This window comes from Pseudomonas sp. B40(2017) (genome assembly GCF_002112855.1).
GTDB classification, from domain to species: domain Bacteria; phylum Pseudomonadota; class Gammaproteobacteria; order Pseudomonadales; family Pseudomonadaceae; genus Aquipseudomonas; species Aquipseudomonas pharyngis.
The window spans coordinates 396,148-506,377 of the sequence record NZ_NEIT01000007.1 but is presented as its reverse complement, the minus strand read 5'-3'; the positions used below and the strand labels follow the sequence as shown (position 1 = coordinate 506,377).

Sequence of the window (110,230 nt, the reverse complement as noted above, 5' to 3'; positions counted from 1 at the left end):
CGCCCGACCTGACCGGACTTGAGCACGTTGTTGCGCAGCAGATCGAGGCTGTCCTGGGAGCCGTTGTAGCTTTGCGGGATCACTTCGCCGCCGGCAAAACCTTCCTCGGTCACTTCGGTCCAGCGCACGCTCGGGCTCCACAGCGACTTGAGGCCGGAACGGTCGACGCCGGAGATGTAGAACACCTCGTCGTTGATCTGGCGCAGGGTCTCCATGTACTCCCTGGAGAAGATGTCGCCGTCCTTCGCTTCCACCGAAATGCGCACGGTGTTGCCCAGGTTCGCCAGATCGTTGCGGTGCTCCATCATTTTTTCAATGAACGGATGCTTGAGCGGGATCATCTTTTCGAAACTGGTGGACGGACGGATCAGCGTGGCCTGCCAGAACAGGAAAATGCTGACCAGCAGGCAGATCACGATCACTGCCGGGCGGTTGTTGAAGATCAGGCGCTCGAGAAACGTCGCCTTGTCCTGATGATGAGTGCTCAAGGAAGTCATAGCCCCGCCTTCTTATTATTGATTCGGCTCATTTGCCCAGCTCGGCGCCGTTCGGCGAAGTGACCCGGACGCCACCCTGCCCGCTCAGGATCAGATTGCCGTTGCCGGCGGCGGTGACCGACGACAGCGAGATGCGATCCGGACGGTTGAACACGCTGAAGGTTTCGCCGTTGTCGCTGCTGCTGACCACCGAGCCGCCGTTGCCGACGATGACGATGGAGCCGTCCGCAAGCAGTGTGGCACCGGACAGGCCGAACTCCAGCGAACCGCGCGCGGCTTTCAGTTCGACCTGTTCCCAGGTGCTGCCGAAATCGGTGGAGCGGTAAAGGTTGCCCCGCAGACCGTAGGCCAGCAGGGTTTGCGGCTGCGCCGTACCGATCACGCCGAACAGCGAGCCTTCGTACGGGCCTTCGAGTTTTTCCCAGGTCTGGCCCCAGTCGGCGGAGCGGAACATGCTGCCCGACTCGCCAACGATGAACAGACCGGCGTCTTTTACCGCGCCGATGGCGTTTAGGTGGAACTGGTCTTCGTTGTCGAGGCGATCACTGACGTCTTCCCAGTGCTTGCCGCCATCGGTGGTTTCCAGCAGCGCGCCGTAGGCACCCACCGCCAGGCCGCTGTTGACGTCCTTGAACCAGACGTCGAGCAGCGGCGATTCGCGCTTGAGGTCTTCGAACTGTTTGGTCCAGGTCAGGCCGCCGTCTTCGCTGGCGAGGATCTGCGCGTCGTGGCCGACGGCCCAGCCGTGCTTGTCATCGACGAAATACACGGCGGTCAGCAACTGGCGGCTCGGCACCTTGGCCTGGGTCCAGGTCTTGCCCTGGTCGTCGGAATAGAGAATGTGCCCACGATCCCCGACCGCCACCAGGCGGGTTCCGGCGTGAACGACATCGAGCATCAGGCTTTTCGAGGCCTTGGCCGATTCGGTGGAATAGACCACGTCGGCTGGCGCTCCGGCGGCGAGAACCGGCGCCGACAATGTGGCAAAGCCCAGCAGAGAGAGTGCTGTGGCCAGCAACGCGGTGTTGCGTAACGCCGGCGGGCGGCAACGACTCATAGACCTTCCCCTGTTTATTATTGTTGGTCATGGACCTTAAGGGCGCCGCAAGGGTGCTCACGGTGACTGCCTGGTCACAAGCATAGTCCTGAAACCCGCTGTCCAGAGCCCCTTCGGAAGCTGGCTCATCCTATCGGGCATTCGAAACGTCTGACAATCGGCGCAACGTTATCTTTTGTTAACCGAAAGGGACTACAGCGGCGGCTGAATGCGCGGGCATTCGTCCGACTGATGGCGGGGATTCTTGCGAGGGGGACTTGCACGATCGGTATTATGGTATACCATCAGACGCACAGACACTCTTTATCCCCTACGGAGCAGCTCATGAGTTTCGAAATTCGCAAGATCGTCAGCTATGTCGAAGAGACCTTCATTGAAGGCGGCAAGGCGTCCGACACCCCGGTGACCATGGTCGGCCTGGCCGTCGTGATGAAGAACCCGTGGGTCGGCAATGGGTTTGTCGAAGACCTCAAGCCGCAGATCCGCGCCAATTGTTCGGATCTCGGCGCGATGATGGTCGAGCGTCTGGTGGGGATCATCGGCGGCGCCGAGAAGATCGAGGCTTACGGCAAAGCCGCGGTCGTCGGTGCCGATGGCGAAATCGAGCACGCGTCGGCGGTGATCCACACCCTGCGCTTCGGCAACCACTACCGCGAAGCGGTCAAGGCCAAGAGCTACCTGAGCTTCACCAACAAGCGCGGCGGTCCGGGCACTTCGATTCAGATTCCGATGATGCACAAGGATGACGAAGGCCTGCGCTCGCACTACATCACCCTGGAAATGCAGATCGAAGACGCCCCGCGCGCCGACGAAATCGTCGTGGTGCTCGGTTGCGCCGACGGTGGTCGCCTGCACCCGCGCATCGGCAACCGCTACATCGATCTGGAAGAACTGGCCGCCGAAAAAGCCCAGTAACCACAATAAAAAAGGCATTGCAGGAGCGCTCCATGATTCGGCTCACCGCTGAACTCACCCCGGCCGGCACCAGTTATCTGGCGACAGGCGTTGGCCAACCCGTGGTGTTGATCCACGGCGTAGGCCTGAACAAAGAAATGTGGGGCGGCCAGATCGTTGGCCTGGCCACGCAATACCGGGTGATCGCCTACGACATGCTCGGCCATGGCGCCAGCCCGCGACCGGCCAGCGGTACCGCCCTGCTCGGTTACGCTGATCAGTTGCTGGAGCTGCTTGACCACCTGCAATTGCCCGAGGCGTCGGTGATCGGTTTTTCCATGGGCGGTCTGGTGGCGCGGGCGTTTGCCCTGCATTACCCGGAACGCCTGAAAAGCCTGGTGGTGCTCAATAGCGTGTTCAACCGCAGCGAAGAACAGCGCGCCGGGGTCATCGCCCGTACCGCGCAGGCTGCCGAACACGGGCCGGACGCGAATGCCGAAGCGGCGCTGTCGCGCTGGTTCAGCCGTGAATATCAGGCGGCCAACCCGGCGCAGATCGCTGCGATCCGCCAGACCCTGGCTGGCAATGATCCGCAAGGCTATCTGACCACCTACGAACTGTTCGCCACCCAGGACATGTACCGTGCCGACGACCTGGGCAGCATCCAGGCGCCGACGCTGATCGCCACCGGCGAGCTGGACCCCGGATCGACCCCGGAAATGGCCGAGCAACTGGCCGCGCGCATTCCCGGCGCGAAGGTTGCCGTGCTGCCCGAGCAACGGCATATGATGCCGGTAGAGTCGCCACGGCTGGTAAACCAGACGCTGCTGGAATTTCTCGACACCGCATACGCCCGACAAAACCATATAAAGGGGATCGTTGCATGACGCTCGCACGCTTCCAGATGTGCATCGGCGGAGAATGGGTCGACGCCCTCTCCGGCAAGACTTTCGAAAGCCTCAACCCGGCGCTGGCCGAACCCTGGGCCGAATTGCCCGACGCAGATGAGGCCGACGTCGAACGCGCCGTGCAAGCCGCACAGACCGCCTTCGACAGCCCGGCATGGCGTGGTTTGACCGCCACCGCGCGCGGCAAACTGCTGCGTCGTCTCGGTGACCTGATCGCTGAAAACAAGGAACAACTGGCGCAGCTGGAAAGCCGCGACAACGGCAAACTGATCCGCGAAACCCGCGGTCAGGTGGGTTATCTGCCGGAGTTCTTCCACTACACCGCCGGCCTCGCCGACAAGCTCGAAGGCGGCACCCTGCCGCTGGATAAGCCCGATCTGTTCGCCTACACCGTGCACGAAGCCATGGGCGTGGTCGCCGCGATCATTCCCTGGAACAGCCCGCTTTACCTGACCGCGATCAAACTGGCGCCGGCGCTGGCGGCGGGCAACACCATCGTGATCAAACCGTCCGAGCATGCCTCGGCGACCATTCTGGAGCTGGCGCGCCTGGCCCTCGAAGCCGGGATTCCGCCGGGGGTGGTCAACGTCGTCACCGGCTACGGCCCGAGCACTGGCGCCGCCCTCACCCGTCATCCGCTGGTCCGCAAGATCGCCTTCACCGGCGGCGCGGCCACGGCCCGGCATGTGGTGCGCAGCAGCGCCGAGAACTTCGCCAAGCTGTCGCTGGAACTGGGCGGCAAGTCACCGAACATCATCTTCGCCGACGCCGATCTCGACAGCGCGATCAACGGCGCCATCGCCGGGATCTATGCCGCATCCGGGCAGAGCTGCGTATCCGGTTCGCGACTGCTGGTGCAGGACGAAATCTACGACGAGTTCGTCAGCCGACTGGTGGAACGCGCCCAGCGCATCCGCATCGGCAATCCGCAAGACGACAACAGCGAAATGGGCCCGATGGCTACCGCGCAGCAACTGGCGGTGGTGGAGGGTCTGGTGGCTGATGCGATTGCCGAAGGTGCACGCCTGCGTCTGGGTGGCAAGCGTCCGAGTGGCGTGGGTGACGGCTGGTTCTACGAACCGACGCTGTTCGAATGCGATCGCAACTCGATGAAGATCATGCAGGAAGAAGTCTTTGGTCCGGTGGCCTCGGTGATCCGTTTCAAGGACGAAGCCGAAGCGCTGGCGATTGCCAACGACTCGCAGTTCGGCCTCGCTGCCGGCATCTGGACCCGCGATCTGGGTCGTGCCCATCGCCTGGCCCGGGACGTGCGCTCGGGGATTATCTGGGTCAACACTTACCGCGCGGTGTCGGCAATGGCACCGATCGGCGGCTTCAAGAACAGTGGCTATGGACGCGAAAGCGGCATCGATTCGGTGCTGGCCTACACCGAACTGAAAACGGTGTGGATCAACCTCTCCCAGGCGCCGATGCCTGATCCGTTTGTGATGCGTTAGGAGTCCTGCGACATGATCGAACCCGGCATTTACAAAGACGTCATGAGCTCGTTTCCGTCCGGGGTCACGGTGGTCACCACCCTCGACCCGGACGGCGGCATCGTCGGCATCACCGCCAGCGCCTTCAGTGCGCTGTCGATTGATCCGGCGCTGGTGCTGTTCTGTCCCAACTACGCCTCCGACACTTACCCGGTACTGCGCGACAGCAAGAAGTTCGCGATTCATTTGCTGTCCGCCGACCAGACCGCCGAGGCCTATGCCTTCGCCGGCAAAGGCAAGGACAAGGCCAACGGCATCGAGTGGCATTTGAGCGAGCTCGGTAACCCGATCCTCGCCAAGGCCACGGCGATCATCGAGTGCGAACTGTGGCGCGAATACGACGGTGGCGATCACGCGATCATCGTTGGCGCAGTGAAGAACCTGATCCTGCCGGAGCAGCCGGTGACGCCGATGATCTATCACAAGGGCAAGCTCGGCGCATTGCCGACCTTGGCCTGACAGATTCACACAAATTCCACTGTGGGAGCGGGCTTGCTCGCGAAGGCGTCGTGTCAGCCGACACCTATGTTGAATGAGCTACCGCATTCGCGAGCAAGCCCGCTCCCACAAGGGAATTGTGGTGATTGGAGGATTTATGAGTAACGAGAAGTACGAAAAGGGCCTGAAGATCCGCACCCAGGTGCTGGGCGAAGCCTATGTGCAGCGCTCGATCGAGAACGCCGACGACTTCACCCGCCCGCTGCAGGAAATGGTCACCGAATACTGCTGGGGCCACGTCTGGGGACGTGAAGGCCTGTCGCTCAAGGAGCGCAGCATGATCAACCTGGCGATGATCTCGGCGCTCAACCGTCCGCACGAACTGAAACTGCATGTGCGCGGCGCCTTGCGTAACGGCCTGAGTCGTGAGCAAATACGCGAAATTCTGCTTCAGGTCGGTATTTATTGCGGCGTCCCGGCAGCCGTGGACAGTTTCCGGCTCGCCCGTGAAGCCTTCGCCGAAGCCGACGCCGAGGCCTCCAGTTAACCCCTCGGCTGTTTTGATGCCCGTCTGGCATGGACAGCCACCTTAAAGAGCGGACCCCATGAAACGCCTGCCACTCGACGACAGCTTCAAGGTCAATCGCAACCCCGTCACCCTGCGCGAAATCGTGCTGGATAAACTGCGAAGCGCCATCATGAACTTCCAGCTGCTGCCGGGCGATCGCCTGGTGGAGCGCGATCTGTGCGATCGCCTGGGCGTGAGCCGTACGTCGGTGCGTGAAGCCTTGCGTCACCTGGAATCCGAAGGCCTGGTGGAATTCGCCGACGCCAAGGGGCCGCGCGTGGCGATCATCACCCTCGCCGATGCCGTCGACATCTATGAACTGCGCTGCGTGCTCGAAGGCCTGATCGTCCAGCTGTTCACCCTGCGCGCCAAGGCCAAGGACATCAAGGCCCTGGAAAAAGCCCTCGACGAGAACCGCAAGGCACTCAAGGACGGAGAGTTGCAGCAGGTGATCGACTCGGTGCAGGGTTTCTACGACGTGCTGCTGGAAGGTTCCGGCAACCATGTTGCGGCCACTCAGCTGCGTCAGTTACAGGCGCGTATCAGCTACCTGCGGGCGACCTCGGTGTCCCAGGAAAATCGTCGCGGCGCCAGTAATCACGAGATGGAAAAAATGGTCGAGGCGATCAAGAGCGGCGATCCGCTGGCGGCGCATCAGGCGTGCGTCGATCACGTTCGCGCCGCGGCTGCCGTGGCCCTCGATTACCTCAAGCGCAAGCAGGAAGAGACCGGCACCGATCTCAAGAGCACTCCGCCGATCACCCTGCCCATCGCGCTGAAAGAACCGCGCATAGGTCACTGACATGTTCAGCCCGAGCTTTTGCCCGAAATGCGGTGGCGCTGACCTCGGTCAGCAGGTGCCGCCGGGCGATACGCACGAGCGCCTGATGTGCCGCGGCTGCGGCTACATCCACTATGTGAACCCGAAAATCATCGCCGGCTGCATCATCGAACAGGACGGCAAATACCTCTTGTGCCAACGGGCGATTCCCCCGCGTCCCGGCACCTGGACCCTGCCCGCCGGTTTCATGGAAAGCGGCGAAACCACCGAGCAGGCCGCCCTGCGCGAAGTCTGGGAAGAAAGCGGCGTACGCGCGGAAATCGTCTCGCCGTACTCGATCTTCAGCGTGCCGAAGATCAGCGAGGTCTACATCATCTTCCGCGCCCTAGCGCTGGAGATCACCGGCGAGTACGGCCCGGAAACCCTCGCCTGCAAATTCTTCGCCCCCGAAGACATCCCGTGGGAGCAGATCTACTACCCGGCGATCCGGCAGATCCTCGAACGCTACATCGAGGAACGCCAGGCCGGGGTGTATGGCATGTACATGGGCAATGACGACAGCGGCAAAATTCATTTCATGCGCTGATTAAACGTCACTTGCCAGAGATGCAGAGCTGGATCCGGGTCCTCGACAGTTGCTCACTCAATCCGGCATCGCACGAATGATATCCGCCAAATCATCTTTGGTGATTTCATTGGCTTTGAGAGCAGCGAAGATGTCTTTCTTGGAGAGCGGGAAACGTTTGAAAATGTCCTTCAAGGTATCGGCATCAATATTGGAGAGCCAAAGAGGATCAATAAAAGAACCGCCATATTCAGGCTTCATCGGGATTTCTTCGTGGGCAATGGCACCTTTGTGATTCAGATACACAACATAACGATCGTGCCCTTCAGGAAAGCTTTTATCGTGATATAGCGTTGTCCCCATCGGCAGGACATAGTAATTGTCATCGCCACCTTGCCCTTCGATCAGCAGGGGTTCTTTGGTTTTAATCATCTCCAGATCGCATCCCTTCGCACTGTTTCCGAAAATCAGAAAAGCCAGAAAGACTGCATTTACCAATAGAGCAGCCACTAGCCAGAGACCTACTCGCTTACCTGCAAACATCCCTTTTGTCTCGCGCATCAATATTCCCTTAGAGCACATCGTGCATAACCGCAGGCATTAAATTCCGTCCGGCGGGCGATCTCCTGATCCAGAAAAAAATCAAAAGATCGCGGCCACGTTCGATTCTGTAGTTCCTGCGGGTTTACAAGCAAGACGTTACGGCGCCACCCCTTCCACAATAACGATCTCCGCCCTCGCCCACTCCTCGCGATAGCTCTTCGCTTCCTGATACGCCGCCGAGCGATAGCACGCCACCGCCTGCTCGTAGCTGTCGAACTCGATCACCACGCTGCGCTGCGGCGTCGTCCGTCCTTCCATCGCTTCGCTGCGCCCGCCTCTGGCTAAAAACTTCGCGCCGAACTCGGCGAACGCTTTCGGCGCGCGCTGGGTGTATTGGCTGTAGTGATCGGGATCGGTGATGTCCACGTGTGCAATCCAGTACGCCTTCATAGTGACCTCTTGGTTGATTTTGTATTATGGTATACCACGAATTTCATTTACATCGAGAGTCCAGCATGGCCTTCAACAGCATCGAAGAAATCATCGAAGATTATCGCCTCGGCAAAATGGTGTTGCTGGTCGATGACGAGGATCGGGAAAACGAAGGCGACCTGCTGCTGGCCGCCGACCGTTGCACGCCCGAGGCGATCAGTTTCATGGCCCGCGAGGCTCGGGGGCTGATCTGCCTGACGTTGACTGACGATCATTGCCAGCGCCTGGGACTGGAGCAAATGGTGCCGAGCAATGGCAGCGTGTTCAGCACCGCGTTCACGGTCTCCATCGAAGCAGCGGTCGGCGTGACTACCGGCATTTCCGCCGCCGACCGCGCTTGTACGGTGGCCGCTGCGGTGGCGCCGAACGCACGCGCAGAAGACCTGGTGCAGCCCGGCCATATCTTTCCGCTACGCGCCAAGGAAGGTGGCGTGTTGACCCGTGCCGGCCACACCGAAGCCGGTTGTGATCTGGCGCGGCTGGCGGGGTTCACGCCGGCCTCGGTGATCGTCGAGGTGATGAACGACGACGGCACCATGGCCCGTCGTCCGGATCTGGAAATCTTCGCCCGCAAGCACGGGATCAAGATCGGCACCATCGCCGACCTGATCCACTATCGCCTGAGCACTGAACACACCATTGAGCGCATCGGCGAGCGGGAACTGCCGACGGTGCATGGCACGTTTCGCCTGATCACCTTCGAAGATCGCATCGAGGGTGGCGTGCACATGGCGATGGTCATGGGCGAGTTGCGCCGTGAGGAACCGACGCTGGTGCGCGTGCATGTGATCGATCCGCTGCGCGATCTGGTGGGTGCCGAGTACAGCGGGCCGTCGAACTGGACGTTGTGGGCGGCGTTGCAACGGGTCGCGGCCGAAGGGCATGGCGTGGTCGTAGTGCTGGCCAACCATGAGTCTTCCCAGGCGCTGCTGGAGCGCATTCCGCAACTGACTCAGCCGCCTCGGCAGTTCAGTCGCTCGCAATCGCGGATCTATTCGGAGGTCGGCACCGGGGCGCAGATTCTGCAGAACCTGGGCGTCGGCAAGCTGCGCCACTTGGGTCCGCCGCTGAAATATGCCGGTTTGACCGGCTACGATCTTGAGGTGGTCGAGAGCATTCCGTTCACCGAGTAAAGCAGCCCTCTCCCGGAGGGAGAGGGAGCCGACCGAGTTGTTTTACCGCTATACATCGACCTGAAACTCCGAGTCGAACTTGAGTTTTGAACAGCAAGAAGACCTTCGCCAGATAGCCGGTACGGCAAAGTGCTTGCACAAAGCTTGGAATACCATAATATGATATTCCATAGACCGGACGACCTGAAAAACCGTCCAGCTACTGCTCCCGACAGGCGGGCAACAACGCAAGCCCGCTCAAAAACACAACAATGAGGGCGTAAAAATGGTGTTGAACAAAGCTGCAACCGCGATCTTTTTCGCGGGACTGCTGAGCGTGACCGGTCAGGCCGCGATGGCCGCCGAGAGTGTGAACTTTGTCAGCTGGGGCGGTAGCACCCAGGATGCGCAGAAACAGGCCTGGGCCGATCCGTTCAGCAAGGCCAGCGGCATCACCGTCGTGCAGGACGGCCCGACCGACTACGGCAAACTCAAGGCCATGGTCGAAAGCGGCAACGTGCAATGGGACGTGGTCGACGTCGAAGCCGACTTCGCCCTGCGCGCCGCCGCCGAAGGCCTGCTCGAACCCCTCGATTTCAAACAGATCCAGCGCGACAAGATCGACCCGCGTTTTGTCAGCGACCACGGCGTCGGCTCGTTCTTCTTCTCCTTCGTCCTCGGCTACAACGAGGGCAAGCTCGGCGCCAACAAGCCGCAGGACTGGAGCGCGCTGTTCGACACCAAGACCTTCCCCGGCAAACGCGCCCTGTACAAATGGCCGAGCCCCGGCGTGCTTGAACTGGCCCTGCTCGCCGATGGCGTAGCGGCCGACAAGCTCTACCCGCTGGACCTGGATCGCGCCTTCAAGAAACTCGACACCATCAAGAAAGACATCGTCTGGTGGGGTGGCGGCGCGCAGTCGCAGCAACTGCTGGCCTCCGGTGAAGCGAGCATGGGCCAGTTCTGGAACGGCCGGATCCACGCCCTGCAAGAAGACGGCGCACCGGTCGGCGTGAGCTGGAAACAGAACCTGGTCATGGCCGACATTCTGGTCGTGCCAAAGGGTTCGAAAAACAAGGACGCGGCGATGAAGTTCCTGGCCAGCGCCAGCAGTGCCAAAGGCCAGGCCGACTTCTCCAACCTGACCGCCTACGCCCCGGTCAATGTCGACAGTGTGGCGCGTCTGGACTCGACGCTGGCCCCGAACCTGCCGACTGCCTACGCTAAGGATCAGATCACTCTTGATTTCGCGTATTGGGCCAAGAACGGTCCTGCCATCGCGACACGGTGGAACGAATGGCTGGTCAAATGAAAATGGCGGCCACCGCGTCCCGTCCCTCCACTGCCACCGGGAGCGCCGCGAGCGCTGCCGGCCTGGCATCCGGCAAGGCGAGTGCAATGGCGCAAGCCCCGTCCCTCAAGCAACGCTGGCGCGGCGCCGGCAATCTCGCGCCGGCGCTGCTGTTCCTCGGTCTGTTCTTTCTCGCACCGCTGATTGGTTTGTTGCTGCGCGGCGTGCTGGAGCCGGTGCCTGGCCTTGGCAACTATGAACAACTGTTCGCCAACTCGGCGTATGCACGGGTGCTGTTCAACACCTTCTCGGTTGCGGGACTGGTGACGGTGTTCAGCCTGCTGCTGGGCTTTCCGCTGGCCTGGGCGATCACTCTGGTGCCGCGCGGCTGGGGCCGCTGGATCCTCAACATTGTGCTGCTGTCGATGTGGACCAGCCTCCTCGCCCGCACCTATTCGTGGCTGGTGCTGTTGCAGGCTTCGGGCGTCATCAACAAGGCCTTGATGGCCATGGGCATCATCGATCAGCCGCTGGAAATGGTGCACAACCTGACCGGCGTGGTGATCGGCATGAGCTACATCATGATTCCGTTCATCGTGCTGCCGTTGCAGGCGACCATGCAGGCCATCGACCCGATGATCCTGCAGGCCGGTTCGATCTGTGGCGCGAGCCCGTGGACCAATTTCTTCCGGGTGTTCCTGCCGCTGTGCCGGCCGGGTCTGGCGTCCGGCGGGTTGATGGTGTTCGTGATGTCGCTCGGTTACTACGTCACCCCGGCGCTGCTGGGCGGGGCGCAGAACATGATGCTGCCGGAATTCATCATTCAGCAGGTGCAGTCGTTCCTCAACTGGGGTCTGGCCAGCGCCGGCGCCGCGTTGCTGATCGTCATCACGCTGGTGCTGTTCTACGTCTACCTGAAGCTGCAACCGGAATCCCCGGTTGGCGCCAGTAACGCGAGGTAAACCGACATGCTCCTGACGCCCAATGCCATGAGTCGCCGGATGCGCTTCGGCCTGTATTTCACCACCGGGCTGATCGGCCTGTTCCTGCTGTTGCCGATCGTGTTCATCGTCCTGCTGTCGTTCGGTTCGTCCCAGTGGCTGGTGTTCCCGCCACCGGGCTGGACGCTGAAATGGTACGTGCAGTTCTTCTCCAACGCGGACTGGATGAGCGCGGCACTGGCCAGTCTCAAGGTCGCGGTGCTGACCACGATCTGCGCCGTCGCCCTCGGTTTGCCGACGGCCTTTGCGCTGGTGCGCGGACGCTTCCCCGGCCGGGAAATGCTCTACGGTCTGTTCACCCTGCCGATGATCGTGCCGCTGGTGATCATCGCGGTGGCGGTGTACGCGCTGTTCCTCAAGCTCGGCTACACCGGGACGATGTTCGCCTTCGTCGTCAGCCATGTGATCGTCGCCCTGCCGTTCACCATCATCTCGATCATCAACTCGCTGAAGCTGTTCGATCAGTCGATTGAAGACGCGGCGGTGATCTGCGGGGCGTCACGCCTGCAAGCGGTGTTCAAGGTGACCTTTCCGGCGATCCGCCCGGGGATGGTGGCCGGCGCCCTCTTCGCTTTCCTGGTTTCGTGGGACGAAGTGGTGCTCAGCGTGATGATGGCAAGTCCCACCCTGCAAACCCTTCCCGTGAAAATGTGGACCACCCTGCGCCAGGACCTGACGCCCGTGATCGCCGTCGCCTCGACGCTGCTGATCGGCCTGTCGGTATTGGTCATGGTGATCGCCGCCGCCCTGCGCCGGCGCAACGAAATCAGCGCCTGAGCGCCCAGGAGTACGACATGAGTGCCGTGATCAAAGACGCATCCCAGCAGAACGACAAACCCCTGGTCAGCCTGCGCAACCTGAACAAGCACTACGGCGATTTTGCGGCCGTGGACAACATCTCGCTGGACATCAAGGACGGCGAATTCCTGACCTTCCTCGGATCCAGCGGCTCGGGCAAAAGCACCACGCTGTCGATGCTCGCCGGCTTCGAAACCCCGAGCAGCGGCGAGATCCTGGTCAACGGCCAGTCGCTGGTCAACGTGCCGCCGCACAAGCGCGACATCGGGATGGTGTTCCAGCGTTATTCGCTGTTCCCGCATTTGTCGGTGCACGACAACATCGCGTTCCCGCTGGCGATCCGCAAACTCGCCGCCGCTGAACGTGACAAGCGCGTCGATGCGATGTTGAAACTGGTGCAACTCGAACAATTCGCCCATCGCCGCCCTTCGCAATTGTCCGGCGGCCAGCAGCAACGGGTCGCCATTGCACGGGCGCTGGTTTACGAGCCACGCATTCTGCTGATGGACGAACCCCTCGGGGCGCTGGACAAGAAACTGCGTGAAGACCTGCAGGATGAATTGCGCCAGTTGCACCGCCGCCTCGGCATCACCATCGTCTACGTGACCCACGACCAGGAAGAAGCCATGCGCCTGTCCCAGCGCATCGCGATTTTCAGTCACGGCAAGATTGTCGGGCTCGGCAGCGGTTATGACCTCTATCAGAATCCGCCGAATGCGTTTGTGGCGTCGTTTCTGGGTAACTCGAACTTTCTCAAGCTCAAGGCGCAGGGCAATGCGGCGGCGAGTTTTGAGGGGCAGTCGCTGTCGATTCGACTGACTGCCGGATTGCAGACCGGGCAGGATGTTTTGCTGATGGTGCGTCCGGAGAAGGCGTTGGCGTTGAGTGTGCAGCAAGCGATCGATGAACCGCTGGCGGCGGGTTGGAACGAGGTTTCGGCGAAGGTGGTCGAGGTGCTGTTTCTGGGTGAGAGCCAGACGTGCAGTGTGGTGACGTCGGGCGGGACTGCGATGACGGTGAAGGCATTGTCGGCGGCGGGGATGCCGTTGAAGGCCGGGGATCCGGTTCGGGTGCGTTGGGCGACGGCGGATGCTTGCGTTTATACGGAGTGGGCGGAGAGCGATTTGAACAAAGCGGCGGGGGCTCATTAACACCGAGTCGCCTGCCCGCCCTCACCCCAGCCCTCTCCCGGAGGGAGAGGGAGCCGACCGAGGTGTCTTGCGCTGTACATCGACCTGAAAAACCGAGTCGATTGTGGATTTGGCACAGCATTCTGGTCGGCGGCGATTATGGATTCACTGCGGAGTTTTCAGGTCGGCGTAATTCTCCAATATTCCCCAATCGGCTCCCTCTCCCTCCGGGAGAGGGCTGGGGTGAGGGCCAGCAGGCGACTCGGTATCAGTTGATCGGCGCAAACCCATCAATTTCGTCAGGCCACGCCGTCAACACTTCAAACCCATCCTCCGTCACCGCCACCATATGCTCCCACTGCGCCGACAACGACTGATCCTTGGTCACCACCGTCCAGCCATCCGCCAAACTCTTCACATGGCGCTTGCCGGCATTGAGCATCGGTTCGATGGTGAAAATCATCCCCGCCTTCAGCTTCAAGCCCTGCTCCGGATAACCGTAATGCAGCACCTGCGGCTCATCGTGATAAACCTTGCCGATCCCGTGCCCGCAGTACTCACGCACCACGCTGAACCCTTCTTTTTCCGCCAACGTCTGGATCGCATGGCCAATGTCGCCCAACGTGGCGCCCGGCCGCACGACGCGGATGCCCGCGCACATGGCGTCGTAGGTTGTCTTGATCAGATGCCGCGCCTCGGGCGTCGGTTCGCCCACTACGTACATGCGGCTGGTGTCGCCGAACCAGCCGTCCTTGATCACCGCGATGTCGAGGTTGACGATGTCGCCGTCCTTCAGCACGCGCTTCGACGGAATGCCGTGACACACCACTTCGTTGACCGACGCGCAGACGGTTTTCGGGAAGCCGTGGTAACCGACGTTGGCCGGAATGGCTTTCTGCACATTGACGATGTAGTCGTTGCACAACTGGTCGAGTTGATCGGTCGTCACGCCAGCCTTGACGTGCGGCACCAGCATCGCCAGCACCTCGGCGGCCAGTCTGCCGGCCTCGCGGGATTGAGCGATTTCGGCTTGGGTGTTGATCTTGATCGGGTTTCTCATGCCTTGACTGCCTCTTTGACCGAGGCGTTCTGCGCGGCATCCGCCAGTGCGCAGACTTGCTGCAGATCCAGACCGCCCGACTGCTCGGCGCGAATCAGCAACCGGCAAATGGCGTGGTGATCAAGATCGGGATACAACTCGGCGAGCATGCCGATGCGCATCCAGTGTTCGGCCTGCGCGTTGATCGAGCGGCTGAGTGCGTTGCTGGAGATACGCAGATTCTCGTGCATGTCCTCTGAAATCTTTACGATGCCCATGGCAATATCCGATACGAAGTGTATATGGATCGTATATTAATCGTGTGTCGCTCGGGATTGCAAACGCTGCATACCCGGTAAGTCGCTGAGAAAAAATCTGCCCGGCACCGGAGACTAGTTCTGACGAGCAATCAATCAGCATTTTTCGCTGCAAGATTTTTACTACCGGATCAAGCGCTTCGTGACGCTGAAGACGCCCTTTCAATACTCGATGACGCCTGCGTATAAACCCCTGCAAATCACTTCCTGCCCCTCGCTGATTTCGTTCTATCGTTAGATCGAAATGGCAGTATTTCCGGCCGTTTAAAGGTTGCGACAGCTCAGGTCTGAGCCTATGTTGCACGCGAGCTTTTTCCCCGCGAATGGAACGCGATCAACACCACAAAGAGGTGAAGAGATGTCAAAGGATTCACGCCCTGCCGTACTTGGGCTGATCGGCAATACGCCGCTGGTACAAGTCACCCGCTTCGATACCGGTCCCTGCACCCTGTTTCTCAAACTCGAATCACAGAACCCCGGCGGTTCGATCAAGGACCGCATCGGTCTGGCCATGATCGACGCCGCTGAGCGCGACGGTCGTCTGCAACCGGGTGGCACGATTGTCGAGGCCACCGCCGGCAACACCGGTCTGGGCCTGGCCCTGGTCGGCCGCGCCAAGGGCTACCGCGTCGTGCTGGTGGTGCCGGACAAAATGTCCACCGAGAAAGTCCTGCACCTCAAGGCCATGGGCGCCGAAGTGCACATCACCCGCTCCGATGTCGGCAAGGGTCATCCCGAGTATTACCAGGATGTCGCCGCGCGTCTGGCCAAGGACATTCCCGGCGCGTTCTTCGCCGACCAGTTCAACAATCCGGCCAACCCGTTGGCCCACGAGTGCAGCACCGGGCCGGAAATCTGGGCCCAGACCGAGCATGACCTGGACGCGATCGTGGTCGGCGTTGGCTCGGCCGGCACGCTGACCGGCCTGACCCGCTTCTTCAAGCGCGTGCAACCGGATCTGGAAATGGTCCTGGCCGATCCGGTCGGTTCGGTGATGGCTGAATACAGCCGCAGCAAGCATCTCGGCACCGCAGGTTCGTGGGCGGTGGAAGGCATCGGTGAGGACTTCATTCCGTCGATCACCGACCTGTCGAGCGTGCGCAACGCCTACTCGATCAGCGACGAGGAAAGCTTCGATCACGCGCGCCAGCTGCTGAAAGCCGAAGGCATTCTCGGTGGTTCGTCCACCGGCACCCTGCTCGCTGCCGCGCTGCGCTACTGCCGCGAACAGACCGAGCCGAAACGCGTGGTCAGCTTCGTCTGCGACACCGGCACCCGATATCTGTCGAAGGTCTACAACGACCAGTGGATGACCGATCAGGGCCTGCTGCAGCGCAAACGCTACGGCGACCTGCGCGACCTGATCGCCCGACGCTTCGAGGACGGCAAAGTTGTCAGCGTCGGCCCGGACGATACGCTGATGACCGCGTTCCAACGCATGCGCCTGGCCGATGTTTCGCAACTGCCGGTGCTGGTGGATGGCAAGCAACTGGTCGGCGTGATCGACGAATCGGACATTCTGGTGCGTGTGCACGAAGACGCCTCGCTCTTCAGCAAACCCGTCGCCAGCGCGATGACCGACAAGTTGCAAACCCTCGCCCCCGGCGCGACGCTGGCTGAACTGGAAGCCGTACTCAGCAGCGGTCTGGTGGCCATCATTGCCGACGTTTCAGGCTTCCATGGCCTGATCACCCGCGTCGACATGCTCAATCAATTACGGAGATCCCTGGCATGAGCCAGCACGACAAGAACGCCCCTCAACAAGGCTTCGCCACCCGCGTGATCCACGCCGGGCAAACGCCGGACCCGACCACCGGCGCGCTGATGCCGCCGATCTACGCCAACTCCACGTACCTGCAAGACAGCCCCGGCGTGCACAAGGGGTTTGACTACGGCCGCTCGCACAACCCGACGCGCTTTGCCTTGGAGCGCTGCGTGGCGGATCTGGAGGGCGGCACCCAGGCGTTCGCCTTCGCGTCCGGGCTGGCGACGATTTCCACCGTGCTCGAACTGATCGACGCCGGCTCGCACATCGTGTCCGGCAATGACCTGTACGGCGGCACGTTCCGCCTGTTCGACAAGGTGCGTCAGCGCAGTGCCGGGCATCGTTTCAGCTACGTCGATCTGGCGGATCTGTCGGCGTTCGAAGCGTCGTTGCAGGACGACACGCGCATGGTGATCGTGGAGAGCCCGACCAACCCGCTGCTGGGTCTGTCCGACCTCGCCGCCATCGCCCGTATCTGCAAGGCGCGCGGGATCATCTGCGTGGCCGACAACACCTTCGCCAGCCCGTGGATCCAGCGTCCGCTGGAACTGGGTTTCGACATCGTGCTGCACTCGACCACCAAATACCTGAACGGTCACTCCGACGTGATCGGGGGGATTGCCGTGGTTGGCGACAATCCTGCGCTGGCCGAGCGTCTGGGCTTTCTGCAGAACGCAGTCGGTGCCATCTCCGGCCCGTTCGACGCGTTCCTCACCCTGCGTGGCGTGAAGACGCTGGCGCTGCGTATGGAGCGTCATTGCAGCAATGCGCTGGATCTGGCGCGCTGGCTGGAGCAACAGCCGCAGGTCAAACGTGTCTACTACCCGGGTCTGGAATCCCATCCGCAGCACGAGCTGGCCAAGCGGCAGATGCGTGGGTTCGGCGGGATGATTTCCCTGGATCTGAACAGTGATCTGGCCGGCGCCCGGCGCTTCCTGGAGAACGTGCAGATCTTCGCCCTGGCCGAAAGCCTTGGCGGTGTGGAAAGCCTGATCGAGCACCCGGCAATCATGACTCACGCGACCATTCCGGCCGAAACCCGTGCCAAACTCGGCATCGGTGACAGCCTGGTGCGTCTGTCGGTGGGCGTCGAGGACATCGAAGACCTGCGTGCCGATCTGGCGCAGGCGCTGGCCAGCATCTAAAGCCCGAAAACGTCAAAGCCCGCACAAGGCGGGCTTTGGTGTTTGAGTAGGCGGCCAGTGCTGGTCTCTGGCTTACGAGGTTTCTCAGGACTCCCACAGTACAGGCAATGTGCTCTGCTGCTTCACACGGCATAAGGGCTGGAACCCAGCGCGGGGTTCTTTCTAACCGTGTACCCTTCGGAACGCGCCCAACGCTTCCTCGCTATCCGCTTGCGCATCAGTCTGCGTCTTCGCCTACATTCTTGAGCCTAGCAAACACACTGCATTGCGCTACGCGGTTTTTAGACTGATTGTTTTCTAGCGCAGGCCTGCAAGGAAGCTAACCGACTATCGCCTTCACGACCCTTCAGCCTGCCTCCCGCCAAGGGCGAACTATACTTTTCAGTTCGCTGTCCAGATTTCCTGTAAACCGTCGACACCCGTGCACCCTCCGGTGCCCCCGTGCCATTCACCAATCTGGTTGACCCCGGGCCAACGAGCCTTCCGTCGATAAACGAATGACGGGTAATACTCGGCTGCTGTGTGGCTGATGGGGCGTGGAGAAAATCATGAAGCACACGCTTTGGCCGGGCTTCGTCCTGGCAGTTGCGGCAACAGTGGCAATGCCGAATGTCTGGGCTGCGCAGGCGCAGGCATTGGCGTCGGATGGGGCGGATCATGTGGGGGCGGGGGCGGTTGCTTCTGATGGTTCGGATCATGTTGGCGCCGGCGCCGTTGCCTCTGACGGCTCCGATCATGTCGGTGCTGGCGCGGTAGCTTCTGACGGCGCGGACCACGTCGGCGCCGGAGCAGTTGCCTCCGACGGCTCCGATCACGTTGGCGCTGGCGCCGTTGCTTCTGACGGTTCCGATCACGTTGGCGTCGGTGCCGTTGCTTCTGACGGTTCCGATCACGTTGGCGCTGGCGCCGTTGCTTCTGACGGTTCCGATCACGTTGGCGCTGGCGCCGTTGCTTCTGACGGTTCCGATCACGTTGGCGTCGGTGCCGTTGCTTCTGACGGTTCCGATCACGTTGGCGCTGGCGCCGTTGCTTCTGACTGCTCCGATCACGTTGGCGCTGTCGCCGTTGCTTCTGACGGTTCCGATCACGTTGGCGTCGGTGCCGTTGCTTCTGACGGTTCCGATCACGTTGGCGCTGGCGCCGTTGCTTCTGACGGTTCCGATCACGTTGGCGCTGGCGCCGTTGCTTCTGACGGTTCCGATCACGTTGGCGTCGGTGCCGTTGCTTCTGACGGTTCCGATCACGTTGGCGCTGGCGCCGTTGCCTCTGACGGTTCCGATCACGTCGGCGCTGGCGCCGTTGCTTCCGACGGCGCGGATCACGTCGGCGCTGGTGCTGTTGCTTCTGACGGCTCCGATCACGTCCGCGCCGGAGCCGTTGCTTCTGACGGTGCGGATCACGTCGGCGCTGGTGCTGTTGCTTCTGATGGCTCCGATCACGTCCGCGCCGGAGCCGTTGCTTCTGACGGTGCGGATCACGTCGGCGCAGGCGTAGTCGCCGCCGATGGCGCAGACAAGGTCGGTGCCAGTCGACTCGCCTACTCCCGCGCAGGCGTCGGCTCCGACCAGGTCGCTTCCGCCCTCATGAGCGGCAGCTATTCGGATCAGTTCAACAGCCCTCAATAACCGCTATCGGCGCAATCAGCCCACCGCTGGTTGCGCCGCACTAGCACATTTGTGCTAATCGACCACCCCGATCCCTGGCGTTATATTCCCTCGCAACCCCCGACGCTCCCCAACATTGCCGCTGTGCAGTGCGCGGGATCGTTGTGCCTGGAAAAACAACAACACCAAGGAAGAAACACCATGAAACTTCAGCTCAGCCTCGCCAAGATTACAGTTCTCGGTGCCCTGCTCCTCGGCGCCAGCGGTTGCCAGACCGCCAAACCCACCGAAGACAGCATGCGCGAACGCGCCCAGACCGTCATCGGCCAACCGGTCACCAAGATCGGCAACATCCGCAACGACAGCACGCTGACCTACTACACCGCCTACACCGCCGCCGGCGAATACAACTGCGAGTTGCCCAGCGGCGCAATCATCGCGGTGGCGAGCATGGGCATCATGACGCCTCCGCTGTCCTGCCTGCCCAAAGGCGCGTCGCCGATTCCGTACCAGTAATCCGGCGCAGGAAAACCGTTCAACGCCTCTTCTCATCCGGTAAAGGATTCCGTTCGACCATGAAAACACTCATCGCCACCCTCAGCCTCGCAGCCGTCGTTCTCACCGGCTGCGCCACCCCCAAGCAATGGGAAGCCACCGGCGGCAGCAAGACCGACGGCGTTGTCCAGGTCTCCTATGAACTGGGCCAGTTCGAAAGCGGGCAAACCTCCGCCGCTCAAGGGTTGGCCACGGCAGAAGCCCGTTGCAAGGTCTGGGGCTACAAGAGCGCCGAAGTATCAGGCTCGGAGAAAAATATCTGCCGCACCATGGGCCAGTACAACTGCCTGCAAACCACCATCACGCAGGACTATCTGTGTAAGCGCTGACCCCTTCGATCTGCCGGTCGCGCAGCGCACGCAAGGTCGCGCGCAGCTCGGCCGGGCGTACCGGCTTGGACAGAACGGCGATCTGGCGATCGTGCAGGGCCGCCTGAATTTTTTCGATGTCGTGCCCGGTGATGATCATGGCCGGCACCGCATAACCGCGCTGACGGCGAACCTCATCGATGCACTCGATGCCGGTGCTGTGCGCACCGAGGTCATAGTCGGTAACGATGATGTCGCAGTCCGTGACCAGGTCCTGCCCGCTCAGCTCGGCCTGCACAACGCAGCCCCAACGCTCGAGCAACGCCGAGGTCGCCAGCAGAACGTTGCGATCATCCTCCACCAGACACACCTTCAACCCTGTCAGCAAACCGACCTGGCGGGCCTCCTCCCGATTGACCGGCACCTGCGGCGGCGCCAGCGGCAGTCCATGCAAGGTCACCGCCGTGCCATGCCCCAGCCGTGAGCGGATCGCGACATCAACACCTATCAATTGCCCCAGACGCCGAACAATCGACAGCCCCAGGCCCACACCTTCGACGTCCTTGTCGCGCAACTGGCGAACCCGATAAAACTCCTCGAACACCTTGGGCAAATGCTCTTCGGCGATGCCGCTGCCCCGGTCATAGATCGCGATGGCCAACCCCGCGCCGCGCTTGCGCACACCGATCAACACCGGTCGGTGCGCACCGTATTTGAAGCAATTGGAGAGCACGTTCTGGACCATGGTCGCCAACAACGCCGGATCGGTACGTACCCAGTGTTCACAAGGTCGCAGACGCAACTCCACACCCGCCCAGCGTGCGGCTTCGGCGTTCTGACGGATCAGATCCGCCAGCCATTCGCCCAGCTCAAGCGTCTGCAAGCGCGGCAGAATCCGCCCGTTGTCGAGGGTGTAGAGATCAAGAATCGAACGAAACAACTGCGACACGTTGAGCAGCGAACGGTCGATGCTGTCCACCAGCCGCCGCTCCTCTTCGCCCAGCCGCGACTCACGCAGGCACGCGGTAAACAACCCGATGGAGTGGATCGGCTGACGCAGGTCATGACTGGCCTGAGCCAGGAACCGTGATTTTTCAAGGTTGGCGGCGACCGCCTCTTCGGACGCCTTGCGCGTGCGCTCCAGCAGCAGGTGCGCATACACCGGAATCACCGTGCTGGTGATCATCAGCATCAACACCATGAACGGTTGCGCCTGCCAATACGGGGTCAACCGATAGACCGCCAGCAGCGCCAGCAACGCCAGCACCGTGGCGATCGCCAGGTAGCGCGAGCCGTAGCGCATGCCGTTGCCGAGATTGACCCAGACCATGACGGCATAGATGGGCAACGCCGCCTCGCCGCCGACCACCAGCCCGAAACTGGTGCCGGTGTAATCGTGGAGCATGCCGAAAATCCGCCGCGCCGGATAATGCCCCGGCCAGCGCACAATGGCCTGGCGCAGCACGACGGAGGCCAGCAGAAACAGGGAAATGTAGGTGACCACCGGCAGGTAAGTATCGAAGCGCTGGCCCGGCAGGAAACCAAGCACGCCCATGTAAACCAGCGCAATGCTGGCGATGATGATGCGCAGATTGGCCTGGTCGAGCTCGGTGTTCTTTTCGAACTTCATGGGGGAACGTCCTTGTGCAGCAGTCGTCATAAACGCACTAATCAACAGGCAATGCCTTCGCCCGATGCTAAGGTGCATGCCATGAGCAATGCAGACCCAGGGAGGGTTGCGCCATGGCGTGCCGAATCATCATAGCCGACGATCACCCGTTGTTTCGCGAAGCGCTGCTGCGCACCGTCCAGCGTCTGCTGCCCGAAGCCCTGATCGAAGAAGCCGGCGACCTCGACACAGTGCTCGCCCTGCTGCCGGCGGGCGATGAGCCTGACACCTTGATCCTCGACCTGCGCTTCCCCGGCCTGACCTGTGTCAGCCAGCTCGCGGAACTGCGCCGGCGTTTGCCGCGAACCACGCTGATTGTGGTGTCGATGGTTGATGACGAGGCGCTGATCGGCGAAGTCATGGCGGCCGGCATCGATGGTTTTATCGGCAAGAACATCGCCCCGGATGAGATCGGTCAGGCGATCCGGGCGATTCGTGAAGGTGAGGTTCTGGTGAAATTCGCCCCGTCCGGCCTGCTGCCGCTGGACTCCGGCACCGCCCTCACCCCGCGTCAGCAAGAGGTGCTGCGGTTGATCGCCCAAGGCAAGACCAACAAGGAAATCGCCCGCGAACTGGATATTTCGCCGTTCACGGTGCGGATTCATGTGTCGTCGTTGTTGCGGGTGCTCAACGTGCCGTCGCGAGCTGCGGCGGCGGTGAAATACTCCGGGGCCTTGTAGCGTGCCTCCAAATCAGGCGTGCGGGTGGACGGTCAGTGCGACCAGTTTCACCACAATCGGCCGGACCACGAGAATGCACAGAAATGCCACGGGCATCGCCAGTTTGTAGGCGTGCAGCGCATTGCTAAGGTAATCGGCATCAATTCCGAAATTGGAGGCGGTGATCACCAGCGACATCAGAAACGCCATGATTGTCGCCATGTACAACGCAAATACGTACGGCATGGCACGGGCAGACAGCTTGCGCGGGCTGAACGCCGTGGTTCTTGGGGATAGTCTCTGATTCATGTCAGTCCTTGTTGACCGAAGTGGATAGTCGCCGAGCACCCTAACAAGTCTGCCAAGCCGTAACTAGACTGATCGCCGTGAGCACTTTATAAACAAAATCTTATTAATTCGTCCTCGCCGGATTCACGCATGAACCTCTTGGGTGCAATCGATTGTTTTATCAAAGTCGTTGAGGCGGGATCGATTGTCGGCGCCGCCAAAACCCTCGGGGTGAGTGCCGCCGCCGTCAGTCAGACCCTTGGTCGCCTTGAGACTCACCTCGACACACGCCTGCTGCAACGCACCACCCGCAGCATGGCGCTGACGGAGAGCGGTTCGGTGTATTTCGAGAAAGTAAAACGTATCGCGCTCGATCTGGAGTCCGCGCAGAGCGCCATCAGCCACGCGCAGACGCAACTCCAGGGACACTTGAGTATCGCCTCCACCGCCGGGTTCGGGCGCCATGTACTGGCCCCGGTCATTGCCGGTTTCGCCGAACGCTACCCGCAGTTGACGCTTGAGCTCTCGACGACCGACCGCAAAATCAATCACCTCCACGAAGGTATCGACCTGAGTCTGCGCATCGAGCCGCAACTGGAAGACGGCATCATCGCGCGCATGGTTGCGACGGTGCCGTTCGTGATTTGCGCCAGCCCTGACTACCTGCAAAAGGCCGGTCGGCCGTCGACTCCGGCGGATCTTCAACAGCACGCCTGTCTGGCGTTCCGCTATCCGCTGGACGGACGGTTACTGCGCTGGTGGTTCGTTGAGCAGGGTCAGCGCTTTGAGGCTGCGATCAATGCGACCGCCATCAGCGACGATATCGACGCCCTGGCGCAAATGGCTGCTCATGGTGCCGGGATCACCCGACTGGCGGAATTCGTTGCCGCGCCCTATCTGGAGAGTGGTCAACTGGTCTCTTTATTCGAACCGGGCGGCGGCTCGACCTTTGCCAGCGCCGCGCCGCTCGAGATCTATGCCTGTGTACAGGAACGGGCGGCCATGACTTCCAAGGTCAAGGCCTTCACCGAATTTTTGCAGGAGTTCCTGCATACCCGCTGGCCCGCTCGATGAGGATCAAGGATCGACTTGGGCCATCAGTTCAGGCACCGATTCCTGCCGCTTCGCATACCGCTGCGCCAGCACCGCGCAGACCATCAGTTGAATCTGATGGAACAGCATCAGCGGCAGAATCAACACGCCAATCGTGCTGCCGGCGAACAACACCTGCGCCATCGGCACGCCAGTGGCCAGGCTCTTTTTCGAACCGCAGAACAGAATGGTGATGCGATCCTCAAGACTGAAACCGAACGCCCTGCCCAGCAGCGTGGACGCCAGCAGCACCAGCGCCAGCAGGATGCAGCACACCACCACCAGCCCCAGCAGGTCGATCACCGGAATCTGGTGCCAGATGCCCTCGTTAACCGCTTCACTGAACGCGCCGTAGACCACCAGCAGAATCGAGCCCTGATCGACGAATTTCAGCCAGTTCTTGTTGCGACCGACCCACGCGCCGATCCAGCGACGGGCGATCTGACCGGCAATGAACGGCAGCAGCAATTGCACGCTGATTTTCACGATCGCGTCGAGGGTCGAGCCGCCGTCGCCGTGGACGTTGAGCAGCAGCGTCACCAGCAGCGGCGTGAGGAAAATCCCGAACAGGCTGGACGCTGCCGCGCTGCAGATCGCCGCCGGAATGTTGCCCCGCGCCAGAGAGGTGAAGGCAATCGCCGACTGCACCGTGGCCGGCAACGCACACAGGTAAAGCATGCCCATGTACAGCTGATCGCCGATCAGCGGCGACAACAGCGGCTTGAGCGCTAACCCCAGTAGCGGGAACAGGACAAAGGTCAGGCCGAACACCAGCAAATGCAGGCGCCAGTGGCCGGCGCCGGCGATGATCGATTCCCGCGACAGCTTGGCGCCGTGCAGGAAAAACAGCAGCGCAATGGCGATGTTGGTCAGCCAGCCGAAACCGGTCGCGACCTGACCGCTGGCGGGCAGGAAGCTGGCCAGCAGCACCACGCCGATCAGGGTCAGGGTGAAGTTGTCGGGCAAAAATCGTGGGCGCGTCATGGTTTGCTCATCCGGGGGTTGCCAGTACGTGGAAGCGACTCTAACGTGGTTGGAAATTACCGACTAACGCCGAAGAAACCACAGATGCCGCCAAAAGGACACGACAAAAGCGTCAGACGCAGCATTCCCGGGCTGCCCAGCCTGCCGCGTCCGTTGTATGGGCGCACCGAATCGCTGCCCAATCGAGCGCTCACCCGCCGCCACAGCCATCCGTGGGTGCAGTTGTCCTACGCGATTCAGGGTGTGCTCGAAGTGCAGACTGCCGTCGGTCGTTTCGTTGCGCCGCCGGAGCGGGCGGTGTGGATTCCGGCGGGCGTGCCGCATCGGGTTTTCAGTTCGCCGCACACGGAAATGCGCAGCCTGTACATAGATTGCAGCGTCGCCGACTGGGCGCCGGAGCGTTGTCATGTGCTCGGCGTCAGTGATCTTTTGCGTGAGCTGATTCGGGCCTTCAGTCAGATACCTGTCGAATATGACCAGAGCGGCCCGCACGGGCGCCTGGCCCAGGTGATCCTCGATCAACTGGCCGAGGCGCCGCCCATCGACCTGATGCTGCCACTGCCGCAGGACAGTCGCTTGCGCCAGATCTATCAGAGTCTGGAGCAACATCCGGAACAGCAGACCACCCTGGCGCACTGGAGCGAAAAATTCGGCGTGACCGAGAAAACTCTGACTCGGCTGTTCCTGCGCGACACCGGTTTGACCTTCCGCACCTGGCGCCAGCGCCTGCGTCTGCTGGGTGCGCTGACGCCGCTGGAACGCGGCGAACGCGTCACCGACGTGGCTTTGGCCTGTGGTTATGACTCGACATCGGCCTTTATTGCGGCGTTTCGCCAACAGTTCGGCGAAACGCCGGGAGAGTTTTTCCGATGAAATTAACCGATATTTATCGACTTTGTGCATGCCATTGGGCAAATTTCAGGGTAGAGTTTCGCCCATCAAGAACCTTTGACATCTTTCGACGATAACAATGATCAACCACCCTTTAGCGAACCTGTCGGCGGTAACAGCATGATCGAAGTCACTGAAGTTTCCATTGCCCAATTGCGCGCGGCGCTCGAGTCCGGCCAGACCACGGCGGTCGAGTTGGTGCAGGCCTATCTGGCGCGCATCGACGCCTATGACGGCCCTGACACCGCCACTGCGCTGAACGCGGTGATCGTGCGTAACCCCGACGCACTGAAAGAAGCGCAAGCCTCGGACGCCCGTCGTGCCAAGGGCGAAACCCTCGGTCCGCTGGACGGCATCCCCTACACCGCCAAGGACAGCTATCTGGTCAAAGGCCTGACCGCCGCGTCCGGCAGCCCGGCCTTCGCCGATCTGATGGCACAGCGCGATGCGTTCACCATTGAGCGTCTGCGTGCGGGCGGTGCGATCTGCCTGGGCAAGACCAACATGCCGCCGATGGCCAATGGCGGGATGCAGCGCGGCGTCTATGGCCGTGCCGAAAGCCCGTATAACGCTGATTATCTGACTGCACCGTTTGCTTCCGGCTCATCGAACGGTGCCGGCACCGCCACCGCTGCGAGCTTCTCGGCATTCGGTTTGGCGGAAGAAACCTGGTCGAGCGGTCGCGGCCCTGCCTCGAATAACGGGCTGTGCGCCTACACGCCGTCGCGCGGCGTGATCTCGGTACGCGGCAACTGGCCGCTGACGCCGACCATGGACGTGGTGGTGCCCTACGCCCGCACCATGGCCGACCTGCTGGAAGTGCTCGACGTGGTGGTCGCCGAAGACAGCGACACCCGTGGCGACCTGTGGCGCCTGCAACCATGGGTGCCGATCCCGAGCGTGGCCTCGGTGCGCCCGGCGTCCTATCTCGATCTGGCAGTGAAGAGCGATGCACTGGCCGGCAAACGCCTGGGCGTTCCGCGCATGTACATCAACGCCGACCCCGAGGCGGGCACCAGCGACGAGCCGGGCATTGGCGGCCCGACCGGACAACGCATCAACACCCGCGCCTCGGTGATCGATCTGTGGAAACAGGCCCGCCAGGCCCTCGAAGCCGCCGGTGCAGAAGTGATCGAAGTGGATTTCCCGCTGGTTTCCAACTGCGAGGGCGACCGCCCGGGCGCACCGACCGTGTTCAATCGCGGCATCGTCTCCAAAGAGTTCATGCATCACGAACTGTGGGACCTGTCGGCCTGGGCCTTCGATGATTTCCTGCGTGCCAACGGCGATCCGAAACTCAACCGTCTGGCGGACGTCGACGGCCCGAAAATCTTCCCCCACGACCCGGGCACCCTGCCCAACCGTGAAGGCGACCTCGCTGCCGGCATGGACGAATACGTGCGCATGGCCCAGCGCGGCATCACACCATGGGATCAGATCCCGACCCTGCCGGACGGCCTGCGCGGTCTGGAGAAAACCCGCAAGCTCGACCTCGAAGACTGGATGGATCGCCTCGGCCTCGACGCCGTGCTGTTCCCAACCAACGCCGACGTGGGTCCGGCCGACGCCGACGTCAACCCGGCCTCGGCGGACATAGCCTGGAGCAACGGCATCTGGGTCGCCAACGGCAACCTCGCGATCCGCCACCTCGGCGTGCCGACCGTCACCGTGCCGATGGGCGTGATGGCCGACATCGGCATGCCGGTGGGGTTGACGTTTGCCGGGCGGGCCTATGACGACTCGACGCTGCTGCGACTGGCGGCGGCGTTCGAGGCGACCGGCTCGAAACGACTGGTACCGCCACGTACGCCAGCACTGGTAACCCGATAGGTTCTCAGTCTTAACGCACTTCGCTTAGAGAAGCGGGCGCCATGAAGTCAATAATGGCCCCGCTTCTCTAATATCAAGTACGCGCTCACACATTCCTGCCTTATACAACTGTAAGTTCTGACAGTTGCCCCTTGGAAAACGCAAGCGTAGCGTGACGATTGATTGGGTCGTTAATAACCCAAGACTGACTTTCACGCACTCTGATTTCGAAGGAACGTAAAATCATGACCACAGACAAACTGTATGAAGCACTGGGCATTGATAACAACCTGAAGCCTCTGCCTGCCACTCACAAATCAAGCGCCGCCGACCAAACTTTCACCGCAATCATTGAACCTGCACTCCCCTCCGAAACTAATCAATTCAAGGCAGTGGAGTTTTGGTATGAGAAATTTACGCCGCGCACTATTAGCGTGTTGGGGCGCTCTGACGCAGATGCAAAAATGAAGCAAATATCTATCCTTATCAACGAACACACCCCAGATGGCACCTATGAGGTGAGTGATTTCCAAGGAGGGGACGTCAGAGCAGTACTGTTTGCAGACGGTGTGTTTACACATGCTCGAAAAGGTTCTGTAACGTTCAAACGAAACACCACCAATAACTCAATCGAAGGCACGGCCGATTTCAAAATTGACTTTGGAGAAGGCGTTGAGTACCGAGTATCACAAGTTGAATTTAAAGTGAAAGCAACTGGCCCGCTTTAAACAGGCCAATGTTCTTTTCAACACAGGGTGAAGGGCAGTCTTTCGATAAAAGCTAAATTTAATCGTTGACGAGCCCCTTCCCAATTCAACTTCAGAACTGAAAATTCAAAAACAACGAAGTCAGTTCGGCTACCTGTCCTGGTTTTTCTTAACGTTCTGCCAGTTCTTCCAGCAAATCCGCCGAAGGCACAAAGAACAGACTGCCTGTGACGGCGGTGCTGAAATCCAGCAGTCGATCGTAATTGCCGGGTGGTTTGCCGACAAACATGTTCTCCAGCATCTGCTCCAGCGGCTCCGGCGAACGCGCATAACCAATGAAATAAGTGCCGAACTCGCCTGCGCCAGGTCGGCCGAACGGCATGTTGTCGCGCAGGATCTTCACCTCTTCGCCGTCCTTGGTGATGGTCGTCAAGGCGCTGTGGGAGTTGCTCGGCTTGACCGAATCGTCCAGCTCGATATCAGACAGTTTGGTGCGCCCGATCACCCGTTCCTGCGCCTCGACCGACAATTCGTTCCAGGCCTTCATGTTGTGCAGATACTTCTGCACCAGCACGTAACTGCCACCACTGAACGGCTGATCTTCATCACCCACGAGGGTGAAATGCTCGGCTTTGCGGCCGACCGGATTTTCCGTGCCGTCGACAAAACCGATGATGCTGCGCATGTCGAAATAGCGGAAACCCTGTACTTCGTCGGTCACCGTCACGGCGCCGTCCAGCGCCGACATCAACTGCGTTGCCAGCTCGAAACACAGGTCCATCTGATCGGCACGAATGTGCAGCAGCAAGTCGCCAGGTGTGGAAACAGCGCGCCGCCCTTCTACGCCGAATTCGCGAAAGTCGTGCAAGGATGCCGGGCGTGGACTGCCGAACAGACGATCCCAGGCGTTGGAAGAGAACCCGCAAACACAGGACAGGTTTCCCGAAGGGACACGCTTGCCGACCGAGCGCGTCAGCCCCGCGACATCGGCGCACCAGCCGCGGACTTTTTCCGCTGCATCTGAATCGGCGTTGAGGGTCGCCACAATGAATATGGCAGCGCTGGTGATCGGGCTGCAGACGGCTTGAGGATCTGGCGTTTCGATGATCGTGACTCCCAAGGGATGATGGACTGGCTCGAAGGGAGGTTAGCAAAGAAGCACTGACTGAAATACCTTCCGTCACCCCGTTGCCAAGGCAGACACTTCGTTAATAACGAACAATACCCACGAAATAAACGATTTTTCTTCGTCGGAAAGCTCCTACTAGCATGGCCCCGTCTACCCCGACAAACAGAAAGACAGGGAGAACGGCATGCACCCCATTAACATCGGCGAACCCTGGATGTGGGTCGCCTTCATCGTTTTTGTCCTCGCCATGCTGGCCGTCGACCTGTTTGTCTTCGGTGGGCGCAAGGCGCATCGGGTTTCGGTACGGGAAGCCTCATCCTGGGTATTTGCCTGGTGCATGCTGGCGATGGCTTTCGCCGGATTGCTCTGGTGGTACCTGAGCGGCGAATTCGGCCCCGAAATCGCCAAGGTCAAGACCCTGGAATTCCTCACCGGTTACTTGATCGAGCAGTCGCTGTCGATCGACAACATGTTCGTCTTCGTGATGATCTTCAGCTACTTCGCCGTGCCCCCGGAGTTGCAGCGCCGGGTGCTGCTGTACGGCGTGCTCGGGGCGATCGTGATGCGCGCGGCGATGATTTTTGCCGGCGTATGGCTGGTGTCGCAATTCACTTGGCTGCTGTATGTGTTCGGCGTGTTCCTGATCATCACCGGGATCAAGATGCTGGTGTTCGCCGAGCAGCAACCGGATCTCGATAACAACCCGCTGCTGCGTTGGGTGCGCGGACATCTGCGGATCACCAACGGCTTTCACGGCGAGCGGTTTTTCGTGCTGCAGAACGGTGTGCGCTGGGCCACGCCGATGTTTCTGGTGCTGGTGCTGATCGAGGCCAGCGACCTGATGTTCGCGGTCGACAGCATCCCGGCGATCTTCGCGGTGACCACCGACCCGTTCATCATTTTCACCTCGAACATCTTCGCGATCATGGGCCTGCGGGCGCTGTACTTTTTGCTGGCGGACATGGCCGACCGCTTTCATCTGCTCAAGTACGGACTGGCGCTGGTGCTGGTGTTCATCGGCGGGAAGATGACGGCGATGCCGTGGTTTCACATGCCGGTGGAGTGGTCGCTGGCGATTGTCGGCGGGCTGATTCTGGCGTCGGTGGTGCTGAGTCTGATGCTGACGAAGGACAAGTCGCCCGAAGAAAGTCAGGCGAAATAACGGCCGAGGGAGCGAACGGATTCGCTCCCTCGGCTTTGAGCTCATTTATCCGACTTGATACTGGTCCACACCCGGGTCCGCACCCGCTCCAGTTTCTGCGGCAACGGTTGCACCACGTACAGCTTCTTCAGCGCTTCGCTGGTCGGTGTCAGGTTCGGGTTGCCGGTGATTTCCTTGTTGATCAGCGGCAGCGAATCCTTGTTGGCATTCGGGTAACCGAGGAAGTCGCTGATCGACGCGATGACTTTCGGATCGAGCAAGGTGTTGAGGAACTCGTGGGCCTCTTCGACGTTCTTCGCACTCTTCGGAATGGCGAAGGTGTCGAACCAGATCGGCGCGCCTTCCTTCGGCAAGCGCCAGTCGACCACCACGCCGTTGCCCGCCTCTTTGGCACGGTTGCCGAACTGGTAGAAGCTGCCGGAATAACCGATGGCCACGCAGATATCGCCGTTGGCGATGTCGGTCATGTACTTGGCCGAATTGAAGTAGGTCACGTAAGGACGAACCTTGAGCATCAGGTCCTTGGCTTTCTCATAGTCGGCCGGGTTCTGGCTGTTCGGGTCCAGGCCCAGGTAGTGCAGAGCCAGCGGCAGGATTTCCGACGGCGAATCGAGCATTGCCACGCCGCAGGATTTCAGCTTTTCCATGTTCTCCGGCTTGAACACCAGATCCCAGCTGTCCACCGGCGCATTCTCACCGAGCGCAGCCTTGACCTTGGCCGGGTTGAAACCGATCAGTACCGTGCCGACCATGTAGGGCACGCCGTACTGATTGCCGGGGTCGTTGGCGTCGAGCAACTTGAGCAGCGCCGGGTCCTGGTGGCTCCAGTTCGGCAGCTTGGACTTGTCGAGTTTCTGGAACACACCGGCCTTGATCTGGGTATCGAGGAACTGATTCGACGGCACCACCAGGTCATAGCCGGAGTTGCCGGTCAGCAATTTGGCTTCGAGGGATTCGTTGGTGTCGAAGGTGTCCCAGGTCACTTTGATGTTGCTTTTGGCGGCGAACTCCTTGGGCACCGACGGCAGGATGTAATCCGCCCAGTTGTACACCCGCAGTTCGCGCTGTTCGGCCTGTACGGCGCTGGCCAGCAGCGTCAGCCCGAAAACAGTAGCGCCCAGAATGCGTTTCATCGTGACCATGTTGTGTTTCCCCGAATGCAGCGTGAGTCGATGGCTTTTATGTTCTGTACACGGCAGTGGCTGGCAAAATCAGCCATGGGCAAGGAAGGTGCAGCATTTAGTTGTGGCTTCGATTCTTCCTGACAGCGTAGACGCAGCACAGTAGCCGGTTGGCCAAAAGGGGATCGAAATGGCCAATTTGCATGACCGCCGGGATGCGGAAACAACAATGCCCGACGATGTGCCGGGCATTGTTTGAACAGCTTGCGAACGCTCAGTCGGTAAAACCCAACCGCGTCGCCCTGCTCTGCTGCGCCTGCCCGCGGGTCGCCAGGCAGTAATACAGCGGGCACGTCACGATCAGGCCGACCAGCCACGACAAGTCAGCGCCTTCCACCAGATTGGCGTACGGCCCGACATACAACGATGTGTTGGCGAACGGCAGCTGCACAATGATGCCGATGAAATAGGCGATGATCGCGTGCAGGTTGAAGCGCCCATAAATGCCGCCATCGGCGCGGAAGATCGAGGCGATGTCGTAACTGCCGCGCTTGATCAAGTAAAAGTCGATCAGGTTGATCGACGCCCATGGCACCAGCACCAGCAGCAACGCCAGAATCAGCCCGATGAACTCGGAAATGAAATCCGCCGACGCCCCCAGCGCCACCACGCAGCAACCCGCCAGCACGATGCTCGACAAGATCACCCGCACCTTGATGCTCGGCGTCCACTGGCTGGCAAAGGTCTGGATTGAGGTGATGATCGACAGCACCGCACCATACAGATTCAGCGCGTTGTGGCTGATGATGTTGAGCAGAAACAGCACCATCAGAATCGGCCCCAGCCAACCGGTGGACTGCTTGACCGCCGCCATCGCCTCAGTGCCTTCCGGCGTTGCCAGTACCGCCACCGCGCCAAACGTGAACGACAGAATCGTGCCCAGCGTGGCGCCCAGATAAGTCGCGATAAATGGTCTGCCGATCCCGATGTCCGCTGGCAGGTAACGGGAATAGTCGGAGACGTACGGCGAGAAACTGATCTGCCAGATGATCCCCAGCGATACCGTCGCCAGCCACCCGGACAGGTTGAAGCTGCCACGGGTAAAGAAGTCCGCCGGCAACTCATGGGCAAAGATGTAGATGAAACCGGCGAGCAGCGCGCTGCCCATCACCCACGTGCCGATGCGGTTGAGCGTGTGAATGAAGTTGTAGCCGATCACGCCGATGGCCGTGGCGCTGAGGGCGCCGATCAGAATGCTCAACGGCGCCGGCACCGACGGCGCAATGCCGACGATGGACTTGCCGGCCAGCACGATGTTGGAAATGAAGAAGCCGATATAGATGATCGCTGCGAAGAACACGATCAACAGCGCACCGTAACGCCCGAACTGACCGCGACTCTGCACCATCTGCGGAATGCCCATGCGCGGGCCTTGCGCCGACGCCAGGGCGATCACCACGCCGCCGATCATGTGCCCCAGCGCTATCGCCAGCAGCCCCCAGAACAGGTCGAGATGAAACACCTGGACCACCATGGCGCCGGTGACGATGGGCAGTGGCGCAATGTTGGTGCTGAACCATAGAGTGAAAAGGTCGCGGGCCTTCCCGTGGCGTTCCGCGAGTGGGACGTAGTCGACCGTGTGATTCTCGATCAACGGATCTTGCCGGGACATCTGGGACATAAAAATGAACTCGATTGGGTCTGTTCTTATCGTTGTATGAAGCCAAACCGGGGGTGCTTCGTGGCCACCCCTCAGATGAAGACCATATTATGGTATTCCAACATTTTCACAAGACTGATCCGCTCTTTACGACGGCATCTGATCCGGCATCCTCACTGATAGCCAGCGCTCACGGCTAGAGCAAAGCCCCGTAAATGCTGAGTTTCCGACGGATGAACCACGTTTATCGTTTCACCAAAAAAGCGCTTGCAATCGATGTATTACGGTATACCATCAGACCCATAAACACATAAAAACACGCTCTACCGCACTCGAGGATTGACCAATGATCGATGCTGCCGTCTACAAACAAGTCATGGGCTCGTTCCCGTCCGGCGTTACTGTCATCACCACGCTGGATGACGACGGCCAGATCGTCGGTCTGACCGCCAGCGCCTTCAGTTCGCTGTCGATGGACCCGGCCCTGGTGCTGTTCTGCCCCAACTACAGTTCCGATTCCTACCCTGTCCTGATCAAGAACAAACGCTTTGCCATTCACGTCCTGTCCGGCGGCCAGCAGAGCGAAGCCTATGCGTTCGCCCGCAAAGGCAAGGACAAGGCGCAGGGCATCGAGTGGACGCTGAGCGAACTGGGCAACCCGATCCTGGCCAACGCGACAGCTATCATCGAATGTGAGCTGTGGCGCGAATACGAAGGCGGCGACCACGCGATCATGGTCGGTGCGGTGAAAAACCTCATCGTCCCTCAGCAAGACGCCGGCCCGCTGGTGTATTGCCACGGCAAGATGGGCGCCCTGCCCGCCTTCGCCTGATCCGCACGATTGCATTTAAACAGGCCGGCAAGCGACCGGCCGACCACAAGAGATTCGAGGTAGCGTCATGAAATTTTCCCTGTTCGTACACATGGAACGCTGGGACGAAAGCGTCAGCCACCGTCAACTGTTCGAAGACCTGACCGAGCTGACGTTGATGGCCGAGGCCGGTGGTTTCAGCACCGTGTGGATCGGCGAACACCACGCGATGGAATACACCATCTCGCCGAGCCCGATGCCGCTGCTGGCCTACCTCGCGGCCAAGACCACCACCATTCACCTTGGCGCCGGCACCATCATCGCGCCGTTCTGGCATCCGCTGCGGGTCGCCGGTGAATGCGCGTTGCTCGACGTGATCAGCAACGGCCGAATGGAAGTCGGCCTGGCACGCGGCGCCTATCAGGTGGAATTCGATCGCATGGCCGGCGGCATGCCCGCCTCCAGCGGTGGACAGGCACTGCGGGAAATGGTCCCGGTGGTCCGCGCACTGTGGCAAGGCGACTACGCCCACAACGGCGAGATCTGGAAATTCCCCACCTCCACCAGCGTGCCGAAACCGATCCAGAAGCCAAACCCGCCGATGTGGATCGCCGCCCGCGACCCGGACTCGCACAACTTCGCCGTGGCCAACGGCTGCAACGTGATGGTCACGCCGCTGATGAAGGGCGACGAAGAAGTCCTCGATCTGAAGAACAAGTTCCAGACTGCGCTGGACAACAACCCCGATGTGCCGCGCCCACAATTGATGGTGCTGCGTCATACCCACGTGCACTCGGCGGATGACCCGGAAGGCTGGAAGGTGGGCGCGAAAGCCATCTCACGTTTCTATCGCACGTTCGATGCGTGGTTCGGCAACAAAGAAGTGCCGGTGAACGGCTTCCTGGCGCCGAGCCCGGAAGAGAAATTTGCCGGGCGTCCGGAGTTTGAACTGGAGAGCCTGCACAAGACCGCCATGATCGGCACGCCGGAAGAGATCATTCCACGGATCAAGTACTACCAGGAACTGGGGGTGGATGAGTTCAGTTTCTGGTGCGACAACAGCTTGCCGCATGCGGAGAAGAAGAAGTCGCTGGAGTTGTTTATCAAGCATGTGGTGCCGGCGTTTCGTTAAATACGCTAAGCGACCCTGAATGTAGAAGCGCCCCGAATAGAACGTCGGGGCGCTTTTTTTCGTCTGACACAGGTGTCAGTACGCAGTCGAAGTTGTCTCGATATCTTCCGGCGCCAAATGGCGTCCATCGGCCGACAGTAACTCCAGCTTCCTGATCGGCTTTCGCTTTTGCGCATCCACCATTACCGACCCCGCCTCGCCCGGCTCGAACATGAACTCCCCACCCCACTGCGACAACGCAACGATCACGGTTTGCAACGCCCGGCCCTTTTCAGTCAGCACGTACTCCTTATAGGCGCTGCCGTCGGACGCCGGCACCAGGCGCAGGATGCCCCGCTCCACCAGCCCTTTGAGCCGCATGCTCAACATGTTCTTGGCGATTTCCAGGCTCTTCTCGAAATCGCTGAAACGACTGATGCCTTCCAGCGCGTCGCGGATGATCAGCAACGACCACCAGTCGCCGATCAGGTCCAGCGTCCGGGCAACCGGGCAGATGTTGCCCTCCAGGCTTTTACGTTTCATTCAGCGCTCTCCAGCAAAACGGTCATCAAATCGTGGTTGCATCTTACAACTCTGGCGCCCGCGAGCGTCTACGCTGATCGGCTGGCGAAACTTAGCACCTGCGTACAAGTAGACCAGACGCTTAACCGCGATAGTCAGCGATGCCATCCCGGCAACCACACACGCCCCGACATAAGGAGTTTTCATGAGCACCTTCACGACCCAAGACGGCACCGAGATCTATTTCAAGGACTGGGGCAGCGGCAAGCCCGTGCTGTTCAGCCACGGCTGGCCGCTGGACGCCGACATGTGGGAATACCAGATGGAATACCTGAGCAGCCGCGGCTACCGCACCATCGCCTTCGACCGTCGTGGATTCGGGCGCTCCGAGCAGCCTTGGACCGGCTACGACTACGACACCTTCGCCGATGACATCGCGCAGTTGATCGAGCACCTCGACCTGCGTGACGTGACCCTGGTCGGCTTCTCCATGGGCGGCGGCGATGTCAGCCGCTACATCGCGCGTCACGGCAGCGAGCGTGTCGCCGGGCTGGTGTTGCTGGGCGCGGTGACCCCGCTGTTCGGCAAGAAACCGGACTTCGCCGAGGGCGTCGACAAGTCGGTATTCGACGGGATCAAGGCGGGTCTTTTGAAGGATCGCGCGCAGTTCATCGCTGACTTCAACACGCCGTTCTATGGCCTCGATAAAGGTCAGAAAGTCTCGGACGGCGTGCTGACACAAACCCTGAACATCGCCCTGCTGGCCTCGCTCAAAGGCACCGTGGATTGCGTCACTGCGTTCTCGGAAACCGACTTCCGTCCTGACATGGCGAAAATCGATGTACCGACCTTGGTAATCCATGGTGACGGCGACGTCATCGTGCCGTTCGAAACCACCGGCAAACGCGCCGCCGAGCAAATCAAGGGTGCCGAGCTGAAGGTTTACGCCGGTGCGCCGCACGGGTTTGCCGTGACGCATGCGCAGGCACTGAACGAAGACCTGCTGGCTTTCCTCAATCGTTGAGTTCGATGTAAATCAAGCGCCAACTGAAAAGGGCCGTCGACACACCTGTCGACGGCCCTTTTTTTCGTTGTCCCGGATTCCGTCTCCAGGGCGAACCCCTTTGTTTACGGGGCTTTCAGACCTCTGCATCACGTTTTTATCTTCACATGCCAGCTTAATAATATTTTACCGATAACCACCCCCTCCCTAGTCTGATCCCAAGCACAGAGAACAGGTCGACAGCGACCTGAATCCAACGGCCTCGTGAGAAGGGATCAGAGATGACCACTGAAATAATAAAAACAGACACGCTTGTTGTCGGCGCCGGTCAAGCGGGTGTGGCCATGAGTGAACACCTGAGCAAACTCGGTGTGCCGCACCTCGTTCTGGAGCGCAACCGCATTGCCGAGCGCTGGCGCACCGGACGCTGGGACTCGCTGGTGGCCAACGGTCCGGCGTGGCACGACCGGTTTCCGGGGATGGAATTCGATGACGTCGATCCGGACGGTTTCGCCCACAAGGAACGTGTCGCCGATTACTTCGAAGCCTATGCGAAGAAATTCAACGCGCCGATCCGCACCGGTGTCGATGTGAAAAGCGTGGTGCGCAATGTCGGGCGTCCGGGCTTCACTGTCGAGACCTCCGAGGGCGTGATCGAAGCCGCCCGCGTCGTCGCCGCCACCGGCCCGTTCCAGCGTCCGGTGATCCCGGCGATTGCGCCGAAAGATGAGCGTCTGCTGCAGATTCACTCGGCCGACTATCGCAACCCGCAACAACTGCCGGCCGGCGCGGTGCTGGTGGTCGGCGCCGGCTCGTCGGGCGTGCAGATCGCCGACGAATTGCAGCGCTCTGGCAAGCAGGTTTACCTCTCGGTCGGCGCCCATGACCGCCCTCCTCGCGCTTACCGCAACCGTGATTTCTGCTGGTGGCTTGGTGTGCTCGGCGAATGGGATCAAGCCGCGATGAAACCCGGCCGCGAGCACGTGACCATCGCCGTCAGCGGCGCCCATGGTGGTCGCACCATCGACTTCCGTGGCCTGGCCCATCGCGGCATGACCTTGGTCGGCGTCACCGAATCGTTCAGCGACGGCGTGGTGACCTTCAAACAGGACCTGCGCGACAACCTCAAGCGTGGCGACGAGAACTACCTTGCGCTGCTGGATGCCGCCGACGCCTATATCGAACGCAACGGCCTCGACCTGCCGCTGGAACCGGAAGCCCGCGAGACGTATCCGGACCCTGAATGCGTGAAAAACCCGCTGACCGATCTCGATCTGGCCGCCGCCGGTATCACCTCGATCATCTGGGCCACCGGGTTTGCCGTGGACTATTCCTGGCTGAAAGTCGCCGCTTTCGACGACAACGGCAAGCCGCAACATCAGCGCGGCGTGTCCAGCGAATCGGGCGTGTATTTCCTCGGTTTGCCGTGGCAGTCGCGGCGCGGGTCGTCGTTCATCTGGGGCGTTTGGCACGACGCCAAGCACGTGGCTGATCACATCGCCACCCAGCGCAAATACCTGGCCTATCGCGATGCCGAACAACGCGAAGCCGCGCTGCACAACAACGTTGTCGACACCGTCGACGTTTGATTTCCCTCTTCAGTACCGGCGCCTGTCGCGCCGGGTTCGAATTCGTCAGGAGCTTCACAATGAGTCAGCCAACCCATACCCGCATTCGCATGTTCAACACCAAGGACACTTACCCGAACCAGACCCTGGACAACGACCTGTGTCAGGCCGTACGCGCCGGCAACACCGTGTACGTCCGTGGCCAGGTCGGCACCAATTTCGATGGCGAACTGGTCGGCCTCGGCGACCCGCGTGCGCAGACCGAACAAGCGATGCGCAACGTCAAGCAACTGCTCGAAGAAGCCGGCAGCGACCTGAGCCATATCGTCAAGACCACCACTTACCTGATCGACCCGCGCTACCGCGAGCCGGTGTATCAGGAAGTCGGCAAATGGCTGAAAGGCGTGTTCCCGATCTCCACCGGGCTGGTGGTGTCGGCCTTGGGTCAGCCGCAGTGGCTGATGGAGATTGATGTGGTTGCGGTGATTCCCGAGTAATTCGACCTTAGCGAAAGGAGGCCACACATGACATTTTCCATCGCCGCCCGTTGCCCCGAAACCGGTCAGTTCGGCATCGCCATCAGTTCCTCCAGCATCGCCGTCGGCGCACGCTGCCCGTGGCTGTTGCCGGGGGTCGGCGCGGTGTCGAGCCAGAACATCACCCTGCCGTCCCTCGGCCCGGAAGTGCTTGTCCTGATGGAACAAGGCCTGGCACCCGAGGCTGCACTGGACAAGGTGCTGATCCGCAACGGCTACAGCCAGTACCGGCAGATCACGGCGATCAACCACCTCGGCCAGACCGCGCATTTCAGCGGCGCGCAAACCCTCGGCGTGCATAACGCCGTGTCGGGCGAGCAATGCGTGGCGGCGGGCAACATGCTCGCCGGGCGCTCGGTGATCGAAGCCATGGTCAGCGCGTTCGAAGAAGGCGAAGGTCAATTGGCCGATCGCCTGATCAAGGCCTTGCACGCCGCCCAGGCCTTGGGCGGTGAAGCGGGCCCGGTGCATTCGGCGGCCGTGGTCGTGGTCGGCGAGTTGACCTGGCCCATCGTCAACCTGCGGGTGGACTGGGCCGATGAAGACCCGATCGGTCAATTGCAGAAACTGTGGGACGCCTATCGCCCGCAGTTGCAGGACTACATCGACCGCGCCCTCGATCCGGCAAAGGCGCCGGGCTACGGGGTTGCCGGAGACGACCGATGAGCGACAGCGTCGCGTTGCTCAAGACGCTGGTGGGGTTCGATACCACCAGCCGCGAGTCCAACCTGCAATTGATCGAGTTCGTGCGCAGCTACCTCGAAAGTTTCGATGTGCCGTGCGAACTGATCTACAACGATGAGCGCAGCAAGGCCAACCTGTTCGCCACGATCGGCCCGGCCGATCAGCCGGGCATCGTGCTGTCGGGGCACACCGATGTGGTGCCGGTCGATGGCCAGCCGTGGACGCTGCCGCCGTTCGAACTCAGCGAGCGCGACGGCGAGCTTTACGGACGAGGCACGGCGGACATGAAGGGCTACATCGCCTGCGTGCTCGCGTTGGTGCCGTCGCTGATCGAAGCACCGTTGCGCATCCCGGTGCACATTGCCCTGTCCTACGACGAAGAAGTCGGCTGCCTCGGCGTGCGCTCGTTGCTCAAGGTGCTGGAGCAACGTCCGGTCAAACCGCTGCTTTGCATCATCGGCGAGCCGACCGAACTCAAACCGGTGCTCGGGCACAAGGGCAAACTGGCGATGCGCTGTGATGTCCAGGGTCACGCCTGTCACTCGGCTTACGCGCCACTTGGGGTCAACGCCATCGAATGCGCCGCCGAGCTGATCGGCGAGCTGGGACGCATCGGTCGACAGCTCAAGGATGAACACCTCGACCCGCGTTTCGACCCGCCGTATTCCACGGTGCAAACCGGCGTGATCGGCGGTGGCAAGGCGTTGAACATCGTCCCCGCCGATTGCCGTTTCGACTTCGAAATCCGTGCCCTGCCCTCGCAGGACCCGGCGTTGGTCGCGCAGCAACTCAAGGCCTACGCCGAACAGCAAATGCTGCCGCGAATGCGAGCCGTCAGCGAGCAGAGCGATATCCGTTTCAGCGAATTGTCGGCCTATCCGGGGCTCGCAACCGATGCCAGAAGCAAGGCTGCGGAACTGATCGCCACGTTCTGTGGCTCGGACGATTTCGGCACCGTGGCCTTTGGCACCGAAGGCGGATTGTTCGACTCGGCGGGGATTCCCACGGTGGTGTGCGGCCCCGGCAGCATGGATCAGGGCCACAAGCCGGACGAGTTCGTCAGCATCGATCAGCTCACGGCCTGCGATGCGATGCTGCAACGGATGCTAGTGGCGATTCGTCTTTGAAAGAACGCCTGGCTGCTGGATTGAAATCCGCAGCCAAGCCGCCGGTTCACCGACAGACAGCTGCTCCGATGGAGGTCAGCTGCGTTGTCGTTCACCGGGCTAAAACGCCCGCAACAGAGCGATTTCAGCTGACCGGAGAGCCTCGTTTTTTTAACGCCTGAAGCAACAAAACTACTAATTTATCTCTGCCCTTTCCTTGCCCATGATCACCCCAACAAGAAATGCGCCGTCCGTGCCGGCGCTCACTGAAGTACGTCCACGTACTCGTCCTTGCCTTGGAGTTCGTCATGACCACCTCTGCATCAACGTCTGCACCGCTCATTGAAAAACACACGATCGGCTACGTGCCGCCCGAAGATCGCCACGGAAAGGTTCGGGATCTGTTCACCCTCTGGTTCGGCGGCAATATCGCGCCGTTGCCCATCGTCACCGGCGCCCTCGGCGTGCAGTTGTTTCACCTGAATCTGGTGTGGGGCATCGTCGCCATTCTGGTCGGCCATCTGGTCGGCGGTGTGCTGATGGCGCTGCACTCGGCGCAAGGCCCGCAGATGGGCATTCCGCAGATGATCCAGAGCCGCGCGCAATTCGGCTCCCTCGGCGCGCTGCTGGTGGTGTTGATTGCCGGCGTCATGTACATCGGCTTCTTCGCCTCCAACATCGTGCTCGCCGGCAAGTCCCTGCATGGCGTGGTCGACAGCGTTCCAGTGCCCGTCGGCATCGTCATCGGTGCGCTGGGTTCGGGGATCATCGGGATCATCGGTTACCGCTTCATCCACGTGCTCAACCGCATCGGCACCTGGGTGCTGGGGATCGGCATCGTGATCGGTTTCGGCTACATTCTCACCCACATCCAGACCGATGATTTCCTCACGCGCGGCAGCTTCAACCTCTCGGGATGGCTGGCAACGGTGTCGCTGGCGGCGCTGTGGCAGATCGCGTTCGCGCCTTACGTGTCGGACTACTCGCGTTACTTGCCGGCGAACGTGCCGGTGGCGGCGACCTTCTGGACGACCTATCTGGGATCGGCGCTGGGCTCGAGCCTGTCGTTCGTATTCGGCGCCGTCGCGGTGCTGGCAACCCCGGTGGGCATGGACACCATGGACGCGGTGAAACTCGCCACCGGCGCCATCGGCCCGCTGATGCTCGTGCTGTTTCTGCTCAGCGTCATCAGCCACAACGCCCTCAACCTGTACGGCGCGGTGCTGTCGCTGATCACGCTGGTGCAGACCTTTGCCTACCGCTGGATTCCAACTGCCAAGAGCCGCGCAGTGATTTCGATCATCGTCCTGCTGGCCTGCTGCTTCGCTGCGGTCGGCGCCTCGGCGGACTTCATCGGCCACTTCGTCGACATGGTGCTGGTGCTGTTGGTCGTACTGGTGCCGTGGACCGCGATCAATCTGATCGACTTCTACGCCATCCACAAAGGCCAGTACGACATCGGCTCGATCTTCCAGGTCGATGGCGGCATCTACGGCCGTTACAACCCGCAGGCCTTGCTGGCCTATGCGATCGGCATTGCGGTGCAGATTCCGTTCATGAACACGCCGCTGTACGTCGGGCCGGTGTCAGTGCACATCAACGGCGCGGACCTGTCGTGGCTGGTTGGCTTGCTGGTGACTTCGCCGCTGTATTTCTGGCTGGCGACCCGTGACAGTGCTTATCGTCGGCGGCTGACCTCCGGGAAACTGGCGGGCAGTCTCTGAGATTGACTCGATGCACCAACAAGGCCCGCCGTTCGCGGGCCTTCTGCTTTGCGTTGTGCTATTTCTTTACGCCCGACGACAACCGGAGATGGAAATCCAATGCTGCGAATTCTGGGCAAAGCCTCATCGATCAATGTGCGCAAAGTGCTGTGGACCTGTGCTGAACTGAATCTTCCCTTCGAACGCGAAGACTGGGGCTCAGGTTTTCAATCAACGTTGACGCCGCAGTTTCTCGCACTCAATCCCTGCGCGATGGTGCCGGTGATTCAGGACGATGACTTCACGCTGTGGGAGTCGAACTCGATCATTCGCTACCTGGCGTCGCGCTACGGCGGCGAGCAACTTTACCCGAGCGAGGCGCGTGCCCGCGCGCGGGTGGATCAATGGATCGACTGGCAGGCTTCGGAGCTGAACAAGTCGTGGTCGTACGCGTTCCTTTCGCTGGTGCGCAAGTCACCCGCGCATCAGGACAGCGTTGCTCTTGCGGCCGGTTGCCGGGAGTGGGCAAGGCACATGGAGATCCTCGACCGGCAGCTGCAAAAAACCGGCGCCTATGTCAGCGGCGAGCAGTTTTCCCTCGCCGACATCCCTATCGCCCTGTCGGTCAATCGCTGGTTCGAGACGCCGCTGGAGCATCCGCACCTGCCCGCAGTGAGCGCTTATTACGAACGCCTGAGCCAACACCCCGCTTACCGATTGCACGGACGAAATGGCACGCCGTGATTTCAGTCATTTGTTTTTGAACGCCTCACGCCGCGCCTGTCGTTCCGCGGCGTACGCCTCTTGCGGTTGGCTGATCAGATCCTCACGGCGCAACACTTCACCGCAGTGATCGCACATCGGTCCGAGGCCGGCGCTGTGGTTGCAGTTCTTGTGGGTCATGTTCACCGCCAGCCCCTCCTCCGGCGATTTACACCAGGTCTCGCCCCAGGCGCGCAACGCAATCACCACCGGGTAAAACGCCTCACCCTTTGCGGTGAGGTGGTACTCGTAGCGTTTCGGCCGCTCGTTGTACAAGCGGCGCTCGACCAGTCCGTCCGCCTCCAGGCTTTTCAGACGGGCGGCGACCATCTGCGGCGTGCCGCCGGTCTGCGCCAGGATCTCGTCATAGCGGTGGCTGCCCATGAACAATTCGCGCAAAACCAGCACCGTCCAGCGGTCGCCGACGATCGCCTCGGCCCGGGAAATCGGGCACAGGGTCTCAGGAAGACTATCGTTTACAGCCATCAGGGCTTGCCTCTTACACAGTTACTATGATTATCATATCAACACGATGCGGGAACAAGCCCTGAGCATCGATCACTCTCATTGCCGGAGTACATCGTCATGTCGAAACCTCTTTATCCGCTCGACAGAACCGCCTACCTGCTGGTCGATCCGTACAACGATTTTCTCTCCGAGGGCGGCAAGATCTTTCCGCTGCTCAAACCGATCGCCGAGCAGAACGGCCTGCTCGACAACCTGCGCAAACTCGATCACGCCGTGCGGGCCCTGCCGATTCCGGTGGTCATCGTACCGCATCATCGCTGGGTCAAAGGCGACTACGAGAACTGGGATCACCCAACCCCTACCCAACAAAAGATCATGCACATGCACCACTTTGCACGCGGCGAATGGGGCGGTGAATGGCACCCGGATTTCGCACCGAAGGACGGCGACATCGTGGTTCAGGAACACTGGGGCTCCAGCGGTTTCGCCAACACCGACCTGGATTTTCGCCTGAAACAGCAAGGCATCACCCACGTGATCATCGTCGGCCTGCTGGCCAACACCTGCATCGAAGCCACCGCGCGCTATGCATCGGAACTCGGCTATCACGTCACGCTGGTGCGCGATGCGACCGCCGCGTTCAAAGAGGAAATGATGCACGCCGCCCACGAACTCAACGGCCCGACCTTCGCTCATGTCATCACCACCACGGACGAACTGATCGCCACTCTTCAGTCGCAAGGTGAAGCGAAATGAGTCTGACTGGCCACCTGCTGATCGGCGCCGCTGACGTCCCCGCTACCGAGGGCACGATGAAGGCGCTGAATCCGGCAACCAACACGCTGATCGAGCCGGAATTCGCCTTCGGTGGTACGGCCCAGGTCGATCAGGCGGCTACCCTCGCCGACGCGGCATTCGACACCTACAGCCACACCTCGCTGGCAGAACGTGCGGCGTTTCTCGAAAGCATCGCCGACAACCTCGACGCCGTCCGTGAGGAACTGGCCGCCCGCGCTGCCCTGGAAACCGGTCTGCCTCAGGCTCAACTGGAAGGCGAAGCCACCAAAGCTGCGACCCAGTTTCGCCAGTTCGCCGAGGTGGTGCGCAAGGGGCGCTTCCTGCAGCTGGCAATCGACCCGGCACAGCCGGAGCGTCAGCCGCGACCCCGAATGGATCATCGCCTGCAGAAAGTCGCCATCGGCCCGGTGGCAATCTTCGGTGCGAGCAATTTTCCGATCTCCTATTCGGTGGCCGGCGGCGACACTGCGTCGGCACTCGCGGCCGGGGCGACGGTGATTCTCAAGGCACATAACGCGCATCCCGGTACATCGGAAATTCAGGCGCGCGCCATCCGCAAAGCGGTGCAGTCGCATGGCTTGCATGAAGGCGTTTTCTCCATGGTGCGCGGTGGTGGTAACGCCATCGGTGAAGCGCTGGTCGATCATCCTTTGATTAAAGCGGTGACCTTCACCGGTTCAGAGGTGGGCGGCATGGCGCTTTATCGCCGCGCTCAATTGCGGCCTGATCCGATCCCGGTGTTTACCGAAATGACCAGCGTCAACCCGACCTTCATTTTGCCCGCCGCGCTGGCCGCGCGTGGCAGTGAGATCGGCGATGGCTTTGTCGAGCGGATGCTGGTGAATGTCGGCCAAGCCTGCCTGTGTCCATCGATCCTGATCGCGGTCGAGGGCGAAGGTCTGCAAGCGCTGCGTAGCGCCATGATCAAGCGAGTCAACGAAGCGTCGGCGCGTACGATGCTGACGCCGGGGATTCACGGTTCATACGTCAAAGGGCTGGTGGCAATGGAAAGCGCGGGGGCGAATCTGGTGGCGGTCGGCGCGCCGTCGGATGGCCAGTTTGAGGGCCGCTCGGCGTTGCTGGAAGTCGGTGGCCAGCACTTTCTCAACGAAACCGCACTGGCCCATGAAGTGTTCGGCCCGGCTGCACTGCTGGTGACGGTCAGCGATGAGGAAGAACTGCTGGCAGTTGCCCGCTCGTTCAAGGGCCAACTGAGCGCAGCCATTCACCTTGAAGACCGCGATCTGGATCTGGCTCGATGCCTGCTGCCGATCCTCGAACGACGCACCGGACGCATCGTGGTCAACGCCTTCGCCCACCCGCAGGAAGTGACTTTCGCCACCGTACATGGCGGGCCGTTCCCGGCCACCTCGGACAGCCGCTTCACCTCGGTCGGCATGACCTCGATCGAGCGTTTTTTGCGACCGGTGGCGTATCAGGGCTTTCCGGATGCGTTGTTGCCGGAGGTGTTGCGCGACGCCAATCCACTCGACCTGCCCCGCAGCATCGACGGCCAATGAAAAATGCCCGGTTCGGCGAATCACCGAACCGGGCACGCTTTTCAATCAAATGAGCAGGTCTTCATGGAGAAGACCCGAACCCAGAGCGTCAATTCTCTTCTGCACGCACCACACCGCGCTCCTCCAGCAAACGCACAAACATACTCAGACTGCGGGACACCGTGCCCCGGCGCCACACCAGCCACGTCGTCAGATAGCGGAAATCTGCCGCCAGCGGCCATACGCTGACCGTCGCGCAGCCGGGCATGCTTTGCAGCATGCTGCGCGGCATCAAAGCCAGGCCGGCACCCGCACTGACGCAGGCGAGCATGCCGTGATAGGACTCCATTTCGAAGATCTTGCCGGGCACCGCAGCGTCGGTGCTGAACCATTTTTCGAAGTGATGGCGATAGGAGCAGTTCGAGCGGAAGGCATAGATGTTCTCGCCGTTCACGTCCGCAGCGCGATGGATCGGCCCGTGATGGAGCGGCGAGATGATGACCATCTCTTCTTCGAACGCCGGGATGCCTTCCAGCGCCGGGTGCAAGACCGGGCCGTCGACGAACGCAGCCGCCAGGCGACCGGAGAGCACACCGTCGATCATCGTCCCGGACGGACCGGTCGACAGGTCCAGATCGACCTTCGGATGTTGCTGGTTGTAGGTCGCCAGCAAACCGGGAATCCGCACCGCCGCCGTACTTTCCAGCGACCCCAGTGGGAAAGCGCCTTGCGGTTCCTCGCCGGCCACCGTGGCGCGGGCTTCCTGTACCAGGTCGAGGATGCGCCGCGCGTACTCGAGAAAACTCCAGCCCGCCGGCGACAGGCGCAAGCGGCTTTTCTCACGGATGAATAGGTCGACGCCCAGGTCCTCCTCCAACTGCTTGATGCGCGTTGTCAGGTTCGACGGCACGCGATGGATCTGCGCCGCCGCCGCACTGATGCTGCCGTGCTCGGCAACGGCCTTGAAGATTTCCAGTTGCACCAGATCCACAGTCATTCTCCAATCGTGAAAGAAACGCTCTTTATTATTCAGTTTCCAGAAACCAAACGCCACCCTACTCTGAGCGCATCCACTGACCTCGCAGGACGATGCCATGAGCCCGATTTCCAGCCAGACCCACGCCATCTCGATCAACCCCGCCACGGGCGAGCAGATCGGTCACTACGCTTTCGAATCCGCCGAAGCCCTCGATGCTGCGCTGACCCGCGCGGCGTTCGGCTTCAACAAGTGGAAACGCAAACCGCTGCAGGATCGCTCCCTCGCCCTGACCGCGCTGGCCGGCGCCCTGCGGGACAGCAGCGAAGCCATGGCGACCATGATCACCCGGGAAATGGGCAAGCCGATCGCCCAGGCCCGTGGCGAAATCGAGAAATGCGCCAAGCTCTGCGAGTGGTACGCCGAACACGGCCCGGCCATGCTCAACGCCGAAGCGACGCTGGTCGAAGGCGGCAAGGCGCGCATCGAGTACCGTCCGCTCGGCCCGATTCTCGCCGTGATGCCGTGGAACTTCCCGATCTGGCAAGTGCTGCGCGGCGCCGTCCCGGCGCTGATCGCCGGCAACACCTACGTGCTCAAGCATGCGCCGAACGTGATGGGCAGCGCCTATCTGTTGCGCGACGCCTTCACCCGCGCCGGTTTTGCCGATGGCGTGTTCGAAGTGATCAACGTCACCCCGGAAGGCGTTTCGACCGCCATTGCCGATTCGCGCATTGCCGCCGTAACGCTGACCGGCAGCGTCCGCGCCGGCATGGCCATCGGTGCACAGGCCGGTGCCGCGCTGAAGAAATGTGTACTGGAACTGGGCGGTTCCGATCCGTTTATCGTGCTCAACGACGCCGACATCGACGAAGCCGTGCAAGCGGCGGTGATCGGTCGTTACCAGAACTCAGGGCAAGTTTGCGCCGCCGCCAAACGCCTGATCATCGAAGAAGGCGTGGTCGAAGAATTCACCCGCAAATTCGTCGAAGCCACCCGCCAGTTGAAGATGGGCGATCCATTGTCCGCCGACAACTACATCGGCCCGATGGCCCGTTTCGACCTGCGTGACGAACTCGATCAACAAGTGCGCGACACCCTCGAAGAAGGCGCCACCCTGCTGCTCGGCGGCGGCAAAGTAGAGGGTTCGGGCAACTACTACGAGCCGACCGTACTGGCCGACGTCACCGACCGCATGACTTCGTTCAAGCAGGAACTGTTCGGCCCGGTGGCCTCGATCATCACCGCTCGGGATTGCGCTCACGCCGTGGCCCTGGCCAACGACAGCGAGTTCGGCCTGACCGCCACGATCTACACCGCCAACGTCGCCCTGGCCCAGCAACTGACCAGCGAACTGGAAACCGGCGGCGTGTTCATCAACGGCTACTCCGCCAGCGACCCGCGCGTGACCTTCGGCGGCGTGAAGAAAAGCGGTTTCGGCCGCGAGCTGTCGCACTTCGGCGTGCGCGAGTTCTGCAATGCGCAGACGATATGGCTGGATCGCCGTTGATCCGGTCGATCCGATAAACCCTGTGGGAGCGGGCTTGCCCGCGAAGAGGGAGAGTCAGTCTCCGTTTAAGGTGCCTGACACTCCGCCTTCGCGGGCAAGCCCGCTCCCACAGGTCTTGTTTCAGTCCTTGAAATCCGTGGACAGCGCCAGCTCATTCCACTCGGCCAATTCCTGCGCCACCAAACGATTCTTCGCTTCGATCCGTGCAACCGTGTCGCTGCCCAGCGCCAGCCGCTGCGGCGGGTTCGGTGCGTTGACCAGCGCCAGCATCGCTTCAGCAAACTTCAGCGGATCGCCCGGTTGCGCATGGTTGGCCGCTTCGGCAAACGTGCGCATCTTGCCAACGGTTTCGTCGTAGTCCGGCAGCACCAGCGCGGTCTTGATCAGCGATTGCTCGTCCAGGAAGTCGGTGCGGAAGAAGCCCGGTTCGACCACCGTGGCATGAATGCCCAGCGGCGCCAGTTCCTGATGCAGCGCTTCGCTGATGCCTTCCACTGCGAACTTGGTCGAGCCGTAGACACCCCAGCCCACGTAGGCCTGATAACCGCCAATCGACGAGATGTTGATGACCCGTCCGCTGCGCTGGGCGCGCATGTGTGGCAGCACGGCGCGGGTGACGTTGAGCAAGCCGAACACGTTGGTGGCGAACAGGCGCTCGGTTTCGCTGGCGCTGGTTTCTTCGACGGCGCCCAACACGCCAAAGCCGGCATTGTTGATCAGCACGTCGATGCGGCCGAAGCGCTTGATGCCCTGTGCCACCGCTTGGTGGGCTTCTTCTTCGCGGGTGACGTCCAGCCGCACCGCCAGCAGGTTCGGGTGATCGCCGAGGCGGTCGGTGATGTCTTGCGGGTTGCGGGCGGTGGCAATCACCGCGTCACCGGCACGCAGGGCCTGTTCGGCGATAAGGATGCCAAAACCACGGGAAGCTCCGGTAATCAGCCAGGTACGCATATCAACTCCTCCTGTCGGTGACCCTGGCGAGATTGCCGGGCCTTCTTGATGAGTTGAGTCGACTTTAAAGCCGTGCTACTGATGTGATAATCCCAGCAAATTTGCATGACTTTGTGAAAGGTGTTCACAAATGAAAAACCCGTCCACGGCGGATCTGTCGATCTTTCTTTGCATCGCCCAGCACCTGAATTTCAGCCGTGCAGCGGTGGATCTGGGCCTGACACCGTCGGCGCTGAGTCATTCGTTGCGCGCTCTGGAAAATCGCCTGGGCGTGCGTCTGTTCAATCGCACCACTCGCAGTGTGGCGCTGACCGAAGCGGGCGAGCGGTTATATGCGCGGCTGAAACCGGCGTTTCGCGACATCGACGACGCGCTCGAAGACCTCAATCACTTTCGCGACAAACCTTCCGGCAACCTGCGCATCACTGCGGGGCGCCAGGCCTGCGAACTGGTCCTGCTACCGATTGCCGGGGCGTTCCTTCAGGCCTATCCGGATATCCGCCTGGAAGTGGTCGAAAGCGATGCGCTGCTGGATATCGTCGCCGCCGGTTTTGATGCCGGGGTGCGGTTCGGCAATCGGCTGGAGGCGGACATGGTGTCGCTGCCGATCGGCCCGACCTTGCGCTCGGTGGTGGTCGCTTCACCGGCGTTTCTGGAACGGCACGCCGCGCCGCAAAAACCGGAGGATCTGCACACCCTGCCCTGCATCCGTCACCGCTTTCCCAGCGGCGCGCTGTATCGCTGGGAATTCGAACGCGGTGGCATCGATCAGGAAATCGAAGTCAACGGCCCGCTGACCCTGGGCGATGTCAGCCTGATGGTCGGCCCGGCGTTGCAAGGTCTGGGACTGGCCTATGTGTTCGAAGACATGGTCAGCGAGCACCTCGCGGCCGGGCGTCTGGTGCAGGTCTTGGCGGACTGGTGCCCGTACTATCCGGGTCTGCACCTGTATTACCCGAGCCGGCGCCATGTGCCGGCGCCGCTCAAGGCGTTTATCGACTTCGCCCGCCATGCCCGCGATGGCAAAACGGGCTGAGCCGTTTTACAGATACTTCAACCAGGCGATGTCGCGACGCCGGGCCTTCAATGCCGAAAACCAGCGCACGGCCGGGAACAACGCGACCGCCAGCACCATCGCCGCCAGCCACACCGCCGTCACCGACGAGAAACCGAAATACGTGCCCTGATTAAGCCCGAACAGCGCCACGCCAATCAGGTACAGCACCTTCAGCGCATACAGGTGCAGCAGGTAAAAAAACATCGGTGCCGAACCGAACACCGTCAGCCAGCGAATCCAGCGTCGATCCTGTGCGCGTTCGAACACCAGCAACAGCAACAGTCCGACACTCACCGTCAATGTGATGAACAACAGCGACGGCGGGTATTTGGTGATGTTGAAAAAACTCATCAGGGTTTGCACACCGCTGTCACCGAAGGCCCAGGGTTTCTCGCCGTAACCGTTGACCAGCCGCAGGGCCACGAACCCCAGCAGCCCGGCGATGCCACCGATCAACAAACGGCGCTGACGCACCCCGGCATCGGCCGCACGAGCGAACCACGGCCCCAGCGCGTAACCCAACCCGATCACGCCGATCCACGGCAACAACGGGTACGAGGTGCGCAGACGCAAGGTCTCGCCCGCCTCGATCCAGCCCCGGTCATGCAGGATCGCCCACGGTATGTGCAGCGCCGACTCCGCTGCGAAGTGCAGTCCGTCGAGCAGATTGTGCCCGGCGATGATCGCCAGGCTCAGCGTCAACAACAGCCAGCGTGGCAGCCAGACCAGCAGCGACAGCGCGATCATGCTCAGGCCGATCGCCCAGATCACTTGCAGGTAGATCACAGTCGGTGGCAGCTGGAACGTCCAGGCAAAATTCACCAGGGTGAATTCGAGCGCCACCAGAAACAAACCGCGCTTGAACAGAAAAGCACTGACGTCAGCCTTGCCGTCGTACTTTTCCCCGAACAGCCACGCCGACAACCCGGTCAGCAGCACGAACACCGGCGCGCACAGATGCGCCAGGGTGCGACTGAAGAACAGCGCCGGTTCCGTGCTGGCGATGTCCATCGGGTCGGTGACCTGACGATGCAGCAGAAAGGTTTCGCGCACGTGGTCCAGCAACATGAACAGAATCACCAGGCCACGCAGCGCATCAATGGACAGCAACCGGCCAGTCGCCGAGGGGGCAGAACGGGGAACCGCAATCGTCATGGAAGTATCGCAATCGAAAGGTTGATCGATGCAGCCGCCCGAAAGCGGCCGTAAAATTTGCGTTACCTTATAACATGAAAAACCGATCCAATCGCTAGCGGTTCTCAAACAGCGATCACGCGGTGCGCAGGGTTTCCAGCACGACCTGCAACGGATGACGCAACTGTCGATCGGCCTGGCGCTTGACCTGGCTGCGGCAGGAATACCCGGTGGCCAGCGCCTCGCCCTTCTCCACCGGCGCCTCGATCTGCTTCGCCCAGGATTGCTCGTAGATCACTGCCGAGGTTTCGCGATTGCGTGCTTCGTGTCCGTAAGTGCCGGACATGCCACAGCAACCGGTGGCCTGGGTCGCCAGCTTCAGGCCAACACGCTCGAACACCTGCTCCCATTGCCGAGTGGCGGCCGGAGCGTTGGTTTTTTCGGTGCAGTGCGCCAGCAGGCGGAAGGTTTCGTCGCGGCGCGTTCCGACTTGCTCCGGCATGATCTTGAGCAGCCACTCCTGCACCAGCGCCACCTCCGGGCATTGCTCCATTCCCGGGACTTTCAGATATTCCTGGCGATAGACCAGGGTCATGGCCGGGTCGAGCCCTACCAACGGCACACCGATCTCGGCCAGCGCGCGCAATTGCCCGACATTGCGCAACGCCGCGCGGTTGAACGCCGACAGGAAGCCCTGCACATGCAACGGCTTGCCGTTGGCACTGAACGGTGCCAGGTAGACCTGATAGCCGAGACGCGAAATCAGCTCGATCAGATCCGCCAGCAACGGCGCCTCGAAATACCGGGTGAAGGCGTCCTGCACCAGCACCACGCTGCGTTCGCGCTGGGCTGCAGTCAGCGCCGACAACACCTCGACCGATGCCGGCTGAACCTGCCAGCGACGCATCGCCGCGTGGAAATCGAAACGGCTGAGCAATGGCACATCGACCATGCCGCCAAGACGCTCGATCAAGCGCCGGCTGAACGAGGCACCCATCAAGCCGTTATAGAGAAACGGAATCCGCGCCATGTACGGAATCGTGTACTCCAGCGAAGCAATCAGATAATCCCGCGCCGGCCGCAGATAACGGGTGTGATACAGCTCAAGAAAACGCGAGCGGAAGTCCGGCACGTTGACCTTCACCGGGCACTGCCCCGCGCAGGACTTGCACGCCAGGCAGCCGGCCATGGCGTCGTACACCTCGTGGGAGAAGTCCTGTTCCTGCGCACGGCTGTTGCGCCAGCGCTGCAGCAACGTGCTGAAAAACGGCGGACGGCGACTGGCGTCGGCCAACACGTCGACCCCCGCCTCGCCCTGCAATCGCAGCCATTCGCGAATCAGCGAAGCGCGGCCCTTGGGCGATTGCGCACGCTGGCGGGTGGCTTTCCACGACGGGCACATGGCGTCGTCGGGATCGAAGTTGTAGCAGGCGCCGTTGCCGTTGCAGTGCATCGCTGCGCCGTAGTCCTGCCAGACTTTCTCGTCGATCTGCCGGTCAAGTTCGCCGCGCAGGGTCACTTCATCGATCTTCAGCAATGCCGCGCCGGGAATATTCGGCGTGGCGATCTTGCCCGGATTGAACTGGTTGAACGGATCGAACGCTGCCTTCAGGGCCTGCAGCGCCGGGTACAAGTCGCCGAAGAAGGCCGGCGCATATTCCGAGCGCAGGCCCTTGCCGTGTTCGCCCCACAGCAGGCCGCCGTAACGCTGGGTCAGCGCGGCGACGCCGTCCGAAACGGGACGCACCAGTGCGGCTTGCTGTGGGTCTTTCATGTCGAGAATCGGCCGTACGTGCAGCACGCCGGCATCGACGTGACCAAACATGCCGTACTGCAATTGGTGGCTGTCGAGCAGGTCGCGCAGTTCGGCGATGTACTCGGCCAGGTGCTGTGGCGGCACGGCGGTGTCTTCGACAAACGGCTGTGGCCGCGCTTCACCGGCGACGTTGCCGAGCAGGCCCACCGCGCGTTTGCGCATGCCGTAGACGCGATTCACCGCCGCATGCCCGACGGCCAGCGTATGCCCCAGGCGCTCGACCGTGGCGTCGTTGCCCAAGTGCTGGACGAAGGCTTCGACCCGGCGTTGCAGCTCCTCGGGATCGTCGCCGCAGAACTCCACCAGGTTGATCCCCAGCGTCGGCCGCTCGGCGCTTTCCGGAAAGTACTCGGCGACGCCATGCCAGACGATGTCCTGCATCGCCAGCAACAGCACTTTGGAGTCGACGGTTTCAATCGACAGCGGCTTGAGCGCCATCAGCGCCCGGGCATCGCGCAAGGCATCCATGAAGCCGGCGTAGCGAATGTTCACCAGCATCGTGTGCTTGGGAATCGGCAACACATTGAGTTTGGCCTCGACCACAAATCCCAGCGAACCTTCAGCGCCGCACAGCACGCTGTTGAGGTTGAAACGATTGTCGGCCTCGCGCAGGTGCGCCAGGTCGTAGCCGGTCAGGCAGCGGTTGAGGTCGGGGAAGGTTTCCCGGATCAGCTCGCCCTGCTCATCGATGATCTGCCGCGCGCAGCGATACACCTCGCCGGCCCGACCCTCGCGGGCGCATTCCGCCGCCAGTTCGCTTTCTTCCAGCGGGCGACCGTGCAAGCGCTCACCACCGCGCAGGACCATGTGCAGTTCCAGCACGTGGTCGCGGGTCTTGCCGTAGGTGCAACTGCCCTGGCCGCTGGCGTCGGTGTTGATCATGCCGCCGACCGTAGCGCGGTTGGAGGTCGACAGTTCCGGGGCGAAAAACAGCCCGGCGGATTTCAGGGCGGCGTTCAGTTGATCCTTCACTACGCCGGCCTGCACCCTTACCCAACGCTTTTCAACGTTGATTTCGAGAATGCGGTTCATGTGCCGCGACAGGTCGACGACGATACCGTCGGTCAATGACTGGCCGTTGGTGCCCGTGCCGCCACCGCGAGGGGTGATCACCACTTTCTGGTAGGCCGGTTCGGCGATCAGGCGTGCCAGCAGCGCCACGTCGTCGGCGTCACGCGGGAATACCGCCGCCTGCGGCAAGCGTTGATAGATCGAGTTGTCGGTGGCCAGCACCACGCGGCTGGCGTAGTCGGCACTGATTTCGCCGCGAAAACCGCTGGTTTCAAGGGCTTTGAGAAACTGTTGGTAGTCGGTGTTCAACGTGGTGGAAGGCGACAGCTGAGCAATCATCGGAAGTGCAATCTCGGTCAAAAACGGGCCGTGTGGCGGTGAACAGTTGTGCGCAAGGAATGATTGCGTCACGCTCCCGCCATCTCATAGGCCTTATGTTCATTGCAGAGCGATGCCGGGACAACCGTAAAATCGACCCGCAATCCATGACTAAAACGAATGAATCCGCGAACCCTTACTCCCTCGATGTCGTTGCTGCTGGCGTTTGAAGCCGCCGCACGCCATGAAAGCTACACCCGCGCCGCCCACGAACTGTCGCTGACCCAGAGTGCGGTCAGCCGTCAGGTGCAGATCCTGGAAAAGATGCTCGGCATGCGCCTGTTCAGCCGCGAAGGTCGGCGGGTGATCCTCACTGACGTCGGGCGCATGTATCAGCGCGAACTGTCCGAAGCCCTCGGCCAGATCCGCAGCGCGACGTTGCAGGCCATGGCGTTTGGTTCGGGAATCCACAGCCTGCGCCTGGCGACCTTGCCGACCTTCGGCTCGAAATGGCTGCTGCCACGCTTGAAGGATTTCTACACTGCCCACCCCGGCATGACTGTGCACCTGCATTCACGCATCGAAACCATCGACTTCGACACCAGCGAAATCGACGCAGCGATTTGTGTCGGCGGCGGTGACTGGCCGGGGCTGACAGCCCACCGTCTGCACACCGAGGAACTGGTTGTGATCGCCAGTGCGCAGCTGACCGATGCCGAACGTCTAGCGGCCGACAAGGATATCGCCGGGCAACTGCTGCTCAACGTCAGCAGCAACGCCCAGGCCTGGTCCGAGTGGTTCAGCCATCACGCCCTGCCCCATCGCAGTATGCGCATTGGCCCGAGTTTCGAGATGACCTCGCACTTGATTCAGGCCGTGCGCGCCAACATCGGCATCGGCCTGGTACCGAGGATTCTGGTGGAGGATGAGCTGCACAACGGCGAGTTGCTGCAACTGGGCGAACCGATCAGCAGCCGGCGCAGCTATTACCTGGTGTACCCGGCGCGCAATGAGTCGCTGGCGTCGCTGAAGGCGTTTCGCGACTGGTTGATGCGCACGCTCTGAATCTCTAGATCGCCAGATCAATTGCCATCGCGAGCAGGCTCGCTCCCACAGAGATCAATACTCCAATGTGGGAGCGAGCCTGCTCGCGATGGCGCCAGACCCGTGAACTCAGAACCGCGGCTTAACTGCTTTCCAGTCCGGCTTGTAGCGCTGCATCTGTCGCACATCATCGCGCTGGCGAATGCCGCAGGTCAGGTACTGGTCATGCAGCTTGCCCAGTTGATCGTGATCCAACTCCAGCCCGAGGCCCGGTGCACGAGTAACCTTCACGCAGCCATCGACAATCGGCAGCTTGCCGCCCTTGATCACTTCTTCATCCGGTTCCTGCCACGGGTAATGGGTGTCGCAGGCGTAGTCCAGATTCGGTACAGCCGCCGCCACGTGCGCCATGGCCATAAGGCTTATGCCCAGGTGTGAGTTGGAATGCATCGACACGCCGAGGCCGAAGGTGTCGCACATTTTCGCCAGGGTCTGGGTGTCGCGCAGACCGCCCCAGTAATGGTGATCGGCGAGGACAATCTGCACGCTGTTCAGCGCAACGCTGCGGCGGAACTCATCAAAATCGGTGACCACCATGTTCGTCGCCAGCGGCAGCCCGGTGCGGTTGTGCAGCTCGGCCATGCCGTCGAGGCCCGGGGTCGGGTCTTCGTAATACTGCAGATCATCGCCCAGCAACTCGGCCATGCGGATCGAGGTTTCCAGCGACCAGTTGCCGTTGGGATCGATGCGCAGCGGATAACCGGGAAAGGCCTTTTTCAGCGCCTTGATGCACGCCACTTCGTGCTCCGGCGGCAGCGTGCCGGCCTTGAGCTTGATGCTCTTGAAACCGTACGCCTCGATCATCCGCGCGGCCTGGGCGACGATCTGCAGCTCGTTCAGCGCCTCACCCCAGTTGTCCGGCTTGTACGGTGAATCGACGTGTTGCGCGTACTTGAAAAACAGATAGGCGCTGAACGGTACTTCATCGCGCACCGCACCGCCCAGCAGATCCACCAGCGGCACATTCAAGTAGCGGGCCTGCAAATCGAGGAACGCCACTTCAAACGCCGAATACGCGTTGCTCACCGCTTTACTGGCATGGGAACCAGGGGCGAGTTCAGCACCGGCCAGACTGGCCGGTTTGTTGGCAGCGACCGTCGCTTGGACGATCCGACGCAACTGATTGAGATTGAACGGATCGAGGCCGATCAACTGCGACTGCAACTGTTGCTGGATCGCCAGCGCCGGGGCATCGCCATAGCTTTCGCCGAGGCCGATGTAGCCGTTGTCGCTTTCGATCTCGATGATCGAGCGCAGGGCGAACGGTTCGTGGATGCCACTGGCGTTGAGCAGCGGCGGATCACGGAAGGCAATCGGAGTGACGGTTACGCGAGTGATTTTCAAAATGACGCTCCTGTTGAGTCGGAATCAGTGGCTCGCCACCGGATTGGCCGTCGGCGCGACGGCGGTTTCGGGTTCAGGCTTTGCCGGGGTTTTGCCTTTGGCGCCGGGCGCCATGCGGGCAAAGAAGATCACCACTGCTGCCACCAGCGAAGTTGCGGCCAGGCCATACAGGCCGCCTTCTATGGAGCCGGTGGTCTGTTCCAGGAAACCGAACGCGGTCGGCGCAACGAAGCCACCCAGATTGCCGATGGAGTTGATCAGCGCGATCACCGCCGCCGCGATGCGCGCATCCAGGTAGCTTTGCGGAATCGGCCAGAACAGTGCCGAAGCCGCCTTGAAACCGATGGCCGCAAAACAGATCGCGACGAAGGCGAAAATCGGCCCGCCGGTGGTGGACATGAACATGCCGAACGCGGCGATCACCAGGGTCAGCGCGACCCACGCCTGCTGGAATTTCCACTTGCCGGCCAGCGCCGCAAAGCCGTACATCGCGACGATGGAAATGATCCACGGCACGGAGTTGAGCAACCCGACCTGGAAGTCGCCGAGATTGCCCATCTTCTTGATCATGCTCGGCAGCCAGAAAGTGGCGCCGTAGATGGTCAGGGCGATGGAGAAGTAGATGAAGCAGAACAGCGCGATTTGCCGGTCCGCCAACAGTTTGAACATCGATGGTTTGGCAACGTGGGTCGCTTCCCGAGCACGCTGTTCTTCGGCGATTGCCGCCACCAGCGCCTCGCGCTCCTCCTCGCTCAGCCACTTGGCCTGGCGCGGATGGGATTGCAGCCAGAACCAGACGAACCCGCAGAGCACTACCGATGCGGCACCTTCGATCAGGAACATCCACTGCCAGCCGTGCATGCCCAGACCGCTGATGTGCAACAGCGCACCGGACACCGGACCGGAAATTACCGAAGCGATTGCCGAGCCGCTGAGAAACACCGCCATGGTCTTGCCGCGCTCAGAGGCCGGCAGCCATTGGGTGAAGTAATAAATGATCCCCGGGAAGAACCCGGCCTCGGCAGCGCCAAGGATGAAGCGCAGCACGTAGAAACTGGTTTCGCCTTTGACGAACGCCATGGCCATCGCCGCTGCGCCCCAGGTGAACATGATCCGCGTCAGCCAGGCGCGGGCGCCATAGCGCTGAAGAAGCATGTTGGACGGCACTTCAAACAAGGCGTAACCGATGAAAAACAGACCGGCACCAAGGCCATAGGCAGCAGCGCCGATACCCAGATCGGTTTCCAGATGACTGCGCACAAAACCGATGTTGACCCGGTCGATGTAGTTGACGATGAACATCACCACGAACAACGGCAGCACATGGCGCTTGACCTTGGCGGCGGCGCGGGCGAGTACCGTGATGTCCGGCGGACTCTGGAGGGTTTTCAAGGGGCGACTCCCGATCTTTGTTTTTGTAGGGATGGCCTGTTCAGGCGTAGAGCGATCATGGACGGGGTGATTGATCCCGTCTAATCTAACTTGGCATTCGATTGATACCTGGATTAGATCAATGTTCGAACTGACCCAATTGCGCTGCTTCACCACCGTCGCCACCGAACTAAACTTCCGCCGCGCTGCCGAGCGGTTGAACATGACGCAGCCACCATTGAGCCGGCAGATCCAGTTGCTGGAACATCACCTGGGCGTCGAACTGTTTACCCGCAGCACGCGCAGTGTGGCGCTCACCGCTGCCGGCCGCGCATTCTTCATCGAGGCGCAGAACCTGCTCGAGCGCGCCCAGCAAGCCGCCGTCACCGCCCGGCGTTTTGCCGAGGGCGATATCGGTTCGGTGAACATCAGTTTTGTTGGCAGCGCGGTTTATGAATTCCTGCCCAAGGTCATCGCCGAGGCGCGCCTCAAGCAGCCGCAGGTGAAGATCGACCTGACTGAAATGAACACCTACCAGCAACACGAAGCCCTGCGCGCTCGACGCATTGACCTGGGGATCGTCCGCGCGCCGTTGCTGGAGCCGGGTTACGCCACCGAATGCCTGGTGCGCGAGCCGTTTGTGCTGGCGGTGCCGAGCGGCCATCGACTGGCCGAGGCCGACGAAGTTTCAGTGAAGGACCTGGATGGGCAGCCGTTCCTGATGTATTCCCACGCGGCCTATCCGCCGTTCAACGAATTGCTCACCGGCATGCTGCGCTCGGCCCGGGTCGCCCCGGATTATGTGCAGTGGCTGGGTTCTTCCTTGACGATTCTGGCGCTGGTCAACGCAGGCATTGGCCTGGCGCTGGTGCCGCGTTGCGCGACCAGTGTGGTGTTCAGGAATGTGGTGTTTCGCGAGATCGATCTGGGCGAAGGGGTGCAGAGCGAGCTGCATCTGATCTGGCGGGAGAACAACGACAACCCGGCGTTTGCGATGTTGCTGGAGGGCATTCGCCGGGCGGTGAAGGATGGATGGGGTTAGTAGCGGGCTTGCGGTGACGGGGGGTACTTCAGCGGTGGGGGTGCCTTTGGGCCCGTGATCAATGGTTTCTCCAACAGCTTCCCGTCGGGCCCTACGAAAAGTCGCTCCAGATGTTCTGGCATTGGTTGCGGTGCTCTGGCGGTCATGATGAACCCTCTGATGCCGGGCTGAATTCAACCCATTTAACCTTCGCGGAATCTATCAGTAAAAATTCGGCGCCAATAGGATCCAATTTGCCATCTTCGTTGAGCCAGCGTGGAAACCTCATCAAGAACTGCCCGGTGTTCGACTCCGGTGGCCACTCGACTGGCCAGCCTAGGACGCGCCTTTCATCCTCCAGATGAAGGGTGATGAATCGGTCATATTGAGCGAAAGCGCAGAACCATTCACTGGGATAGGAAGATTGTTTCGTTACGTTTCTGCTGCGCAACCACCTATGCAATTTGCCATTAGTTGCCAGACAACAAGCCATCAATCCCAGCAGCAAGGACGCAGAAAATGCCCAGCACGTTTCAGCTTTCGCATCCCATCTCCCTACAGAAAACCCCTTCTCCCCCACCCACACACAAACCGCTCCAACCCCCAGCACCATCCCGTGAATCACAAACGTGAAAATCAGCGCCTGCACAATCTGGCCGAACGTATCCGGTCGCTTGAAGGCCGTCAGCGTGTAGAAAATCCAGGTCGAGACAAACCCCGGGATCAGGTACTGCAACAACGGAATCACTTCTTTCACCAGATCATCCATGATCGGTCGCTCCTTGAATCAAAAAACACTCCTCCCAAAACAGCAATGCCGGCCTGTAATGGTCCGGCATTCAAAGCCTAGTGCACACGGGAGAAACGCTCGCGATCATCTGTCACCGCGCATTACGCATCCTGCAGAATCTGATCCGCGCCGTCCCCTGCCGCCATCAACACCGCCGCATGAAGGTTGATGCACGAGCCGGATCGTTTCATCATCGCCCAAGGTTTCGAGGAGTAACGCCATGACCCGTTATCAGCCGTTGAACTGCGATCTGCACGACTACCTGGAAATCGCCTGCCTGCGCGGCTATCAGCTGGACATCGAGCTGGTCGACGGTCAGCGTCTGATGGCCCGGGCCGTGACCACGCGGACCAGCAGTGAAAAAGAAGAATTTCTGGTGATCGAGCAACAAGGCGCGCAACAGGAAATTCGCCTCGATCAACTGCTCGCCATCACACCTCAGGAGGCCAACGCCGAGTTCGGTCGAGTGGTCCTTGCCGGAGGGGTTTGCGGAATCTGAACAAAAAAATCCCGCCCGGCATCAACCGGGCGAGATTTTCTGTGACACGCCGTTTTACGCGACGACAGGGATCATCGGATCCGCAGCTGCCAGCGCGCTGGCACGGTCAGCCGCCGGCGGGTAGATCCACTGGGTGTTGATCTGGGTCTTGAGCGACTTGCCCTCCTCCCTGACCAGTTTTACCTGGCGACCCCAGCCTTCGGTGTACACCGCGCCCCAGGCGCCGAAGTCGAGGCAGGTCACGTATTTCGGCTGGCTGTCACCGACATCTCGGACTGAACTCGATCAGCAGGCAAAAAAAAGCAGAAACCGATCAGCGGTTTCTGCTATCTCATTTTTGACCTTACAAGCAGTCGCGTACCGCTTTGCGCAACGATCCGGACTTCGCCCACGGTGGCCCTTGGTAAAGGGAGACACGGCTGCCGTCCTTGTACTTGACCACATCGAGAATCTCGTCGGCGGTGACGATGCTCGGTGCAGTGATCCGGTAGCCATTGGAAATTGCTGTCTGGGACGTCTTGGCAACGTCCTGCTGCCAGAGCGGCAATACACACGCGGCGTAGTCCTTGGGAGTCTTGTCGCTGGTCTTGCTGACATTCGGCTCGCCCGGCACCAGTGACGCGGGCAACGAACAACCGGCCAATGCCACCAACAGCATCCCCCCGATCAACATCCGCATGGTGATTCCTTCATCTGAAAAAACGCGAATGTACCTTGTAACTGTTCGGACATCCATCGTAGCGCTCTGCCTGTATTCCTCGTAAACCGGAACAATCAGCTCACCGACAGATGACCTTGCCCCACTCCCAAAAAATGCGGCTACTCTGTTTTACCGAGAATGTTCCGGAGGTGATCATGCGGCTCAATGAATACGAACACGAACTTCAACGTGACCTGCAAAGCGTGGCATCGGACCTGAGATGGTCGGCGGTGGACCTCAAGCGCATTGCCGAGCAATTGCGCCAGTCGGGCAACGAGGCGGACGCCCAGGCGGTACTCAGATCCTGCGAGGTGCTGCAAAGCGATGAAGAGCGCCTGCAACTGTATGCCCGGGAAGTGAAAGCCCGCGCCATCAGCCGAACCAAAGTCCACTGAACCTGACGCTGCGCACAGCAAAAAGCCCCGGACAACCGGGGCTTTCTCTTCACAGGTCGTCAGCCTGACTTGCGACCGCGCGTACGACCTTTATAGCCCGGCAGTGCGGCGGCGTACGCCAGCGCTTCCTCGCGACTGGCAAACGAAGCGAGCCGGTCACCCTGCGTGCAGACCCGCCACGGGCCGTTGTTCACGCTGAGTACGTCGTAGCCATTCATGTGCATTTTGTTCAGCATCGCCATGCTCATAGGCACCTCCTGTCTTCTAACGAACTTTTGCACCTTACACCCGCAACGCGCAGTCGTGCCGACCGGACGTCGCACCGCAGCAGCGTCAAGTCTCCGGCACTTTTAGCCTGGCCAGGCACTCAGACGCTCTAAACCGGCAGCGGCCCAAATATTGCTAATTCATGACAGATTTATGACAAACGGCAATCGGGTAACACATGAAAGTACGAGCAACCGTCATCTGCGAGCAGGATCGACACATTCTCCTGGTGCGCAAACCCAGATGCCGCTGGACGCTTCCGGGGGGCACCGTCGAACCGGGAGAGACCCGCGCGCAAGCCGCCGCCCGAGAACTCAAGGAAGAGACCGGCCTGGACAGCGATGACATGCTTTATCTGATGGAGTTGCAGAACGGCAGCACCCGCCACCACGTCTACGAGGCGTCGGTGCTGAACATCGAGCAGGTTCGCCCGCTGAATGAAATCGTCGACTGCCTCTGGCACCCGCTCGATGCGGTGCAGAATCTGAACGTCAGTGACGCCACGCTGAGCATCGTCCGCGCCTTTCAACGACGCCTTTGACTCTCAGCCGGCAAACGCTCGGCGTCCGGCGCTCATTTCCGTGCGCAATTCACCGATGAAATTGGAGATGTCACGAATAGTGACCAGATGTTCAGGAGAAACACCATTGAGCAGCAACTCGACACGCCCGCTGTCGGGTTCGTAAACCTTGATCTGCAAGAGGCCTTGCGCCGTTTCGGTGCAGTCGCAATACAACGGCGAAAAGCCGGATTCGACGATGCGGCAAATGTCGGCAATGGCAATCATGGGGGCACGCCTCACAGGCGTTGGCTCGGGCGACCCGATGAGCATAGATGAGCTTTCACTGCCCCGCCCCTGCCGCACAGTGTAAAAATTGCCAACCGCTTCACAACTTCAAATCGCGGCTCTCAATGGGCGTCATGATCCCAGATCCAGTTCCATATTCCCGGCAGATTCACCGGTTTCGACGACTCGCGCACCGTGCGCGCCAGCGCAGCTTTTTCCAGCGCCGCGCGATCGTCATAGAACGGTTTGCCTGCCAGTCGCACGCCGGTGGCGGCGGCACTGTCGAGCAGAATCTGCAGATACTCGCGGGTGTGGCGGGCGGTGTAGCGGTTGAGGTCATGGAAGGTCACCACCACCGGAATCACTCCGTCCACCGTTGGCAAGTCGCCAAGAGCAATCCGTTCGCGGACTTCCGACAGTTGTCGCAGCATGTTCGCCCGCCGCCGGGGGCTGGCGTTGAAGCCCCAGATCTTGCCGTCGTTGGCGCTCAGGTCGGTCAGCAACACCTGCATATGGTGCTGCTGATAGGCGGCGAAGGTGCGCTTGTCGTAGTTCCAGAATGGCGGACGCAATAACGTCGGCGGCGCGCCAGTGATTGCCGCGATGTCCGCCGAACCGTTGGTCAGCGAGGTTTCGAGTTCTTGGGGATCGAGCAATCGATGATTGGTGTGCCAATGGGTGGCGGTGTGAAAGCCCAGAATGTGCCCTTCGTCATACTCGCGGCGCATGACTCGCCGACCGATCTCGCTGTTGCCCGCTCGGGGTGCGCGGGTCTGGACGAAAAACACCGCTTTGATCCCCGGTTGCAGCGGGTTGTCCTTGAGGCTGTCGAGCACGGTGTCGGTAGGATTGAAAAGACTGGAAGCGCTGGGGCCGTCATCGAAGGTCAATAGAAAGCGCACAGGCGCCTGAGTCTTGAGCCGGGCTTCGGTCTGCGCGGTCATTTCGATGGGAGCGGCGATGCATCCGGCCAACCCGACGGCTACCGCCATCGCACAGAAAAGCTTGAACCACTGTGTCATGTTTTGCCTTGAGCCCGACCGTTGCGGTCATGTTGTCGATTGGCAAAACTCCTTCGCCGCTGCTGCCTCCCTGCGACCCATTGAGATGGGCCGAGGTTGGATAAAGATACACAGGGTTTGGTTCCGGCGCTCGCTCAGCGCGCCAGCGCCTGTTGAAACGAGCTGTCGATGATACCGGCCGTGGCCAGCGGAGCCGGCAGCGCCTTGACCTTGAACAGGAAGTCGGCCGTGCTTTGCAAATCGGCGGCGGCCTGCTGATCCACCGGGCCGACCGTCATGTGCGCCTGGCGCAACCAGTGCCGCGAAACCTGTTGATCGAGGTTGGCCTTCTTCGCCCACAGGTCGGCGTACTCGTCGGTGTGGCTGTCGACCCAGGCCCTGGCCTGCTTCAAACGTCCGAGGAAATCGGCGATCGCTTCGCGCTTGCTGTCGATAGACGGCGCAGACGCGGCGATGGCGCTCAAGCCCGGCATCAGGTTTTTCGCCGTGAGAATCGGCCGGGCGCCGGAGAACACGATCTGCTGGGAAATGTACGGCTCCCACACCGGGAACGCGTCGATGCTGCCTTGCGGTAGCGCGGCCGCCGCATCGATCGGCATCAGTTTGACGAAGTCGACGTAATTTTCCGGCAAACCGCCCTGCTCCAGTGCCCGCAAGGTCAGTTGCTGACTCCAGGCACCCGGCCAGTAAGCGACTTTTTTGCCCTTCAGGTCCTCGATAGTTTTCACCGGAGAATCCTTGGGCACCAACAGCGCGATAGTGTCCGGGTTCTGTCGTGACACACCAATCAGTTTCACCGGCGCCTGTTTGGCGGCCAGAAACAGAAACCCCGAATCCCCCAGGAAACCCAGATCCAGCGACCCGGTCTGCAACGCTTCGGCCAACGGCGCGGCAGCCTGGAAGTGTTTCCAGTCAACCGTGTAAGGCGCGTCCTTCAACACGCCGGACGCTTCTATCGAAGCGCGGATGTTGTAGTAATTCTGGTCGCCGACGTGCAGGACCAAGGGTTCGGCAGCGTAGGTCAATGGCGTGGCAAACAGTGCGCCGGTCAACACGGCGCGTAGGAAACGTGAGAGCTTCATGGCGAGTCCTGCAGAAGGGATTTTTATAGACCATAACGCTCTTACAAATCAGATTTGAAATTCGATTAGCGCATAAGCTCAGCACCTTCCCGCCGCACTGTTGGCCGAGCAACAGTGGCTCGTCAGAGTGTTTTCCCTGCAACACTTCAAACCTGCAAAACCAGCGTCAACCCCCGTAAATACGGGACAAAACGTACATGGCACAGAGCCTGCAATATTCCATTCATGCAGGAAGCATTCGATAAAAATATCTTTTTGGACATAAGAATCTGTTGCCTTGCCGGAGCGTGCCCATGAAACCCTTCTTTCCGTTTTCCCGCGTCAAAACGCTGCTCGCGGCCTGCGCAGTAGCCCTGAGTCTGCAACCTCTGGCCCACGCTGCCGAAGCGCCGCCCGCTGAAGTGCATCTGGATTACGCCTATTACTCGCCGGTCAGCCTGGCGCTGAAACATCTGGGCTACCTGGAAAAAGCCTTGCCTCAGAGCAAAGTCAGCTGGGTGCTGAGCCAGGGCAGCAACCGCTCGCTGGAATACCTTAAGAGCGGCGGCGTGGATTTCGCCTCGTCGGCCAGCCTCGCCGCCGTGCTCAGCCGTGCCAATGGCAGCCCGATCAAATCGGTCTACGTCTATAGCCGCGCCGAGTGGACCGCGCTGGTGGTGCGCAAGGACTCGCCGATCCAGTCCGTCGCCGACCTCAAGGGCAAAAAAATCGCCGCCACCAAAGGCACCGACCCGTACCTGTTCACCCTGCGCACCCTGCAACAGGCCGGGCTGAAAAAGGACGACGTGGAACTGGTACACCTGCAGCACCCGGACGGCCGCACCGCGCTGGAGAAAGGCGATGTCGACGCCTGGGCCGGCCTCGATCCGCACATGGCCGCCAGTCAGGTGCAGGCCGGTTCGCGCCTGCTGTACCGCAATCGCGACTTCAACAGCTACGGCGTGGTCAGCGTCACCGAGCAATACGCCAAGCAACACCCGCAAACCATCGACACCGTGATCAAGGCCTATGAGCAGGCCCGCGAGTGGTCGGTGAAGAACCCCGACGAATTGGCCAAATTGCTCGCCAGCGAATCCGGCCTGCCGCTGGACGTGGCCAAACTGCAATTGTCGCGCACCGACCTGAGCAGCCCGCAGCTGACCGCCAGGGACGTGCTGGCCTCGAAAGCCGCCGCGCCGATTCTGGTCTCCGAAGAACTGGTGCGCCGTGGGGTGAATGTCGATCAGGTCATCGATCAATTGATCGACACCGGTTTCCATCAAGTCGCCGCCGCCCAGTAACCGATCAGGCCCATGACAAGTCCGCGTCCGTCGCGGATTTGTCGTGAGCGGAGAACCGTCCATGAGCAACGACTTGCCCGCCCGCCTCGCCGTGCCGGCACCACGCCGAAAACTCCCACTGCTGAATCCGCTCTGGCGCCGGCGCCTTAAAGGCCTGGCCCTGCCACTGCTGATCGTGATCGCCCTCGAATTCATCGTACGCATCGGCTGGCTGCCGTCCTACCAGATGCCCGCGCCAAGCGAGATCGCCCTGACCCTCACCGATTTGGCCGAAGGCGCCTTGTGGAAGCACATCGGCGCCAGCCTGATTCGCGTACTGCTGGGGTTCGCCATCGGCGCGAGTCTGGCGCTGGTGTTTGCCGCGTGGGTCGGCCTGAGCCGTGAAGCCGAGGCTTATCTGGAACCGACGTTCGCCGCACTGCGGTCGATTCCCAGCCTGGCCTGGGTGCCGCTGTTGCTGCTATGGCTGGGGATCGACGAGACCTCGAAAATCGTTCTGATCGCCATCGGCGCGTTCTTCCCGGTGTACGTCAACGTGGTAGCGGCGATCCGCAACATCGACCGCAAACTGGTGGAAGTCGGGCACATCTACGGCTTCAGCCCGCTGCAACTGGTGCAACGGATTCTGTTGCCCGCCGCCCTGCCCGGCCTGTTCACGGGATTGCGCAGCGGCATGAGCCTGTCGTGGATGTTTCTGGTGGCGGCCGAACTGATCGCCGCGACCAAAGGTCTGGGTTACCTGCTCAGCGACGGTCGCGAAACTTCGCGGCCGGACATCGTGCTGGCCGCGATCATCGTCCTGGCGCTGCTGGGCAAACTCAGCGACGGTTTGCTTGCGGTGCTGGAACGTCGCTGGCTGGTCTGGCGCGACGCGTTCACCGGCCAGGGCAGCAAGGATTGAACCGTGCAACTAAGCTGAAACCTTCAGGCAGCTGTTCGCCGGAGGGTCGGCCGATGTGCGGAAGACTGTCGCAATACCGGGGTATCCACGATTTCGTCGCAGTGCTGAGTATTCCCGATCCGCTGATCAATCACGTCGGCGACGCCCCGCTGGCGCATTACAACGCCGCGCCCACCACGTCACTGGCGATCCTTCATCAGCACCAACAACGGCTATACGCCAACAATCTGCGCTGGGGCTGGCGCCCGCACTGGGCCAGGGATCGCGCCGCACCGATCAACGCGCGGCTGGAAAAAGTCGCCCACGGGCCGTTCTTTCGAGCGATCTGGCGTCATCGACTGATCGTGCCGGTCGACAACTGGTTCGAGTGGGTCGATGCACCCGACAAGAGCCGACAACCGTGGCTGATTCGTCGGGCCGATCATCAGCCGGTTTTCTGCGCCGCCATCGGCCAGTTTCCGATACCCGGCGAACCTTCACGGGAAGACGACGGCTTCGTCATCATTACCGCCAACAGCGAAGGCGGCTTGCTCGATGTGCATGACCGGCGCCCGATTGTGCTGCGCGCTGACCGGGTTCAGGAATGGCTCGATCCCGCCACGCCCACAGAGCGTGCCGAGCAGATGCTGTTGTTCGAAGCCGAACCCAGCGAAGCGTTCCAATGGCACAAAGTCGGCAAAGCGGTGGGCAACTCCCGCAATCAGGGCGCGGAATTGATTGATGCCGTACCGTAAATAAATGTCGACGCGGTGCGTTATCAAAAGCAGGAACTCACGAATCGAATCCTGCCTGTTACACGCGGTGTTTCAAACGCGAAACATTCAACCTAAACAGTCGTTTGATTGAACTAACCGCCTGTCTGACATTTCAACCGTCATACATACATTTACAAACACTACGGATAGCATGCGCGCCGCATTTCCTTTTGGCATACCAGTTGACCAAAGAGTCAGCAAAACCAGGAATCCCCCACAAACTTACAAGCCTTGCAGAGAATTAAGTTGCGCGACGATTTTGCAATCAAACAGGTCACAGGCCTGGAGTGTATTCATCTGTCCCCGACAGAACGCTTTCAACTCGACTGTTTTATCGGCCACTACATAAAGACTCGAAACCTGCGTGACGTACCCGATATCGACCGCATCCTGCGCGCCACCCTCGAAAGCTATCCCTGCCACCCGCCGGTGATGGTCAACGAGCTGAATGCCTGGATCGACAAGACCTTGGGTTATCGGGCCTCCCACCCAGATTTCACGCAGTTGGACGATCTTTGATGAACGAAAAGCCCCGCAATCGCGGGGCTTTTCGTTGTGGCGTTCAGGGTTTCAGCAGGGGTTCCCGATCACGTTCGGACAACTCGCGGCTGTCGTCATGCTTCCAGGTCTGCTCCTTGTGTTTCTCCCGCTCGATTTCTTCTTCGCTCGGTTCGTCATCTTCTTCAGGACGTTTCTGCTCGGTTGCCATGTTCACCTCGCTCATGAAATTGATCCATTAAGCGTAGAACTTAAAGCCACCAGCGCAATAGAAAGAAGAACGCCATGCTCAATAGCATGCTGAGCAACGTGTTGCGCGTGTAGATCACCAGTGCGATTGCCACTAACGAACTCAGCAGATAAGGGTTATCCCACTGCAGATTCAGTTGTTTGTCCGGCATGAACACAATCGGCCCGCAAATCGCGGTCAACATGCCCGGCACGGCAAAACCGAGAAATTGCCGCGCGTTGCTGCTCAACCGTACCGGCAAGCGTGGTTCGAGAAACACGTAACGATTGAGGAACACCAGAATCCCCATGCCGAAAATCACTGCCCAGACCATCATGTGCGCTCCCGATACAGCTTGTTGCAGATGAACCCGGCCGTCATGCCGGCCAGCCCCGACAGCACCAGCGCCGAACCCCATTGCCAATAACTGAACAACACCGAGCAAAACAGCGACACCGCCACGCAGACCACCGTCGGCACATTGCGCACCACCGGTGTGATCAGAGCGATGAAGGTGGCGGCAATCGAGAAGTCCAGCCCAAGGTGTTCAAGCCCCGGAATGCTGCTGCCGAGCACAATGCCGGCCAGGGTAAAAAGGTTCCAGGCGATGTAGAACGTCAGGCCGACGCCCAAGGCGTACCAGCGATTGAACTGCTGACGATCGTGCTGACTGGTCAGCGCGAACAGCTCGTCAGTGAGCAAAAAGCCCAGGCCAATACGCCAGCGCCCCGGCAACGGCGAAATCACCTGGCGCATGCTCATGCCGTAAAGCAAATGCTGCGAGGTCAGCAGCAGCGTGGTCAGCAGAATCGAGAAAATCCCGGCGCCGCCCTTGAGCATGCCGATCGCCACCAATTGCGCAGCGCCGGCAAACACGATGCTCGACAGGCCCTGCCCCTGCAGCGGTGTGAGATTGGCTTCGATCGCCATGGAGCCGGCCAGCAGCCCCCAAGGGGCGGTCGCCAGGGATAACGGCATGATCGCCGCGGCGCCGCGAAGGAAGGCACTGCGCGGCATTAATGAGTCAGACATAACACGCTTCAACCGTGAGACAAGGCCCCGGACTCTGCCAGCAAACGCCCTTTCATGGCTTGAACAATCTTGCGCAGTTGGCGCAAATCCTTCCTTCCGTCAGTCGTTTACGGGCGTAACATGGCAACCATTCACACACGCGTCAGGGAGACGACATGCTGTATCGAATAGCCGCCGACGGGCTGGTGCTGTTTCATTTGCTGTTCATTCTGTTCGTGCTGTTCGGCGGACTGCTGGTGCTCAAGTGGCCGCGGCTGATGTGGCTGCATTTGCCAGCAGCGGCCTGGGGCGTGGCGGTCGAGGTGTTGCACATGACCTGTCCGCTGACCTATTGGGAAAACCTGATGCGCCACGCCGCCGGGCAGACCGAATACGCCGGCGGATTCATCGAACATTACATCTGGCCGATCATCTACCCGGCGGGGCTGACCCCGCAGATTCAGTTGGTGCTGGGCAGCGTGGTGCTGGTGGTCAACCTGCTGGTCTACGGGCGCCTGATTCGCCGCTGGAAACTGCGGCGCGCCGCGCGCATTCCGTTTTAACGTGCTTTCAAGGTTTCCAGCCAGGCCGGATCGAAGCGCGTCTGATCGGTGTCCAGACCGAGCGCCTCCATCCGCGTCTTGTGTGTTTCGACTTCCCGGTGCAATTGCGCGTGATCGCTGGAGTTACCGTCCAGTTCATGCATCTGGGTTAGCCCCAGGTGATAGAAACGCAGCACCTTCATCGCCACCGGATCACCCTTCTCCACCGCCGCCGTCACCTGATGCATCACATTGGTGACGCTCATCAGGCTGCGCTTGAGCCGCCAGCCATACACTGCCGGAGCCATCCAGGTCTGGTTCCAGAAACGCCCGCGCAGCAACGCCGCCGTCAGCAGAAATGCGCCAAACACCCCGCCAACATTGAACCGCAGATTATCCCCGCCCGGCTCGCCGAACAGCGCCACCGCCGCCGTCGAAAACGCCATCGCCAGCACCAGAAACAGCAACGCGATGATCAGCGTGCTGCGCCGGGTCTGCTGGCGATAAGTGATGGCATCGATCGGTTGAATCTCGAACATCGCGACAGGCTTCCATGGCTTGAGTTAAAAAGAGGCTGCGCATTATCGCCTCTGAGGCGGATTTAGCTATGCTGGAGCGCCTTTTCATCTTTTCAAAGTCCAACGGGGACATGGCGATACCACGCAGATCGTGCCATCTTCATTCATGGATACACACTATTCGGATGCCATTGGCCATGCCGGCAATGACATCGTTTTAAGGATCACTGCATGACCCAACGACACGTAATCAATGCCTCGGTCAGCCCGAAAGGCAGCCTCGAAACCCTTTCCCAACGTGAAGTTCAGCAACTGAGCCAGGCCGGAACCGGCAGCACCTACACCCTCTTTCGCCAGTGCGCCCTGGCAATCCTCAATACTGGCGCCCATGTCGATAACGCAAAAACCATCCTTGAAGCCTACAAAGACTTCGAAATCCGCATCCACCAGCAGGATCGCGGCGTGCGCCTGGAACTGCTGAACGCACCGGCCGACGCCTTCGTCGACGGCGAAATGATCGCCAGCACCCGGGAAATGCTGTTCAGTGCCCTGCGCGACATCGTCTACACCGAGAACGAACTCGACGCTTTGAGCATCGACCTCAGCACCTCCCAGGGCATCAGCGACTACGTCTTCCACCTGCTGCGCAACGCGCGCACCCTGCGTCCGGGCGTCGAGCCGAAAATCGTCGTGTGCTGGGGCGGCCACTCGATCAACACCGAAGAATACAAATACACCAAAAAAGTCGGCCACGAACTGGGTCTGCGCAGCCTCGATATCTGCACCGGCTGCGGCCCGGGCGTGATGAAAGGCCCGATGAAAGGCGCGACCATCGCCCACGCCAAACAGCGAATTCACGGCGGCCGTTACCTCGGTCTGACCGAGCCGGGCATCATCGCCGCCGAAGCGCCGAACCCGATCGTCAACGAACTGGTGATCCTGCCGGACATCGAAAAACGCCTGGAAGCCTTCGTCCGCGTCGGCCACGGCATCATCATCTTCCCGGGCGGCGCCGGCACTGCCGAAGAGTTCCTGTACCTGCTGGGCATCCTGATGCACCCGGACAACGCCGGGCTGCCGTTCCCGGTGATTTTGACCGGGCCGAAACACGCCGCGCCGTACCTGGAACAACTGGACGCCTTCGTCACCGCCACCCTCGGCGAAGCGGCGAAACAGCACTACGAAATCATCATCGACGACCCGGCCGAAGTGGCGCGGCAGATGACCGCGGGCCTCAAAGCGGTGAAGCAGTTCCGCCGCGAGCGCAACGATGCGTTCCACTTCAACTGGCTGCTGAAAATCGACGAAGGCTTCCAGCGCCCGTTCGACCCGACCCACGAAAACATGGCCAACCTCAAGCTGCACCGCGATCAGCCGCCTCATGAACTGGCGGCCAACCTGCGCCGCGCGTTCTCCGGGATTGTCGCCGGCAACGTCAAGGACAAGGGCATTCGTCTGATCGAGGAACACGGGCCGTACCAGATCCGTGGTGACGCCGCGATCATGCAGCCGCTCGATCTGCTGCTCAAAGCCTTCGTCGCCCAGCACCGGATGAAACTGCCGGGCGGCGCGGCGTATGTGCCGTGCTACCGCGTGGTGTCCTGACACCGCCAATGCTTAACCCTGAAGACCCATTCTTCAGGCCATCCCATAACACTGTGGGAGCGGGTTTGCCCGCGAAGGGGCCATCGAATTCAGCATATTTGTTGACTGACGAACCGCTTTTGCGAGCAAGCCCGCTCCCACAAAAAGAGTGTGAACCATGGATCACATCAACCACATCCTGATCGTCGACGATGACCGCGAGATCCGCGAACTGGTCGGCAATTACCTGACAAAAAACGGCCTGCGCAGCACCGTGGTCGCCGATGGCCGGCAGATGCGCAGCTTTCTGGAAGCCAACACGGTCGACCTGATCGTGCTCGACATCATGCTCCCCGGCGATGACGGGTTGGTGCTGTGCCGCGAGTTGCGCGCCGGCAAGCACAAGGCGATCCCGATCCTGATGCTCACCGCGCGCGACGACCAGACAGACCGCATCCTCGGCCTGGAAATGGGCGCCGACGATTACCTGACCAAACCCTTCGCCGCCCGCGAACTGCTGGCGCGGATCAACGCCGTGCTGCGCCGCACGCGAATGCTGCCGCCCAATCTGCTGATCACCGAAACCGGGCGGCTGCTCGCGTTCGGTCGCTGGCGCCTGGACACCACCGCCCGACATCTGCTCGATGAAGACGACACCATGGTCGCCCTCAGCGGCGCCGAGTATCGTTTGCTGCGGGTGTTTCTCGATCATCCGCAACGGGTGCTCAGCCGCGACCAGTTGCTCAATCTGACTCAGGGTCGCGACGCCGACCTGTTCGACCGCTCCATCGATTTGCTGGTCAGCCGCCTGCGTCAGCGGCTGCTGGACGACTCCCGCGAGCCGACCTACATCAAGACCGTGCGCAACGAGGGTTATGTGTTCTCCTTCGCCGTGGAGATGCTCGCCGAATCCTGACGGATTTGTATCGTTCTGTATAAATTCGCCGCGCAGATACGTAACCGGTGTTTTTGGGCCGTAACACCACATATCAGCGATACACCCTCGCGTTTGAATGAACCCACCAGAAAGCACTGGTTCACTCATCATCAAACGCAAGGAGAAGCACCATGTTCAAGTCCTCGAAATCCCTGGTACTCGCACTCAGCCTGCTGGGCGGCCTGGCCATGGCCGACCTGGCGTCCGCCAGCTCCCAACCACTGGTTGCCGAGTACGGTTCGGAAAACCTGCAGAAGGATCGCGTTGCCGAAGGTGGCGCGGACCGTTTGCAGGAACTGCGTGAACGCGTGGCTGAAGGCGGTGCGGACCGTTTGCAGGAACTGCGTGAACGCGTCGCCGAGGGTGGTGCAGATCGCCTTCAGGAACTGCGCGAACGTTCGGCCCGCAGCGTACTGGTCGCCGAGAACCGCCCCGAGTTCGGTTCCAAGTATCAGCGCTACTGATCGTCTGTACCCGCCGTTGTCGATTCCTGCCGGGGGCGTCATGCCCCCGCAGCGAACACGATTTCCCGGTAACGGGGCACTGCCCGATGCCATGCAATATTTCCGTGCCATTGCACCTCGAGCGTCCGGGCGCTGTGCAAGACCTGCTCGTGCAAAACGGCGTCGCACCCAAGCCGATCCAGCTCGCGCGGCAAGCGCCGTTGCAGCTTGAAAAACTCTCCCGCCCAGACATCGATACGATGGCGGACCTCGCCAGCCGCTTCACTTGGGGAACATTGTCGATGATGGATGAGGTGCGTCAGCAGGTTGTACACGTCCTCCATGGGATTCTCCATGCTGGAGAAGGACTGCAAGTCATTGACGGCCTTCATCAGGTTCAAGCTCAGCCTGCGTAGCGCCTGCCAGATGTCGCTGTAATAAATACGAGATGGCAGGTGTACACGATCGACGAAGTAATTGAACTCCACACACACCTGAAACCCGCCAGCATTGCGCCAGACACTCTCAAAATCCTGCTCGGCCGGCTGCGAACCTTCAAGACGATGCATCGCAGCACGCAGACAGGGATAGAGAAAACTTTCATATTGCTCAAGCACTCGTTGTCGCCACTGTGGCGGCATTTGCACTGCAGCCTGTTGAACGATGTCCGCCAGACCGCCTGCCAGCCCATTGAAAAACGAGAGCCCACCACGGCTTGCCAGCTCATGCACCTCGCGGATCGCCTGTTCCAGCAACTCGGGAGCATGGGTTAAATCTTCATCGGCCAGGTCATCCTGACAACTGAACCACCCGGTAAGGTGAGCAAGTACGAAAAGATCCTCACTATCTGCATTAGGCCACATATAACCGGCATACAACCCTGACTGGTAGATATCGTGCTGGTACTGCGCATGCGGCTCATCCTCCAGCCCCAGTCGAATCAGCCATTGGCGAGTGTGCCGTTCCGCTTCCTGGGCATGGGGGCTGAGCGCAAATGAAAGCCGTTGCAGCCGAGGCGGAAGCGAGAAGTCTTTTCGATGCTGTTTGATAAACGCGTCACGGTCGCGAAGCTGCTTGTACCACCCGCGTACGGTCGAGATGTCGTGCTGCCTGAAAATTAACTGCAGCCAGACGGTGAACTGTGCCGCATCTCGCCTGATTTCACCAAAAACCGCATGCAGACTTGACCATCTCCAATCCATCGCTTCATCGGAATTCACCTTGGGATCCACTCGACTGAGCCCGACAAAGACGTGGTCATACTCGTTCTCGATCAAACCGTTCGAAACCGGTGTCCGATAAACGAAGGCCTCGACCTCGATCAGCGCTGGGCAGTCCAGTCCCATTTCTTCGAACAATCGTCGTCTGGCTGCCGCAAGGATCGGTTCGCCGGCTCGAGGATGACCACAACACGTATTAGTCCATAATCCTTGAGAGTGATATTTGCCCAGCGCCCGTTTTTGCAGGAGCAGTCGGCCTTTCAAATCGAAAATGAAGATGGAGAAGGCGCGATGCAAAAGTCCGTCGCGGTGAACCTGCATTTTTTCGGCAGTTCCGGTTTCCCGATCGTATTCATCTACAAGAATCAGCTCTTCCATTCTCGTCACCGTCGCCCTTCAAGACTGGACGATACGTCGGACCAGGCTTCACTTTGCATGTGGGGTTAAAACTTCATTCTAAAACTAGACAAATTTGAGCAAGTGACAAGTTCGGCACTCAACCTCTCTTCAGACCACATCTGGATATATCTGAAAATTCTACAGTCGATAACCAATCAGTTTTTACTTGAGCATGAATCGCCACAAAAAATACGCTACGTTTCAACTGTCACTCCCGTATAACCCGCCCTTGCCAGAAGTACGCTGTTGGCAACCCGCCCAAAGAGTCTTCTGCAATGTTGCAATCAACCAGCTCAACCTACGCGCAAGCCAGAGAACTCTGGACGTTGGCCTTTAACTATCAAGAACAGCACGCCGGCATGAAAGTCAGGACAGCACTGACGCTCGCGCTTGCGGACATTTACCAATTGGCGCCGATGCATGCGCAAACGCTTTGCCAGATTGTCGAGCTCTTCAACACGGCGTCTCTGGTACACGATGACATCATTGACGAAGACCCTACACGTCGTGGTGCCCCGTCCGTCTGGGTGAAATTCGGTATCGCCAGCGCACTGGTATCCGGTATGTATGGCTACATTGAAGGCCTGCAAAAGTTGAACGCTTTGGGGGATCCGAATCTTATTCACGCAGCCCTGGGAAGTCTCGAGGCGTTGCACATCGGTCAGCACCTCGACACGCAGTTGAGTGCAGGCGACAGCCTACCGACGCTGGATCAATATCGTTTTATTGCACAAGCCAATACCGGATGCTTTTTCATGTTTATCCTGGACTCATGCCAAAGCCTCAATCCGATGCCGGTAGCAGTTTATTTGGCATTGCAGGACTTGATGCTGGAACTTGCCGTCTATTACCGCTACATCAATGACTACTGCGATATAAATCACACGCCCCACTTCAAAAAAAAAGGCTTTGCCCCTGATTTGGAAGGAGGTCCGAAAACGTTTCTCATGATCCTGGCCAACAGTCCATTAATCAAAAGTAAAAGAACGGACTTGGAGAAGCGCAGAATCATTTCTGACTGGGGTGATGCCGGAGTTTTCACCCGAGCGATGAACATCATGGAAGACAGTTTCAAGACCATTGAGCTTCATTTTGAGCAAGCCCGGTGCCTAGCTGGGGAACGAAACTTCGGTTCTCTACACACGTTCCTGCGGAACGTGCACTTTGAGCAAGAACCACAGGATAACTACTATCAGTCATTAATCAGGTAGCCTCGGCCCCTTGCTACTACCGATAAGCCTTGTTCTCTGACACAAAAGCCCCGCTGTTTCCCCACGACAGCCGTCATGGCTCGTACTAAGCTGCGCGATTGATTTGTTCAGGGACGATTCATGAAACGATTTGCAGCCTGTCTGCTGTCCATGCTGGCCCTGACGGCCACCGCGGCGGATCTGCAACTGCTCACCGACAACCACCCGCCCCTGCATTTCATGCAAGGCAATCAGCTCGCGGGATTCGGTGTGGACGTGGTGCAGGCCCTGGCGACCCAGACCGGCGATCGTATCCATCTGCAACAAGTCCCGCTGTTGCGCGCCTTGCGCATGGCCAGCGACACCCCCGACACCGGCGTATTCACCGTGCTGCGTACCGATGAGCGCGACGATCGCTATCAATGGGTCGGGCCGCTGATCGAAGTCGAAACCGCGCTATACGCCCGCGACAATCTCCAGCCTCCCGTGCACAGCCTGCGTGAAGCCGATCACCTGGGCCGGATAACCGTGCCGCGCAAATGGCTGGTCTACAGCTACCTGCAAGGGCAAGACCTGAACAATCTCTACGGCGTGGAAACCCCGGAGCAGATGATGCGACTGTTCAGCCTGGGGCGTACCGATTTCGTGGTCTCCGATACCTGGTCCAAAGCCGCCCTCGCCCGCGAACAAGGCATGGAGCCGGGACGCTTGCAGTACCAGATCCCGTTGATGAAACAGAACACCTACATTGCCTTTTCGCCGCAGACCGATCCGAAACAGGTCGCACGCTGGCAGCAGGCGCTGGATACATTGCGGGCCGACGGCCGTCTGGAGAAGCTGCGCCAGCGCTGGCTGAGCAATACCCTACCGCGCTGATCGCGCATCAACACCTTCGATAACAACTATGCGCAAGGGTGTTTTCACATCAAAACCCTCCAGCACTACAGTGGGCCCCATCTTCTCCCCACTCTCTGGAGCAACATCATGAAAGACATCATCGCACTCGGCTTCATTGTTTCCCTGATCGGCGCCACTTCCGCCATCGCTGCCCCACACGCCAGCACTCCAGTTGTCGCGGCTGCGACCGTTGGCCAGTCCGGCACCCTGAACGTCGACACCGTCAGCAACGACGCCGAACACCAAGGCCTCAAACTCCAACAGAACGCCGAACAGACCAAACTGTACGTCGCGGAAAACCGCCCGGAATTCGGTTCCAAATATCAGCGCTACTGAGTGATCGGTTTGAGCTGCCAGAAACAGGAAACCCCGCCAAAGCGGGGTTTCTTGCATTCGGGCGTCAGCGCACCAGTCGCGCGGCCAGCGCCTTGGCCTGCAACGCCACGTCGGTGACAGCGGTGCTTTCCCACCACATGCCACGCAGCGGCGGGCCCAAGGCGAACAAGCGGTTCGAGACCCGACCCTCTTCATCCAGCACCGCACCGTCCACCGCCGCCGCGATGCCCAGCGCCAACGGCCCCGGGCGAACCAGACCGCGCGCCAACAATTGTTGTGGCAAAGGTCGCGCGACCCGGCGCCAGTCGTATTCGATGCCGCTTGAGTTGATCAACGCCGCGCCCTGCACCACGCGGGTTTCAGCCTCACCGCGAGGGCGAATGCGGATACCCACGCCGTCGCCCGATACCGGCTCAAGCCCCTTGTAAGACGCCGCCTGAATGCGCAATCGCCCTTCCCGATGCAGTCGCTCGACCAATTCCGCGCTCAGCGGCGGTGAACGATGGTGATGACTTTCCCACCACGGTCGCACATGGCGCACGAACTGCCGGCGCTGCGCATCGCTGGCCTGGCTCCACAAACGACCGATGTGCGCCCGCACGGTGTCGAGCGGCGCCTGCCAGTCGATGCCTTGGGCGATGGCGTCGCGGCAATGCCGGCGCAATTCGCGCAGTAACTGGCGCGGCGTGCGGATGCTGTGATCCTCGGCGAGGAAGTCCACCCACGCGGGCGGTTGCCGACGAACATGAGGCAGCAGCCCGTGCCGGGAAAACACCTCGATCGGCCCGCGATGCCCGGCCTGCTCCAGCGACACCACGGCATCGACCATGGTCAGGCCGGAGCCGATGATCAGCACCGTGGATTGTGGATCGAGCTGGCGCATGGCCGCGACATCCCACGGATCGAGCGCCGCCGCGTTGAGGCCGCTGGATTCTTTTTGCGGGGTGCGAGCAGCCGGGAACATCCCGGTCGCCAGCACTGCAAAAGCGCCCTGCAATGGCTGGCCGTCACTCAAAGTGAGCAGCACGGAATCGCCGGAAGCCTGAACATCGACCACTTCGGCGCGCACATGCTCGACCGTCGAACCGTGTTGCGCGCCCACCTGCTGCGCCTCCGCCAGACGCTGCTGCACATACACGCCGAACAAACCCCGAGGTGGAAACAGTTCGCTGACCGGTACATGTTGCTGATCCGACTCCGGCCAGCCACCGCCAGCGATGTGATCGGTCAGCCATTGAGTCAGGTCATCGGCATTGTCCGGATCGACGCTCATCCGCGCCGCATTGCCGTTGAGCGTGTGGCCCAGCTCCACCGCGCTGTACGCTTCGCCCCGGCCCAGTTCGGCCCGGGGCTCGATCACCAGAATCTTTCTGCGCCCCGGCAAACGCAGCAATTGCACCGCCAGCATCGTGCCGCTGAGGCCGCCGCCGACAATCAGAATGTCGGCGTGACGGGTGGCGGTTGTATCGATTTGAGTCATGCCGTTCTCGCAGCTGAGGATATGCTCGGGCCAGTGTCATTCAGACGCCGCGAAGACGTCTAGACAGACGCGACCTTTTTCTCCTGCCGATTCAGCTCGCCGAGGTTTCGATAGCCGCTGCCCGGATGGATCTCCGGCAGTCTCGGCCCTTCGCCAAACAGCTTCTCGCGCAAGGTCCCCGGCGCGTACTCGGTCTTGTAGACACCGCGTTTCTGCAACTCCGGCACCAGCAACTCCACGGCGTCAATGAAGGTTTCGTGGGTCAGCGCGTAGGCCAGGTTGAAGCCGTCGACGTCGGTTTCGTCGACCCATTCCTGCAACAGGTCCGCCACCGTTTCCGGGCTGCCGACGAACAGCGGGCCGAAGCCGCCGATGCCGACCCAGTCGGCCAGTTCATTGGGGGTCCAGACCTTGTTCGGATCGGCCGTGGAAAATGCTTCGACCGCCGACTGAATCGCGTTGGTGTGTACGTGTTTGAGCGGTTCGTCCGGTTTGAAGCGGCTGAAGTCGATGCCGGTCCAGCCGGAAATCAGCGCCATCGCGCCTTCGTAGCTGACCCAGGATTTGTATTCTTCGAACTTGGCTTTGGCCTTGGCGTCGGTCTCGCCCAAGATCACCGTTTGCAGATTGAAGATCAGGATCTTCGACGGATCGCGCCCGGCCTCGGCGGCGCGGCGGCGGATGTCGGCCACCGTTTTCTTCAGCAGCACTTTCGACGGTGCCGCGACAAATACACACTCGGCATGCTCGGCGGCAAACTGCTTGCCACGACTGGACGCGCCGGCCTGGTAGAGAACCGGCGTGCGCTGCGGCGACGGTTCGCAAAGGTGAATGCCCGGCACCTGGAAGTGTTTCCCGTGGTGGCGGATCTCGTGGATCTTGCTCGGGTCACTGAAAATCCGCCGCTCGCGATCCCGCAGGATCGCGCCCTCTTCCCAGCTGCCTTCCCACAGTTTGTAGCAGACCTCCAGGTATTCCTCGGCGAAGTCGTAGCGCGCGTCGTGTTCGGTCTGGGCTTGCTGGCCGATGTTCTTCGCGCCGCTCTCCAGATAAGAGGTGACGATGTTCCAGCCGGCACGGCCCTTGGTCAGGTGATCGAGGGTCGACAGGCGTCGGGCGAATGGATACGGATGTTCGAAGGACAGCGAAGCAGTCAGGCCGAAACCGAGGTGTTCGGTGACCAGCGCCATCGGCGGAATCAGTTGCAACGGATCGTTGACCGGCACCTGCGCCGCCTGCCGGATCGCCGCTTCGCCATTGCCGTTGTAGACGTCGTAGATGCCCAGCACGTCGGCGATGAACAAGCCGTCGAACTTGCCACGCTCAAGGACTTTCGACAGATCGGTCCAGTACTCCAGATCCTTGTACTGCCAGGAGCGATCCCGAGGGTGAGCCCACAGGCCCGGCGACTGATGGCCGACGCAGTTCATGTCGAAGGCGTTGAGGCGGATTTCGCGGGGCATCAGATGGCACTCCGAAAAATTGGAGTAGCAATGCTGCTAATTCGAAAACTGCCACAAGAAACATCACTTCTGTGACGATTGAAATTGTACCTGCCCTGCACTCCATGAATAACAGGAGAGGAAGGTAAGCATTGGACAAAGATGGGCATGAAGCGACTCCAGCGAAGAATGTTTTCACAGGCGTCAATACAGAAGTCATGCCAGCTTCATTAGTTGTTTTAAATCAAACGGTTAAGATAAAAATTTGATCCCGTACCTAGAAACCACTCAACAGAATGTGGTTTTACTGTTGATCAGCAAACACATGAGAATGCAGGCCACCAAAGATGCGGGACCTGCCATGGAGTTAACAATCAGTGGGTGATGTCGTATTGGACGGGTTTAGATTTTTGGTCGTTAGCCCCCCCCGCCCAGTGAATATAGTCGAACGTCCTTCCAGCACCAAGATTGTCAAGTAGCGCCGTTCGTGGAATCAGCAACTCATAATAACCACCAATATCAGGGCCCGGCGACTGAGCCGGGACTACCACCTTAGCGTTGATTCTCAATTCGACAAGATCGTCGGGATCGGTAACAGGAGGAACTGGAATTAAGGCCGTCGCCCCCTGTGCGGGCACGTTCTTCAGGCTGAGTACCGTTCCAATTGCTTCTTTCATTTCGAGCGCTTCCGGTTCCATTTCTTTATTCCTTCTTAACGAGGGTGAACTCTGCCCAAAGAGGAGAGCTGAGCAACGACGTTGCCTGGAACCATTGAATGGCGACGAGATATGTACGTCTACTGTCAGAAATAACAGGTAAAAGGCTATATCCGACCGACGGTGACTGGCGTCAGATCACCACATTGCGCACGAAGCGCGCGGCCACTTCCCCGTCATTGCGGTAGGTGTGCGGCTGATTGCTGGCGAACATGAAAAACTCGCCGGCCGCGATTTGCTGGGGTTGGTCGCCGAGCATCAGCGTCAGGCAGCCTTCGAACACAAAGATCTGTTCGCTCCAGCCCTCGGCGTCCGGTTGCGACGGATAGACCTCACCCGGTTGCAGGCACCATTCCCACTGCTCCACCGCGCGGGTGGCATTGGCCTTGGATAGCAAAACGGCTTTGCTGCCGGGGATGCTGCCGGCCCAGGCGAGTTCGTTGATGCGGCCCGGATCGCGATTGTCCGGGGCCTGGATCAGATCGCTGAAGGCCACTTCGAGGGCTTCGGCGACGCGGTCGAGGGTGGTCAGACTGACATTCTTCTCACCCGCCTCGATGGCCACCAGCATTCGGCGGCTGACCCCGGACTTTTCGGCGAGGGCCGTCTGGCTCATGTCGGCGGCGTGGCGCAGGCGCCGGACGTTCTGGCTGACGTGTTGCAGGACTGAAGCCCGCTGAACGGAATCTCTGTGCACTATATTGCTCACTGGCTGGGGTTGGGCAGTATACTGCGCACCATTTGGCGCATTGTGCGTCTCCTTCTTAAAAGTGCGCAAGGTCATGACGTCAGCCAACTCCCCTCAAACTCCCCTGCGGTTTTCCCGGTTCAGCAAAGCCGAGTGCGTGCTGGTGTTGATCACCATGCTTTGGGGCGGCACCTTCCTGCTGGTGCAGCACGCCATGACCGTCAGCGGCCCGATGTTTTTCGTCGGCCTGCGCTTTGCCGCCGCCGCAGGCATTGTTGCGCTGTTCTCCTGGAAACACCTGCGGGAACTGACCCTGTTCGAATTCAAGGCTGGCGCCTTTATCGGCGTGGCGATCCTGCTCGGTTATGGCTTGCAGACCGTTGGGTTGCAGAGTATCCCAAGCAGCCAGTCGGCGTTCATCACGGCGTTGTACGTGCCGTTCGTGCCGCTGTTGCAATGGCTGGTGCTGGGCCGGCGCCCGGGTTTGATGCCGAGCATCGGCATCATGCTGGCGTTTACCGGACTGATGCTGCTTTCCGGGCCATCCGGGGCTTCGCTGAATTTCAGCCCCGGTGAAATCGCCACGCTGATCAGCGCCATCGCGATTGCGGCCGAAATCATCCTCATCAGTAACTACGCCGGGCAGGTGGATGTGCGCCGAGTGACGGTGGTGCAACTGGCGGTAACCTCGGCCCTGTCTTTCTTGATGGTGGTGCCGACCGGCGAGGCGATTCCGGATTTCTCGTGGCTGTTGCTGAGCACCGCCCTGGGCCTGGGCGCGATGAGCGCGGCGATTCAGGTGGCGATGAACTGGGCGCAGAAAAGTGTTTCGCCGACCCGCGCGACCTTGATCTACGCCGGTGAGCCGGTGTGGGCCGGAATCGTCGGGCGCATCGCGGGGGAGCGTCTGCCAGCGATTGCATTGGTGGGTGCGGGGCTGATCGTGGCGGCCGTGATCGTCAGTGAATTGAAGACCAAAGGCAAAGAGACACAAACGGTCACGGAAGAATTGGAGCACGAGACCGAAGGCTAAACGGGGGTTTTACGGCTACTTTGTAGGATTCAGAGACATCCTCGCGTTTGGCGATCCGGGAGCTGGCACGTATGATGCTTCACAAACTTCCGCAGATTAGAAGCCTATGTCCCTGATAGTTCTACTGCTTCTGCCTTTTCTGGGCAGCTGTCTGGCAGCCGTGCTGCCGCACAACGCACGTAACGCCGAATCCCTGCTGGCAGGTCTGGTCGCACTGATCGGCACTGTCTCGGTCGCGATGCTGTACCCGCAGATCGCCCACGGCGGCGTGATCCGCGAAGAATTCACCTGGCTGCCCAGCCTGGGCCTGAACTTCGTCCTGCGCATGGACGGCTTCGCCTGGCTGTTCTCGATGCTGGTGCTGGGCATCGGCACCCTCGTTTCCTTATATGCCCGTTATTACATGTCGCCGGACGATCCGGTGCCGCGCTTCTTCGCGTTCTTTCTGGCGTTCATGGGCGCCATGCTCGGGCTGGTGATCTCCGGCAACCTGATCCAGATCGTGTTCTTCTGGGAGCTGACCAGCCTTTTCTCGTTCCTGTTGATCGGCTACTGGCACCACCGCCACGACGCGCGCCGTGGTGCGTACATGGCGTTGATGGTCACCGGTGCGGGAGGATTGTGCTTGCTGGCGGGGGTCATGATCCTCGGCCATGTGGTCGGCAGCTATGACCTGGACAAGGTCCTGGCCGCCGGCGATCTGATTCGCGCACACGCTCTCTACCCCATCCTGCTTCCCCTCATTCTTGTCGGCGCCCTCAGCAAAAGCGCCCAGTTCCCCTTCCACTTCTGGCTGCCCCACGCGATGGCGGCACCCACACCGGTTTCGGCATACCTGCACTCGGCAACCATGGTCAAGGCCGGGGTTTTCCTGCTGGCCCGTCTGTGGCCATCGCTGTCCGGCAGCGAAGAATGGTTCTACATCGTCAGCGGCGCCGGCGCCGCCACGCTGTTGCTCGGCGCGTACTGCGCGATGTTCCAGAACGATCTCAAAGGGCTGCTGGCCTATTCGACCATCAGCCACCTCGGCCTGATCACCCTGCTGCTGGGTTTGAACAGTCCGCTGGCCGCTGTGGCAGCCGTGTTCCACATCCTCAACCATGCGACCTTCAAGGCCTCGCTGTTCATGGCCGCCGGGATCATCGACCACGAAAGTGGCACCCGCGACATCCGCAAGCTCAACGGCCTGTTCAAACTGATTCCATTCACCGCCACCCTGGCGATGGTCGCCAGTGCGTCCATGGCCGGCGTGCCGCTGCTCAACGGTTTCCTGTCGAAAGAGATGTTCTTCGCCGAAACCGTGTTCATCAACGCCACCGCCTGGGTTGAAACCAGCCTGCCGATCGTCGCGACTATTGCCGGGATGTTCAGCGTTGCCTACTCGCTGAGATTCACCGTCGACGTGTTCTTCGGCCCGACTGCCACCGACCTGCCGCACACCCCGCACGAACCGCCGCGCTGGATGCGTGCGCCGGTGGAACTGCTAGTGTTCACCTGCCTGCTGGTGGGGATTTTCCCGGCCCAGGTGGTCGGCCCGTTGCTCGCCGCTGCCGCGTTGCCGGTGGTGGGTGGCGTGCTGCCGCAATACAGCCTGGCGATCTGGCACGGCCTCAATGCACCGATGATCATGAGCCTGATCGCCATGTCTGGCGGCATCGTGCTGTATCTGCTGCTGCGCAACCAGCTCAAGCGCGGCCGCTTCAAGTATCCGCCACTGGCGGGCCGCCTCAACGGCAAGCGAATGTTCGAACGCAGTCTGGTGGCGATGATGCGTCTGGCCCGGCGGCTGGAGCGGAGGATCGGCACCAAGCGTCTGCAAACCCAGCTGTTCCTGATGGTGTTGGCGGCAGTGCTGGCCGGCCTGATCCCGATGCTGCACAGCAACCTGAGCTGGGGCGACCGGCCGAAGATCCCGGGCTCGATCGTGTTCGTGACCCTGTGGCTGCTGGCAATCGCCTGCGCCCTGGGCGCTGCGTGGCAGGCCAAGTATCACCGTCTCGCCGCACTGACCATGGTCAGCGTCTGCGGCCTGATGACCTGCGTAACCTTCGTCTGGTTCTCGGCGCCGGATCTGGCCCTGACGCAACTGGTGGTCGAAGTGGTGACCACCGTGCTGATCCTGCTCGGCCTGCGCTGGCTGCCACGGCGGATCGAAGAGGTTTCGCCGCTGCCAAGCAGCCTGCGCAAGGCGCGGGTTCGACGTCTGCGCGACTTGCTGCTGTCGATTGCCGTCGGTGGCGGCATGGCGCTGCTGTCCTACGCGATGCTGACCCGGCAGACGCCGAACGACATTTCCTCGTTCTATCTGAGTCGCGCCCTGCCCGAGGGCGGCGGCAGCAACGTGGTCAACGTGATGCTGGTGGATTTCCGTGGTTTCGACACCCTTGGTGAGATCACAGTGCTGGCCGCCGTGGCACTGACCGTGTTCGCCCTGCTGCGTCGCTTCCGCCCGCCGAAAGAAAGCCTGCAACTGCCGGCCCAACAGCGCCTGCTCGCCCCCGACGTGGTCACCGATCTGGTCAACCCGCGCTCGGCCAGCGACACCGCGCTCGGTTTCATGATGGTGCCGGCGGTACTGGTGCGCCTGCTGCTGCCGATTGCGCTGGTGGTGTCGTTCTACCTGTTCATGCGCGGGCACAACCAGCCGGGTGGCGGCTTCGTCGCCGGTCTGGTGATGTCGGTGGCGTTCATCCTCCAATACATGGTCGCCGGCACTCAGTGGGTCGAGGCGCAAATGAGCCTGCGCCCACTGCGCTGGATGGGCACCGGCCTGCTGTTCGCCACCGTTACCGGCCTCGGGGCGATGGCGGTGGGCTATCCGTTCCTGACCACCCACACCTGGCACTTCAGCCTGCCGCTGCTGGGTGATATCCATATCGCCAGCGCGCTGTTCTTCGATATCGGCGTCTACGCCGTGGTGGTCGGCTCGACCTTGCTGATCCTCACCGCCCTCGCCCACCAATCGGTCCGGGGCCATAAAACCGCTGCCGCCAAAGGAGCCGCCTGATGGAAGAAGTCATCGCAATCGCCATCGGCGTACTCGCCGCGTCCGGGGTCTGGCTGATCCTGCGGCCACGGACATTCCAGGTGGTGATGGGCCTGTGCCTGCTGTCCTACGGCGTCAACCTGTTCATCTTCAGCATGGGCAGCCTGTTCATCGGCAAGGAGCCGATCATCAAGGACGGCGTGCCACAGGATCTGCTCAATTACACCGACCCGTTGCCCCAGGCGCTGGTGCTGACGGCCATCGTCATCAGCTTCGCCATGACCGCATTGTTTCTGGTGGTGTTGCTGGCCTCACGGGGCCTGACCGGCACCGACCACGTTGACGGAAGGGAGCCCAAGGAATGACGGCGATGACTCACCTGATCGCCGCACCGATTCTGCTGCCGCTGCTGACCGCCGCCATCATGCTGATGCTCGGCGAAAAGCACCGTCCGCTGAAGGCGAAAATCAACCTGTTCTCCAGCCTCCTCGGCCTCGGCATCTCGGTGATGCTGCTGCAATGGACCCAGACCACCGGCGTGCCCGGATCCATCGGCGTCTACCTGCCGGGCAACTGGCAGGTGCCGTTCGGCATCGTGCTGGTGGTCGATCGTCTGTCGGCATTGATGTTGGTGCTGACCGGGATCATTGGTGTCAGCGCCCTGCTGTTCGCCATGGCCCGCTGGGACGGCGCCGGGTCGAGCTTCCACGCGCTGTTCCAGATTCAGTTGATGGGGCTGTACGGCGCGTTCCTGACCGCAGACCTGTTCAACCTGTTCGTGTTCTTCGAGGTATTGCTGGCCGCGTCCTACGGCCTGTTGCTTCATGGTTCGGGCCGGGCGCGGGTGTCGTCGGGGCTGCATTACATCTCGATCAACCTGCTGGCGTCGTCGCTGTTCCTGATCGGCGCGGCGCTGATCTACGGTGTGACCGGCACGCTGAACATGGCGGATCTGGCCCTGAAGATCCCGCTGGTGCCGGAGGCCGACCGTGGCCTGTTGCACGCCGGCGCGGGAATTCTGGCCGTGGCGTTCCTGGCCAAGGCCGGCATGTGGCCGCTGAACTTCTGGCTGGTGCCGGCCTACTCGTCGGCCAGCGCACCGGTGGCGGCGATGTTCGCGATCATGACCAAGGTCGGTGTCTACACCCTGCTGCGTCTGTGGACGCTGCTGTTCTCGGGCCAGGCCGGCGCTTCGGCGTATTTTGGTGGTGACTGGCTGATCTACGGCGGCATGGCGACCATGGCCGGCGCGGGCGTGGCGATCATTGCCGCGCAACGTCTGGAACGCATGGCCAGCCTGAGCATTCTGGTGTCCGCGGGGATCCTGCTGTCGGCCGTGGGTTTCGCCCAGCCGAACCTGATCGGCGCCGCGCTGTTCTATCTGGTCAGCTCAACCCTGGCATTGAGCGCGCTGTTCCTGCTGGCCGAATTGATCGAACGTTCGCGCACCGCCATCGAAGTGCCGCTGGAAGACGAGAACGAACTGCTGCCGCGTCCGCAGGAATGGCAGCGTCCGATCAAGGGCATCAACCTCGACGACGATCAGAAAGCCGTGGTCGGTCAGGTGATCCCGTGGACCATGGCCTTCCTCGGTCTGAGCTTCATTGCCTGCGCGCTGTTGATTATCGGCATGCCGCCGCTGTCCGGCTTCATCGGCAAGCTCAGCCTGATCGGTGCCCTGCTCAATCCGCTGGGCCTCGGCGCAGGCGAACCGATCTCGAATGCCGCCTGGTGCTTACTGGCCTTGCTGATTCTTACAGGCCTCGGCTCGCTGATGGCGTTCTCGCGTCTGGGGATCCAACGCTTCTGGTCGCCAGAGGAGCGCCCGTCGCCGCTGCTGCGCAAACTGGAATGCACACCGATTTTCCTGCTGCTCGGCCTGAGCATCGCGCTGACCTTCAAGGCTGAACCACTGTTGCGTTACACCCAGGCAGCGGCCGATGCCCTGAACAATCCGCAGCAATACGTAATGGCGGTACTCGGCACCCGCGCCGTGCCGAGCCCGGAAGCCAAGGCTGCGCTGCTGGAGGTGCAACCATGAAGCGTCTGTTTCCGGCTCCGTGGTTGTCGCTTGCGCTGTGGTTGCTGTGGCTGGTACTGAACCTGTCGGTCAGCCCGGGCAACCTGCTGCTGGGTGCCGTACTCGGTTTCTGCGCCCCGCTGATGATGCGCAAATTGCGCCCGCAGCGGATTCACATCCGCCGCCCGGGCACGATCCTGCGATTGTTTCTGCTGGTCGGGCGTGACGTGATCGTCTCGAACCTGCAGGTGGCCTGGGGCGTGCTCAACGCCGGTCGCCGCCCGCCTCGCTCGCGCTTCATCAAGGTGCCGCTGGACCTGCGCGACGCCAACGGCCTGGCAGCATTGTCGATGATCACCACGGTGATTCCCGGCACAGTCTGGTCGGAACTGGCGCTGGATCGCAGCATTCTGTTGCTGCACGTCTGGGATCTGGATGACGAGGCGCAGTTCATCCAGCACTTCAAGGTCACTTACGAGCGGCCGTTGATGGAGATTTTCGAATGAGCCCGCTGCTGTCGAACGCCATTCTGCTGACGCTGTTCCTGTTTTCCCTGGCCATGGTCCTCACGCTGGTGCGCCTGTTCAAAGGCCCGTCGGCGCAGGACCGGGTACTGGCGCTGGATTACCTGTACATCGTCGCCATGCTGATGATGCTGACCCTGGGGATTCGTTATGCCAGTGACACCTACTTCGAAGCGGCGCTGCTGATCGCGCTGTTCGGCTTCGTCGGCTCGTTTGCCCTGGCGAAATTCCTCCTGCGTGGCGAGGTGATCGAATGAACGCTGAACTGTCTTTGTGGGTGGAAATCCCGGTGGCGATTCTGCTGGTGCTCAGCGGTATTTTCGCCCTGATCGGTGCGACCGGCCTGCTGCGGATGAAGGATTACTTCCAGCGCATGCACCCGCCGGCACTGGCCTCGACCCTCGGCGCGTGGTGTGTGGCGCTGGCATCGATCATCTGTTTTTCCGCGCTCAAGTCCGGGCCGGTGCTGCACGCATGGTTGATCCCGATTCTGCTGTCGATCACCGTGCCGGTGACCACCTTGCTCTTGGCGCGGGCGGCGTTGTTCCGCAAGCGCATGGCCGGGGATGACGTGCCGGCCGAGGTCAGCAGCCGGCGTACTGAAACCGGGAGCTAGATCCAGGCGACGGCCAGCAGCCCGGCTCCCAATATCAGACACAGCGGCGAGTAAAGCCAAGTGTCGAGCCGGGCGAACCGCGATCCCTTCACTTCCTTGAAAAAACCCACCAGCTCCGAATCGCCGATCGCCCGCGCAAACATCAACAGCGCAATCGCGCTGATCACCCATTGCAGCGCCCAGTGATGCACGGCGGGCAGCCACCACCCCACTCGCATGCACACCAGTGCGGCAATCAGTAGCAGGGCTGCCGCCACCACCAGCGTGATCCAGCCTGACGGCTTGAACGCAGGCCTGAGGGTCAGCCCGCCGTTATCCACCGGAACCTGCGGCACCACCGCCACGGCCGCCCACTGCCCACCCATCGCCCAATACACATGCATCAGGCTGATCACCGCGAATATCGTCACCAGCCATTGAGCCAACACAAAGGTCATGGTCGAGAATCCTTGAAAGGGATTTGAACAAAACATCCTAGTCGGCATTTTTCCATGTGCACGACCGATCGGCGGTGCGGTAAAGTGCCGCCCCATGAAATTCACCCGTACCGATCGCTCACTGCTGGCCTGGATGCTCTATTGCTGCGTCCTGTTCAACGTGTTCGCCTGCAGCATCGGTCACGGACAAATGGTCGGTATGCAGCTCAACGGTATCGGCGGACAGTTCTGTGCCGTCGACCCGAGCACCCAGGCGCCGCTCGCCTCAAATCCCGCCGAAGAAAAACTGCCTACCCTGGCCAAAGCCTTCGGCTGTCCGCTGTGCTCCACCGGAGGCATGGGCCCGGCGTTCAACTCCAGCCTGACCCTGGCGATTCTGCCGGAACAACACAGCCCGCCGCTGCCGGCCATCGTCAGCGCCGACCTTCCTGCCCGCTTTATCTGGCCTTCGGCCAATCCCCGCGCCCCGCCGCTCGCCTGAGTGCCCTTGCCTTTTTGATCTGTCAGCCCACTGCGCCAACGCGCGGCGTTCGCCTGTGCGCTGACTCCGAGAACAAGCATTCAGGATTCAATCAATGAAACAACTTACCTTGCTGGCGAGCCTGTGCGGCTGCCTGTCCGTCAACGTCTGGGCGCAATCCACCGTGGATCTGGCGCCGATCACTATTGACGGCGAGTCCGGCGCCGAACCCGGCCTGAGCCTCGACCAGTCCAGCGGCATGGCCTCGCGCCTCGGCCTCAGCGTGCGTGACACCCCGGCCTCGGTGGCCATTGCCAACCGCAGTGACATCGAACGTCGCGGTTCGCAAAACTTTCAGGACGCGGCCAACACCTTGCCGGGCGTGAACGCCAGTGCACCGCCTGGCTTTGGCGGATTCGTCTCCTATCGCGGTTTCACCAGCAGCCAGATCACTCAGATGTTCAACGGCGTCAACGTTTCCGGGGGACTGGCGCGGCCAGTGGATTCATGGATTTATGACCGGGTGGAACTGGTCGGCGGCCCGTCATCGTTGATCAACGGCGCGGGCTCGGTCGGTGGCTCGCTGAACTACGTGACCAAACTGGCCACCCGCGACGAGCAAGCCATCGAAGGCCGGGTCAGCTATGGCACCTACGACACCACCGAAACCGCGTTCGGCCTCAATCACGCGCTGACCGAACCCGGTGCCGACGTTCAGCATTACGCGCGACTCGACGTCAGCCACAACACCAGCAACGGCTACATTGACCGCCAGGAACGCGATGCCTGGAGCGTGGCGTTCTCGTTGCTCAGCGACCTGACGCCGAACCTGTCGCACACCCTGGCCCTGGAATATCAGGACGAACACGAGGACAGCCCGTACTGGGGCACGCCGGTGCTCAACCCCAAGGCCGGCGAGTTGAAGATCGACAAGCACAACCGCTTCAACAACTACAACGTCGAGGACGGCCGCTACGAGCAGCGGACGATCTGGGTGCGCTCGATCATCGATTACCGGATCAACGACAGCACCACCCTGCGCAACACCCTCTATCACCTCGACAGTCAGCGTGATTACCGCAACCTGGAAACCTATCAATACAACGCCGACAACAGCGCGGTGAACCGCTCCACTGCGTATCAGGTGCGACACCAGGGCGAGCAGAACGGCAACCAATTCGAACTGCGCCACGACAACACCCTGTTCGGCCTCGACACCACCTGGTCCGGCGGATTCGAATACAAGGTCAACCAGACCACCAACTCGCCGCTGAACGTCAAAGGCGCCAGCGCGGTGGACCCGAACAACTACCGACCGGGGCATTTCTATAACATCCCCGGAACGATGCCGGGTTTCGTCAGCGACAAGACCAACGAAGTCACGACCAAAGCGCTGTTTGCCGAAAACCTCCTGGCACTGACCGACAAGCTCTCGCTGTTAACCGGTCTGCGCTATGACGACATCGACCTCAATGTGACCAACCATCGCACGGTGAGCGCGAGCAACCCGCGTCATTTGAAGCGCAGTTGGGAACCGGTCACAGGGCGTGTCGGCATGACATACCAGTTCATACCGTCAGCCAATGTGTACGTGCAATACAGCACCGCCGCCGAGCAACCCAATGGCACCCAGGACTTCGATGTCTCGACCGGCAAGCAATGGGAAATCGGCAGCAAGTTCGACTATCTGAACGGACGCGGTTCGGCGACGGTGGCCGCCTACACCATCGAGCGCAAGGACTTCGCAGTGACGGATCCACTGGACCCGACCAGCAGCATTCCGGTCGGCCAGCAGACTTCGAAGGGCATCGAGATTGCCAGCTCGCTGCGGATCACCGACAAGCTGCTGGCCGAAGGCAACTTCGCCTGGGTCGATGCGCAATACGATGAGTTCAACGAGAAGAACGCCGCCGGCGTAGTGGTTTCGCGCAAGGGCAATACACCGACCAACGTGCCGGACCGGGTGGGCAATCTATGGCTGACCTATGATTTCTCGCCGCAGTGGCAAGGCGGGGTCGATGCGCGGTACGTGGCGTCGGTGTTCGCCGACACGGCCAACACCATGACCGTGCCGTCGTACACCTTGTTTGGCAGCTTTCTCAGCTACAAGGTGGACTCGCACACCACCGTGACCGGGCGGGTGCGCAACCTGACGAATGAGGTGTATGCCGAGTTCGCCCATGTATCGCCGGCGTATTACCTCGGCACACCGCGCACCTTTGAGCTGGCTGTGCAAACCCGCTTCTAAAAGCTTCGCGGGCAAGCCCGTTCCCACAGGAATCGATGTGTTTTCAAAGCTCAGAGCACACCGAAAAACCTGTGGGAGCGGGCTTGCCCGCGATGAGGTCCGTTGATTCAACCTCTATTTCAAATCAGCTGAAACCTTATCTGCCACATCCTTCGGCAGCCACGCCTGCCACACATCCGGATGCGCCTTCATGAACGCTGTCGCCGCATCCCGAGGTGGTGTGTGTTTTTCACTCATCTCGGCCAGCGCCTTGTTCAGATCATCAATCGGAAAGTCGACCTTGCTGAAGAACTCGGCGATCTGCGGATACTGCTTCTGGAACGGCGTGGACACCCCGATCGACAGCTTCGAGGCCAGTGACCGGGTCGGTTTCGGATTGGGGTTGTCGGCGTCGGTCAGGGTCTTCCAGGCCTCGGCATCGAACGGCGGCTCTTCGAGTTGGATCAGCTTGAACTTGCCGAGCAACGGCGTCGGCGACCAGTAATAGAACAGCACCGGCTTGCCCCGGCGGATCGATGAACTGATCTCGGCATCCAGCGCAGCACCGGAACCACTGCGGAAATTGGTGAAGTCATTCTGCAAGCCATACGCCGTGAGCTTCTGCTTGTTCACTACCTCCGATGTCCAGCCGATCGGGCTGTTGAGGAATCGGCCCTTGCTCGGGGTTTCCGGATCCTTGAACACGTCCTTGTACTTCTTCAGATCGCTGACGCTTCGCAGGTCCGGCGCCAATGGCTTGATGCCCTTGGCCGGATCGCCTTTGATCACGTATTCCGGCACCCACCAGCCTTCGGTAGCGCCTTTGACCGTGTCGCCCAGGCTGACGACCTTGCCCTCGGCCTCCGCCTTGACCCATACCGGACTGCGCCCGGCCCACTCTTCGCCGATGACCTGAATGTCATTGTTGGCCAGCGCAGTCTCAAGGGTGATGGTGGTGCCCGGCAAGGTATCGGTCGGCAGGCCATAGCCCTTCTCGACAATGATCCGCAGGACGTCGGTGATCAGGCTGCCGCTTTCCCAGTTCAGATCGGCAAAGTGAATCGGCGCCTGTGCCGCGCTCACCGAAGGCACCACCGTCATCAGGCCGAATGTGGTCAACCCGGCAGCCAGCAACCGTCGAAATCCGTTCATGCTTTTGCACCTCGTGCCGTTCACAGCAATAGCAGGATGGCCTGACAGAAGACCGCAAGCCTCTGAATACTCAGTCAACTGACTGTAGACGAGGTTCTTGCTTTTTCAGGGGCATGACGCGCACGAGGCTACTTTTCAGACATTTCCTGCAGGCTCTTCAGCTCGCGTCTGACCATGCTGGCGTATTCCGCAGGCTGCAAAGCGTAGATTTGCGAGGCGACCCAACCCAGCCAAGCGCCCTTCAACTCGGCCTTCGCAGTGAACAGTCGACGTGCTTCTTCACGGGCGCTGTCGAGGTTCTGCAAATGGAAATCGGCGCGGCTCACTCGCTGGCCTTGAACGTCACCAGTTCGCCCTTGCGCCACTTGGCGGCTTTGGCGGTGACGGCTTTCAGGGTTTTGGTCAGGCCTTCCTGCAGTTGTTCATTGGCGGCAAACACGGTAACCGCGCTGTGGCCTTCCTTGAACACGATGGCGTGGCCATCGGCCGTGGTGACGAACGCGTAGTCGCCCAGACCGTACACGGTCATTTTGATTTCGCGAAAGCGGATGTCCATCTTGCCGCCTTCACGGCTGGGCAGTACCGACGCGCTGAAATGATCGCCGACCTTGAGCTTGAGGCCAGGTTTGTCATCGACCACCAATGCGCTTTCGGTGTCGATCTCGGCAACGTAAATGCCTTCGGCGTTTTGCTCGGTGATGTAAACAAAACGTGATTGAAACTGCTTGACCAGCTTTGCCCGCAAATCACCCAGCACGAACAAAGCATGCATATCGAGGTTACTGACTGCCAAAGAAACATCCCCACACTTGAAAAGAGTGCCATACGCGAAAGCGCGCACAGCAGAAAAAGTCGGCCGGGCCGAAGGTGTTGCGCGATGACTCGAATATACGCCTGAGCGAGCGAAGTGCTCATTCAACGCGAGTTGCACAAGACTACTGGAATGCCACTCGCGAAACCTGCAAAGACGTTCTCCAAATGTTGAAGGAAAACGCATCACGGCCGGCCAGGAAAAACTGACTACGAACTTTAGGGAAAAAACTCACCAACAAAAGCATTTTTCCGACATATCGCACGCAAAAAATTGCTTTAGATAGCGCCATGCCGACAACAGGTGTTGGCGATTCTAGAGCAGCGATGCTGTTCGCGACTACCCGCAACACCCTGTAAATGCGGGTCAATCCATGAAAAGGACTTCATATGTGCACTATGACGCATTTTGCCGTGACTCACGAACCCGCCTTTGCCTTGAACACTCCAGCCTTCGAGACTATTCCTGCAATCGAGTCTTGCGGTCAGGCACCGTTGTTTCAGGTAATCCCGGCGGGCAACGGCTTTTTCCATATCAGGGAAAAGTCGACGGGGCTTGTCAGAGGTTTCCGTGAGAATCACAACGCCGCTTGCGCCCTCGCCCGTTCACTGGAATCGCGGATCGAACTCCTGGCCAGCGAGCACCTCAGATAAAGAGAGCGATCGACCCCACCATCCTTCAAGGAGTAAACCATGGAACTGCCTGCGTACAATCTGACAACCCTGTTCGACCAATTAGGGCTGCCTTCGGAGGAAACGGCGATCGACGACTTCATCGAAGCCCATCCGCTGGATGCCGATACCAAGCTGATCGACGCCGACTTCTGGAGCCCACAACAGGCGCAAATGCTCAAGGAGTGGCTGCGGGCCGATGGCGAGGAAGCCATCATGGTCGATGAGCTGAATGTGCGCCTGCACCGGGGCAAGTAATCTTGATCAGTGCAGGCTGTCACCGGTTTCAGCGCTCAATTGCGCCAGCCATGCGGCCCTGCACTCTTCCGCCTCGTTACGACTTGCAAACGCAGTGCCCCGGCGTTCGCCATTGAGCAGCACCACCCAGCAGACACTTTGCCCCATCGCGCGCAGACCGGCGGGTACACCGCTGCCGATCATCACCGCGACATCGACTCTGCATTGCATGTTGACCTCCCAACTTCATTAGCAACCTAACTATGTGGGCATGTTAATGATTTGGATCAAGAGGAAACAGCAACGCCGCTGCACAGCTTAATTGCAGTTCCGGCAACAATGGCTCAGCGCGGCTTCTCCGGTTTATAGCCCAGACGCAACCCGCCCCAATGCCGGCCCTTGACCATGATCGGCACCGACAGGTCGTGCATCAACTCGCCGGTATCGCGGGTGTAAGTCTGCAACAGCACCGGTTGCTGGTGGCTGCCGCAACGGATTCCGGTGCGGTCGGCAAATTTGCGTTTGGTGCGATTGTTGACGGTATCGACCTGCACATTACCGGTCAGCGGTTGGCTGAATGCCTGATTGTGGGTCGGCACATAACCCTGCTGCGTGCAGGCGATGGCGAACACCAGACCTTCGTGACGCGGCAGTAACGGTTCCTGGATGGCCGGCAGCACCTGATCGGTGTAGCGATCAAAACGAGTCTGGAACTTGGCGGGCTGGGTGGCGGGAATCGGTTGATATTGGCGGTCGAACAGGTCTTCAAGACTAATGCGTCCCTGCTCGACATCGGCCTCGAACCGCGCGGCAATCTGGCTAGCCCCTTCGCGGGCGAGGTCGTAGATGCGTTGGTGATAGTCATCCAGCCCGACTTCGGCCAGACGTTCGCTGATGGTTTCCGCCTGCCCTTCCATCTGCACGGCGGCCTCGGCCAGACGCCGGGTCTGTTGGTCGCTGATCGCCAGATCGCTGCGCATCTGTTCGATGGCGGTGAACAGGCTGTCGAGTTGCTCACGATTGGTTTCCGCGCCTCGGGCGATTTCACCGACCTGGGTCTCCACTCCGGCTGCCAGTCGCGCGATGTTTTCCAGGTGCTGACCGGTGTGTTCGACCTGCTCGACGCCCGTGTGCAAATCGTCGGAGAGCTGCCGAATCTGCTCCACCACCTGCGCCGTGCGTTGCTGGATGTCGGCGACCATCTCGCCCACTTCACCGGTGGCTGTCGCGGTACGCGCCGCCAGACCGCGCACTTCATCCGCCACCACCGCAAAACCACGACCGTGCTCGCCGGCCCGGGCTGCTTCGATGGCGGCATTCAATGCAAGGAGGTTGGTCTGGCTGGCGATGGACTGAATCACCAGCGTCACGCGCTGAATGTCATCGCTACGCTGGCTCAAGGCTTCGATCAGTTCGCGGCTGGCATTGGCGCGCTGGCTGAGCTGATGCATGCGCGAAATGGAATCCACCAGCTCGGCGCGCCCCGCCGCGCTGCTGTGATGGGCTTCGCTGGCAGCGCCCAAGGCTTCACGGCTGAGCTGCGAAGTGGCTTGTTCAGTGGCGATCATCACTTCAGCGTTGTTGACGATCTGCGCGGCGGCGTCGAGTTGCGATTGCAGCTTGCCGGCCAGCTCCTTGACGGAAAACGCCACGCCAGCAGCTGATAGCGCGTTATGACTGGTGGTGTAGGAAAGGTCGCGAGTCAGCTCGGACATCGCACTGCTGCTGTCGACCGGTTGCGCATCGGGAACCGCCCGGGAACGCAGGCGCGGCAGCCAGACGATCAGCACCGCCAGCGGCATGCCGATGTACAAGGGCCATTCGCCCAGGCTCATCCCGGCCAGCAACAGCATCAGGGCGATGCTTTGCAGGGTCGGCGTCAACCAGCGATTCTTCGGCAAAACAACTGGTGCAGGCAGAGCCGCAACCAGAGATCCATCTCTCGTCATTTTGTTACCCCACGCTTGTTCTCATTGTTGTGACTGCATTAAACGCCACTACAACGCCATTATCCATGGTCCGTTAGTCGTGGGTCTGTGGCAGGTCAATGGAATGGCGGGGAGACTTTCCGGCAGACGAAAAAAAGCAAAGATCGCAGCCTTTTGCAGTTCCCGGAGAAACTGCAAAAGGCTGCGATCTTTTCGCGACGACCCGCATTGAAGGGGTCGCCTCAGGAATCAGGCCTGACGCTGGTGCTTGTCGATCTGCTCGTGACGCTCTTGAGCTTCGATGCAGTACTTGGTGGTCGGGCTGATCAGCAGGCGTTTCAGGCCGATCGGCTCGCCGCTGTCGTCGCACCAGCCAAAGCTGTCTTCCTTGATACGCTCAAGGGCCTGCTCGAGTTGCGGCAGCATGCGCTGGTCACGATCGATCGCGTTTACCAGCCAGGTGCGCTCTTCTTCCACCGATGCGGCGTCCGCCGGGTCAGCCGGGGTGTCCAGGCTCTCGATGGCAATGCGGTTCTGCTCAATGCGCTCATGGGTTTCGACTTTCATGTTCTGCAACAGCTCTTGAAAGAAAGCGTGTTGCTCGGCATTCATGTAGTCATCTGCCGGCATGGCCAGCAACTTGTCCTTTGTCATTGATATCTCTATAAAAAACGTGCATTAAGGCGAATTAGGGAGCGTTCCGGCGAACCGCCTGCGGTCATCGGAAAGGCATCGTTTATTGCAAACGCCACCCGGCACTCAATTTACGAAGGGGCGGCAGTCTAAGGCCCGTTTGAGGCCTCAGCAACTGTAAATACCGGGAATTTGTCCGACAAGGCCCGGAAACTGCTCTGACACAGGCTTCACAGCGCTCATCGGAGTGCGTTTATAGCAAGAAATTCAGTCGAGCGGCTGTATATAGAAGACAAACGTCAGACGAGCGGCGCTTTGTCGCAATTCGTCACGGTCGCTGACCGTAAAACCCACCCCTCTCAAAGACTGACAAATCCCCCCAACCTCGGCTACGTTATGCGCTCCCCGGTTCGACTTGAAGGAACGCGTCATGAAACTGATCGGCATGCTGGACTCCCCTTACGTGCGCCGCGTGGCGATCTCTGCCAAATGCCTGGGGGTCGAACTGGAACACGACCCGGTCTCGGTGTTCCGCCACTTCGAACGTTTCCAGCAGATCAACCCGGTGGTCAAGGCGCCGACCCTGGTGCTCGATGACGGCGAAGTGCTGATCGACTCGACCCTGATCCTCGACTACCTCGAAGCCCTGTCCGGGAAAACCCTGCTGCCCGCCGACCTGCCGCAACGCGCCAAAGCCCTGCGCCTGATCGGCCTCGGTCTTGCCGCCTGCGAAAAAGCCGTGCAGCTCTACTACGAACGCAACCTGCGCCCGGCCGACATTCAATACCAGCCGTGGGTCGAACGCGTCGAAGGTCAACTCGCCGCCGCCTTCACCGCCCTTGAACATGAACTCGAAAATCACCCATTGCCCACCGACGGCCCTCTCCAGCAGGACGGCATCACTCTCGCCATCGCCTGGAGCTTCACCGGCCTCGTCGTCCCCGACCAGATCGACGCTCAACGTTTCCCGCGCATAGCCCAATACACCGCGTACGCCGAAAGCACCCAGGCGTTCATCGACACCCCGATGACCTGACCATGAGCGCCACCGAAACCGCCGCCCCGGCCCTCAAAGAAATCTTCAACGCCGAACGCCTGCAACACATCGCCACAGAAATGAGCGCCGTGTACCCGGCATTCAAGGCCAAGGCATTTCTCAAGCATGCCAACGACGGCCTCGCCGACCTCTCCGTCATGCAACGCATGGCCCGCGTCAGCGAAAGCCTGCACGCGGTGCTGCCGCTGGATTACGCAGATTCCCTCGCTGTGCTGCGCGAACTTGCCCCGCGACTGAACAGCGGCTTCGTCAGCATGTGCCTGCCGCACTACGTCGCGTGCTACGGCGCGCACGCGTTCGACACTTCGATGGAAGCCCTGAAGTACTTCACCACCTTCGGCTCATCCGAATTCGCCATCCGCCACTTCCTGCGCAGCGACCTGGAACGCTCGCTGGAACTGATGCACGACTGGACCCGAGACGAAAACCACCACGTCCGAAGACTCGCCAGCGAAGGCAGCCGCCCTCGCCTGCCGTGGTCGTTTCGGCTGGAACCGGTGCAGGCGGATCCGCTGTTGGCTGCCGGGATTCTCGACCGGTTGAAGGCGGATGAGAGTTTGTATGTGCGCAAGTCCGTGGCGAATCATTTGAATGACGTGACCAAAGAGCATCCGGAATGGGTGCTGGATACGGTTGAGGGGTGGACGCTGGAGAACAGGCACACGGCGTGGATTGCCAAACATGCGTTGCGGAGCTTGATCAAACAGGGGAATTCTCGGGCGCTCACTGTTATTGGCGCGGGGGCGAAGGCTGAGGTTGAATTACTGGATGTGAAGGTGGAGCCGGCGGTTGTTCGGCTTGGGGAGACGATTACCTTGTCGTTTACCGTTCGATCATTGGTGCCGGTGGAGCAGCGGCTGGTGATTGATTATGCGATTGACTATGTGAAGGCGAATGGCGGGACTTCGGCCAAGGTTTTCAAGTTGAAGACGTTGGAGTTGGCGGGGTTTGGGAGTGAGGTTGTGGCGCGGCGGCAGGTGATTAAGGATTTCACTACGAGGAAGCATCATGCGGGGCGACACGAAATACGAATGATGGTCAATGGGGAGTCATTGGCTAGAACCGCCTTCCATATATTTTTTTGATAAAAAAACCCAAAAATATCAACCTCTTTAAATATGGCAATCTCCAAAAAACTGCTTACCGCAGGTCACAAAATTCATCTCCGAAAATTGAGTATAACGGCATTTATTTTTGGTCATGGAACGTGAACTAGCCTGATAACTCTCTGCTGATTTAGCCTAGTAAAAGCACCAGACCAGTTTTTTAAGAGACGATTTTTCTGGACAAAACTAGAGTAGTAACGCACGGAGCCTGGTCATACGACCATCACAGTGGAGTGAAATTGATGTCAACTATCAAGTTTAGCTACAGAGATGCGAAGGGCGATATGAGTCAACGAGAGTTGGTTCAGTGGTCAGAGAATTCGATTTACATTCAAGGACGCTCTGCCAGCGATAAATTTCCTAAAACTTTTCGGAAGGATCGCATTGTCGAAGTGTTGCTCGGGGCGGAGCTGCTTTTAAATGAGGCCGCGCCTCCCGCTCCGGGACTTAAACATAGGTCAAAATCACCCGCGTTTACGGCGTCAGAAGCCGCTTCGCGAGTGCCTGCTCCGAAAACACCATCCGGGGGGATAAATCAAATTCTTTTCACTGGTTTCTCGGCTGCGCATAGAGCTGAGCTTGAGAAAAAGGCACTAGATCATGGTTTGAAGGTCATGAGCACTGCAGGCAAAACCCTGACATTCCTTGTTTATGGCGATAATGCTGGACCAACAAAAGTTGCCAAAGCGCTTGAAGCCGGAGCATTCATCATTAATCCAGACCAGTTCTTGACCATGATCACAACAGGCGAAATGCCCTGATCTTCAAGCATTCAGAGCCCGGAAAGACGCCGGGCTTTTTGTTACGCGCCCCTCCTTGCCTGAAAACATATAAGCCTTCATTGGCTTACAGTTACCAACTTCCATACGGAATACCGTACCTATCAATATAGCGCTTGGACTTTTCACTGACTGGGTAGGCATAACGCCCTTCATTTTTGCCCTGACTAGGCCCCAACGGCTCGATCTCTGCTTGGGCGCGCGCGACTTTGACCGGGTGATGGCATGAGTCTCTTACCCAAACCTGCACGACGCCACCAGGAGCCAACCCCAAATAGATCGACGCCATATATCTTGCTTTTTGATCAAGCGTCTGCGGGCAACGCTGATTGGTAGATGACACCATCACTTGCCTGGCCTCCTCAGGAATGTCCACCCAAACCTGCCATGTCTTCTGCTCTACGATGGATTGCCAGCGTACGTAAATACGAATGGGTAGGTCGGCACCCACCACTTTTCTTCCACTGCCGCCAACGCCCTTCCAGCCCCTTGCGGACTCTGTTCCGTCTTCAGGTTCACCGCCAGCGGCGGTGCCGCCGCCAGTCCTGAAGAAGACTTTGCCGGTGATATCTTGGACGGAGCTGTCTTCCACCCAGACCTTCATGTAATCAGGCTCAATAAAAGCCATCTCCCACCATTCGGACTTAGGATCATTTTTAGCGGAAAGTGGATTAGCAGACTGGCAGCCAGTCATGAAAAGTGCACAGATGAGAGTGGCGAGTAACTTCATTACCAGAGCGTCCAGTCAGGTACGTGAGGATGTTGCACACGAATCGCGTCTGCCGTAGGCGCATTGATATAGACGGCACGGAGACCACTGCCGTCTCTGCGGCCGAGGGGATGATTCCAGTTTGCGGACATGTGAATGTACTTCAGCTTCAGCTGTTTTTCCTCTTGCGGTGTAGTGCTGTAGTCACCTGCCACAAACCGGTTGCACAGCGATTGAAGTTCGGAAGGAACAGCTAACTCTGGCGTGTCCGGAATATCGTTGAATCGAACACCCTTTTCTTTAGCCAACTGGTGCATTACACGCAGATATACCCTGGATAGTTTACCGCTCACGGGGCGCTTGAGCTGAACCGCCACGTAAACGCGTTTCTTGCGAGTACTGAGTCTATCTTGCAGATCTACCGGAAGGAGCCGTGCAGCGGGGGTGACGATTTCCAACATGTCCGCCGGCCAACCTTTGTCCAACCATTGTTTTTTCACAACCAGCGCATCTTGGTAAATCGAGGTGGAGGACACATCGGTAAATTGCGAAACCTCAAGGGATTGCATAGGGCTGATGAGCACACACTCTTCAACCTCATCGCGGTAACCCCCACCAATATCCGAGTGAACGCCTGGCAGCGTGATCTCCAAATGGTCGGCTTTGACGCGACTCAGCGCAAAATTCGCTCGGCACTCATCTCGGGCAGATAATTGAACGACATCTGTAAAAAAACGACGGTCAAGGTACAACTTGATGCCCGTTGCGATTGGACTTTTGACGTCACCCAGATTCGACCATCCAGCAATCGAAGGCACCGTGTCAAAGAGGCCGATGAAGCCAATATTTATGCTGCTTTTGAATTGATCAACGAAGGTCCGGCTGAGGTGCTTTTCAACGTTTCTTAAAACATCCCCTAAAGGTCCCTGTTTTCCACGGGCGACTTCGTTGGCGAAATGCCGAGCGGCAGCAGCTCCGCGACTAAAACCGAATACATCAAATTTCAGCGAGGTAATTTCCCCATTGGGATGTAGATCCAACACGTCTTTTACACGCAGTTCAATCTCAGCAAATGAGCTTTGAACTCGTCCTGCAACACCGGTATCACCTCGCCCAGTACCAGCACCGAACGTACTGTCCTGTTTACCAGATCGCGTTCCAATCCCCTCGACATACACCATCCGAAACGCTTGTTTGTACAAGCTATCCCCTTCGGCTTCCTGGGGTGCGAAATACAGCTCACTCAGTTTCTGCACATTACTTGTGTCGTTGGCGTAGCTGCTATCAGGATCACTCATGAAAGGCTTGCAACTGGTATCGATATCTTCGGGCGCAATTGGATGATGGGCACCACAAAGCAAGCCTGCTGCGGTGTTATTCGCATTATTCCCCGTCCCATCGAAGAACACTCCGATCCGCAGGGCTATGCCAATTTTTTCACGTGCCGATGCCGGTTCCTTCCCGTGTTTCTCATACTCAGCCCAACGCTGGGCATGAATATCGACGGGGTTGGTGCCTGTGTTGCGATAGTTTTTAGGTGGGTTGGGAATGTAGCCACTCAATCCTTGATTCCTCGTTCTGATCCTTGAGAACGGGCAGGAGGGTGACAGTCGATGCAAGGTGGCGCAAGCCGTGGCCCAGTGCCAGCGCTTGGCTTCATGCGGAGAAGAACGGCTCCTCTTGTCACCGCAGAATTGGGTTTATGCCTTGAGATACACGTAATCCAGCACCTGACTCACAGCCAACCTCACAACAAGCGCTGGTGCGCACTCGCCACGCAAGTCACGCACCAGGCCCATCTGACCAGTTACCACTGGCCGCTTGCGAGACAGCCGACGATTTCCCAACCGCTGTACTCCCACCAGGAATATCGATCATCGGAGCAACTTCTGGCCAGACTGGCCATGTGGATTTCGCCCGCTGTTTGTTGGGTACCGAAAGGCGTGCCAATAGAAGCTGTTACTTGATTGACAGTTTGAGGAGCCTTAAGGGTGGTTGGATGTACGGAAGCATTCGCAACGGTGGCGGTGAAAGCGAGCGTTGCGGATACGGCCAGAGCAGTGATGGACTTTTTCATTTTCGAATCCTTTCAGTTATCTGACATGCGGCTTGTGCATTGGCCTGACCTGCCTCAATCAATAATCTGAACAGATCGGGCGCTCGTAAAAAGCCTACCACCGCGCTGCCGGCTGCACAGTCGCTCAACTGTGCTATTGACAAGCTGATGGAGTGAGGGGAGAGATCTTTTCGAACGCTCAGGACTCGGGCGACGCGCCAGGTTCTTTTCCTGTCTATCACCCTGCCTGCAATGGTGGCGCCGAGCCACGAATGATATGGTTCAGCCTCAAAACCAGGGACGACACCTCGTGCACAAACAATGTCTTGCAGCAGCGATAACCTTCACCATCAGCCTTTCCGCTCTTGCCTCCCCTGTGCCACAGGAAGAGCTCGAAGAGTGCCAACGAATAGAAAATTCAGCCAAACAGGTCATGAAGACCAGGCAGCAAGGCGTGCCCATGGCTTCGGTGTTGGAACTGGCCGAAGCGGCAGGTAAGCAGAACGAGTATGTGGGTGAGGTGTTCAAGTCGTTGATTCGCGAGGCGTACGAGATTCCTCAATACTCAAGCGAGAGTTTGCAACAGAAAGCGATCAGCGATTTCCATTCCAATTTCTACAAGGCTTGCATCGTGACGGCGGAAAAGAGAGCAAACGCCAACGGCTGAGCTCAAACGAACAAAAAAGGGAGCAGATTCAGGTAATGAATCTGCTCCCTTTTTACTGAAGTACTGCCTTAGGTCTTCAGTTCGACGTTATCCAACGCCTGATTCACCGCCAATTCCCCAAGCATCACAATCTGCGCAATCCCTATCGCGGTCTTACGGTGAGCGGGCTCCAGCGTGGCCGCAAAGTTGTTCAGCATTTCGCTGGCCGAACCGAGAGATTCGCTGGCATTGGCGAGCAGGGATTCAGTGTCGTACGCCGGATTGGCCAGATACATCGGATCATGTTTGTGATGACTCCCCATAACCCGTTGCTGCGGAGTCAGGTAATGGTCGAGCGCGCGTTCGGCTGCCTCGTTCAGGGTTCGGGAGTCGGGGAATTTGTAGGGTGAAACCGGATCGGTTTCCGGGGGATTCGGTGTGGGTTTGATCATGGTGAAACTCCTGATTTTCAATAGGAGCTACCAGCATCACTTGCAGATGATGGGTGGCAGCCATGTGCGGGTCTGCAAGACCGGGAAACCAGGCACCCGGCAGACCCGAGGGTCTCCCGCACAAAGCCGCCATTGAGCGGACGCAAACAAGCGTCCTTTTGGCAGGCTGTGCGACTGGTTTTCCGGCGGGCTTGCAGACCCGATCACTGATGGGCAGTGACGGGAACCAAGTTACGGTCGGAGGTCCAGACGCACAAGCCGGCGGATTCTGTCTTAGGTGTAGGGGACGGCGCAAGGCGCTGTGGGCATCTGGGTGTGACTTCAGGACTGATTTAAACAACCAATGCGCGCCGCGTTTAACTCCGAGCAGAAGCCGGACTGTCACCCAGTCCGGCCCCCTCGTCACAAAAGCACATTTCAGTTTCCTGGCCAAAAAGCCCCATCACCTTCGCCAGCAGTAAAAGCCGCCCCTTCAATGTGATAAACCTGCGGCTCCTCCGAAAAATACCCCTCCAATCCCAGCATAAAGACCCTGTGGTCTTCCCCTGCTTCAAACTGCGTGTGAGCCTCAAGCGACTCCCACCGCACGATCAAATTGAGCCGCTCCGGCGTTTCAATCCCCTGGGCAAGCATGTGCCCGCCATACCCATTCGCGCGGCGGAGCAAAGGCGCAACCTCGGCAAATGCACGCCGGAACTCATCAACACGTTCTGCGTGAACAGGCAGCAAAGCGATCTCATAAATCATGACGCATCCCCCACGGAACCCGCCCGAAGCGACGGCACGACCGCAATCGCAATCTTCCCCTGAAGACCGTTGTTGGGACTTTCCAGCCGCGCATGGGCCAGCGGAATCTCTGCAAGTGAATACACCGCGCCAACGTGGGGCCGCAGTTGACCGCGCTCCACCAGGGCACTCAATTCATCGAGCTTGCCGCGGTTCTGGCGAGTGAAAACGAAGTGATAGCTCGCGTTCTTGCCCCACGCCTGAACGAGGTTTTGTGGTTTGGCGATGTCGACGATCGAGACCACGCGGCCAAGTTGTGCGAGGGCGTCGGGGCTGCGCGCGAGGGTGTCGCCGCCGATAGTGTCGAATACCACGTCTACTCCGAGGCCATTGGTTTCCCGCAGGATGGCTTCGACGTAGTCTTCTTTTTCGTAGTCGATGATCACATCGGCGCCCATGCGGCGGACGAACTCGGCGTTTGCTTCGCGTGCGGTGGTGAACACTTTGGCGCCCATCGCTTTGGCGAGCTGGATGGCGACGTGTCCGACGCCGCCTGCGCCGCCATGGATCAAGATGCTCTCCCCCACTCTGAGCGCTGCCCGCACGATCAAGGCTTCCCATGCTGTCCCGCCCACCAGGCTCAGGCTGGCCGCTTCGAGATGGCTCAGCGAGCGCGGCTTTTTGCCGATGATGCTGGCGGACGCCACGTGGTACTCGGCATAGCTGCCGGGGCCGTCGAAGATTTGCGGCGTGTACCAGACTTCGTCTCCGGGGGCGAAAGCCGTCACGCCGGGGCCGACAGCTTCGACTACGCCGGAGACGTCATGTCCGGTGATGGCCGGCAGTTGCACCAGATCGGGATAGTCGCCGCGTCGGACTTGATAATCCAATGGATTGATCGAGGTGGCGTGTACCCGGACCAGCACTTGCCCCGCTTCCGGCACGGGCTTGGGTATGTCGCAGAGTTGGAACGATTCAGAGTTGCCAAATGATTCAAGCAGCATCGCTTTCATGGTGAATCCTCGTATCGACAATAAGGGATATCGAGATATCTCGATATCGTGCGGTAAATTTTTTTACAGCTCTTTCCCTATGACCTCGGCCAAGGCGCTGATGTTGGCTTCATTGCGCTTGTAGTAGGTCCACTGACCGATGCGCCTGACTTCAACCAGGCCCACACGCTGCAGCGTTGCAAGATAACCGGACACCGTTGACTGCGAGAGTCCGATGCCCTCTTGAATACTGCTCACACACACGCCCACCGTGTGAACGTCGCCCTCGTCCTGCGGGGGGAAGTTCTTTACGGGGTCTTTCAAGCCTTTCAGGATTTCAAGCCGTACCGGGTTTGAGAGTGCTTTGAATACTTCGATCAGGTCCATGCCGCGAGAATATCGAGATTATTCGATATGTCAATACGCTGTTTGACCAGCGGAAAACGAACCGCTGGCCGGATCATCGTGAAGATGTCCTCACTTCCTGTTGTCAGGCAACAGACTGGACGCTGATCGTGCGTTCGGCAACCTGCCCGGCAGACTGCCTTTGGCTTTTTGATAACGAACTCAACGCTGACGCAACGGCAGCATGCGCAGCAGCGTGTTGTCCCGCACCCAATAGTGATGAAACAGCCCCGCCGCCGCGTGCAGGCCGATCAGCCAATAGCCCGTACTGCCCAGCAGTTCATGCCAGTACTTGATCTGCTTGGCCAGATCCGAATTGACCGCCACCGGCGCCGGCACATGAAAGCCGAAATACGGAAAAGGTTTGTCGCCGGCCGCGAGCATCAGCCAGGCCAGCACTGGCGTGACAATCATCAGCCCATACAGGGCCAGGTGCATCAGGTGCGCGATTGCCGTCTGCCAGGCAGGCGGTTTGGGGATAATCGGCGGACGTGGCGTCAGGCGGCCAAACAGGCGCACCCAAACCAGAACAAAAATGCTCGCGCCGAACATTCCGTGCAGGCCCATTAACAGGCCTCGCGCTTCGCTGCCTCGGGGCATGAAGCCTTTTATTTCAACGCAGGCATACACGCCCACGAACAGCGCCAGCATCAGCCAGTGCAAGGTGATCGACAGTTTTCCATAACGGGGTGCGGCCAGGTCGCGGGTCATAGTTGCCTCGTGATTGTTGTAAGCGAAGGCCGATTCGTTCGGCTGTCTCGATCCGGTTGCCGGGTGGACCGACGGCGTCACCCTGCCGTGACAGTCTTAAGACAATCTGAAGATCCGTCGTTCGTTAACCTTTTTTCACCTTCAGACTTCGTTAAGAAATGGTCCGGATACTCCACTCAAACCTATTGAGGGAGGCGTTCAGCCCATGCCCGATTCTGACTGGAACATCTCCCTGCCCCTGCGTTTCGGCCAAGGCGAAACACCGCAGATGCAACTGTCGAGCGCCCCACCCGGCGACGCTCAACGAGCGGCGTTCGAAGCGTTTATTCAACAACGTTTTCGCAAGGCCCACGGCGCCGATATCCGCCATTTCATGCCCGAACTGTTTGGTGTGCACAACGACTCCGGCGACCTTTGCGCGGTTGCCGGAGTACGTCGTGCGCACCTTGAACCACTTTTTCTCGAACGTTACCTGGATGAACCGATCGAGCCGTTGATCAGCGCGGCGGCAGACCATCCGGTGGAGCGCAGCGCGATTGTCGAAGTCGGCAACCTTGCCGCCAACGACACCGGCAGCGCGCGCCTGAGCATCATTGCCATCACTTACCTGCTGGCCATGGGCGGTCTGGAGTGGGTGACGTTTACCGGCAATATCGGGCTGGTCAACAGCTTCCATCGCCTGGGTCTGAAACCCGTGACGCTGTGCGCCGCCGACCCGGAACGCCTGGGCGATGACCGTCACCACTGGGGCAGTTACTACGAAAGCAAACCCTGGGTGCATGTCGGCAACATCCGCGCCGGTTTCATCCATCTGCGCAACATCGGTCTGTTCAGCCGGCTGGGATTGCCGACGTCTATCGAAGGAGCCTGCCATGTCGCTTGAACGGCAACGATTCCAGGAAACCCTGCGCAGCCATGCAGGGCGCAATGACAACGCTTTGGCATTGTGGGGCGACACGCTGAAAATCAGTTACACGACGCTGTACGCCGAGGTGATGTACCGCCAGCAGCGCCTGCGCGATGAGCAGGTGACGGTCATCGCCCTGGCGCTGGACAACGGCGTCGAAGCCATACTCTGGGATCTGGCGGCGTTGTTTGAAGGCTTGACGTGCGTGACCCTGCCGCCGTTCTTCAGTCCGGCACAACGTGCCCATTGTCTGGAACAAAGCCAGGCCGAACGAGTGATCGCCGAACCGGAGCTGGAGCCAGAATTGCTCGCTGCCGGTTATGAACAACGCGGTGAATTCTGGTGCCGCGCCTTTGAAGGCCCGAACCGCCTGCCCGCCGGTACCGCCAAACTGACGTTTACCTCCGGCACAACCGGCACACCGAAAGGCGTGTGCCTGAGCGCCGACAGTCTGCTGCGGGTCGCTCGGGAGCTGGAAGAGGCCAGCAAACCCACAGCCCCTCAACATCACGTGGCGTTGCTGCCGCTGGCAATCCTGCTGGAAAACCTTGGCTGTTACGCGGCCCTGTACGCCGGCGCAACGCTGAGCGTGCCGAGCCAGAAAACCCTGGGCATCCAGGGCGCCAGCGGCGTCGACCTGCCGCGTTTGCTGGGCTGCCTGGCCCACCGGGCGCCCGAGAGTCTGATCCTGGTGCCGCAATTGCTTTTGCTGTTGGTCAGCGCTGCCGAACAGAAAGCCTTCGATCCGCAATCGCTGCGTTTTGCCGCCGTTGGTGGCGCACGGGTTTCCGAGGATCTGCTGCACCGCGCGCAACGAATCGGCCTGCCGGTCTACGAAGGTTACGGCCTGTCAGAGTGCGCCTCGGTGGTCTGCCTCAACCGACCCGGCGAACGTCGTCCGGGCAGTGTCGGGCGGCCCCTGCCCCATGTCGACGTGCGCCTTGCCGAAGACGGAGAGGTGTTGATCAAAGGCTCGACCTTGCTCGGTTACCTTGGCGAGCCGACGTACAGCGATGAATGGTGGCCCAGCGGCGATCTGGGCGAGTTCGACCCGGAAGGTTTTCTCTACCTCAAGGGCCGCAAGAAGCATCAGTTCGTTACCAGTTTCGGACGCAACGTCAACCCGGAATGGGTCGAGTCCGAACTGACTCAGCGCCAGCACATCGCCCAGGCCTTTGTGTATGGCGAGGCCTTGCCGCACAACCACGCGCTGCTCTGGCCACATCGCCCTGATTGCACCGATGCACAACTGGAAGCCGCCGTCGCCGCTGCCAACGAGGCCTTGCCCGATTACGCCCAGGTGCATCACTGGACACGCCTCGAACAACCTTTCACGGCCACCAACGGCCTGCTCACCGCCAACGGTCGCCCCCGCCGCGAGGCAATCGTCGCGCAGTACCGCGCCGTGCTTACCGAATCCGCCTTTTCCGAGGAATCCGCACCATGAGCTTTTTTGACACCTTGCAAGAAGCCACGCACCAGGAACGCCACGAGCTGTTCAATTTGCCGATCATCCTCGATGCGCTGCAAGGCAAGGTCAGCCTTGAAAGCTATCGCGCGTTTCTCGCCCAGGCCTACTACCACGTGCGCCACACCGTACCGCTGATGATGGCTTGTGGTGCGCGCCTGCCGACGCATCTGGAATGGCTGCGCAAAGCCGTGTGCGAATACATCGAGGACGA

At 60.2% G+C, this 110,230-nt stretch carries 120 protein-coding genes and 1 pseudogene (2 of these 121 running past the window's edge); 70 read left to right on the top strand and 51 right to left on the bottom strand.

Annotated features, from left to right (window positions below; translation table 11 throughout):
* Both CAF76_RS22445 and CAF76_RS22440 read right to left on the bottom strand, forming a co-directional pair.
* Positions 1-497, bottom strand: the beginning of a protein-coding gene (locus CAF76_RS22445; protein WP_085648435.1) for an RND family transporter. It extends 1,888 nt beyond the left edge of the window; only the first 497 of its 2,385 coding nucleotides appear in the window; its start codon is at positions 495-497; its stop codon lies beyond the left edge, outside the window.
* 28 nt (positions 498-525) lie between these two features.
* Positions 526-1,554 carry a YCF48-related protein gene (locus CAF76_RS22440; protein ID WP_085648434.1) on the bottom strand — a complete coding sequence of 343 codons (1,029 nt, stop codon included), beginning with the start codon at positions 1,552-1,554 and terminating at the stop codon, positions 526-528.
* Between the two features lie 324 nt (positions 1,555-1,878).
* Here CAF76_RS22440 and CAF76_RS22435 point away from each other — a divergent pair, with 324 nt between their 5' ends.
* The 7 genes from CAF76_RS22435 (at position 1,879) to CAF76_RS22405 (ending at position 7,225) form a co-directional block, all read left to right on the top strand.
* The gene (locus CAF76_RS22435; protein WP_007957412.1) at positions 1,879-2,469 is read left to right on the top strand and encodes an amino acid synthesis family protein; all 591 of its coding nucleotides are present in this window, start codon (positions 1,879-1,881) and stop codon (positions 2,467-2,469) included.
* Between the two features lie 32 nt (positions 2,470-2,501).
* Positions 2,502-3,335, top strand: coding sequence for an alpha/beta fold hydrolase (locus CAF76_RS22430; RefSeq protein ID WP_085610541.1), 834 nt, complete (start codon positions 2,502-2,504; stop codon positions 3,333-3,335).
* On the top strand, positions 3,332-4,813 hold the full coding sequence (locus CAF76_RS22425) for an aldehyde dehydrogenase (protein WP_085648433.1): 1,482 nt from the start codon (positions 3,332-3,334) through the stop codon (positions 4,811-4,813). The genes CAF76_RS22430 and CAF76_RS22425 overlap by 4 nt, the downstream gene beginning before the upstream one ends.
* Before the next feature lie 12 nt (positions 4,814-4,825).
* Positions 4,826-5,311 (top strand): flavin reductase family protein, encoded by a 486-nt coding sequence (locus tag CAF76_RS22420; RefSeq protein WP_085610543.1) that lies wholly within the window; start codon positions 4,826-4,828, stop codon positions 5,309-5,311.
* A gap of 136 nt (positions 5,312-5,447) precedes the next feature.
* Entirely contained in the window at positions 5,448-5,837 is a 390-nt protein-coding gene (locus CAF76_RS22415; RefSeq protein WP_007968634.1) for a carboxymuconolactone decarboxylase family protein, read from the top strand.
* A gap of 58 nt (positions 5,838-5,895) precedes the next feature.
* Positions 5,896-6,660, top strand: a complete 765-nt coding sequence (locus CAF76_RS22410; RefSeq protein WP_007957403.1) for a GntR family transcriptional regulator — start codon at positions 5,896-5,898, stop codon at positions 6,658-6,660.
* 1 nt (position 6,661) lies between these two features.
* A complete protein-coding gene (locus CAF76_RS22405) occupies positions 6,662-7,225 on the top strand; it encodes an NUDIX hydrolase (protein ID WP_011334615.1) in 564 nt (187 codons plus the stop codon).
* A 57-nt stretch (positions 7,226-7,282) separates the two neighbouring features.
* Here CAF76_RS22405 and CAF76_RS22400 read toward each other — a convergent pair whose 3' ends face one another.
* On the bottom strand, positions 7,283-7,765 hold the full coding sequence (locus CAF76_RS22400; protein WP_085648432.1) for a hypothetical protein: 483 nt from the start codon (positions 7,763-7,765) through the stop codon (positions 7,283-7,285).
* Positions 7,766-7,903: 138 nt separating this feature from the next.
* Entirely contained in the window at positions 7,904-8,197 is a 294-nt protein-coding gene (locus CAF76_RS22395) for a DUF1330 domain-containing protein (protein ID WP_085648431.1), read from the bottom strand.
* A gap of 65 nt (positions 8,198-8,262) precedes the next feature.
* On the opposite strand from CAF76_RS22395, the gene ribBA reads away from it, so the two are divergent.
* From ribBA to CAF76_RS22370, 5 genes are all read left to right on the top strand, one after another.
* The gene (gene ribBA, locus CAF76_RS22390) at positions 8,263-9,372 is read left to right on the top strand and encodes a bifunctional 3,4-dihydroxy-2-butanone-4-phosphate synthase/GTP cyclohydrolase II (protein WP_085648430.1); all 1,110 of its coding nucleotides are present in this window, start codon (positions 8,263-8,265) and stop codon (positions 9,370-9,372) included.
* A gap of 265 nt (positions 9,373-9,637) precedes the next feature.
* Entirely contained in the window at positions 9,638-10,663 is a 1,026-nt protein-coding gene (locus tag CAF76_RS22385; RefSeq protein ID WP_085648429.1) for an ABC transporter substrate-binding protein, read from the top strand.
* Positions 10,660-11,604, top strand: a complete 945-nt coding sequence (locus tag CAF76_RS22380; RefSeq protein WP_039766889.1) for an ABC transporter permease — start codon at positions 10,660-10,662, stop codon at positions 11,602-11,604. The genes CAF76_RS22385 and CAF76_RS22380 overlap by 4 nt, the downstream gene beginning before the upstream one ends.
* Before the next feature lie 6 nt (positions 11,605-11,610).
* Positions 11,611-12,420, top strand: coding sequence for an ABC transporter permease (locus CAF76_RS22375; protein ID WP_007957396.1), 810 nt, complete (start codon positions 11,611-11,613; stop codon positions 12,418-12,420).
* 17 nt (positions 12,421-12,437) lie between these two features.
* Positions 12,438-13,592, top strand: a complete 1,155-nt coding sequence (locus CAF76_RS22370) for an ABC transporter ATP-binding protein (protein WP_085648428.1) — start codon at positions 12,438-12,440, stop codon at positions 13,590-13,592.
* A 247-nt stretch (positions 13,593-13,839) separates the two neighbouring features.
* Here CAF76_RS22370 and map read toward each other — a convergent pair whose 3' ends face one another.
* Positions 13,840-14,631 carry a type I methionyl aminopeptidase gene (gene map / locus CAF76_RS22365; protein ID WP_085648427.1) on the bottom strand — a complete coding sequence of 264 codons (792 nt, stop codon included), beginning with the start codon at positions 14,629-14,631 and terminating at the stop codon, positions 13,840-13,842.
* Positions 14,628-14,888 carry a ParD-like family protein gene (locus CAF76_RS22360; RefSeq protein ID WP_039766896.1) on the bottom strand — a complete coding sequence of 87 codons (261 nt, stop codon included), beginning with the start codon at positions 14,886-14,888 and terminating at the stop codon, positions 14,628-14,630. Before CAF76_RS22360 ends, map begins: the two co-directional genes overlap by 4 nt.
* A 397-nt stretch (positions 14,889-15,285) precedes the next feature.
* On the opposite strand from CAF76_RS22360, the gene CAF76_RS22355 reads away from it, so the two are divergent.
* The 5 genes from CAF76_RS22355 (at position 15,286) to yecR (ending at position 20,325) form a co-directional block, all read left to right on the top strand.
* Positions 15,286-16,662, top strand: coding sequence for a cystathionine beta-synthase (locus tag CAF76_RS22355; protein ID WP_085610550.1), 1,377 nt, complete (start codon positions 15,286-15,288; stop codon positions 16,660-16,662).
* Positions 16,659-17,837: a PLP-dependent aspartate aminotransferase family protein gene (locus CAF76_RS22350; RefSeq protein ID WP_085648426.1), complete on the top strand. Its 1,179-nt coding sequence runs from the start codon at positions 16,659-16,661 to the stop codon at positions 17,835-17,837. The genes CAF76_RS22355 and CAF76_RS22350 overlap by 4 nt, the downstream gene beginning before the upstream one ends.
* An 816-nt stretch (positions 17,838-18,653) precedes the next feature.
* On the top strand, positions 18,654-19,331 hold the full coding sequence (locus tag CAF76_RS28665; RefSeq protein ID WP_158090460.1) for a hypothetical protein: 678 nt from the start codon (positions 18,654-18,656) through the stop codon (positions 19,329-19,331).
* A 311-nt stretch (positions 19,332-19,642) separates the two neighbouring features.
* The gene (locus CAF76_RS22335) at positions 19,643-19,957 is read left to right on the top strand and encodes a hypothetical protein (protein ID WP_039766904.1); all 315 of its coding nucleotides are present in this window, start codon (positions 19,643-19,645) and stop codon (positions 19,955-19,957) included.
* A gap of 59 nt (positions 19,958-20,016) precedes the next feature.
* Positions 20,017-20,325 (top strand): YecR family lipoprotein, encoded by a 309-nt coding sequence (gene yecR / locus CAF76_RS22330; protein ID WP_085610552.1) that lies wholly within the window; start codon positions 20,017-20,019, stop codon positions 20,323-20,325.
* Here yecR and CAF76_RS22325 read toward each other — a convergent pair.
* Positions 20,297-21,934: a hybrid sensor histidine kinase/response regulator gene (locus CAF76_RS22325; RefSeq protein WP_085648425.1), complete on the bottom strand. Its 1,638-nt coding sequence runs from the start codon at positions 21,932-21,934 to the stop codon at positions 20,297-20,299. The two genes, yecR and CAF76_RS22325, sit on opposite strands and share 29 nt — an antisense overlap.
* A 113-nt stretch (positions 21,935-22,047) precedes the next feature.
* On the opposite strand from CAF76_RS22325, the gene CAF76_RS22320 reads away from it, so the two are divergent.
* Positions 22,048-22,653 carry a response regulator transcription factor gene (locus CAF76_RS22320; RefSeq protein WP_085648424.1) on the top strand — a complete coding sequence of 202 codons (606 nt, stop codon included), beginning with the start codon at positions 22,048-22,050 and terminating at the stop codon, positions 22,651-22,653.
* Between the two features lie 12 nt (positions 22,654-22,665).
* On the opposite strand, the gene CAF76_RS22315 is transcribed toward CAF76_RS22320, so the two are convergent.
* Complete coding sequence (locus CAF76_RS22315; RefSeq protein ID WP_085648423.1) at positions 22,666-22,941, bottom strand: DUF2798 domain-containing protein; 276 nt, start codon at positions 22,939-22,941, stop codon at positions 22,666-22,668.
* A 129-nt stretch (positions 22,942-23,070) separates the two neighbouring features.
* Between CAF76_RS22315 and CAF76_RS22310 the strand changes: the two genes are divergently transcribed.
* Entirely contained in the window at positions 23,071-23,994 is a 924-nt protein-coding gene (locus CAF76_RS22310; RefSeq protein WP_085648422.1) for a LysR family transcriptional regulator, read from the top strand.
* A gap of 3 nt (positions 23,995-23,997) precedes the next feature.
* Here CAF76_RS22310 and CAF76_RS22305 read toward each other — a convergent pair whose 3' ends face one another.
* Positions 23,998-24,996: a bile acid:sodium symporter family protein gene (locus CAF76_RS22305; protein WP_064597281.1), complete on the bottom strand. Its 999-nt coding sequence runs from the start codon at positions 24,994-24,996 to the stop codon at positions 23,998-24,000.
* An 84-nt stretch (positions 24,997-25,080) separates the two neighbouring features.
* On the opposite strand from CAF76_RS22305, the gene CAF76_RS22300 reads away from it, so the two are divergent.
* The 3 genes from CAF76_RS22300 (at position 25,081) to CAF76_RS22290 (ending at position 28,424) form a co-directional block, all read left to right on the top strand.
* Complete coding sequence (locus tag CAF76_RS22300; protein WP_085648421.1) at positions 25,081-25,869, top strand: helix-turn-helix domain-containing protein; 789 nt, start codon at positions 25,081-25,083, stop codon at positions 25,867-25,869.
* 138 nt (positions 25,870-26,007) lie between these two features.
* Positions 26,008-27,717 carry an amidase gene (locus CAF76_RS22295; RefSeq protein WP_085648420.1) on the top strand — a complete coding sequence of 570 codons (1,710 nt, stop codon included), beginning with the start codon at positions 26,008-26,010 and terminating at the stop codon, positions 27,715-27,717.
* 224 nt (positions 27,718-27,941) lie between these two features.
* Positions 27,942-28,424, top strand: a complete 483-nt coding sequence (locus tag CAF76_RS22290) for a hypothetical protein (protein WP_085648419.1) — start codon at positions 27,942-27,944, stop codon at positions 28,422-28,424.
* Positions 28,425-28,572: 148 nt separating this feature from the next.
* On the opposite strand, the gene CAF76_RS22285 is transcribed toward CAF76_RS22290, so the two are convergent.
* Complete coding sequence (locus tag CAF76_RS22285; RefSeq protein ID WP_085648418.1) at positions 28,573-29,523, bottom strand: Dyp-type peroxidase; 951 nt, start codon at positions 29,521-29,523, stop codon at positions 28,573-28,575.
* A 193-nt stretch (positions 29,524-29,716) separates the two neighbouring features.
* On the opposite strand from CAF76_RS22285, the gene CAF76_RS22280 reads away from it, so the two are divergent.
* Positions 29,717-30,694: a TerC family protein gene (locus CAF76_RS22280; RefSeq protein ID WP_085648417.1), complete on the top strand. Its 978-nt coding sequence runs from the start codon at positions 29,717-29,719 to the stop codon at positions 30,692-30,694.
* 41 nt (positions 30,695-30,735) lie between these two features.
* On the opposite strand, the gene CAF76_RS22275 is transcribed toward CAF76_RS22280, so the two are convergent.
* The gene (locus CAF76_RS22275; protein ID WP_064597297.1) at positions 30,736-31,836 is read right to left on the bottom strand and encodes a polyamine ABC transporter substrate-binding protein; all 1,101 of its coding nucleotides are present in this window, start codon (positions 31,834-31,836) and stop codon (positions 30,736-30,738) included.
* A 253-nt stretch (positions 31,837-32,089) separates the two neighbouring features.
* A complete protein-coding gene (locus CAF76_RS22270) occupies positions 32,090-33,496 on the bottom strand; it encodes a cytosine permease (RefSeq protein WP_085648416.1) in 1,407 nt (468 codons plus the stop codon).
* Between the two features lie 325 nt (positions 33,497-33,821).
* Here CAF76_RS22270 and CAF76_RS22265 point away from each other — a divergent pair, with 325 nt between their 5' ends.
* A complete protein-coding gene (locus tag CAF76_RS22265) occupies positions 33,822-34,307 on the top strand; it encodes a flavin reductase family protein (RefSeq protein ID WP_007950450.1) in 486 nt (161 codons plus the stop codon).
* 67 nt (positions 34,308-34,374) lie between these two features.
* Complete coding sequence (locus CAF76_RS22260; RefSeq protein WP_007950451.1) at positions 34,375-35,418, top strand: LLM class flavin-dependent oxidoreductase; 1,044 nt, start codon at positions 34,375-34,377, stop codon at positions 35,416-35,418.
* 75 nt (positions 35,419-35,493) lie between these two features.
* Here CAF76_RS22260 and CAF76_RS22255 read toward each other — a convergent pair whose 3' ends face one another.
* The gene (locus CAF76_RS22255) at positions 35,494-35,940 is read right to left on the bottom strand and encodes a helix-turn-helix domain-containing protein (RefSeq protein ID WP_085648415.1); all 447 of its coding nucleotides are present in this window, start codon (positions 35,938-35,940) and stop codon (positions 35,494-35,496) included.
* Positions 35,941-36,124: 184 nt separating this feature from the next.
* On the opposite strand from CAF76_RS22255, the gene CAF76_RS22245 reads away from it, so the two are divergent.
* From CAF76_RS22245 to CAF76_RS22215, 7 genes are all read left to right on the top strand, one after another.
* Positions 36,125-36,943 (top strand): alpha/beta fold hydrolase, encoded by an 819-nt coding sequence (locus tag CAF76_RS22245; RefSeq protein ID WP_064597308.1) that lies wholly within the window; start codon positions 36,125-36,127, stop codon positions 36,941-36,943.
* Positions 36,944-37,203: 260 nt separating this feature from the next.
* Positions 37,204-38,511: an NAD(P)/FAD-dependent oxidoreductase gene (locus CAF76_RS22240; protein WP_085648413.1), complete on the top strand. Its 1,308-nt coding sequence runs from the start codon at positions 37,204-37,206 to the stop codon at positions 38,509-38,511.
* Between the two features lie 59 nt (positions 38,512-38,570).
* Positions 38,571-38,987, top strand: coding sequence for a RidA family protein (locus CAF76_RS22235; RefSeq protein WP_007950460.1), 417 nt, complete (start codon positions 38,571-38,573; stop codon positions 38,985-38,987).
* Between the two features lie 27 nt (positions 38,988-39,014).
* Positions 39,015-39,692, top strand: a complete 678-nt coding sequence (locus tag CAF76_RS22230; protein ID WP_085648412.1) for a DUF1028 domain-containing protein — start codon at positions 39,015-39,017, stop codon at positions 39,690-39,692.
* Positions 39,689-40,837, top strand: coding sequence for an acetylornithine deacetylase (gene argE, locus CAF76_RS22225; protein ID WP_085648411.1), 1,149 nt, complete (start codon positions 39,689-39,691; stop codon positions 40,835-40,837). Before CAF76_RS22230 ends, argE begins: the two co-directional genes overlap by 4 nt.
* A 287-nt stretch (positions 40,838-41,124) precedes the next feature.
* A complete protein-coding gene (locus CAF76_RS22220) occupies positions 41,125-42,540 on the top strand; it encodes a cytosine permease (protein WP_085648410.1) in 1,416 nt (471 codons plus the stop codon).
* 99 nt (positions 42,541-42,639) lie between these two features.
* A complete protein-coding gene (locus CAF76_RS22215; protein WP_085648409.1) occupies positions 42,640-43,263 on the top strand; it encodes a glutathione S-transferase family protein in 624 nt (207 codons plus the stop codon).
* A gap of 6 nt (positions 43,264-43,269) precedes the next feature.
* On the opposite strand, the gene CAF76_RS22210 is transcribed toward CAF76_RS22215, so the two are convergent.
* Positions 43,270-43,767 carry a helix-turn-helix domain-containing protein gene (locus CAF76_RS22210; protein ID WP_085648408.1) on the bottom strand — a complete coding sequence of 166 codons (498 nt, stop codon included), beginning with the start codon at positions 43,765-43,767 and terminating at the stop codon, positions 43,270-43,272.
* 99 nt (positions 43,768-43,866) lie between these two features.
* On the opposite strand from CAF76_RS22210, the gene CAF76_RS22205 reads away from it, so the two are divergent.
* A complete protein-coding gene (locus CAF76_RS22205; protein ID WP_085648407.1) occupies positions 43,867-44,505 on the top strand; it encodes an isochorismatase family cysteine hydrolase in 639 nt (212 codons plus the stop codon).
* The gene (locus CAF76_RS22200; RefSeq protein WP_085648406.1) at positions 44,502-46,067 is read left to right on the top strand and encodes an aldehyde dehydrogenase (NADP(+)); all 1,566 of its coding nucleotides are present in this window, start codon (positions 44,502-44,504) and stop codon (positions 46,065-46,067) included. Before CAF76_RS22205 ends, CAF76_RS22200 begins: the two co-directional genes overlap by 4 nt.
* Positions 46,068-46,155: 88 nt before the next feature.
* Here CAF76_RS22200 and CAF76_RS22195 read toward each other — a convergent pair whose 3' ends face one another.
* Positions 46,156-47,037, bottom strand: a complete 882-nt coding sequence (locus CAF76_RS22195; protein WP_085648466.1) for a LysR family transcriptional regulator — start codon at positions 47,035-47,037, stop codon at positions 46,156-46,158.
* A gap of 103 nt (positions 47,038-47,140) precedes the next feature.
* Here CAF76_RS22195 and CAF76_RS22190 point away from each other — a divergent pair, with 103 nt between their 5' ends.
* Positions 47,141-48,532 (top strand): aldehyde dehydrogenase family protein, encoded by a 1,392-nt coding sequence (locus tag CAF76_RS22190; protein WP_085648405.1) that lies wholly within the window; start codon positions 47,141-47,143, stop codon positions 48,530-48,532.
* Between the two features lie 120 nt (positions 48,533-48,652).
* Here the strand turns inward: CAF76_RS22190 and CAF76_RS22185 are convergent, their stop codons facing one another.
* Entirely contained in the window at positions 48,653-49,483 is an 831-nt protein-coding gene (locus CAF76_RS22185; RefSeq protein ID WP_085648404.1) for an oxidoreductase, read from the bottom strand.
* Between the two features lie 130 nt (positions 49,484-49,613).
* On the opposite strand from CAF76_RS22185, the gene CAF76_RS22180 reads away from it, so the two are divergent.
* On the top strand, positions 49,614-50,519 hold the full coding sequence (locus CAF76_RS22180) for a LysR family transcriptional regulator (protein ID WP_085648403.1): 906 nt from the start codon (positions 49,614-49,616) through the stop codon (positions 50,517-50,519).
* A 6-nt stretch (positions 50,520-50,525) separates the two neighbouring features.
* On the opposite strand, the gene CAF76_RS22175 is transcribed toward CAF76_RS22180, so the two are convergent.
* Complete coding sequence (locus CAF76_RS22175; RefSeq protein ID WP_085648402.1) at positions 50,526-51,695, bottom strand: DUF1624 domain-containing protein; 1,170 nt, start codon at positions 51,693-51,695, stop codon at positions 50,526-50,528.
* A 115-nt stretch (positions 51,696-51,810) separates the two neighbouring features.
* Positions 51,811-54,840, bottom strand: a complete 3,030-nt coding sequence (locus tag CAF76_RS22170) for an FAD-binding and (Fe-S)-binding domain-containing protein (protein WP_085648401.1) — start codon at positions 54,838-54,840, stop codon at positions 51,811-51,813.
* Between the two features lie 159 nt (positions 54,841-54,999).
* Between CAF76_RS22170 and CAF76_RS22165 the strand changes: the two genes are divergently transcribed.
* On the top strand, positions 55,000-55,884 hold the full coding sequence (locus CAF76_RS22165; RefSeq protein WP_039766958.1) for a LysR substrate-binding domain-containing protein: 885 nt from the start codon (positions 55,000-55,002) through the stop codon (positions 55,882-55,884).
* Between the two features lie 108 nt (positions 55,885-55,992).
* Here CAF76_RS22165 and CAF76_RS22160 read toward each other — a convergent pair whose 3' ends face one another.
* Together CAF76_RS22160 and CAF76_RS22155 are read right to left on the bottom strand one after the other, a co-directional pair.
* A complete protein-coding gene (locus CAF76_RS22160) occupies positions 55,993-57,267 on the bottom strand; it encodes a glucarate dehydratase family protein (protein ID WP_085648400.1) in 1,275 nt (424 codons plus the stop codon).
* A gap of 24 nt (positions 57,268-57,291) precedes the next feature.
* Positions 57,292-58,659 (bottom strand): MFS transporter, encoded by a 1,368-nt coding sequence (locus CAF76_RS22155; protein ID WP_064597345.1) that lies wholly within the window; start codon positions 58,657-58,659, stop codon positions 57,292-57,294.
* A gap of 121 nt (positions 58,660-58,780) precedes the next feature.
* Between CAF76_RS22155 and CAF76_RS22150 the strand changes: the two genes are divergently transcribed.
* Positions 58,781-59,680, top strand: coding sequence for a LysR substrate-binding domain-containing protein (locus tag CAF76_RS22150; protein ID WP_085648399.1), 900 nt, complete (start codon positions 58,781-58,783; stop codon positions 59,678-59,680).
* 142 nt (positions 59,681-59,822) lie between these two features.
* Here the strand turns inward: CAF76_RS22150 and CAF76_RS22145 are convergent, their stop codons facing one another.
* The gene (locus tag CAF76_RS22145) at positions 59,823-60,428 is read right to left on the bottom strand and encodes a DUF6338 family protein (protein WP_085648398.1); all 606 of its coding nucleotides are present in this window, start codon (positions 60,426-60,428) and stop codon (positions 59,823-59,825) included.
* Between the two features lie 241 nt (positions 60,429-60,669).
* Here CAF76_RS22145 and CAF76_RS22140 point away from each other — a divergent pair, with 241 nt between their 5' ends.
* Positions 60,670-60,948, top strand: a complete 279-nt coding sequence (locus CAF76_RS22140; RefSeq protein ID WP_085648397.1) for a Rho-binding antiterminator — start codon at positions 60,670-60,672, stop codon at positions 60,946-60,948.
* 54 nt (positions 60,949-61,002) lie between these two features.
* On the opposite strand, the pseudogene CAF76_RS22135 reads toward CAF76_RS22140, so the two are convergent.
* Both CAF76_RS22135 and CAF76_RS22130 read right to left on the bottom strand, forming a co-directional pair.
* A pseudogene (locus CAF76_RS22135) lies at positions 61,003-61,206 on the bottom strand (NAD(P)/FAD-dependent oxidoreductase); the annotation flags it as partial.
* Positions 61,207-61,291: 85 nt separating this feature from the next.
* Complete coding sequence (locus CAF76_RS22130) at positions 61,292-61,627, bottom strand: hypothetical protein (RefSeq protein ID WP_064597355.1); 336 nt, start codon at positions 61,625-61,627, stop codon at positions 61,292-61,294.
* A gap of 176 nt (positions 61,628-61,803) precedes the next feature.
* Here CAF76_RS22130 and CAF76_RS22125 point away from each other — a divergent pair, with 176 nt between their 5' ends.
* The gene (locus CAF76_RS22125; RefSeq protein WP_007950501.1) at positions 61,804-62,043 is read left to right on the top strand and encodes a hypothetical protein; all 240 of its coding nucleotides are present in this window, start codon (positions 61,804-61,806) and stop codon (positions 62,041-62,043) included.
* A 59-nt stretch (positions 62,044-62,102) separates the two neighbouring features.
* On the opposite strand, the gene CAF76_RS22120 is transcribed toward CAF76_RS22125, so the two are convergent.
* On the bottom strand, positions 62,103-62,291 hold the full coding sequence (locus CAF76_RS22120; RefSeq protein WP_064597356.1) for a hypothetical protein: 189 nt from the start codon (positions 62,289-62,291) through the stop codon (positions 62,103-62,105).
* A gap of 197 nt (positions 62,292-62,488) precedes the next feature.
* On the opposite strand from CAF76_RS22120, the gene CAF76_RS22115 reads away from it, so the two are divergent.
* Entirely contained in the window at positions 62,489-62,851 is a 363-nt protein-coding gene (locus CAF76_RS22115; protein WP_039766972.1) for an NUDIX hydrolase, read from the top strand.
* A gap of 3 nt (positions 62,852-62,854) precedes the next feature.
* Here the strand turns inward: CAF76_RS22115 and CAF76_RS22110 are convergent, their stop codons facing one another.
* The 3 genes from CAF76_RS22110 to CAF76_RS22100 form a co-directional block, all read right to left on the bottom strand.
* Positions 62,855-63,097 carry a DUF1652 domain-containing protein gene (locus CAF76_RS22110; protein ID WP_011334667.1) on the bottom strand — a complete coding sequence of 81 codons (243 nt, stop codon included), beginning with the start codon at positions 63,095-63,097 and terminating at the stop codon, positions 62,855-62,857.
* 122 nt (positions 63,098-63,219) lie between these two features.
* On the bottom strand, positions 63,220-64,119 hold the full coding sequence (locus CAF76_RS22105; protein WP_085648396.1) for a polysaccharide deacetylase family protein: 900 nt from the start codon (positions 64,117-64,119) through the stop codon (positions 63,220-63,222).
* A 134-nt stretch (positions 64,120-64,253) separates the two neighbouring features.
* Positions 64,254-65,201, bottom strand: a complete 948-nt coding sequence (locus tag CAF76_RS22100; RefSeq protein ID WP_085648395.1) for an ABC transporter substrate-binding protein — start codon at positions 65,199-65,201, stop codon at positions 64,254-64,256.
* A gap of 293 nt (positions 65,202-65,494) precedes the next feature.
* Between CAF76_RS22100 and CAF76_RS22095 the strand changes: the two genes are divergently transcribed.
* The 4 genes from CAF76_RS22095 to CAF76_RS22080 all read left to right on the top strand — a co-directional run bounded on the left by CAF76_RS22095 (position 65,495) and on the right by CAF76_RS22080 (position 68,656).
* On the top strand, positions 65,495-66,481 hold the full coding sequence (locus tag CAF76_RS22095) for an aliphatic sulfonate ABC transporter substrate-binding protein (RefSeq protein WP_085648394.1): 987 nt from the start codon (positions 65,495-65,497) through the stop codon (positions 66,479-66,481).
* A gap of 61 nt (positions 66,482-66,542) precedes the next feature.
* Positions 66,543-67,382 carry an ABC transporter permease gene (locus CAF76_RS22090; RefSeq protein ID WP_085648393.1) on the top strand — a complete coding sequence of 280 codons (840 nt, stop codon included), beginning with the start codon at positions 66,543-66,545 and terminating at the stop codon, positions 67,380-67,382.
* Between the two features lie 53 nt (positions 67,383-67,435).
* The gene (locus CAF76_RS22085) at positions 67,436-68,116 is read left to right on the top strand and encodes an SOS response-associated peptidase (RefSeq protein WP_085648392.1); all 681 of its coding nucleotides are present in this window, start codon (positions 67,436-67,438) and stop codon (positions 68,114-68,116) included.
* 267 nt (positions 68,117-68,383) lie between these two features.
* Entirely contained in the window at positions 68,384-68,656 is a 273-nt protein-coding gene (locus CAF76_RS22080) for a hypothetical protein (RefSeq protein WP_085648465.1), read from the top strand.
* A gap of 43 nt (positions 68,657-68,699) precedes the next feature.
* Here CAF76_RS22080 and CAF76_RS28660 read toward each other — a convergent pair whose 3' ends face one another.
* The 3 genes from CAF76_RS28660 to CAF76_RS22070 are packed head-to-tail and all read right to left on the bottom strand — an operon-like array spanning position 68,700 to position 69,896.
* Positions 68,700-68,861 (bottom strand): hypothetical protein, encoded by a 162-nt coding sequence (locus CAF76_RS28660; RefSeq protein ID WP_158090459.1) that lies wholly within the window; start codon positions 68,859-68,861, stop codon positions 68,700-68,702.
* A gap of 25 nt (positions 68,862-68,886) precedes the next feature.
* The gene (locus CAF76_RS22075) at positions 68,887-69,198 is read right to left on the bottom strand and encodes an AzlD domain-containing protein (protein ID WP_176472272.1); all 312 of its coding nucleotides are present in this window, start codon (positions 69,196-69,198) and stop codon (positions 68,887-68,889) included.
* Positions 69,198-69,896, bottom strand: coding sequence for an AzlC family ABC transporter permease (locus CAF76_RS22070; protein ID WP_085648391.1), 699 nt, complete (start codon positions 69,894-69,896; stop codon positions 69,198-69,200). The genes CAF76_RS22075 and CAF76_RS22070 overlap by 1 nt, the downstream gene beginning before the upstream one ends.
* Before the next feature lie 155 nt (positions 69,897-70,051).
* Between CAF76_RS22070 and CAF76_RS22065 the strand changes: the two genes are divergently transcribed.
* Entirely contained in the window at positions 70,052-70,438 is a 387-nt protein-coding gene (locus CAF76_RS22065; protein ID WP_085648390.1) for a DUF2784 domain-containing protein, read from the top strand.
* On the opposite strand, the gene CAF76_RS22060 is transcribed toward CAF76_RS22065, so the two are convergent.
* On the bottom strand, positions 70,435-70,956 hold the full coding sequence (locus CAF76_RS22060) for a DUF3087 domain-containing protein (RefSeq protein ID WP_085648389.1): 522 nt from the start codon (positions 70,954-70,956) through the stop codon (positions 70,435-70,437). The genes CAF76_RS22065 and CAF76_RS22060 overlap by 4 nt on opposite strands.
* 210 nt (positions 70,957-71,166) lie before the next feature.
* Here CAF76_RS22060 and ppnN point away from each other — a divergent pair, with 210 nt between their 5' ends.
* The 3 genes from ppnN (at position 71,167) to CAF76_RS22045 (ending at position 73,920) form a co-directional block, all read left to right on the top strand.
* A complete protein-coding gene (gene ppnN, locus CAF76_RS22055; RefSeq protein ID WP_064597381.1) occupies positions 71,167-72,540 on the top strand; it encodes a nucleotide 5'-monophosphate nucleosidase PpnN in 1,374 nt (457 codons plus the stop codon).
* Between the two features lie 157 nt (positions 72,541-72,697).
* A complete protein-coding gene (locus CAF76_RS22050) occupies positions 72,698-73,435 on the top strand; it encodes a response regulator (protein ID WP_039766999.1) in 738 nt (245 codons plus the stop codon).
* Between the two features lie 152 nt (positions 73,436-73,587).
* Complete coding sequence (locus CAF76_RS22045; RefSeq protein ID WP_085648388.1) at positions 73,588-73,920, top strand: hypothetical protein; 333 nt, start codon at positions 73,588-73,590, stop codon at positions 73,918-73,920.
* Positions 73,921-73,958: 38 nt separating this feature from the next.
* On the opposite strand, the gene idi is transcribed toward CAF76_RS22045, so the two are convergent.
* The gene (gene idi, locus CAF76_RS28890) at positions 73,959-75,497 is read right to left on the bottom strand and encodes an isopentenyl-diphosphate Delta-isomerase (RefSeq protein ID WP_256579646.1); all 1,539 of its coding nucleotides are present in this window, start codon (positions 75,495-75,497) and stop codon (positions 73,959-73,961) included.
* Between the two features lie 296 nt (positions 75,498-75,793).
* Here idi and CAF76_RS22030 point away from each other — a divergent pair, with 296 nt between their 5' ends.
* From CAF76_RS22030 to CAF76_RS22020, 3 genes are all read left to right on the top strand, one after another.
* Positions 75,794-76,729 carry a polyprenyl synthetase family protein gene (locus CAF76_RS22030; protein WP_085648387.1) on the top strand — a complete coding sequence of 312 codons (936 nt, stop codon included), beginning with the start codon at positions 75,794-75,796 and terminating at the stop codon, positions 76,727-76,729.
* A gap of 120 nt (positions 76,730-76,849) precedes the next feature.
* Complete coding sequence (locus CAF76_RS22025; RefSeq protein WP_085648386.1) at positions 76,850-77,584, top strand: ABC transporter substrate-binding protein; 735 nt, start codon at positions 76,850-76,852, stop codon at positions 77,582-77,584.
* Between the two features lie 108 nt (positions 77,585-77,692).
* On the top strand, positions 77,693-77,941 hold the full coding sequence (locus CAF76_RS22020; protein WP_039767006.1) for a hypothetical protein: 249 nt from the start codon (positions 77,693-77,695) through the stop codon (positions 77,939-77,941).
* A 64-nt stretch (positions 77,942-78,005) separates the two neighbouring features.
* Here the strand turns inward: CAF76_RS22020 and CAF76_RS22015 are convergent, their stop codons facing one another.
* The 4 genes from CAF76_RS22015 to CAF76_RS22000 form a co-directional block, all read right to left on the bottom strand.
* Positions 78,006-79,421: an FAD/NAD(P)-binding protein gene (locus CAF76_RS22015; RefSeq protein ID WP_085648385.1), complete on the bottom strand. Its 1,416-nt coding sequence runs from the start codon at positions 79,419-79,421 to the stop codon at positions 78,006-78,008.
* A gap of 59 nt (positions 79,422-79,480) precedes the next feature.
* Positions 79,481-80,884 (bottom strand): LLM class flavin-dependent oxidoreductase, encoded by a 1,404-nt coding sequence (locus tag CAF76_RS22010; protein WP_085648384.1) that lies wholly within the window; start codon positions 80,882-80,884, stop codon positions 79,481-79,483.
* 353 nt (positions 80,885-81,237) lie between these two features.
* Entirely contained in the window at positions 81,238-81,561 is a 324-nt protein-coding gene (locus CAF76_RS22005; RefSeq protein ID WP_085648383.1) for a hypothetical protein, read from the bottom strand.
* A gap of 151 nt (positions 81,562-81,712) precedes the next feature.
* The gene (locus CAF76_RS22000) at positions 81,713-82,276 is read right to left on the bottom strand and encodes a helix-turn-helix domain-containing protein (protein ID WP_085610605.1); all 564 of its coding nucleotides are present in this window, start codon (positions 82,274-82,276) and stop codon (positions 81,713-81,715) included.
* 85 nt (positions 82,277-82,361) lie between these two features.
* Between CAF76_RS22000 and CAF76_RS21995 the strand changes: the two genes are divergently transcribed.
* From CAF76_RS21995 to CAF76_RS21965, 7 genes are all read left to right on the top strand, one after another.
* Complete coding sequence (locus CAF76_RS21995) at positions 82,362-83,300, top strand: DMT family transporter (protein ID WP_085648382.1); 939 nt, start codon at positions 82,362-82,364, stop codon at positions 83,298-83,300.
* Positions 83,301-83,406: 106 nt separating this feature from the next.
* Positions 83,407-86,307, top strand: coding sequence for a monovalent cation/H+ antiporter subunit A (locus CAF76_RS21990; RefSeq protein WP_085648381.1), 2,901 nt, complete (start codon positions 83,407-83,409; stop codon positions 86,305-86,307).
* Positions 86,307-86,651 carry a Na+/H+ antiporter subunit C gene (locus CAF76_RS21985; RefSeq protein WP_003192163.1) on the top strand — a complete coding sequence of 115 codons (345 nt, stop codon included), beginning with the start codon at positions 86,307-86,309 and terminating at the stop codon, positions 86,649-86,651. Before CAF76_RS21990 ends, CAF76_RS21985 begins: the two co-directional genes overlap by 1 nt.
* The gene (locus CAF76_RS21980; protein ID WP_085648380.1) at positions 86,648-88,327 is read left to right on the top strand and encodes a monovalent cation/H+ antiporter subunit D; all 1,680 of its coding nucleotides are present in this window, start codon (positions 86,648-86,650) and stop codon (positions 88,325-88,327) included. Before CAF76_RS21985 ends, CAF76_RS21980 begins: the two co-directional genes overlap by 4 nt.
* Complete coding sequence (locus CAF76_RS21975; protein ID WP_039767025.1) at positions 88,324-88,812, top strand: Na+/H+ antiporter subunit E; 489 nt, start codon at positions 88,324-88,326, stop codon at positions 88,810-88,812. The genes CAF76_RS21980 and CAF76_RS21975 overlap by 4 nt, the downstream gene beginning before the upstream one ends.
* Positions 88,809-89,087, top strand: coding sequence for a K+/H+ antiporter subunit F (locus CAF76_RS21970; RefSeq protein WP_011334688.1), 279 nt, complete (start codon positions 88,809-88,811; stop codon positions 89,085-89,087). The genes CAF76_RS21975 and CAF76_RS21970 overlap by 4 nt, the downstream gene beginning before the upstream one ends.
* The gene (locus CAF76_RS21965) at positions 89,084-89,446 is read left to right on the top strand and encodes a Na+/H+ antiporter subunit G (protein ID WP_064379433.1); all 363 of its coding nucleotides are present in this window, start codon (positions 89,084-89,086) and stop codon (positions 89,444-89,446) included. The genes CAF76_RS21970 and CAF76_RS21965 overlap by 4 nt, the downstream gene beginning before the upstream one ends.
* Here CAF76_RS21965 and CAF76_RS21960 read toward each other — a convergent pair.
* Positions 89,443-89,883: a DUF3995 domain-containing protein gene (locus CAF76_RS21960; RefSeq protein ID WP_085648379.1), complete on the bottom strand. Its 441-nt coding sequence runs from the start codon at positions 89,881-89,883 to the stop codon at positions 89,443-89,445. The genes CAF76_RS21965 and CAF76_RS21960 overlap by 4 nt on opposite strands.
* Before the next feature lie 94 nt (positions 89,884-89,977).
* On the opposite strand from CAF76_RS21960, the gene CAF76_RS21955 reads away from it, so the two are divergent.
* Positions 89,978-90,364 carry a DUF2946 domain-containing protein gene (locus CAF76_RS21955; protein WP_011334690.1) on the top strand — a complete coding sequence of 129 codons (387 nt, stop codon included), beginning with the start codon at positions 89,978-89,980 and terminating at the stop codon, positions 90,362-90,364.
* A 94-nt stretch (positions 90,365-90,458) separates the two neighbouring features.
* The gene (locus CAF76_RS21950) at positions 90,459-92,591 is read left to right on the top strand and encodes a TonB-dependent siderophore receptor (protein ID WP_085648378.1); all 2,133 of its coding nucleotides are present in this window, start codon (positions 90,459-90,461) and stop codon (positions 92,589-92,591) included.
* A 114-nt stretch (positions 92,592-92,705) separates the two neighbouring features.
* On the opposite strand, the gene CAF76_RS21945 is transcribed toward CAF76_RS21950, so the two are convergent.
* The 3 genes from CAF76_RS21945 to CAF76_RS21935 all read right to left on the bottom strand — a co-directional run bounded on the left by CAF76_RS21945 (position 92,706) and on the right by CAF76_RS21935 (position 94,515).
* Entirely contained in the window at positions 92,706-93,722 is a 1,017-nt protein-coding gene (locus tag CAF76_RS21945) for an ABC transporter substrate-binding protein (RefSeq protein WP_064597408.1), read from the bottom strand.
* 128 nt (positions 93,723-93,850) lie between these two features.
* A complete protein-coding gene (locus tag CAF76_RS21940) occupies positions 93,851-94,048 on the bottom strand; it encodes a hypothetical protein (protein ID WP_039767035.1) in 198 nt (65 codons plus the stop codon).
* The gene (locus CAF76_RS21935; protein WP_007950541.1) at positions 94,045-94,515 is read right to left on the bottom strand and encodes a hypothetical protein; all 471 of its coding nucleotides are present in this window, start codon (positions 94,513-94,515) and stop codon (positions 94,045-94,047) included. Before CAF76_RS21935 ends, CAF76_RS21940 begins: the two co-directional genes overlap by 4 nt.
* Before the next feature lie 407 nt (positions 94,516-94,922).
* Here CAF76_RS21935 and CAF76_RS28885 point away from each other — a divergent pair, with 407 nt between their 5' ends.
* Together CAF76_RS28885 and CAF76_RS21925 are read left to right on the top strand one after the other, a co-directional pair.
* Complete coding sequence (locus CAF76_RS28885) at positions 94,923-95,186, top strand: hypothetical protein (RefSeq protein ID WP_085648377.1); 264 nt, start codon at positions 94,923-94,925, stop codon at positions 95,184-95,186.
* Between the two features lie 39 nt (positions 95,187-95,225).
* Positions 95,226-95,462: a DUF2789 family protein gene (locus CAF76_RS21925; protein WP_039767041.1), complete on the top strand. Its 237-nt coding sequence runs from the start codon at positions 95,226-95,228 to the stop codon at positions 95,460-95,462.
* Positions 95,463-95,468: 6 nt separating this feature from the next.
* Here CAF76_RS21925 and CAF76_RS21920 read toward each other — a convergent pair whose 3' ends face one another.
* The 3 genes from CAF76_RS21920 to CAF76_RS21910 all read right to left on the bottom strand — a co-directional run bounded on the left by CAF76_RS21920 (position 95,469) and on the right by CAF76_RS21910 (position 98,023).
* Positions 95,469-95,672, bottom strand: a complete 204-nt coding sequence (locus tag CAF76_RS21920) for a hypothetical protein (RefSeq protein WP_039767042.1) — start codon at positions 95,670-95,672, stop codon at positions 95,469-95,471.
* 113 nt (positions 95,673-95,785) lie between these two features.
* A complete protein-coding gene (locus CAF76_RS21915) occupies positions 95,786-97,009 on the bottom strand; it encodes a methyl-accepting chemotaxis protein (RefSeq protein ID WP_371857905.1) in 1,224 nt (407 codons plus the stop codon).
* 609 nt (positions 97,010-97,618) lie between these two features.
* Positions 97,619-98,023 (bottom strand): TraR/DksA C4-type zinc finger protein, encoded by a 405-nt coding sequence (locus CAF76_RS21910; protein ID WP_039767046.1) that lies wholly within the window; start codon positions 98,021-98,023, stop codon positions 97,619-97,621.
* 409 nt (positions 98,024-98,432) lie between these two features.
* Here CAF76_RS21910 and CAF76_RS21905 point away from each other — a divergent pair, with 409 nt between their 5' ends.
* The 3 genes from CAF76_RS21905 (at position 98,433) to CAF76_RS21895 (ending at position 100,926) form a co-directional block, all read left to right on the top strand.
* Complete coding sequence (locus CAF76_RS21905; RefSeq protein ID WP_085648375.1) at positions 98,433-99,038, top strand: glutathione S-transferase; 606 nt, start codon at positions 98,433-98,435, stop codon at positions 99,036-99,038.
* Between the two features lie 2 nt (positions 99,039-99,040).
* On the top strand, positions 99,041-100,144 hold the full coding sequence (locus CAF76_RS21900; protein WP_085648374.1) for a DNA alkylation repair protein: 1,104 nt from the start codon (positions 99,041-99,043) through the stop codon (positions 100,142-100,144).
* Positions 100,145-100,407: 263 nt separating this feature from the next.
* On the top strand, positions 100,408-100,926 hold the full coding sequence (locus tag CAF76_RS21895; RefSeq protein ID WP_085648373.1) for a BRCT domain-containing protein: 519 nt from the start codon (positions 100,408-100,410) through the stop codon (positions 100,924-100,926).
* Positions 100,927-101,017: 91 nt separating this feature from the next.
* Here the strand turns inward: CAF76_RS21895 and CAF76_RS21890 are convergent, their stop codons facing one another.
* The 3 genes from CAF76_RS21890 to CAF76_RS21880 form a co-directional block, all read right to left on the bottom strand.
* Entirely contained in the window at positions 101,018-101,674 is a 657-nt protein-coding gene (locus CAF76_RS21890) for a DUF2931 family protein (RefSeq protein ID WP_085648372.1), read from the bottom strand.
* A complete protein-coding gene (locus CAF76_RS21885) occupies positions 101,674-103,215 on the bottom strand; it encodes a DUF2235 domain-containing protein (protein ID WP_085610621.1) in 1,542 nt (513 codons plus the stop codon). Before CAF76_RS21885 ends, CAF76_RS21890 begins: the two co-directional genes overlap by 1 nt.
* 245 nt (positions 103,216-103,460) lie before the next feature.
* Positions 103,461-103,730 (bottom strand): hypothetical protein, encoded by a 270-nt coding sequence (locus CAF76_RS21880; RefSeq protein ID WP_085610622.1) that lies wholly within the window; start codon positions 103,728-103,730, stop codon positions 103,461-103,463.
* 289 nt (positions 103,731-104,019) lie between these two features.
* Between CAF76_RS21880 and CAF76_RS21875 the strand changes: the two genes are divergently transcribed.
* Complete coding sequence (locus tag CAF76_RS21875; protein ID WP_085610623.1) at positions 104,020-104,376, top strand: hypothetical protein; 357 nt, start codon at positions 104,020-104,022, stop codon at positions 104,374-104,376.
* A 68-nt stretch (positions 104,377-104,444) separates the two neighbouring features.
* Here the strand turns inward: CAF76_RS21875 and CAF76_RS21870 are convergent, their stop codons facing one another.
* From CAF76_RS21870 to CAF76_RS21850, 5 genes are all read right to left on the bottom strand, one after another.
* A complete protein-coding gene (locus tag CAF76_RS21870; RefSeq protein ID WP_074688720.1) occupies positions 104,445-104,807 on the bottom strand; it encodes a DUF6124 family protein in 363 nt (120 codons plus the stop codon).
* Positions 104,808-105,224: 417 nt separating this feature from the next.
* Positions 105,225-105,554: an antibiotic biosynthesis monooxygenase gene (locus CAF76_RS21865; protein WP_085610624.1), complete on the bottom strand. Its 330-nt coding sequence runs from the start codon at positions 105,552-105,554 to the stop codon at positions 105,225-105,227.
* Positions 105,551-106,546, bottom strand: coding sequence for a zinc-dependent alcohol dehydrogenase family protein (locus CAF76_RS21860; RefSeq protein ID WP_085648371.1), 996 nt, complete (start codon positions 106,544-106,546; stop codon positions 105,551-105,553). The genes CAF76_RS21865 and CAF76_RS21860 overlap by 4 nt, the downstream gene beginning before the upstream one ends.
* Positions 106,547-106,609: 63 nt before the next feature.
* Positions 106,610-106,912 carry a helix-turn-helix transcriptional regulator gene (locus CAF76_RS21855; RefSeq protein WP_007950555.1) on the bottom strand — a complete coding sequence of 101 codons (303 nt, stop codon included), beginning with the start codon at positions 106,910-106,912 and terminating at the stop codon, positions 106,610-106,612.
* A gap of 180 nt (positions 106,913-107,092) precedes the next feature.
* Positions 107,093-107,641 (bottom strand): cytochrome b, encoded by a 549-nt coding sequence (locus CAF76_RS21850; RefSeq protein ID WP_085648370.1) that lies wholly within the window; start codon positions 107,639-107,641, stop codon positions 107,093-107,095.
* A gap of 205 nt (positions 107,642-107,846) precedes the next feature.
* Here CAF76_RS21850 and CAF76_RS21845 point away from each other — a divergent pair, with 205 nt between their 5' ends.
* The 3 genes in view from CAF76_RS21845 to CAF76_RS21835 are tightly spaced (each overlapping or abutting the next) and all read left to right on the top strand, a layout consistent with a single transcriptional unit that may run on beyond the window.
* Complete coding sequence (locus tag CAF76_RS21845) at positions 107,847-108,524, top strand: thermostable hemolysin (protein ID WP_085648369.1); 678 nt, start codon at positions 107,847-107,849, stop codon at positions 108,522-108,524.
* On the top strand, positions 108,514-109,995 hold the full coding sequence (locus tag CAF76_RS21840) for an AMP-binding protein (RefSeq protein WP_085648368.1): 1,482 nt from the start codon (positions 108,514-108,516) through the stop codon (positions 109,993-109,995). Before CAF76_RS21845 ends, CAF76_RS21840 begins: the two co-directional genes overlap by 11 nt.
* Positions 109,992-110,230 carry the beginning of a TenA family transcriptional regulator gene (locus tag CAF76_RS21835; protein WP_011334723.1) on the top strand. Its footprint extends 436 nt past the window's final position, so the window shows 239 of its 675 coding nt (coding positions 1-239); its start codon is at positions 109,992-109,994; its stop codon lies beyond the right edge, outside the window. The genes CAF76_RS21840 and CAF76_RS21835 overlap by 4 nt, the downstream gene beginning before the upstream one ends.

Excerpts from the sequence above, each read along its gene's own strand:
- CAF76_RS22090 (WP_085648393.1), top strand. The coding sequence starts at position 66,543 with ATGAGCAACGACTTGCCCGCCCGCCTCGCCGTGCCGGCACCACGCCGA.
- CAF76_RS21915 (WP_371857905.1), bottom strand. The coding sequence starts at position 97,009 with ATGATCGCCACTGAACAAGCCACTTCGCAGCTCAGCCGTGAAGCCTTG.
- CAF76_RS22175 (WP_085648402.1), bottom strand. The coding sequence starts at position 51,695 with ATGACGATTGCGGTTCCCCGTTCTGCCCCCTCGGCGACTGGCCGGTTG.
- CAF76_RS22060 (WP_085648389.1), bottom strand. The coding sequence starts at position 70,956 with ATGTTCGAGATTCAACCGATCGATGCCATCACTTATCGCCAGCAGACC.
- CAF76_RS21920 (WP_039767042.1), bottom strand. The coding sequence starts at position 95,672 with ATGCAATGCAGAGTCGATGTCGCGGTGATGATCGGCAGCGGTGTACCC.
- CAF76_RS21990 (WP_085648381.1), top strand. The coding sequence starts at position 83,407 with ATGTCCCTGATAGTTCTACTGCTTCTGCCTTTTCTGGGCAGCTGTCTG.
- CAF76_RS22050 (WP_039766999.1), top strand. The coding sequence starts at position 72,698 with ATGGATCACATCAACCACATCCTGATCGTCGACGATGACCGCGAGATC.
- CAF76_RS22400 (WP_085648432.1), bottom strand. The coding sequence starts at position 7,765 with ATGCGCGAGACAAAAGGGATGTTTGCAGGTAAGCGAGTAGGTCTCTGG.
- map (WP_085648427.1), bottom strand. The coding sequence starts at position 14,631 with ATGAGAAACCCGATCAAGATCAACACCCAAGCCGAAATCGCTCAATCC.
- CAF76_RS22380 (WP_039766889.1), top strand. The coding sequence starts at position 10,660 with ATGAAAATGGCGGCCACCGCGTCCCGTCCCTCCACTGCCACCGGGAGC.
- CAF76_RS21950 (WP_085648378.1), top strand. The coding sequence starts at position 90,459 with ATGAAACAACTTACCTTGCTGGCGAGCCTGTGCGGCTGCCTGTCCGTC.
- CAF76_RS22030 (WP_085648387.1), top strand. The coding sequence starts at position 75,794 with ATGTTGCAATCAACCAGCTCAACCTACGCGCAAGCCAGAGAACTCTGG.
- CAF76_RS22405 (WP_011334615.1), top strand. The coding sequence starts at position 6,662 with ATGTTCAGCCCGAGCTTTTGCCCGAAATGCGGTGGCGCTGACCTCGGT.
- CAF76_RS21985 (WP_003192163.1), top strand. The coding sequence starts at position 86,307 with ATGGAAGAAGTCATCGCAATCGCCATCGGCGTACTCGCCGCGTCCGGG.
- CAF76_RS22025 (WP_085648386.1), top strand. The coding sequence starts at position 76,850 with ATGAAACGATTTGCAGCCTGTCTGCTGTCCATGCTGGCCCTGACGGCC.
- CAF76_RS22280 (WP_085648417.1), top strand. The coding sequence starts at position 29,717 with ATGCACCCCATTAACATCGGCGAACCCTGGATGTGGGTCGCCTTCATC.
- CAF76_RS22395 (WP_085648431.1), bottom strand. The coding sequence starts at position 8,197 with ATGAAGGCGTACTGGATTGCACACGTGGACATCACCGATCCCGATCAC.
- CAF76_RS28660 (WP_158090459.1), bottom strand. The coding sequence starts at position 68,861 with ATGAGCGAGGTGAACATGGCAACCGAGCAGAAACGTCCTGAAGAAGAT.
- CAF76_RS22110 (WP_011334667.1), bottom strand. The coding sequence starts at position 63,097 with ATGATTGCCATTGCCGACATTTGCCGCATCGTCGAATCCGGCTTTTCG.
- CAF76_RS21900 (WP_085648374.1), top strand. The coding sequence starts at position 99,041 with ATGAGCGCCACCGAAACCGCCGCCCCGGCCCTCAAAGAAATCTTCAAC.
- CAF76_RS22125 (WP_007950501.1), top strand. The coding sequence starts at position 61,804 with ATGCGGCTCAATGAATACGAACACGAACTTCAACGTGACCTGCAAAGC.
- CAF76_RS22335 (WP_039766904.1), top strand. The coding sequence starts at position 19,643 with ATGAAACTTCAGCTCAGCCTCGCCAAGATTACAGTTCTCGGTGCCCTG.
- CAF76_RS22075 (WP_176472272.1), bottom strand. The coding sequence starts at position 69,198 with ATGGTCTGGGCAGTGATTTTCGGCATGGGGATTCTGGTGTTCCTCAAT.
- idi (WP_256579646.1), bottom strand. The coding sequence starts at position 75,497 with ATGGAAGAGCTGATTCTTGTAGATGAATACGATCGGGAAACCGGAACT.
- ribBA (WP_085648430.1), top strand. The coding sequence starts at position 8,263 with ATGGCCTTCAACAGCATCGAAGAAATCATCGAAGATTATCGCCTCGGC.
- CAF76_RS21860 (WP_085648371.1), bottom strand. The coding sequence starts at position 106,546 with ATGAAAGCGATGCTGCTTGAATCATTTGGCAACTCTGAATCGTTCCAA.
- CAF76_RS22170 (WP_085648401.1), bottom strand. The coding sequence starts at position 54,840 with ATGATTGCTCAGCTGTCGCCTTCCACCACGTTGAACACCGACTACCAA.
- CAF76_RS22290 (WP_085648419.1), top strand. The coding sequence starts at position 27,942 with ATGACCACAGACAAACTGTATGAAGCACTGGGCATTGATAACAACCTG.
- CAF76_RS22185 (WP_085648404.1), bottom strand. The coding sequence starts at position 49,483 with ATGCGTACCTGGCTGATTACCGGAGCTTCCCGTGGTTTTGGCATCCTT.
- CAF76_RS22430 (WP_085610541.1), top strand. The coding sequence starts at position 2,502 with ATGATTCGGCTCACCGCTGAACTCACCCCGGCCGGCACCAGTTATCTG.
- CAF76_RS22220 (WP_085648410.1), top strand. The coding sequence starts at position 41,125 with ATGACCACCTCTGCATCAACGTCTGCACCGCTCATTGAAAAACACACG.
- CAF76_RS22425 (WP_085648433.1), top strand. The coding sequence starts at position 3,332 with ATGACGCTCGCACGCTTCCAGATGTGCATCGGCGGAGAATGGGTCGAC.
- CAF76_RS28885 (WP_085648377.1), top strand. The coding sequence starts at position 94,923 with ATGTGCACTATGACGCATTTTGCCGTGACTCACGAACCCGCCTTTGCC.
- CAF76_RS21855 (WP_007950555.1), bottom strand. The coding sequence starts at position 106,912 with ATGGACCTGATCGAAGTATTCAAAGCACTCTCAAACCCGGTACGGCTT.
- CAF76_RS22415 (WP_007968634.1), top strand. The coding sequence starts at position 5,448 with ATGAGTAACGAGAAGTACGAAAAGGGCCTGAAGATCCGCACCCAGGTG.
- CAF76_RS22105 (WP_085648396.1), bottom strand. The coding sequence starts at position 64,119 with ATGACACAGTGGTTCAAGCTTTTCTGTGCGATGGCGGTAGCCGTCGGG.
- CAF76_RS21865 (WP_085610624.1), bottom strand. The coding sequence starts at position 105,554 with ATGATTTATGAGATCGCTTTGCTGCCTGTTCACGCAGAACGTGTTGAT.
- CAF76_RS22245 (WP_064597308.1), top strand. The coding sequence starts at position 36,125 with ATGAGCACCTTCACGACCCAAGACGGCACCGAGATCTATTTCAAGGAC.
- CAF76_RS21955 (WP_011334690.1), top strand. The coding sequence starts at position 89,978 with ATGAAATTCACCCGTACCGATCGCTCACTGCTGGCCTGGATGCTCTAT.
- CAF76_RS21910 (WP_039767046.1), bottom strand. The coding sequence starts at position 98,023 with ATGACAAAGGACAAGTTGCTGGCCATGCCGGCAGATGACTACATGAAT.
- CAF76_RS21895 (WP_085648373.1), top strand. The coding sequence starts at position 100,408 with ATGTCAACTATCAAGTTTAGCTACAGAGATGCGAAGGGCGATATGAGT.
- argE (WP_085648411.1), top strand. The coding sequence starts at position 39,689 with ATGAGCGACAGCGTCGCGTTGCTCAAGACGCTGGTGGGGTTCGATACC.
- CAF76_RS22015 (WP_085648385.1), bottom strand. The coding sequence starts at position 79,421 with ATGACTCAAATCGATACAACCGCCACCCGTCACGCCGACATTCTGATT.
- CAF76_RS22265 (WP_007950450.1), top strand. The coding sequence starts at position 33,822 with ATGATCGATGCTGCCGTCTACAAACAAGTCATGGGCTCGTTCCCGTCC.
- CAF76_RS22180 (WP_085648403.1), top strand. The coding sequence starts at position 49,614 with ATGAAAAACCCGTCCACGGCGGATCTGTCGATCTTTCTTTGCATCGCC.
- CAF76_RS22070 (WP_085648391.1), bottom strand. The coding sequence starts at position 69,896 with ATGTCTGACTCATTAATGCCGCGCAGTGCCTTCCTTCGCGGCGCCGCG.
- CAF76_RS22370 (WP_085648428.1), top strand. The coding sequence starts at position 12,438 with ATGAGTGCCGTGATCAAAGACGCATCCCAGCAGAACGACAAACCCCTG.
- CAF76_RS21995 (WP_085648382.1), top strand. The coding sequence starts at position 82,362 with ATGACGTCAGCCAACTCCCCTCAAACTCCCCTGCGGTTTTCCCGGTTC.
- CAF76_RS22360 (WP_039766896.1), bottom strand. The coding sequence starts at position 14,888 with ATGGGCATCGTAAAGATTTCAGAGGACATGCACGAGAATCTGCGTATC.
- CAF76_RS21970 (WP_011334688.1), top strand. The coding sequence starts at position 88,809 with ATGAGCCCGCTGCTGTCGAACGCCATTCTGCTGACGCTGTTCCTGTTT.
- CAF76_RS22320 (WP_085648424.1), top strand. The coding sequence starts at position 22,048 with ATGGCGTGCCGAATCATCATAGCCGACGATCACCCGTTGTTTCGCGAA.
- CAF76_RS22310 (WP_085648422.1), top strand. The coding sequence starts at position 23,071 with ATGAACCTCTTGGGTGCAATCGATTGTTTTATCAAAGTCGTTGAGGCG.
- CAF76_RS22140 (WP_085648397.1), top strand. The coding sequence starts at position 60,670 with ATGACCCGTTATCAGCCGTTGAACTGCGATCTGCACGACTACCTGGAA.
- CAF76_RS22255 (WP_085648415.1), bottom strand. The coding sequence starts at position 35,940 with ATGAAACGTAAAAGCCTGGAGGGCAACATCTGCCCGGTTGCCCGGACG.
- CAF76_RS21980 (WP_085648380.1), top strand. The coding sequence starts at position 86,648 with ATGACGGCGATGACTCACCTGATCGCCGCACCGATTCTGCTGCCGCTG.
- CAF76_RS21840 (WP_085648368.1), top strand. The coding sequence starts at position 108,514 with ATGTCGCTTGAACGGCAACGATTCCAGGAAACCCTGCGCAGCCATGCA.
- CAF76_RS21905 (WP_085648375.1), top strand. The coding sequence starts at position 98,433 with ATGAAACTGATCGGCATGCTGGACTCCCCTTACGTGCGCCGCGTGGCG.
- CAF76_RS22260 (WP_007950451.1), top strand. The coding sequence starts at position 34,375 with ATGAAATTTTCCCTGTTCGTACACATGGAACGCTGGGACGAAAGCGTC.
- CAF76_RS22045 (WP_085648388.1), top strand. The coding sequence starts at position 73,588 with ATGTTCAAGTCCTCGAAATCCCTGGTACTCGCACTCAGCCTGCTGGGC.
- CAF76_RS22085 (WP_085648392.1), top strand. The coding sequence starts at position 67,436 with ATGTGCGGAAGACTGTCGCAATACCGGGGTATCCACGATTTCGTCGCA.
- CAF76_RS22375 (WP_007957396.1), top strand. The coding sequence starts at position 11,611 with ATGCTCCTGACGCCCAATGCCATGAGTCGCCGGATGCGCTTCGGCCTG.
- CAF76_RS22235 (WP_007950460.1), top strand. The coding sequence starts at position 38,571 with ATGAGTCAGCCAACCCATACCCGCATTCGCATGTTCAACACCAAGGAC.
- CAF76_RS21880 (WP_085610622.1), bottom strand. The coding sequence starts at position 103,730 with ATGAAAAAGTCCATCACTGCTCTGGCCGTATCCGCAACGCTCGCTTTC.
- CAF76_RS22100 (WP_085648395.1), bottom strand. The coding sequence starts at position 65,201 with ATGAAGCTCTCACGTTTCCTACGCGCCGTGTTGACCGGCGCACTGTTT.
- CAF76_RS22385 (WP_085648429.1), top strand. The coding sequence starts at position 9,638 with ATGGTGTTGAACAAAGCTGCAACCGCGATCTTTTTCGCGGGACTGCTG.
- CAF76_RS22115 (WP_039766972.1), top strand. The coding sequence starts at position 62,489 with ATGAAAGTACGAGCAACCGTCATCTGCGAGCAGGATCGACACATTCTC.
- CAF76_RS22325 (WP_085648425.1), bottom strand. The coding sequence starts at position 21,934 with ATGAAGTTCGAAAAGAACACCGAGCTCGACCAGGCCAATCTGCGCATC.
- CAF76_RS22240 (WP_085648413.1), top strand. The coding sequence starts at position 37,204 with ATGACCACTGAAATAATAAAAACAGACACGCTTGTTGTCGGCGCCGGT.
- yecR (WP_085610552.1), top strand. The coding sequence starts at position 20,017 with ATGAAAACACTCATCGCCACCCTCAGCCTCGCAGCCGTCGTTCTCACC.
- CAF76_RS22230 (WP_085648412.1), top strand. The coding sequence starts at position 39,015 with ATGACATTTTCCATCGCCGCCCGTTGCCCCGAAACCGGTCAGTTCGGC.
- CAF76_RS22205 (WP_085648407.1), top strand. The coding sequence starts at position 43,867 with ATGTCGAAACCTCTTTATCCGCTCGACAGAACCGCCTACCTGCTGGTC.
- CAF76_RS21960 (WP_085648379.1), bottom strand. The coding sequence starts at position 89,883 with ATGACCTTTGTGTTGGCTCAATGGCTGGTGACGATATTCGCGGTGATC.
- CAF76_RS22270 (WP_085648416.1), bottom strand. The coding sequence starts at position 33,496 with ATGTCCCAGATGTCCCGGCAAGATCCGTTGATCGAGAATCACACGGTC.
- CAF76_RS22190 (WP_085648405.1), top strand. The coding sequence starts at position 47,141 with ATGAGCCCGATTTCCAGCCAGACCCACGCCATCTCGATCAACCCCGCC.
- CAF76_RS22005 (WP_085648383.1), bottom strand. The coding sequence starts at position 81,561 with ATGGAACCGGAAGCGCTCGAAATGAAAGAAGCAATTGGAACGGTACTC.
- CAF76_RS22150 (WP_085648399.1), top strand. The coding sequence starts at position 58,781 with ATGTTCGAACTGACCCAATTGCGCTGCTTCACCACCGTCGCCACCGAA.
- CAF76_RS22200 (WP_085648406.1), top strand. The coding sequence starts at position 44,502 with ATGAGTCTGACTGGCCACCTGCTGATCGGCGCCGCTGACGTCCCCGCT.
- CAF76_RS22020 (WP_039767006.1), top strand. The coding sequence starts at position 77,693 with ATGAAAGACATCATCGCACTCGGCTTCATTGTTTCCCTGATCGGCGCC.
- CAF76_RS22420 (WP_085610543.1), top strand. The coding sequence starts at position 4,826 with ATGATCGAACCCGGCATTTACAAAGACGTCATGAGCTCGTTTCCGTCC.
- CAF76_RS22275 (WP_064597297.1), bottom strand. The coding sequence starts at position 31,836 with ATGGTCACGATGAAACGCATTCTGGGCGCTACTGTTTTCGGGCTGACG.
- CAF76_RS22165 (WP_039766958.1), top strand. The coding sequence starts at position 55,000 with ATGAATCCGCGAACCCTTACTCCCTCGATGTCGTTGCTGCTGGCGTTT.
- CAF76_RS22305 (WP_064597281.1), bottom strand. The coding sequence starts at position 24,996 with ATGACGCGCCCACGATTTTTGCCCGACAACTTCACCCTGACCCTGATC.
- CAF76_RS22215 (WP_085648409.1), top strand. The coding sequence starts at position 42,640 with ATGCTGCGAATTCTGGGCAAAGCCTCATCGATCAATGTGCGCAAAGTG.
- CAF76_RS22095 (WP_085648394.1), top strand. The coding sequence starts at position 65,495 with ATGAAACCCTTCTTTCCGTTTTCCCGCGTCAAAACGCTGCTCGCGGCC.
- CAF76_RS22010 (WP_085648384.1), bottom strand. The coding sequence starts at position 80,884 with ATGCCCCGCGAAATCCGCCTCAACGCCTTCGACATGAACTGCGTCGGC.
- CAF76_RS22300 (WP_085648421.1), top strand. The coding sequence starts at position 25,081 with ATGCCGCCAAAAGGACACGACAAAAGCGTCAGACGCAGCATTCCCGGG.
- CAF76_RS22350 (WP_085648426.1), top strand. The coding sequence starts at position 16,659 with ATGAGCCAGCACGACAAGAACGCCCCTCAACAAGGCTTCGCCACCCGC.
- CAF76_RS22120 (WP_064597356.1), bottom strand. The coding sequence starts at position 62,291 with ATGAGCATGGCGATGCTGAACAAAATGCACATGAATGGCTACGACGTA.
- CAF76_RS21845 (WP_085648369.1), top strand. The coding sequence starts at position 107,847 with ATGCCCGATTCTGACTGGAACATCTCCCTGCCCCTGCGTTTCGGCCAA.
- CAF76_RS21890 (WP_085648372.1), bottom strand. The coding sequence starts at position 101,674 with ATGAAGTTACTCGCCACTCTCATCTGTGCACTTTTCATGACTGGCTGC.
- CAF76_RS22295 (WP_085648420.1), top strand. The coding sequence starts at position 26,008 with ATGATCGAAGTCACTGAAGTTTCCATTGCCCAATTGCGCGCGGCGCTC.
- CAF76_RS21965 (WP_064379433.1), top strand. The coding sequence starts at position 89,084 with ATGAACGCTGAACTGTCTTTGTGGGTGGAAATCCCGGTGGCGATTCTG.
- CAF76_RS21850 (WP_085648370.1), bottom strand. The coding sequence starts at position 107,641 with ATGACCCGCGACCTGGCCGCACCCCGTTATGGAAAACTGTCGATCACC.
- CAF76_RS21925 (WP_039767041.1), top strand. The coding sequence starts at position 95,226 with ATGGAACTGCCTGCGTACAATCTGACAACCCTGTTCGACCAATTAGGG.
- ppnN (WP_064597381.1), top strand. The coding sequence starts at position 71,167 with ATGACCCAACGACACGTAATCAATGCCTCGGTCAGCCCGAAAGGCAGC.
- CAF76_RS22210 (WP_085648408.1), bottom strand. The coding sequence starts at position 43,767 with ATGGCTGTAAACGATAGTCTTCCTGAGACCCTGTGCCCGATTTCCCGG.
- CAF76_RS21975 (WP_039767025.1), top strand. The coding sequence starts at position 88,324 with ATGAAGCGTCTGTTTCCGGCTCCGTGGTTGTCGCTTGCGCTGTGGTTG.
- CAF76_RS22410 (WP_007957403.1), top strand. The coding sequence starts at position 5,896 with ATGAAACGCCTGCCACTCGACGACAGCTTCAAGGTCAATCGCAACCCC.
- CAF76_RS22355 (WP_085610550.1), top strand. The coding sequence starts at position 15,286 with ATGTCAAAGGATTCACGCCCTGCCGTACTTGGGCTGATCGGCAATACG.
- CAF76_RS22065 (WP_085648390.1), top strand. The coding sequence starts at position 70,052 with ATGCTGTATCGAATAGCCGCCGACGGGCTGGTGCTGTTTCATTTGCTG.
- CAF76_RS22440 (WP_085648434.1), bottom strand. The coding sequence starts at position 1,554 with ATGAGTCGTTGCCGCCCGCCGGCGTTACGCAACACCGCGTTGCTGGCC.
- CAF76_RS22315 (WP_085648423.1), bottom strand. The coding sequence starts at position 22,941 with ATGAATCAGAGACTATCCCCAAGAACCACGGCGTTCAGCCCGCGCAAG.
- CAF76_RS21870 (WP_074688720.1), bottom strand. The coding sequence starts at position 104,807 with ATGATCAAACCCACACCGAATCCCCCGGAAACCGATCCGGTTTCACCC.
- CAF76_RS22145 (WP_085648398.1), bottom strand. The coding sequence starts at position 60,428 with ATGGATGATCTGGTGAAAGAAGTGATTCCGTTGTTGCAGTACCTGATC.
- CAF76_RS22130 (WP_064597355.1), bottom strand. The coding sequence starts at position 61,627 with ATGCGGATGTTGATCGGGGGGATGCTGTTGGTGGCATTGGCCGGTTGT.
- CAF76_RS21945 (WP_064597408.1), bottom strand. The coding sequence starts at position 93,722 with ATGAACGGATTTCGACGGTTGCTGGCTGCCGGGTTGACCACATTCGGC.
- CAF76_RS22435 (WP_007957412.1), top strand. The coding sequence starts at position 1,879 with ATGAGTTTCGAAATTCGCAAGATCGTCAGCTATGTCGAAGAGACCTTC.